This window comes from Clostridium sp. AM27-31LB, assembly GCF_003480745.1.
Lineage (GTDB): Bacteria > Bacillota > Clostridia > Lachnospirales > Lachnospiraceae > Butyribacter > Butyribacter intestini.
The window spans coordinates 233,650-348,992 of sequence record NZ_QUJS01000002.1; the positions used below are offsets into that span (position 1 = coordinate 233,650).

Sequence of the window (115,343 nt, forward strand, 5' to 3'; positions counted from 1 at the left end):
CCGTGTTTTCCGCCGAGAGTGTTAAGTTCACGGATAATATCAGAAACTTTCATTTCTTTGCCGTTTACTGACTTTGGAACACCCTTTTCAAATGTCATTGTAACGACCTCGCCCTCATCAGGAGCTTTCTCAGGTGTAGTACCAAGCACGAGAAGATGATCGTAGTTTGGTGCATTTGAAGGATCTTCAAGTTCAAGTCCCTCATGGCTGATGTGCCAGAGGTTTCTGTCACGGCTATAGCTGCTGTCTGCAGCAAAAGGAAGGTCGATTCCATGTGCACGGCAGAAGTCAATTTCATCTTCACGGGACTGGAGTTTCCACTTGTCATCTCTCCACGGAGCGATAATCTTTAAGTCAGGGGCAAGTGCTTTGATACCAAGCTCAAAACGAACCTGATCGTTTCCTTTTCCGGTAGCACCGTGGCAGATAGCTGTAGCTCCCTCTTTGCGTGCAATCTCGACAAGTCTCTTTGCGATAAGAGGACGAGCCATAGATGTTCCGAGAAGATATTTGTTTTCATATACTGCATGTGCCTGAACACAAGGAACGATATAATCGTCACAGAACTCATCAATAACATCTTCTATATAAAGTTTTGCAGCACCGCAGACTTTAGCTCTCTCGTCAAGTCCATCAAGTTCGCTTTCCTGTCCGACATCTATACAAACGCAGACAACATCATAACCATAAGTCTCTTTTAACCAGGGGATGATAGCTGTAGTATCAAGACCACCTGAATAGGCAAGAATTACTTTTTCTTTCATAAATCAATTTCCTCCTAGAGTTTATTTTAAATTTCTTACTTTAATGTGGTGTGCAAAGCATCATCACATTTTTGGGCACAACGAAAATCAAATCTTTGATACATAAATTATTCGTTGTACTTGTACATATAAAGTATAATCTCAAAGTATGTACTGTGCAATCACTTTTTACAAAAAAATCAAAAAATGATTAGTAAGTTTTATCAGATTTAATATTATCAGGCAAATAGCAACGCAGATTATGAATATCCACCTGACTAAACATATCCTGATAATCTGATAAAAAACATATCATAAATGATATTCTGTTAATAAATATACATCTGTTTGAATAATTATGCAAGTGAAAATGTAAAGAAAATGATAAAAAACATAACAGTTCAATCTTTCATTTATTACGGTCCGTGTGAATATTTATAAATTAATGTTGCATTTTTATAATTAGGGGAGTATAATACGATAGCAGTTAGATTATATAAGGAAAGGCTGGTAATGATTTATGATCAAAGTTGGTATTATTGGTTCGACAGGATACGCAGGTCAGGAATTAGTTAGGATTCTCCTTCAACATCCTGATGCTGAGATAGTGTGGTATGGTTCGAGATCATATATAGATAAGAAGTACAGTGAAGTTTTTGGAAATATGTTTCAGCTTGTAGATGACAAATGTATGGGCGAGAACATGGATGAGCTTGCAAAGAAAGCAGATGTTATATTTACGGCTACACCGCAGGGGCTTTGTGGTTCACTTGTGAACGAAGAAATATTAAAAAATACAAAGATAATAGACCTTAGTGCTGATTTCAGAATAAAGGATGTCGCTAAATATGAAAAATGGTACGGCATCAAACATCAAAGTCCTGAGTTCATAAAAGAAGCCGTTTACGGACTCTGTGAAGTGAACAGGGAAGATGTTAAAAATGCAAGGCTTATTGCAAATCCGGGATGTTTTCCTACCTGTTCAACATTATCAATATATCCTATGGCAAAAGAGGGACTTATTGATATGAACAGCATCATCATTGATGCAAAGTCAGGAACATCAGGGGCAGGCAGAGGAGCAAAGGTTGCAAACCTTTATTGTGAGGTAAATGAAAGTATCAAGCCTTACGGTGTTGCATCACACAGGCACACACCGGAGATAGAGGATCAGCTCTCATATGCATCAGGTGAAGAGGTTCTCATAAACTTTACACCACACCTTGTGCCTATGAACAGGGGAATACTTGCTACTTCATACGCAGCTCTTAAAAAGAAAATGTCTTATGAGGAAGTAAAGGCTGTCTATGACAAGTATTATAAAGATGAATATTTCGTGAGAGTCCTTGAAAAAGATGTTTATCCTGAGACAAGATGGGTAGAGGGCAGCAACTTTGTAGATGTAAACTTTAAGATAGATGAGAGAACAGGCAGAATAATAATGATGGGTGCTATTGACAATGTTGTCAAAGGTGCCGCAGGACAGGCAGTCCAGAATATGAACATTATGTTCGGGCTTGAAGAAAACACGGGACTTAAGATGGTTCCTATGTTCCCATAATGTGCTCTGGGAATCTTCTGAACAAAGAATTTTGAGAGGGATTTTTGATATACAATGACATTTTCTCGGAAATCCAGCAGAAATAATTCGTTTTGAGAATATACCGGGCGTACATCACAATATCAGGAGGAAAAAAGATGAGCGAAGAAGAAAAGGAAAAATATATGGATCAGATTACGGTAAAAGCTGAGACTCTTATAGAGGCCCTTCCATATATCAGAGATTTTAATAATAAAATAGTAGTAGTAAAATATGGCGGCAGTGCGATGCTCGACAAAAAGCTTGAGGAGAGTGTTATAAAAGATGTTGCTCTCTTGAAGCTTGTAGGTATGCGTCCGATAATCGTTCACGGCGGTGGAAAAGAGATAAGCAAGTGGATAGGCAAAGTCGGAAAAGAGACTGAGTTCATAGAGGGATTCAGAAAGACAGATAGAGAGACTATGGAAGTCGCAGAGATGGTTCTTAACCGCCTTAACAAATATCTTGTTCAGATGGTCGAAAAGATTGGCGTAAAAGCTATCGGTATCTGTGGAAAAGATGGTGGAATGTTAAGGGTTGACAAGAAGATGCCAAACGGAAAAGATATTGGTTTTGTAGGTGATATAAAACATGTGAATACTGAAATTCTTGAGACACTTCTTGATAATGACTATATCCCTATTATTGCTCCTATAGGAATGGATGATGCAGGCGAGACTTATAACATAAATGCAGATGATGCAGCTTGTGCCATAGCAGGTGCAATAAAGGCTGAAAAACTTGCGTTCTTAACAGATGTAGAGGGTGTATGTATGAATCCTGAGGACAGCAGTTCGCTTATCTCGGTCCTTGACCTTAATGAAGCAAATAAACTTATCGAGGCAGGAGTTATCTCCGGCGGTATGCTTCCAAAGGTTACAAATTGCATCAGTGCCGTAAATGCAGGTGTAGGCAGAGTACATATCCTTGATGGAAGACGCGAGCATTGTCTGTTGCTTGAGTTCTTTACAAAGAAAGGTATCGGTACAGCTATCATTGGTGATGACAGCGGCTACTATTCAAATGAGATTGAGCAATAAAATCTGTTTGAATATTTGACAGCAGTTGTCAGGCTATGCAATGGGTGGATTATAAAAAGATTGCAAGCTGATTATAACAAAACAGGAGGTTAATTATGAATTTACAGGAAGCTGACAGGCATTTTATACATACATACAACAGAAGCGTTATTTTTGAAAAAGGCGAAGGAATGTATCTTTTTGACAACGAAGGCAATAAATATCTTGATATGGGTGCAGGTATCGCCGTTTCGGCATTAGGCTACAGTAATGACGAGTATAAACAGGCATTAAAAGACCAGATAGACAAACTTATCCATGTTTCAAACCTTTATTTTACAGAGCCGTCGATTAAGGCTGCCGAGTATCTGTCAAAAGCATCAGGGATGGATAAGGTATTCTTTACAAATTCAGGAACAGAAGCTATAGAGGGTGCGATAAAACTTGCAAGAAAATATGCTTACAACAAAGATAAAAACAGCAAGGGTGAGATAATAGCAATGAATCATTCTTTCCACGGAAGAAGTATGGGTGCACTTTCCGTTACAGGAACAAAACATTACCGTGAGCCTTTTGAGCCGCTTATCGGCGGAGTTTCATTTGCAAATTATAATGACCTTGAAAGCGTTAAGAAACTTGCAACAAAAGATACCTGTGCAGTTATCCTTGAGACACTTCAGGGAGAGGGTGGTATCTACCCTGCAACAGATGAATTTATTCACGGTCTCAGGAAATTCTGTGACGAGAATGATATATTACTTATATTTGATGAAATACAGTGTGGAATGGGAAGAACCGGAAAGATGTTTACATACCAGCATTATGGTGTAAAACCTGACATTATGACATCTGCGAAAGCTCTCGGATGCGGTGTGCCGGTAGGTGCATTTGCAGCGACAAAGGAAGTTGCTGATGCAATGTGTCCCGGAGATCACGGAACCACTTATGGTGGAAATCCTCTTGCAACTGCAGCAGTATGTAAGGTTTTTGAGATATTTGAAAAAGACGGCATACTTAACCATGTAAATGAGATTGCACCTTATCTTAAAGACAAACTTAATGTACTTAAAGATAAGTTTCCTGATAAGATTAAGGATGTGCGTGGAAAAGGTCTTATGATGGGCATGGAACTTTACGGACCGGCTGGGGATGTAGTTTCTGAATTGCTGAAAAAAGGTGTTATCCTTATTTCAGCCGGAACAAACATTATACGATTTGTACCACCTCTTGTTGTAGAAAAAGAGCATATAGATGTTATGTGTGAAAAACTTGAAGAAGTGTTTAGCACTAACGAGTAGTCCTATATGTTTATTGCTAATAGCTGCCTGACTACATAAAGAGACATAGTAATCAAAAAAAGTAAGAAAAATTTAATGATTTTTGTTCATTGTATCTATTGTAATAATGTTACAAATTGTTTAAAATATTGCTAGTGTGTTAAGGTTTTGCTTAGAATAATAAACTAATCAGCACACTGGCATTTTTTTACATAAAAACTTAAAACTCCTTTTGAAATTTTGGAATGTTATTTTTGATTTTGGTATGAACAGATACAATCTTAATATTCAGGAGGAAGTTTATGAAAAACAATAAAAAAATAATTATGATAATATGCGGACTTTTTATTTTAGTGTCAGGATTTGCATATATAAATTCCGATGCCATTGGAAAGTTTGTATATAAAGACGATACGGAGTATAGTTCTTCAGACGATACAAAATATGTTTCTTCAAAAAATACAGGCTGTATTTCTTCATCAGACCGAAAAAGTTATAACAAAATGTCTGGTAAAGATAATCTCAATGATAAAAAAAGTGACAGACAGTCACAGGTTGTCGTGTATATATGTGGTGCAGTAAAGCATCCGGGAGTGTATAAGTTTACAGCAGGAAGCCGTGTAAATGATGCAGTAAATGCGGCATCAGGCTTTAAAAAGGGGGCTGCAAGAACAGCGATAAACCAGGCAAGGGTTTTAGAGGATGGCGAGCAGATAACGATACCGACTTTAAAACAAGTTAAAAGAAAACAGCTTTCAAAGACAACTGACGGAGATAACTTTCAGGATAAAACTACAGATAATGAAAATACTGATAGTTCAGAAAGAGAAAGTCAGGATACTCTTATTAACATAAATACTGCATCGGCCGGCGAACTTACCTCCCTGTCAGGAATAGGTCAAAGCAGAGCAGATGCGATAATAGAATACCGACAGTCAAATGGAAAGTTTCAAAGTATAGAAGATATTATGAAAATACCAGGTATCAAGCAGGGGATTTTCAATAAGATAAAAAATAAAATATCTGTATAATAGATGGAAAGAAGGATGGATATGGCAAAGAAAGTATTGGTAGTAGATGATGAGAAACTCATTGTAAAAGGTATCAGATTCAGTCTTGAACAGGACGGAATGGATGTGGATTGTGCATATGACGGACAGGAGGCAATAGATCTTGCCACAAACAATAAATATGACATTATCCTGCTCGATGTTATGCTGCCAATACATGATGGCTTTGAAGTATGCCAGCACATAAGAGAATTTTCGGATGTCCCAATCATAATGCTTACTGCAAAAGGTGATGACATGGATAAAATACTTGGACTTGAGTACGGTGCTGACGATTATATCACGAAACCTTTCAACATTCTTGAAGTTAAGGCGAGGATAAAAGCAATAATAAGAAGAAGTGCATCAAAAGAGCAGCCGGAAGTTCAAAAGACGTATTCTTACAACGGACTTAGCATTGATCTTGACAGCAGACGAGGTTACATAAATGATGAAGAGGTAAACCTGACGGCAAAAGAATTTGATTTGCTTGAACTTCTCATGCTTCATCCAAACAAAGTTTATAGCCGTGAGGAACTGTTAAACACAGTATGGGGATATGATTATCCGGGTGATGTGCGTACTGTTGATGTTCATATAAGACGTCTCAGGGAAAAAATCGAAGATACACCTAGCAATCCTAAGTATATACATACTAAATGGGGAGTCGGTTATTATTTTCAAAAGTAATGCAATAAAATAAAAATTAAATACGGGGGCTGCAGTGAAAAAGTTATGGTCTGATTTTATATACAATCTGCGTGGGATGAGAACACAGATGTTTTTGATTTTATTATGCGTGGGAACTATACCCATTATTTTTCTTGTCAATTTAATAACAAATGAATATAACTCACAATTAATCTCCCAGCGTACAGACGAATTGCAGTCATACGGAACGGTAATATCAAATCTTGTCACATCATCAGGTTATCTGTCAACTCAGGAATCAAGTGATGTTGAAAATGAGACGGAGGAAATTGCCAATATCTACCAGGGGCGTATTATTATAGTTGACAAAGATTTAAAAGTTATAAGAGATACTTACAATATCGAAAACGGAAAAACCATAGTATCTACAGAGGTTGTAAAGTGTTTTTCAGATGACCAGAACAAGTATATAAACAACCTTGGCGAATATATGCAGCTTACCATGCCGATAGTAGATCCTGTTACAAATGAAACTACGGGAGCAATCATCATAAGCTACTCTACAAAGAATATACAACTTACTTCAAAAGCTGTAACAAGAAAAGTTATCTTTGCAGTCTGTGCAATAGTGCTTGTGATACTGCTTATCTCATTTGTGTATTCAATTTTCCTTACAAAACCGTTGAGTAAACTTACGGATTCTATCAATGAGATATCAAAGGGAAATATGGCTGTCAAACTTGATATGCATGGCTATTCAGAACTTCACAAAATAACTGATTCTTTCAACCAGATGATAGAAGTAATACAAAATCAGGAAAGCTCAAGACAGGAATTTGTATCAAATGTATCACATGAATTAAAGACTCCGCTTGCATCGATGAAGGTTCTGTCTGACTCTCTTCTTTCGCAGGAGGGAATGCCCGAAGAAATATACAGGGAATTTTTAGGTGACATAACGACAGAAATAGAGAGAATGACCCAGATAATCAACGATCTTCTTTCAATGGTTAAGCTGGATCAGAATACCGCAAATATAATTATAAGTAATATCAGCATCAATGATCTGATAGAGCAGCTTCTAAAACGCCTCAGACCTATTGCCGGAAAAAGAAATATTGAGCTTATTTTTGAGAGTTTCAGGCCGGTTATGGCAGATGTGGATGAAGTCAAGCTTTCAATGGCATTAAATAATCTTATTGAAAATGCCATAAAATACAATTACGATGATGGCTGGGTAAAGGTGACATTAAATGCCGACCACAAGTTTTTCTATGTCACGGTGCAGGACTCAGGTGTTGGAATTCCTGAAGATTCACTTGACAGTGTGTTTGAGAGATTTTTCAGGGTAGATAAGGCAAGGTCAAGGGCAACAGGTGGAACAGGACTTGGTCTTGCAATCACAAGGAGTGTAATACTTTTGCACAGAGGTTCTATTAAAGTTTACAGTAAAGAAAAAGAGGGTACTACATTTACCGTAAGGATTCCGTTGAATTATATACAATAAATGATAGTTTTCAGACTATGTTAATATCTTACAGCGAGATTTAGCGGTATTGCAGTCATAAAAAACGATGTATTCTGAGTGTAAGAAATGAAAGGCTGAACTGTTACAGTGTTAGCAAAACTTTAATCGTAAATACAATATATTTTGCTTTTGAAATTTGATTTAAGGAGAAGAAGTATGAATAATATGATTTTATCAAAAAGATTGTCCATATATGCCATGTGCATATGCATATGTACTGTGCTTATTTTTTCTCTGTCATCATGTGGAAAAAAAGAAGCATATAAAGGTTATTATGTTTACGGTCTTGATGCAAACGAAAAGAAAGTCATGTATGAAAAGTGTAATATTTCATCCGAAGATAAAACAGCTAAATCCATAAAAAAATTTATCAGAAAACTACAGCGTGAGCCGGATAATATTAATATGAAAAAAGCCATTCCTGATGATGTTAAAGTTGATAATTTTAATATAAGTCCGTCAGGAGAACTCTCATTATATTTTAATGCTGCGTACGGAAATTATACCGGTGTTTCAGAAATATTAAGAAGAGCTGCTATCGTAAAAACACTTTCGCAGATAAAAGGAATAAAAGGCATACAATTTTATGTTGCAGGACAGCCGATTACCGATTCAAATATGAAGCCGGTAGGTATTATGACAGCAGATTCATTTATTGATAACACAGGCGGTGTAAGTGATTATAAACAGAAAGCGATACTAAATATGTATTTTTCGGATGAAACGGGTAAATCGCTTGTTATCGTACCGGTCAATATAACTTATGATGCAACGATACCACTTGAACAATTAGCAATAGAACAGCTTATAAGCGGGCCATATACTATTGATGGAGTAAACAAAAATAAGGTATTGCCTACAGTTCCAAAAGGAACAGTATTAAATAAGGTTACTGTTAAAGAGAAAACCTGTTATGTGGATTTTTCAAAAGAATTTTTAAATAAACAGGATGATATAACTGATATGGTTGCTATTTATTCCGTCGTAAATACTCTTATAGAACTGCCAAATGTAAATAAAGTACAATTTAGTATTGATGGTGAGCAGGTACTTAAATATAATGAGAGTATGAGTTTCGGAGAACCGTTTGAAAGAAACCTCGACATTGTAAAAGAAAAAAAATAAAAATTATGTTATAAGTAAATAGCAAAGCGGATTGCGAATGTATGTTTAGCAATAAACATGTAAAAACGACAAAACAGGGAGGTGTTTGTTATAAGAAGACCGGCTGTGTGGACTGCCGTTATTCTTATTATAACAATATTAGCTTTTAATATCATTTCACAAAAAAGAATCTATAAAAAACAATATTATCTTGACGATATGTTCAAAAACAAAAGCAGGATAGAAACAATTATTTGCGGAGAGTTTGAGTCTGCAATTTCAAAAGAAAAAACAGTGAGCATAATATTAAAAAATGTAAGACTGAAATTTGATGGCAGGACGACGGAATATAAAGATTTGCCGTCAATCATCATTTATGCCAAAAAGTCGAATGTCAAAGAGAAACTTAAACTCAATCCCGAAAATAAGATAAAGTGCAATGCTTCTCTTATGGAATTAAAAAGTGCAACAAACCCTGGAGAATTTAATATGAAAGCGTATTACCGCGAGAAAAAAATCTTTTACTCTGCAGCTTGCGATATTGATGACATTGTTGTGTTGAACGGAAACTATAATCACCTGAAAAAATTATTGTATAATTTCAGGGACAGACTGAAAAATATCTATGCCGATTGTATGCCTGAGAGAGAAGCCGGAACGGTATCTGCTATGCTTCTTGGTGATAAGAGTATGCTCGACGAAGAGGTAAAAGAGTTATACCGTGAGAACGGGATGTCACATCTTCTCGCAATAAGCGGTGTTAAGACACGAAACTTGGGTATCCCCCTAATCCCTAAAGACCGCATAAACACGGCATTTCTATCAATACATATCGCTAAAATTTACATTCAAAAAGTGTACTTGGACGAGGATATTTTACCTCGTTGTCGTTTCCCTTGTTCAAGGGGGTAATCACAGAAACAATAAAAAATGGCGAAACTATCAATAATTCAGCGAAAGACCAATAAAATAGCGAAAGTATATTATTTGGCGAAAGGAAAGGTATTTATGGCATATAAAGAATATAAAGAATATAGAGATATAAAAGTTTACGAAGCAAGTGGATATCAGTATAGGAGAACACCAAGCATTGTCCTTAAGGGGAAATGGCTGGCAGAACTTGGATTTGATATCGGGGATGAGATAACAGTTAGGTGCGAGGATGGGAGATTGATTATTACAAAAGCAAATGAAATATGGGATGCAGAAGTCTGATGAAGTGCCTTGACCGACTCGTTTAAAGCTGCTAAAATTATTATTAATTATGTGTACTAAGGAAGTGATGAAGTGGCAAGAGGAAAAGTGATTAGTGTTTACCTTATTGATGGCGTAGCTAATGGAAAGATAAAAGCGACAATAACCAATTGGAATGGAATCGCTTATAAAATTCCAAGAGGACTCTTGGATGAATGCAAAGAACTAGAAGCATTTAAGCAAAGCGGAGTTTACTTCCTGTTTGGTAATAGTATGGTATATGTGGGTCAAGCGGAAGTTAGAAAAAATGGGAAGGGTATACATCAAAGGATACTTGACCATGAAAATGATAAATATAAGGACTGTTGGGATGAGGTTGTAATATTTACAAGGAAAGATAATTCGCTTGGACGAACAGATATTTCTTATTTAGAAAATCGTTTTTATAATAAAGCATTGGATGCCGGAAGGTTTCAAGTACAAAATGGAAATGAACCTACCATCGGAACAGTTACGGAAGAAAAAGAAAGTGAATTAGAAGAGTATATAGATCAAGCAGAATTGGTATTAGGTGCATTAGGATATAAAGTTTTTGAACCGAGAACCATTGCAGAGAATGTTGAAGAAGACAATTTAGGAGAAGTGGTTCAAAATACGCAAATTCCTGACTTACCAGAAGGAAATATCGGAGTTGGGGATTTCATATTGCAAGCCATGAGAAATCTAGAGGCATCCGGATACATATTTTCAGATGAGCAGATGCAAGTATTATTGAATCCGGTTGAGTGTAATAAAAAAGAACTGTTTAATTTGCAAAACTCAAATGTAGCATTTTTTAAATTATATAACCCAGATGAAGAAAAGCCACATTATCTTAATGGAATGCAAAGATATTATACACCAAGAAAGGTGATTCTTACATTTGGGAAATATAATGTTTTACTGACAAAAGAATGGTTTGAAAAATATAATCATCGTGAACTATTTACCAAATGGTATGAAGGATTAAAATAGTTTTTGTGACGAGGTGATATGTGTGGATTGTTTGACACCGGAGCAGAGACATAAGAACATGGTTAATATCAAATCAAAAGATACATCGATAGAGGTAATTTTGAGAAAAGCATTGTGGAAGAATGGAATCAGATATAGAAAAAACTATAAAGAACTGCCAGGAACTCCGGATATAGTATTAACAAAATATAAAATCGCAATCTTTTGTGATAGCGAGTTTTTTCATGGAAAGGATTGGGAGGTTTTAAAGCCAAGATTAGAAAAGGGAAAAAATGCGGAATTTTGGATAAAAAAGATTGGAAAAAACAGGGAGCATGATGATGAAGTAAATAAGGCACTTTTATTTAAGGGATGGACAGTCATAAGGTTTTGGGGCAGTGATATAAAGAAAAAAACTGATGAATGTATTAGGGTAATTGAAGAAACTATTTTTGATTTGATGATGGATGACGAATAAATGCAAGACAGTTGGTAAAAGACTGTCTTGCATTTTTTGAGTATATTAATAAATTGAAAGATCAAGAGTATAATTACCTTGAATACATACACGTGCAATATCATCATCAAAATCTTCTAATTTTCGAAGAAGGGGTCTGTCATAAATATTTTTAATGCTTGTTGCGGGATATCCGTTTGAAGTTGAATATTTTCGGGTTAGTCTAGGAGGTAATCCTGGGGTTAAAGCAGTCATTGCAGCAAGTGTATCATACAGGCTTTTGGGCATATATATTGCAACAAAGCCGCGTTGTTTATATTGTTTGACTCTGTCAGGAGACCATTCCGATGGGTCGTCAAATAATCCGTATCCAACAACAGGTGCTGCATTTTGACCTGTTCCACTAACAATCAATCGTTCTTTTGCTTTGTAGCTTTTTACAGAGACAAATAGATTAAAAGGTGATCCCATAATTGCAAAGTCGCCAATCCAATCCCAAGTCTTGGGAAGAGTGTCATATCGGGTTGGAGCACTTGCCTCAAGAGCTATTTTACAGATTAGTTCCGTAACAGCTCCGGTAACCTTGACGTCTTCTTTAAGTCCGGCTGTGACTATATCTGCATGAACTCTATCACGAGCAGCCAATATATCATAGATATGATTATATTGAGTTTGTGCGGATGTACCGAAAAAACCGCTTCTGCGTATGGTTTCATCAAAGATAAGTTGCGACTGAGAGATATCCTTGCGTGTTTTATTTTGCACATCTCTTAAGTCATCTATGAACGACATATCAAATCCTCCTTTTCTGCATAATATTATAATTATAACAGTTTTAATGATGAATGTATATAATTTTGGCCATTTTGACTTAAAATTTTGATTTTAACTGTTCCAATTTTGAATGAAATGTGATAAAATGAGGACAGATTGACCTATAAAAGAGACAAAGGAGATATTAAGATGAATACGTCCGAAGCAATAAAGGCAAAAAGAAAGAAATTAGGACTCACGCAGAAAGATTTTGCCGATGCACTTGGAATGGGAAGAAACGGAGACAGAACATTGCGCAGATGGGAAAATGGAGAATCTGCTCCGTCTGCATTAGTATACAAAACAATTTTGCAATTTGCGGAAAAAACACCGTTTGAAGCAAATGATGAAAAAGCGGAATTCAGATTTATAGATCTGTTTGCCGGAATAGGGGGAATAAGGATTCCGTTTCAGGAGTTAGGAGGAAAATGTGTATTTACGTCTGAGTGGGATAAGTTTGCACAAAAGACATATAGGGTAAATTTTGGTGAAGAACCAGATGGAGATATAACCCAAATAGACGAAAAAAAAATACCTGATTTTGATATTTTACTTGGCGGGTTCCCATGTCAGCCTTTTTCACAAGCGGGATTGAAAAAAGGGTTTTCTGATACTAGAGGGACTTTATTTTTTGAGATTGAACGAATCCTAAAGGAAAAAAGACCAAAGGCCTTTTTGTTGGAAAATGTAAAACAGTTAAAAGGACATGATAAGGGGCGAACATTAAAAGTAATAATTGAACATTTGAATGCACTAAATTACTACGTTAATTACGAGGTACTTCGTGCAGGAGATTTCGGTGTCCCGCAGAATAGAGAAAGAATTTATATAGTTGGTCTAAATAAAGAATACTATAATATTTCCGATGATTATGAATTTAAATTTCCGACTCCTACTTATGAAAAAACTAGATTAGGTGATATTCTAGAACATGACGTTGATGAAAAATATACTATAAGCGATGCATTATGGGAGGGGCATCAGCGAAGAAAAAAAGAACACAAGAAAAAAGGAAATGGATTTGGTTATTCATTATTCAATGAAGAATCTGAATATACAAATACTATTAGTGCTCGTTACTACAAGGACGGAAGTGAAATTTTAATTGACCAAGGACCAGATAAAAATCCGAGAAAACTTACTCCGAGAGAATGTGCACGGTTACAAGGTTTTCCTGAAAAATTTATTATAACAGTTTCGGATACTCAAGCATATAAGCAATTCGGGAATTCTGTTGCTGTTCCGGTTATTCGTGCAGTAGCAAAACGAATCAGAGAAGAGATGTTGTCTTTACCAGTAAAGGAGTGATTTGACGAATGAATGATAACAATATGGTATTGCAAGATTTAGGTGAACTTGTGGAAAAAACTAAAAGTGCGGTTCAAACTGAATTTAGTTATGAGGATGTTAGTCTGAGTAAGGGGTTTAGAGATGCTTTTGCAAAAAATATATCTGCTGGAGGCAACACGATAGAGTATTTAAAAAACACGGCTATTATTACAACTTCAGCAGGATTGAAAGTATACTTACCAAATCAATGGTTTGTTCTTGCAACATATCCAGTCGAGTTGATAAAAGAAATTATAAAATACAGAAATTACACTGAAAAAGTAATTGATGATAATGAAAGTGTTTTTTTAGGAAGCAACGGAAAGATTCTCGAAAAGAAAGAAATATATAAAAATTTAAAAAGCCCAGACGGCATAGATTTTTCTGGAAAATTCAAACAAATCATGAAAGATTATCTGCTAAGTTTAGGTCAGCAAGAAGATATTGCTAATCGGAATTGTGAATTGTTATATAAATTCGTATCAAATGACAAATGGTGGTTAGGCGGTAAGGGAATCGAAAGAACAAATGATTTCTATGTATCACCTATATTGAGCGTATTAAATCTTGTTAATGCCAGTCAGTCATACGTGGCAACAATTACCTATGCATATGTAAATGATGGAGATTTATATGCGGAATTAGCTACAATTACAGAGGCAGATAGAGAATACAGTGAAGCATCTATGCCAATAGTATTTAATACGAAGATTGATGAGAGACTTAAAAAGCAGTATGAGCGAAACCGTATTTTATTTGGTGCTCCTGGTACAGGAAAAAGTTTTGAATTGAAGAAAGACAGCAAGGAAATTATGGATGGAACAACAGGGTACTATGAGCGCATTACATTCCATCCAGATTATTCATATTCACAGTTTGTAGGTACATATAAACCTGTCATGGGTGATAATGATGACATACGATATGATTTTGTGCCGGGACCTTTTATGCGTGTATATGCAGAGGCGCTTAAGAATGCGAGAACAGACAATCCACAACCATATTTGCTGCTTATCGAGGAGATAAATAGAGCAAAGGTAGCAGCAGTATTCGGCGATGTTTTTCAATTGCTTGACAGAGATGACGATGGCATCAGCGAATATGAAATACAGGCTTCAGAAGATATACAAAAGTATCTGGCAAAACCTGAAGTACTTGGTGGAAACCCAGCGGATTATAAAAGAATCCGTATTCCAAACAATATGTTTATATGGGCAACAATGAATAGTGCAGATCAGGGAGTATTTCCAATGGATACCGCATTCAAGAGAAGATGGAATTTTGAATATCTCGGTATTAACAAGAATGAGGAGAAAATTTCCGGCACGGGAAAAATTAAAATTGCGGGCAGAGAAGAACCGATAGAATGGAATCGACTCAGAAAAGCAATCAATAATAAGATGTCGTCTGATAAATTCAAGGTAAACGAAGACAAACTAATGGGACCGTTTTTCCTGTCAACAAAGCTCATTGCATCAGATGAGACTGGTATGATTATTGATACTGCAAAATTTATAGAAGCATTTAAGAGCAAGGTAATTATGTATTTATATGAGGATGCAGTGAAACAGGGAAAGCACAAGTTTTTTGACGGTTGTGACAGCAGTAAATATTCATCCGTATGCGATGCCTTTGATGAAAAGGGAATGGGAATTTTTGGCGAGGACTTTGAAAACGATTATTATGATAAATAAAGGAATGATGTGTAATGAGGGTTGTTTCAAAATATGTCAGGGAACAAAAAAGATATACTAAAAATGACCTTAAGAATAAATTCTCATTTGATGAAGAAGGAGTAGAGAGATTTATAAAAAACCTTAAGGCATACGGGGTACTGAAAAGCGTAAAAAATAGTGATGAGCAGCTTAATATGTCAGACCTAGTTGAAGATGATGTGGAAATCACAGATGAAACTGCAGAAAGTGGTGACTGCCTGTATGTGTTCACATATGTAGGGATTATCACTTGTGGAAGCCGTGTCGTCAAAGTATATCCAAAGTACCTTCTTTCAAAAAAGGATGAGGGTGTATTGGATGAGATGAAGCAGGTAGTTAAGGTCTTAGAACGATACAGCCGTTCGGAAGAGCAGATAATAAATATCTTTAATGGGGATGGGGATAACCGTAGTTTTAATATTCTTGCGGTTATACTGTTTCTTATTAACGATTATTATGAGTATGGCATTTATACAAATAGTGAGGATATCATCGAGATAAATGGTGAGGGAGAAATACTCTGGGGCAAGACCATTGATGAGAGTTTTGCATTAATTGAGAACAATAAACCTTATTACATGGAACTTTATACACAAAAATCTGTTGAGGATGATATGGATTATTTCAAACGGCTACATGAGTGTGTTCTGACAGAATGCTCTAAGCAGTTGGAGGATGCACAGTTAAATCCTTTGTTTGATTTTGACAGTATAAAATTATCAGAGGAGTCTTTGGATGATTTTGGGGATAGGGACTATGTTCTTGAAAGAATTATGAAAGAACTGAATCTTCAATTCAATACTCACAGGCAGATTCTTCTCAAAACATTATATGCGTATATATCCCAAAACAGAAAAATGCTTGATGAAAATGATGGCATAAGTATGTTTGGTACTACTGCATATCACGCAGTATGGGAAAAAGCCTGTGCGGAGGTGTTTGATAACAAACTCAATACTTCTCTTGGAAAACTGGAGATGTCTGTGCCGCTTGCCGAGAAATATCAGGGAAAAACAGAGCGAAAGCAAAAACTAATAGATATTATTGAAAAACCGATATGGCAGGGAGAAGATACAGAAGCAAAGGCAGCAGATACGCTGATTCCCGATTTGATTAGTATTCCGTGTATAGATGGCAAAGACTGGTTTATTATATTTGATGCAAAATATTATAACCTACAGTTAGAAAAAGGGAAGTCACTGCGTGGAAATCCGGGAGTAGGAGATGTTACGAAACAGTATTTGTATCAATTAGCATATCAGGATTTCATTAAGATACATCATATAACTGAGGTAAGAAACTGTTTTCTGATGCCGACAGAGAGTGAAAAGATTGTGCCAAAGGGCTTAGCAAAAATGCAGATGCTGGAATCACTTGGATTGAAAAACATACAAATTAGATTGATTCCGGCAACAGAGTTATATGAGTATTATTTATCAGAAAAAAAGATGGACATTTCTCAGTTAAAGTTATAGGGGAGTGATATGGTTGAAAAATGCAGGATTAGATGAGAAAACCTATGAAAACCTAAAAAAGATACAGGAAAAAATGTCAGGTTATTCTATTCCACAGATTGATTTCAGTAAAATGGAGAAAAGACTTACAGAGCTAAAGAAACTTGTACCATGTGACTTAATGACATTGCAAGAAAGACTTATAACAAATTCTAATTTATTCTTAATGACAGATAAATTTAGAGAATATGTAAAGGTTGTACGAGAGACAGAAGGAATTACAGAAGAGGAATTTGAACAAAAGTTTTCAAAAGAAATAGAGCGAAGCCGTAAATTAGGGAGAAACGGCTGGATTCCATCAGAACATGGAAAACCAAAGCATATTGCGGAATGGAGTGAATATATTCTTGATTCTCCAGAGAAAATAATGGAGTTCTTTGAAAAAGATGATGAAAAAGTCATAAAAAAAATAAAGAATATACTTAGTCGAGTTTACATTCAAAAACCGTATATTACCTATTACCAGAATGGTATAAAGGCATTTGATAATAAAGAGTATATGACAGCGGCACTGTACCTTACAATTTTATTTGAAATAAGGATTTCTAATCTAGTGGAATTTCCTAAAAAGAATGCAAAAAATCAGAGACTTAGATATCAAGATAAATATTCAAGTTACGGATATTCGATACAGAAGAACAAGGATTATGAGAATGCGACAGGCTTTATAGAAAAAAGATTTTATATTCTTAATTTTTATCCAGCTCTTGAGGAGTATACCAACAGGTTGTTTTGCTTTGGTAATCTTCCGTTAGATATGGAACAAGAGTCTGAACCAGAACCTGATTATTTGGATAGGACATGGCTTTTACATGGAAGATGCTGTAGGGAAACAACAAGGGTTGATTGTGTCCAGTTGTTAAATGCATTGGATGTCTGCGAGTTTATTTTCAGTAAATTTAAAGATTCCCTATCTGAGGACATTTCAGACAAAACTGTGATAAATACTGAAACATAAATTTTTCTACTGCGGAAAGGAGAAAGTTAGATGGATTGGAACTTGTTCTGGACAGCTTTTGGTGCGATAGGAGCCACATTAGGTGCAACAGCAACAACGGCAGCCGTTATTGTGGCATTATGGCAGACAAAGTACAGTCAGAAGAAAAAACTGAGTTTGGAGTTTACTGATAATTTTCAATTGTACAATCCAAACACAGGAGCATCTTTAAAATTTGTTGGTCTGAGTGTTACAAATGTTGGAAACCGCAAAGTGATTATTCAGACATGGGGAGTGCATTTGAATGAGGGCAGTGCCATTGTAATGCCTCCGCCTGATGTGAAAGGAATGGAAAAATTAGCATATACGAAACTTCCACAGGTATTAGATGTCGAAGAATCAATTGATCTGCAGTGGCAGATAGAACGTTTTCAAACATTTTTGGAATCAAACAAAGATAATATTTGCAAGAATAAGCCGCTTGTATTTTTCGTAAAAGATAGCACAGGCAAACAGTATACAGTAAAAACAAAGAAAAATGCTTCGTTTTACTTCAAATAGCAGTTACTATTGACAAGTAGAACAAATGTTCGTATAATGTAAACATCGCTACAGTAGGATTTATATCGCAGAGAATACATAGAGGTTGGTTCTCTTTCCCTTTATCAGCCGAATGATAGGAGGCGATGGTTACATGACATTTGAAATTGATTCGACAGTGTATATTGTCGAAAGTAACCGGATAGTCCGTGAAGCAACAGTAGTAAAGCGGAGTGGAGATTTTTATATTATCCGGTTTGGAACAGACGGAGGTATTCAGGTCAGAGGCAGCAGACTTTTTGCAAGCGAAGAAGATGCACAAGCATCCATTCACAAAGAAAAAAATAATAAAACGGTACATCGTTCACCGTATGATTATTATCACTAGAGTGACAGAAGGGGATAATACAAAAAATATGTTGACATTCCCCTTCATTTTTTATATACTGATATTAGCAAGTTAGCGAACAAGCAAGCGTGCTAAAAGATTAACACCTACTAAATGTAAAAGATTAAATGAAAAGTAGAATAGTTAAATAAGAGAAAAGGTGAGAATTATGATGTATGCGAATTTTGGAGAATTTATAAGTAAGAAGAGAGTTGAACAAAAACTCACATTGAGAAAGATGGCAGATTTACTTGGCGTATCAGCCCCTTTTTTAACAGATGTGGAAAAAGACAGACGCAACCCCTTCGATATGGAAAAACTCACACAACTTGCAAAAATACTCAATTTGTCTAAAGAAGAAAACGAGCAGATGCTTGACTTGGCCGGAAAAAAGAGAAATGCAGTGGCACCGGACCTTCCAGAGTATATTATGGAGAGGGACTATGTTAGTGCAGCACTCAGGACGGCTAGGGATCTGGATGCAGGAGAAGAAGAATGGAACCAGTTTGTGGAGGAACTGAGAAAGCGAAAGGGGTAAGAACCTATATATGTATAGAGCCGAAATTAAAAGAAAGAAATCTGGGGCGCCAGTCTTAAGCAAAAAAGAGATTGATATGATAGGAGAAAATATTGTCGGTGATTTTATGCCGGAAGCATTGAAATCACCACAAGAGATAGATATTGACCTGCTGGTACAGGATTATCTGGGAATGGAACAGGACTTTCAATACCTGTCTCATTGTGGTGTCTATCTGGGAATGACAGTATTTAATGATACGGATAAAGTACCTGTGTATGATCCTTCAACGAATCGTGCTGAATACATAAGTGCAAAAGCACATACGGTTATCATAGACAGAACTCTTTTGGAAAATAATCAGGAACACAGATATCGATTTACGATGGGACATGAAGCAGGACATGAGTTCCTGCATAAGGAGTATTTTGCTTATGACCCAGACCAGCTTACTATATGGGATTTAAATGGGATGTCGCATCCGGCAATGGTGCAATGCAGGGTTGATACAAAGAAACTTGACTGTGCGCAGAATACAACTTGGACAGACAGGGACTGGATGGAATGGCAGGCTAATGCGTTATCATCTGCAATGCTCATGCCAGCATCAATGGTGAGGATGGTTGCGGATAATTATGTCCGGACTGATCTTGAGCATGATTTTTACTATTATGCTCTTGCAGACAAGGTGGCATCTGTATTTAATGTTTCATTTGAAGCAGCAGGATACAGACTTAAAAATCTCGGATATATACCAAGAGAATTTGTTTTAAGCACGGATGTTTTAAATGCTATCTATTGCGGATTTGTGTGTAATTATTAACAGGCTTAGAAAGTATGCGGATTACGCAGTCCGCATATTTTTTTACCCGAAGCGTTAGCAAGTTAGCGAACAACCGAACTAATACGGCTCAATATGAAAAATTTGTCAGAAACGGTATATAATTCCTGAAACATGAATATTATAAAATTATAAGATATTTTGTCGAATGGTGGAGGTGATTGTCGATGGAAATCATACATAGATGCACAAGGAAATGCCCTTATAACAAGCATTGCTTTGTATGTAAAACAAAAGAACCAGTGAAAGCCAGTATTACTGTGCTTCATAAATGCAAGGTTACAAAGGAAGAAATACCAATAGAGATTGGCGGTTATGATCAGTCAAAGCAGTAATAAAAAATATAATATGGACGAGCTTGTAAAAACAGCCACTAAGATGTGCTGATATTACAGTTTCTTTTCAACAGAAATGTATGTGGAGAACACTGTCAAAATCAGAGATCTTAGTGGCTGTTTTTTATTCTGCTTTGAATGTGCAAAACCATATTATTTTCACCAGATGATTTCAGAAAAATCTTTGATAAATAGATTTTTACAGAACTGATAACAGATTTATAAGCATCTGAATATCAGCTGACAGGATATCTCTGTAAAAAGAAGATAAAAAATATCTTTCATAATTAATATAGGAAATTTTTATTCGTGTTTGCAAAAAGCAGAAAAGTGTCAGATGAAAAAGCGAATAAAGAAATAGGAAAAAAATTAGAGAAATATTTCAAATCGGAAATTAGTCTTCCTATTTGAAATTTATATTCATATCAGACGAGGACGAAAGGAGGTGAAAAGCCGTGAGTGCAAATGAGCGAAGAGCAGAGATTATGCGAATTATGGTCGCACGAAGACAGGAAAATATGCAGGTCTTGGCAGCAGAGCTTGGTGTTACGGATAGAACTATCCGAAATGACATTCTTATACTCACGGCTGAGTATCCTCTGGAAACGACTAGAGGTAACGGAGGCGGCGTCCGTATCGCTGACTGGTATCACCCACATAAAAATATTCTGTCCAAAGATCAGATGACTGTTTTGGAACAGTTGATGGACAAGGCAGATGATGAACAGAAAAAGGTGATTGACCAGATGCTCCGTGAATACGGCTCTAACAAATACAGTCCTGCAGTCTAGGACAAGCAGATGACGGTCTGCTGTCCATGAACAATATTGACGAGAACCCCACGGCCATGAGAGCCGAATGTAGAAAGGAAGAATTTATTATGATTAAAAAAGTATTTATCTGCAGTCCTTATCGGGGCAATATCGAGGAGAACAAAAAGAAGGCGGTAACCTATGCAAGGATTACTGTTATGTCAGGGGATATTCCGATTGTCCCACATCTCTATTTTCCAGCATTCCTTGATGAAAAAATTCCAAATGAAAGAATGACAGGCATCGCAATGGGTCTTGAACTCATGGATATGTGCGATGAGGTATATGTATTCGGATTTGATATTACCGAAGGAATGAAGTTTGAACTTGACCATGCAAAAGAAACACGCAAGCCAGTCAGACTTTACGATGAGGACTTTAATCCCGTGAATATCAAGACCATTCCCGTAGATGAAAGGGCGGATGCCAGATACAGAAGCACTATCAGAAATCTGAGAGTGCTGAAATAGGAGGTCCGCCATGTCAGGAATAGTAAATGTCTGCTACGGACTTTATCAAGGGGACAGGCTTACAGTCATCTCCCAAAAAGGAAGAAAAATAGCAACAGTTGTAAAAGAATATCCGTACCACATTCTGATGGATTTTGGCGGATATCAGAGAAGCGTAAATAAGTCAGATATTTATACTGGCGATGTGAAAATTGAAAGGAGACAGCGATGAGCGAAGGATTATTACAGATGGCAGAAGGATATGAACAGATTGCAGCCGGAATCAGAAAGATGGTTGCTGCACAGGAAAAAGCACCTGAGAAAGAAGCAAAGCCTGTAAAGAAGGCAGAAAAGAAGAAAGAGAGCGTGCCGGATACACCAAATGAAGAAACACAGGTTGATTTAAAGACAGTCCGTGCATTCCTCACTGAAAGATCCAGAAAAGGAAAGACATCTGAAATCAAGCATCTAATCGAGCAGCTTGGATATGAAAAACTGTCGGATGTACCGCCCGAGAAACTGCCGGAACTCTATGAGAAAGCGCAGGTGCTTTAATGGGGGCGCACGCAAGATTCTCCCCATCTTCCGGAAAAAGATATTTGAACTGCCCTCCATCACTTCTTCTGGAGGAGCAGTTCCCGGATGAGCAGTCACCCTATGCATCAGAGGGTTCTGCAGGTCACACAATGGCGGAGCATCTGATTAATAAGTATCTGAAGAAGAGAACCAAGCGTCCGGTATCAGATTATTATTCGGACGAGCTTATGGAAGCAGTGGAAAGTTATGTTGAATATGTCATCAGCCAGATAGAACAGGCAAGAGCCGACTGTGACACACCGTTTTTCGGAGTAGAGCAGAAAGTCAGTCTGGCAGAGCGCGTGGAGGACTGTTTTGGAACGGCTGACATGGTTATTGCAGATTACCATAAGATTCACATTATTGACCTGAAACTTGGCAAGGGCGTGATGGTTGATGCAGAAAGCAATGTCCAGCTTATGATCTACGGACTGGGAGTCCTTGATATGCTTGGCTTTTTATATGACATCGATACCGTGGAACTTACCATTGTCCAGCCAAGAATCGAGCATTTTTCTACATGGGAGATATCGGCAGAAGACCTTTTTTCATGGGGAAAAGATGTATTCGAGCCGGGAGCAGCAAGGGCACTTGCCGGAGAGGGAGAGTTCAAAGCCGGAGACCACTGCAGATTCTGCAAGGCAAGATTTACCTGTCGTGCAAGGGCAGAGGAATATCTGAAACTTGCCCAGATGGAATTTAAGAATCCTGACCTTATGTCAGATGATGAGGTCGCAGAGGTGCTGTCCAAAGCGGATGCCCTCAAGAAATGGGCAGAGGAAGTTTATACCTATGCCCAGAATGAAGCAGTCACAAATCATAAGGAATGGCCGGGATTCAAACTGGTGCTTGGCAGGAGCAACCGTAAATATACGGATGAAACGGATGTCGCAGAGGCAGCCAAGAAAGCCGGATATACGGACATCTATAAACAGAGCCTTATCGGTATCACCGAGATGGAGAGACTGATGGGCAAGAAGAAATTTAATGAAATTCTGGGAGCCTTTGTGTATAAGCCGGATGGCAAGGTCACACTGGTGCCGGATTCAGATAAAAGAGAACCATATAAAACAGCAACCGCTGAGGCGGATTTTAAGGAGGAAACACTATGAGCAACACAAATCCAACAAAAGTAATCGTTCCATGCAGACTGAGCTATGCACACCTTTGGAAGCCGGATTCCATCAACGGAAGTGAACCGAAGTATTCCGTATCCTGCATTATAGACAAGGATAATACGGATGTTATTGCCAAGATTAAAAAGGCAATCGAGGTAGCAAAGGAAGAAGGTAAAGGCAAGTGGGGCGGCAAGATTCCGGCAAATTTAAAGACACCCCTTCGTGACGGTGATATCGACAGACCGGAGGATGAGGCATACGCAGACAGTATGTTTTTAAATGCCAATTCCAAACAGGCACCGCAGATTGTCGACAGACAGGTGCAGCCTATCCTTGACCAGAGTGAAGTGTATTCCGGCTGCTACGGAAATGTGTCCGTTACATTTTATGCCTACAATTCAAACGGCAATAAGGGTATCGCAGCAGGTCTCGGTAATGTGCAGAAATTAAGGGACGGAGAACCGCTTGGTTCCAGAACCAGTGCAAGTGATGACTTTGAAGCCGTGGATGGTGAGGATGATTTCCTTGCATAGAAAACACACAGATTTATTTACAGGGGGCGGAAGCATGGCTTCCGCTTCCCATATATGAAAGGATGGAACAATGTCAGATATAAGAAAAGAACTTGAGGATATAAAAGAATATATTCCGGTCAATACATATAAGACCATTATCGGTCAGATAAAAGCCGGACATGAGGATGCTGCAAGAGTCGGTATCGAAAGAATAAAGATAAAGGCAGGTGTTGGCAGATGCCCGGAGATGAAATAAAGGCGGTCCGTAAAAAGGCTGGTATAACACAGATTGAACTGGCAGAACGGCTCGGGGCGTCCAAAGGGACAGTGGCAATGTGGGAGTTAAACCAAAGAAGCCCGTCTTTGAAGATGCTGCGGAAAATCTGCGTAGTACTTGGAACAACACCTGACAGCATATTGGGATTCTGCGATTCCAAGAAAGGAGCAGAGAATGGAAACACTGGCAATTGATATAGAAACATATTCCGATGTGTCCCTGCCGGACTGCGGGGTACACAGATATACCGCATCCGACCAGTTTGAGATACTTCTGTTTGCATACAGCGTGGATGATGGAAATACACAGATTGTTGACCTCGCATCCGGGGAGAAACTGCCGGCCGATGTCATGGATGCACTTGTGGATGATTCCGTGATAAAGACCGCTTATAATGCCGTGTTCGAGCGAACCTGTATTAATAAATACTTTGGTCTTTCCCTAAAGCCGGAAGCGTGGAGATGCACGCTCATTCAGGCATCCATGCTGTCCCTGCCATTATCCCTAGAGGGAGTCGGGGCAGCACTCCATCTTGACAAGCAGAAGATGGGAGAGGGCAAAGACCTGATCCGTTATTTTTGCATGCCATGTAAGGCAACAAAATCAAATGGCGGTAGAAAAAGGAATCTTCCGGCAGACGCACCGGATAAATGGGAATTGTTTAAGACCTACTGCATCCGTGATGTGGATGTGGAAAAACAGATAAGACAGAAACTGTTGAAGTTCCCGATACCCGACAGGGAACAGGAACTGTACTGTATGGATCAGAGGATAAATGACCGTGGAATTATGGTGGATACGGAGCTTGCAGAAAATGCCATAGCCTGTGACCTTTTGTATAAAGAGTCAGCAACAAAAAGAGCCTACGAACTATCCGGTCTTGAAAATCCAAACAGCGTATCACAGCTAAAGGGATGGCTTGCGGATAAGGGGATAGAGATTGATTCCCTTGCAAAAAAGACCGTAGAGGAATTGGTGGATAAGACGGACGGGGATGTAAAAAAGATGCTGAAACTCCGGCTTGCCATGTCAAAAACATCCGTAAAAAAATATGAAGCAATGGAACGCTCCGTATGCCCTGACGGAAGGGTGCATGGACTTCTGCAGTTTTATGGTGCGAACAGAACCGGACGGTGGGCCGGCAGACTGGTGCAGATACATAATCTTCCGCAGAACCACATGGATGACCTTGAACTTGCCCGTTCCCTTGTAAAGGAAGGCAGATATGACCTGATAGAACTTTTCTATGATTCCACACCTGAGGTGCTGTCGGAACTTATCCGTACCGCATTTGTTGCAAAGCCGGGATGCAGATTTATTGTATCGGACTTTTCCGCTATTGAAGCAAGGGTGATGGGCTATCTTGCCGGGGAAGGATGGGTAATGGAAGAGTTCATGGGTGCCGGAAAGATATATGAGCAGACGGCATCCAAGATGTTTCATATCCCAATCGAAGAGATTACCAAAGGAAGTCCGTACCGTGCAAGGGGGAAAGTGGCATCGCTTGCCTGTCAGTATGGCGGAGCGGAAGGTGCGCTTATCAGTATGGGCGCATTAAATTTTGTGGAAGAGGATGAACTGAAAGGTCTGGTGCAGTCATGGCGGACAGCAAACCCGCACATCGTAAATTACTGGTATGAGATTGACGGTGCGGTAAAGGCTGCCGTGAAGGAACGGAAGATGACCACGGTCGGAAGGGTGACGGTATATTACCAGTCCGGGATGTTAAAGATCGCACTGCCGTCAGGAAGGGTGCTGTCATATGTAAGACCGAGGATGACCGTGAACCGTTTCGGCTCGGAAAGCGTCAGCTATGAAGGTGTCGGTACGAACCGCAAATGGACAAGGATAGAATCCTACGGTGCAAAATTCTGTGAAAATATCGTCCAGGCAACCGCAAGGGATGTGCTGGCAGAAGCAATGCTCAGGCTGGAAAAGAAAGGTTTTGACATCGTATGCCACATCCATGATGAAGTGGTGCTTGAAGTGCCGGAAGGAACATCCTCGGTGGAAGAAGTAAATGAGATCATGGCGGTATGCCCTGACTGGTGTGAGGGGCTTCCGCTTAAGGCAGCAGGATTTGAAAGTCCGTTTTACAAGAAAGATTAGGAGGTGCTGCATGGGAGGACGCAATACCGAAGGTTATCCTGACCCGACTGCAAATACTGCGGTCGGAAGGGTAATGAAGGAAGAAAAGAAGAAAAAGAAGGAGGCAGGAAAAGATGTTCGTATCAATCGGAAACTCAAGAATGGACAAAAAATTTAACTGCACGGATATGACATATGAGGATTTTGTCAGCCGTCTGTCCAAGACAAAATATACTGCAGAAACAATGGAGCAGTACAGGAAGATGCCGAAGGGACAGCAGGACAATATCAAGGATGTCGGAGGCTTTGTTCTTGGAAAGCTGAAGGGCGGACGGAGGAAGAAAGAATGCGTGATATCAAGATCAGCAATCACGCTTGACATGGATTACGGGACACAGGGCATCATTGATGAACTGGAAATGTTCTTTGACATGAAGATGGTGGTGTATTCCACCCATAAGCATACACCGGAAAAGCCGAGACTGCGTATCATCATATTCCTGACAAGGGATGTGACTCCTGATGAATATGGTGCGGTCAGCCGTATGCTTGCATCGGATATAGGCATTGAACTTTTTGATGATTCCACCTATGAACCTTCCAGACTCATGTACTGGCCGAGCACTTCAAGTAACGGGGAGTATGTGTTTCAGGAGATCGATGGGGCAGAAGTGGATCCGGATGAAGTGCTGGCACGTTATAAGGACTGGCATGATGTATCCGCATGGCCGGTAAGCAACCGTCAGGCATCCGTGGTACAGAGGGATATAAAGAAACAGGCAGATCCGCTTTCCAAGGACGGACTGATTGGGGCATTCAACCGGACATACACGGTGACACAGGCTATCGATAAGTTCATCCCGGATGTGTACAGGCATTCGAGGGCAATCCCCGGAAGATATGATTATATCCCGGCAGACTCGGCAGCCGGAGTTGTTGTATATGATGACCTGTTCGTATACAGCCACCATGCGACAGACCCGTGCTGCGGAAAGCTGATGAATGCGTTTGATGTGGTAAGGCTTCATAAATTCGGTGACAAGGATGCAAGGGCAGCCGAAGGGACAGAACCCGGAAAACTCCCGTCCTTTAAAGCCATGCAGGATTTTGTATCTGCAGATGAAGAAGTAAAGAACACTCTTGCAAAAGAAAGACAGGAGCTGGCAGTACAGGAATTTTCCGCAGAGCCGGATGAGGACTGGCAGAATAAACTAGCACTCGACCGCAGGGGAAACATCAAGGATACACTGCAGAACATCGCACTGATCATCCGCAATGATGAGAATTTCAAAAATATCGTATACAACGAGTTCAAGGATACCATTGATGTCATCGGTCCGCTTCCTTGGACACAGGTAAAGCCCGGATGGAATGACTCCGACCTTGCGAATGCAAAAGTGTATTTCGAGAGGGTGTACGGGATCTGGTCACCGACCAAGTTTAAGGATGCACTGCTTGCAGTAGTGTCATCCGACAGGCTTTATCATCCGATCAAGGATTATTTTGCCACACTTAACTGGGACGGACAGGAGCGTATCGACACACTGCTCATCGACTACTTTGGTGCAGAAGATACACCTTACACGAGGGCGGTCATCCGTAAAACACTGGTGGCTGCAGTAGCACGTATTTATAAGCCGGGAGTGAAGTTTGACTCCATCCTCGTGCTGAACGGTCCGCAGGGAATGGGAAAATCAACCTTCTTTTCCATACTCGGAAAGCAGTGGTTTTCGGATTCCTTATCCATTTCGGATATGAGGGATAAGACTGCTGCCGAGAAGCTGCTCGGCAACTGGATCCTCGAAATCAGTGAGATGAACGGTATCCGCAAGACCGAGGTCGAGGTAGTGAAGTCCTTTGTCACCCGTCAGGATGATAAGTTCCGTCAGGCATACGGTGTAAATGTGGAGTCCCACCCAAGAAAATGCATCATTGTGGGAAGCACCAACTCTGAAGGCGGATTCTTACGTGACGTGACCGGAAACAGAAGATTCTGGCCAGTGCATGTGCCGGGAACGGGAAAACACCATCCGTGGCAGCTTGACTGTGTCGACCAGATCTGGGCGGAGGCAATCCATCTGTATAACAAAGGCGAGGAGCTGTTCTTAAAAGGTGCGGAGGCAGAAGAAGCCTATAAGATGCAGCAGGAGGCAATGGAGTCGGATGACCGTGAGGGCATCGTGCAGGATTATCTTGACAGGCTTCTGCCGGATAACTGGGCATCAATGGACATCTACCAGAGAAGGGCATTCCTCGGAGGCGGTGAGTTTGAAACCGTAGGTGTAAAGGGAACGGTCGTGCGTGAGCGTGTCTGCATCATGGAAATATGGGTGGAGTGCTTCGGTAAGGAACGCCAGAACTTAAAGAAGGCGGATTCCTATGAGATCGAAGGCATCTTAAACAAGATCGGGGGATGGAAGAAGTATGATTACAACACCACCGGAAAGACCAAAGTCCCCCTTTACGGAGTGCAGAAGACTTTTGTGAGAATGGATGAGAAACCAGAGGAAACCCGTTAGGCGGTTTCCGAGGTTTCCCAAATGCAGATGGGCAACGGTAGTCGGAAACCGTGCTGACACCTTGGAAAATAAGGGGTTGCGGTTCTTAGTTTCCCAGTTTCCCATTAAATCCAGTTGAGAATTAAAAATAAAGATAAAAAGAGCAATTCATGTATATATGCGCGTATAGGAGTTAAAGGCATATGGCAACCGCAATCGGCAAAGGAGGTATCTGGTTTTGCTAGAAAGTACAGTAGAGAGACATTTGAGGGAAGAAGCAAAAAAGCGGAAAGGCATGGCACTGAAGTTCGTATCACCCGGTATGAATGGAGTGCCTGACCGCATCGTCCTGATGCCGGACGGGAAAATGGCATTTGTGGAACTGAAAGCATCGGGAAAGAAACCAAGACCGCTGCAACTGAAAAGAAAGAGGATGCTTGAGAGGCTTGGCTTTCCCGTTTATGTAGTTGATAACATCGATCAGATCGGAGGTATTCTGAATGAAATACAAGGCACATGATTACCAGCAGTATGCTACGGATTTTATAATCACACATCCCGTGAGCTGCCTGATCCTCGACATGGGGCTTGGCAAGACGGTAATAACACTTACGGCATTGTGGCTGCTGCTGTTTGATTATTTTGAAATAAGGCGGGTGCTGGTGATCGCACCAAAACGTGTGGCTGAGACCACATGGCCGGCAGAGATAAAAAAGTGGGAGCATCTTTACGGCATGACATTTGCAGTGGCAATGGGAACTGCAGTGCAGAGAAAAGAAGCACTTTTGTCAGGAGCCGATGTGACGATCATTGGAAGGGACAATGTTTCCTGGATGACAAAAAATATATTTTTTGATTTTGACATGGTCATCATTGATGAGCTGTCGAGCTTCAAGTCCCCAAAGGCACAGAGGTTCAAAGACCTGAAAAAAGTAAGGCCGATGGCAAAGCGGGTGGTCGGACTTACCGGAACACCGGGAAATCTTATGGACCTGTGGGCAGAGATAGGGATCCTTGATATGGGGCAGAGGCTTGGGAGATTCATCGGTGGATACCGTGACAGGTTCTTTGTTCCGGATAAGCGTAACAGGGAGATCATCTTTTCCTACAAGCCGAGAGATGGTGCGGAAGAAAAAATATATGAGCTGATCTCCGATATCAGTATTTCCATGAAGGCTGTTGATTATCTTGATATGCCGGAGTGTGTGTGCAACCGGGTATCTGTTTCCATGTCGGAATCCGAACAGGCTCTTTATGACAGGATGGCAGATGAGATGATCCTTGAATACGGAGAAGGACAGGACATCGATGCGGTAAACGCAGCAGCACTTTCCAACAAGCTCCAGCAGATGGCGAACGGTGCTGTCTATGATGAATCCGGCAATGTCAGAAATATCCATGAGAGAAAACTGGATGCTTTGGAAGACCTTATCGAATCGGCAAACGAGAAACCGCTTCTGGTTGCGTACTGGTTCAAGCATGACAGGGAGAGGATATTAAAGAGATTTCCGGCAAGGGATATCAATACAAAGAAAGACATTGATGACTGGAATGCCGGAAAAATCCCCGTTGCACTGATCCATCCGGCATCGGCAGGACACGGACTGAATCTTCAGGAGGGCGGTTCAACCATTGTATGGTTTTCGCTTACATGGTCCCTTGAGTTATATCAGCAGCTTAATGCCAGACTTTACAGACAGGGACAGAAACACACGGTTGTCATAGAGCATCTGGTAACGGACGGGACGGTCGATGAGGATATCCTTCGTGCAATCGAGAGGAAGGACAATACACAGAATGCAATGATAGAAGCAGTAAAGGCAAGGATCGGAGGTATGGCGGATGACGGCAGAAGTAATGATGAAGGAATATAAGAACATGAAAAAGGAACTGACCGTGACTGAGTTCCAGCTCCGTCAGTTTCAGGGAGTGAGCGAACAGGACATGATCGATTCCATGCTCTATTCCCATCCGGAAGGGGAAAGGGTGCAGACCAGCACTCTTTCCGATAAGACGGCAAACATAGCAATCAAGTACAGGACGGCAATCGAAAGGGAAAATGACGAATGGTATGAGTTCCTTTTTCACAGATATATGTTCCTGAAGGAAGAACTGGAATTTTTCGAGCATGCAGTGAATGGACTGGATGAAAGACATAGAAGTATTATCACGGATCTTCTGGATGAGGACATGACATGGGACATCATGATGGAAAGATACCATGTGAGCCATACGATGATAGCAAAATACAGAAAAGCAGCATTGAAGGAACTTGATAAACAGTATGAACTGAGGGACAGACAGGTGGAAGCCTTTGTTCTCGGATAGGAGGTTTTATGTGTAAGCGCGGAGATATTTATTATGTGGATTTTGGAGAAAAAGATGGAAGCAAACAGGGCGGTGTCCGTCCGGCACTGGTGGTAAGCAATAATAAGGCGAATAAGCATTCCCCGGTGGTCACGGTCGTTCCGCTGTCAGCCAGAGTGTGGAAAAAGAAGTATCTTCCGACCCATGTGCAGATCCCCAAAGGCAGCGGTCTGAACAAGCCGAGCATGGCTCTGGCGGAACAGGTGGAGACCCTTGATAAGACAAGGCTTGGAGAAAGAATCGGGGAAGTGTTGGATGACATGGTCATGGAACAGATTACAGTAGCGCTCCAAATACAGATAGGTGCATATGCAGAGTACAATTGAGGCAGTCAGACGGCTGTCTTTTTTGTTTGCGTTATGGTAAAATCTTAATATGCTTTTAATGTGTGAAATTGGGAAGGTGTGATATTTTATGTCTTATGAAGAAGATTATAGAGAACCTTATCGTGCAAAATGTGCTTGCGGTCAGGGTTATTTACAATTTTATAGGATACATCTGTCAAATGACTGGGGACAGGAAAAAGAGAATGATACGGCTGTTGAGATTTTCTGCGAAAGTTGTAAGAAAAAATACCATTATGAGAGAAATCAAGGAAGCGATTATTTAGTTCCAGATGGATTATCATTTCCAAAGCAAATGCCTGAATTGAACAGAAAATATTCTTACACCGATAGGGAACAGCTTGTAAAAAAATACGGACGAGAAAGAATAGAGGATATGGTAGCAGATATGACCGCACCAAAGCATCGTTTTATAAAAAATCTGGAAAATGATGATGCTATCGAATTTGCAAACTACTGGGCGCAGTGGTATAGAAAAAAATCACTGACACCGATGATATCATATCTGCAGAGTGTTCTGGAACAATATGGTGATTTGGAGCACAGCATCGAGTATAAAAAGCCATACAATGAAAAGTATCATCAGGAATATGATGCGTTTTCAAAAATGGAAATGGAAACAGAGGAAAAAAGTTATAGGCTGTTATTCCAATATGATAAAGCACAGGATGAAGCTGATAAAGAGAAAAGAAGACAGGAGCAGGAATGTTATGAAGAAGAACATCGATATGATGATTTTGAGGCAGTTGTTCATTATGATCCGTCATATAAAAGAGATTTTTCCAATCAATACTGGGACAGTTATTTTATAAAAGAGTGTACAGATATGCAGCATCTCTCTTTAGATAAGCGGGAATATGGAAAACCAGTAATCACAATTGCAAAAGAATATGCCTGTGTGTGCCGGATTTGTGGAAAGGAAGAGAAGATACTTTCATCCAGCATGAAGATATCATATGATGAGGAACGAGGGTATTATCTGGAAAAAAGCTGTGGCTGTCACGGTGTTTCATCTTTTGAAGCAAAAACAATGGATATATTAGATCAACTGGGAATTACTTATATCCGGGAAAAATCCTTTGATGGCTTGGTTGGAGATTCCGGAAAGAACCTTCGGTTTGATTTCATATTGTCAAAATCAGCAGACGAAACTGGGAAAGCAATATTTGATCTGGCAATAGAATTACAGGGACCACACCATTATAAAAAAGGATATTATGATGAGTTCGGTACATACGTAACAGACGATTGTTCGGACAATAAAAGTATAAATGACAGGTTTGAGCGTCAGCTTAAATACGATGATAAAAAGAAGAAATATTGTCAGCAGCATGGAATCAGCTTAGAGTGCATTAAATATACGGCATCTAATGATATTGATCGTTTAGAAAAGATGCTTAGAAATATTTTGAAACAGCACGGATATCGGTATTTCGTTGAGAACGAGAAGCATGGTGAACAGATGGTGTACTAGAGGTGCACTAAAGGTGTACTAAAGGTGTACTGACTTTTTATTTTACAGGTGCTATGATTAAGATGGCAAAAATGGAAGGGAGCAGAAATGCTCCTTTTTATGTTGCCGTAAGGCGGTGTCTTTCCAATCCTTTCACACCGCCCGTGTACATAGAAGGGAGGAATGGCAGATGCCGATGAAACCAAAGAAACCGTGCAGACATCCCGGATGTCCAAAGCTGACAGACGGTCTGTACTGTGAGGAGCATGAAGCACTGCACCGTGGTGACAGGGCGAGCAGCAGCAAGCGTGGTTACAACAGGCAGTGGCAGAAGGCAAGGGCGAGGTACTTAAAAGCACATCCTTTGTGCGTGCAGTGCATGAAGGAAGGCAGGGCAGTGACCGCAACCGTTGTCGACCATGTGAAACCGCACCGTGGTGATCCCGTTCTGTTCTGGGACGAGAAGAACTGGCAGAGCTTATGCAAACCTTGTCATGATAAAAAGACATGGAACGAGGATAACAATCCTGAGTATCGGTTCTGATGGCAGACCGTGGGGGTATCAAAATCTCTACGGAGCGTGCTGCTGAAGACCGATGGCCCCCTTTGCGTGAATTTTCGCAGAATTAAACAGGGGGGATATAAAACCGACAGGATAATTTTCGCAGAATGTACTTAAAACACGGCAAAAAGGGGTATTTTCTTTTGCCGGAAAATTATGAAAAACGCATTATTTAAGGCTGGAAAACAGTGTAAAAACATTGTTTTTCCGGCCTTTTTTCGTGTGCCGGAAGGAGAGTGAGAAAGGATGACGGACACACAGGCAAAGCAGATCAATGAGATGCGTATGCGGGGCATGGGATATAAAGCCATAGGAATGGCAATCGGACTGTCCCGTGACATCGTCAGGAATTACTGTAAGCGACATAACCTGGCCGGATATGCCACAGTGGTTTCAAAAAATATGAAACTCATGGTGGACGGTAAAGAGGTATGCCACTTCTGTGGTAATCCAATCGAACAGCCAAAGACTGGCAGACCGAGACGGTTCTGCTGTGAAAAATGCAGAAGGGAATGGTGGAAGGCACACCCGGAAGCAGTGAAGAAAAGCGAGAAGGCTTCCTACACGCTTGTATGCGAGCAGTGTGGGAAGTCTTTTATTTCCTATGGAAACAAGAACAGAAAATACTGTGGCCGTGAATGTTACTTCCGGCACAGATTTTTAGCAGAGGAGGATCAGGAAGATGCAGTTTCAGAGTTATAAGATAGCAGACCTTATCCCCGCTTCCTATAATCCAAGAAAGAAGCTGAAGCCGGGTGATAAGGAATATGAGAAAATCAAAAACTCCATCACGGAGTTTGGATATGTCGAACCAATCATCGTCAACTCAGACCTGACCATCATCGGAGGACACCAGAGGGCAACGGTACTGTCCGACCTCGGGTATGATGAAGTGGAATGTATTGTTGTAGATATAGACAAGACGAAGGAAAAGGCACTTAACATTGCGCTTAATAAGATTACGGGCGAATGGAATAAGGAACTGTTAGCAGACCTTATTAAAGACCTTGAGGATTCAGACTTTGATGTAGGATTTACAGGATTTGAACCGCCTGAGATAGAGCAGCTTTTCAATTCCGTACACGATAAGAAGATTACGGAAGATGATTTTGATGTGGAGGCGGAACTGAAGAAACCGAATGTTGCAAAGACAGGAGATGTGTGGCTGCTCGGCAGACACCGTGTCATCTGCGGAGATTCCATTCTGCCGGAAACATACGATGTATTGATGGACGGTAAGAAAGCAAATCTTATTCTTACTGATCCTCCATATAATGTAAATGTGGAAGAAACAGCCGGGAAAATCAAAAATGACAATATGCCTGACGAGGATTTTTATAAATTCCTGTTCGCAGCATTTGTAAATATGGAGCAGTCAATGGAGCAGGACGCATCCATTTATGTATTCCATGCGGATACGAAAGGCTTGAATTTCCGTAAGGCATTTAAGGATGCCGGATTTTATCTTTCTGGGTGCTGCATCTGGAAGAAGAATGCTCTGGTACTTGGAAGAAGCCCGTACCAGTGGCAGCACGAGCCTTGTCTGTTCGGATGGAAGAAGGGCGGTAAGCATCAGTGGTATTCTGACAGGAAGCAGACCACCATCTGGGAATATGACCGTCCGAAAGCAAGCAAGGATCATCCGACCATGAAGCCTGTGGCACTTATGGCATATCCGATACAGAACTCCTGCATGAGCAACTGCATCGTGCTTGACCCGTTCCTCGGTTCTGGCTCCACGCTTATTGCCTGTGAGCAGACAAACCGGATATGCTATGGCATTGAACTGGATGAAAAATTCGTGGATGTAATCGTCAACCGCTATATCGAGCAGAAGGGTTCAGCGGATGATGTATATGTACTGCGTGATAATATGAAAATTTCATATCAGAAATTATGCGAGGGAGGGCTGTATAATGAAGCAGATGACCTTCCTTGATTTATGTTCGGGAATAGGCGGTTTCAGGTTAGGGCTTGAAACTGCCGGACATAAATGTATCGGATACTGTGAATATGATAAATTTGCAAGAGCCTCTTATGAGGCAATGTATGACACAAAAGGAGAGTGGAAAGCAGATGATGTCACAAAACTCAAATCAGAAGATGTCCCGTATGCAGACATCTGGTGCTTCGGATTCCCATGTCAGGACATCTCCGTTGCAGGAAAGCAGCGGGGACTGGTCGGAAAAAGAAGTGGAATATATTACAACATTATTGACCTCCTCAAAGGCAAAGAAGAAAGTGCTAAACCCACATACTTACTTGTTGAGAACGTTAAGAACCTGTTATCGATCAATGCAGGATTCGATTTTGCCTCAGTTCTGTCTGAAATGGACGAAGCAGGGTATGACTGTCGGTGGCAGGTGCTTAACTCCAAAAACTTCGGAGTGCCGCAGAACCGTGAGCGTGTGTTCATTATCGCAAATCTTAGAAGCAGAGGTAGACGAGAAATATTACCTCTCACCGGAGAAAACGCAGCAGCTCTTAACCAGCTTATAGGCGGGATGCAGGGTTACCGTGTTTACGGGACGGACGGCATCTCCGCAACGCTTGTCGGCAATGCCGGAGGCGTGGGTGCAAAGACAGGGCTTTATTTCATTGACCAGAGCAACCATGATCCAAAGATCACGGACACGGCAAGATGCCTGACTGCACGGTACACTGCCGGGATGACGAACCACACGGCAATGAACTCAGCGGTGCTTGAGGTTCATCCGGTCCTGACACCGGAACGTATGGAGAAAAGACAGAACGGCAGACGCATGAAGGATGACGGAGAGCCGATGTTCACGCTGACCTCTCAGGACAGACACGGTGTGTATGTCTGTAAGAAGGCAGATTCCGTGAAAGTCAGGAATGCCACAAAGACAGGATACGATGTTGCCTGTGAAGGTGACGGCATCAATCTTGCATATCCAGACAGTACAACCAGACGGGGCCGTGTAGGCAGGGGATGCTCCCAGACGCTGGACTGCTCCGGTCAGATGGGAACGCTCATGAGGGGCGGACGCATCAGAAGACTGACACCGAGGGAGTGCTTCCGGTTACAGGGATTTTCCGATGAGCTGTTTGACCGTGCTTCGGCTGTCAATTCGGACGCACAGCTTTATAAACAGGCAGGAAATGCAGTAACTGCAACCGTGGCATATGCGGTTGCGATGTCCCTTCCTGAGTCCAGAAACTGACCTTACATTTTCTTTTGGAAAGTACCATTATCTGCTTGACTATATGGGCGTTCAGAGTGATATATGGTACTACCAAAAGGAAAGGAGATCAGCAGAATGAAAATTATAACAAACGCTGAAAACAGAAAAGAACTGGTAAAAGCTTTAGCCAGGCATTTCGGACAGAGGTCAGAGTACCTTGGACCACCAAGTTTTGCATACCGCATCGGCAGCATTACGGTGGACAGGGATGCAAAGGTCATCCTTGAAGATGACAGTATGGAAGATGAGGTGAGAAGGGTGCTTTTTCAGAACGATGTTGCAGAAGAAATACAGGAACCACAGACGGAAGAAACAGAAGCAGAGATAAAGATACCGATTGGGGACATGACACCACAGGGAATCATCAACTTGATAAACATGATGCATTCCAAGCAGTATCTTATCAACAGGGCATCCGGAAGGGAGTGCATTTCCATTACGGATACGCTGACGGATGCACTTGCTGAAAGAGCCTTTGAAAATACGGAAGAAGCGGTAAGGTTCATTACGGGACAGGGCGGATGCAAGGGAGTCGCATTTAAGGATGGAAACATTGACTTTACGGGATTCCCGCATACGGACAGCATGATGGAATACTGCAGACTAGCATCGGCAATGGTAAAGAAAGCATCGGAACAGAAACGTGTGAATCCGAAACAGACCATTGAAGAGAATGAAAAATATTACATGAGGGCATGGCTGGTATCCATCGGATTTGGCGGGAGCGAAGGAAAGGAAACAAGATCCTTCTTCCTTAAGGGGCTGAAAGGCCATACGGCATTCCGAACCCCGGAAGATGCGGAAAAGTGGAAAGCCAACCGCAGGGCAGAAAGGGGGACAACGGTATGTTTGGAGTAAGCAGACAGACACTTGAAAGACTCAGAAAAGAATATCCTGCAGGAACCAGGGTGGAACTTATCCGCCTTGATGACCCATACAGAAAGATACCGTCAGGAACCATTGGAACGGTCGAGTTCGTGGATGATGCGGGACAGCTCCACACGGTGTGGGAGGGACACGGTTCTCTTGCAATGATCTACGGAGTGGACGAATGGAGAAAGGCGGATACCAATGAATAAGATAACGACCGTATGTTACGGTAAAGAAGATACATGGGAAACGAAGGAAGCTGCGGAGCAGTTCTTCCTTCAGGCCATGATGGGTTCTGACGGAAGCGAAAGAGACCGATATACTAATATATACATAAAACTGCAGATGGGAATGGACTTCTGCACGGATGACGAATATTAACCAAAAGGGGATGTGATGAGTTGGAAGATAACAGAAAGAAATTAGCGAAATTAAGCAGGGAAGAGTATCGCAGTGTTGTTGCAGAAAGGCTTAAGACCATAGCAGAACTGCACGATCTTGATACAAAGTTTTTTGCAGAAAAATGCGGAATCAGCACAAGACGAATGAAAAATCTGATGAATGGAACAGCGAATCTGAGGATTCCTGAAATGCTTGACATTTCGGATGCATTTAATGTCGGCATAGAGTTTATTATGGGATGCTACCCGTATCCGCTGCCGATGCCAAAGGATGAAACAGAGGCTGCCGTATATGAACTGGTGGGAAAGATGGATATGGATGAATTGAAGGAATTCAAGGACAGGCTGGGTGAAAAACTGAAAGAGACAGAATCATAAAATACACAATGCAAAGCGTGTATTTAAGCAGAATCTTTGTGCAGTGTATGGCGCATATATAACTGGATATATGTGTGCTTTAGAGCGAATATGTACCTACCGAAAGGGAAAAACATACGGAGGTACAAGCCATGAACGAAAGGATTACAAAGCAGATCGAGGAAATGAAGAAACAGACCATCGGAGTTGAGGTCGAGATGAATAACATCAGAAGGGATAAGGCAGCAGAGCTTGCAGCCGCATTCTTTGGAACGGGAAGATTTGAAAACACGGCTTCCAGAAACGGATATTATACATGGTCCGCATGGGATGCAAGCGGAAGGGAATGGAAATTCCAGAAGGACGTCAGCATTGCGGGACCAGATGATAAAAAATGTGAGTTGGTCACACCGATCCTTCACTACGAAGATATCGAACTTCTCCAGGAACTGATAAGAAAGCTCAGACATGCGGGAGCCAAAAGCGATGCCACAAGGGGATGCGGGGTACACATCCACATCGGAGCAAAAGGGCATACACCGCAGACGCTCAGAAACCTCGCAAACATCATGGCAAGCCATGAAAGCCTTATTACAGACGCTTTAAACCTCGACAGAAGAAGGGTGACACGCTACTGCAGAACGGTAGATCCCCGCTTCTTAAAGGAAGTCAACAAAAAGAAACCAAAGACGATGGCAGCATTCGCAGATATTTGGTACACGGCAAACGGTGCAACTTACGGCAGAAGCCAGCATTACAACGACAGCCGATACCATATGCTAAACTACCATGCAACCTTTACAAAGGGGACCATCGAATTCAGACTTTTCCAATTTGATGCCCCGGCAGATGGAAAGCTGAACGGACTGCATGCAGGACAGCTTAAGAGTTACATCCAGCTCTGCCTTGCCTTAAGCCAGATGGCAAAGGAAGTAAGGACGGCAAGCCCAAAACCGCAGCAGACGGATAATCCGAAATACGCAATGCGGACATGGCTTTTAAGACTCGGATTCATCGGGGACGAATTTAAGACCGCAAGGGAAATCCTTACAAAGAGACTTGCAGGAGACACTGCTTTCAGAAGCGGAAGGGCTGCTTGAAGAGAACAGCCTCCTGCCACCTTGGAACACTGACCGCCATGAGCGGTCTTAAGGTGGTAGAAGGGTGTTCCCTTCAGAAAGGATGGAAACATTATGAAAAGATATTACATTGCTTATGGCAGTAACCTGAACATCAGACAGATGCGGATACGATGCCCTCACGCAAGGGTGATCGGTACTGCAGTCATACACGATTATGAGCTTCTCTTTAAAGGAAGCCATACGGGAGCCTATCTTACCATTGAGCCGAAGGAAGGCAGCGAGGTTCCCGTGGCGGTATGGGAAGTCACGGAGTCGGATGAGGTGGCACTTGACCGTTATGAAGGATATCCGGTGTTTTATTACAAAAAAGAAATAGAACTTGATATCAGGGGCATCCGCACGGGGAAGATACGCAGAAGGAAGTGCTTTGTGTACATCATGCATGAAGAACGGAAGATCGGAGTACCTTCCCTTTCGTATGTCAGCACATGCCTTCAGGGGTACATCAGCTTTGGGTTTGACGAGCATTACCTTTCCGAGGCACAGATAAAAGCAGTGGAGGTGGCAGGACATGAAGAGTGAAACACTGCACATACGGATATGCCCCCGCTGCGGGGCATCCTACGGAAGGACATCCGCCCTTTCAAGGGCAGACGGCAGAACGCTTATCTGCCCGGACTGTGGGACACGTGAGGCGCTTGAGAGCATTGGTGTCGGGGCAGAGGAACAGGAACAGATCCTTGAAGCCATCCACAGGTCGCAGCGGTAAAATCCACAATTTCTCAGGCTGATCTTTGTGTACATTATGATGCTTAAATGACTGGATATATGTACGGTTCAGAGCGAATATGTACCTACCGAAAGGAAAAACAAAGAAAACGGAGGAAGATACAATGGAAACAAAGATCACAACAGCAGAAAAATTAGCGATGGAGCTTTACGGATGCATGAATTCAGCAGTCCTTGACTACGGTGATTACACGGTTGCAGTCTGGGATCACTGCTTTAAAGGAAGCATTGCAGAAGTTTATGAACTGGTTGAAACACCGGATGAGACAGGTTTTGGGAGATGCGAATGCAGGATTTCAAGGATTGGAAGAAAAGAAGGATTTGAGGATGCCGGGCATGCAATGGCATGGGCACTCACAAATGTAAAATAGCAGAAAGGGCAGGGAAAATGTTCCCTGCCTGTGTACATTTACACAATGTACCGACAGTATCTTTGTGTACATTATGGCACTGAAATGACTGGATATAATCAGCGTTTAGAGCGAATATGTACCTACCGAAAGGGAAAACAAAGAAAAAAAGCGGAGGTACAAGACCATGAAGAAAATTGAGGTTTTTGAAAAAGCCATGAACGAGGGAGGAAGCCTTAAGGATTACGGGATCAACAGCACATTGTTTGCAGCATACAGAGACTGCCAGGAAACAGGAAACGATAACATTGATTTTAACGGAGTCATCTGGGATTACGACATTCCGGAAATTGTAAAGGCTTTAAAGGAAAACGGCATCAGCGAATTTACGATAAGCAGTACATTTTCAAGCCTGATCGAAACACTTGCAGCATTTGAAAAGGAAGGCATCAGGATGGCAGGGCTTACTGAGGTGAATGCAACATACTCGGATTGGAAAACAGGAAAGAAAGCAAGAATTCCGGCAATCAGAATGACACTTTAAGAATAAACACACAAATCGGAAGGCCTCTTCGGAGGTCTTTTTATTATGCCATTTACGGGGAGGTGAGGACAGTGGCGCAGAGAGGAAGAAAACCAAAGCCTACGGCAGTAAAGGTGCTTGAGGGCAATCCGGGCAAGAGAAGCCTTAATACGGGCGAACCAAAGCCCGAGAAAAAGGCCCCGCGCTGTCCGGCATGGCTTGAGGATGAGGCAAAGAAGGAATGGAAGCGGATGGCAAAACAGCTGGAGCATCTGGGGATCCTTACGGAAATCGATATGGCAGCATTCGCAGGATACTGTCAGGCATATGCGAGATGGAAAGAGGCAGAGGAGTTCATTACACAGCACGGGACCATCGTAAAGACCCCGAGCGGATACTGGCAGCAGGTACCGCAGGTGTCCATTGCCCAGACCTATCTGAAGATCATGAATAAGTTCTGTGAGCAGTTCGGACTGACCCCGTCTGCAAGAAGCCGTATCTCCACGGACAGCGGTGAGGATAAGCAGAACGATGAAATGGAGCTTCTGCTTGTGAAAGGCGGTGCAAAATAATGTTTGACAAGGCAAAAGCAGACCATGCGGTCAATTTTATAAACTGCTTGAAACACACCAAAGGAAGGTGGCGGGGAGTTCCGTTTGAGCTTCTCCCGTGGCAGGACGAGATCATCCGTACCCTTTATGGGACGGTAAAGGAAAACGGATACAGGCAGTACAATACCTGTTACTGTGAGATACCAAAGAAAAACGGAAAATCGGAGCTGGCGGCTGCCATTGCACTGTATATGACATGCGGTGACGGTGAATGGGGAGCTGAGGTTTACGGCTGTGCTTCTGACAGGCAGCAGGCTTCCATCGTATTTGATGTTGCAGTGGATATGGTGGATCAGTGTCCGGCACTGAAGAAAAGGATCAAGCCCGTCATGTCCGTAAAAAGGCTTGTATATAAACCAACCAACAGCTTCTACCAGGTGCTGTCGGCAGAGGCATACACAAAGCATGGACTGAACGTCCATGCGGTCATCTTTGATGAGCTGCATGCACAGCCGAACAGGGAACTGTTCGATGTCATGACCAAGGGTTCTGGAGATGCCAGGACACAGCCGTTGTTCTTTCTGATCACGACAGCCGGGACAGACCGGAATTCCGTGTGTTTTGAACAGCACCAGAAGGCTCTGGATATCATAGAGGGGAGAAAGATAGACCCGACATTTTATCCTGTGATCTACGGGGCATCCGATGAGGATGACTGGTCGAGTGAGGATGTGTGGTATAAGGCAAATCCGTCACTCGGATACACGATAGACATTGAGAAAGTGCAGAATGCATATATCAGTGCAAAAGAGAATGCAGCAGAGGAGAACGTATTCCGGCAGCTCCGTCTGAACCAGTGGGTGAAACAGAGCACCAGGTGGATGCAGATGGATAAGTGGGATGCCTGTTCCTTTGCCGTGAATGAGGAGGAGCTTCTCGGTAGGGAATGCTATGGCGGACTCGACCTTTCAAGTTCCACGGATATCACGGCATTCGTGCTTGTATTCCCACCAAGAAACGATACGGAGAAATATGTGGTACTTCCGTATTTCTGGATACCAGAGGATAACATGAGGCTGCGTGTCCGAAGGGATCATGTCCCGTATGGTGTCTGGGCAGCCGAGGGATGCCTTCAGACCACCGAGGGCAATGTCATCCATTATGGATTTATCGAGCAGTTCATTGATGAGCTGGGAACAAAATTTCATATTAAAGAGATCGCATTTGACAGATGGGGAGCGGTGCAGATGGTTCAGAATCTTGAGGGAATGGGATTTACCGTTGTTCCATTCGGACAGGGGTATAAAGATATGAGTCCTCCGACCAAGGAGCTGATGAAGCTGACACTGGAAGAGAGGATAGCACATGGCGGACATAAGGTGCTGCGGTGGATGATGGATAATGTATTTGTCCGTCAGGACCCGGCAGGGAACATCAAAATGGATAAGGAAAAATCCACGGAGAAAATTGACGGGGCCGTTGCAACAGTCATGGCACTTGACCGTGCAATCAGAAATGGGGGCAGTGATGGAAGTGTGTATGATGACAGAGGAATATTAGTTTTATAGTGATTGCAATATTAATGCTCACTAAAGTATGGTATAATATGAAATATTAAAGTTGGTAAGACTATATTTCATATGCATTTACTTAATAAACAGCAAAAGTTTGATTAAATGACATTTTTAAGACACGGGAGGTATAAAGAATGACAAAAATGACAGAAGAAGATTTTGATAAGCTGGTAGCAAGCACTACACCTGAGAAGTGTGATCATAAGGATATCGTGAAACTTTATTATTTGGGTACACACACAGATTATGGGTGTATCAAGTGTAAATGCAAAAGTTCAAATAAAGAAGATTTTAATAGATAGATTATTATAGAATCAAGCATCTCATATGAGGTGCTTTTTTTGTACCCATTTTTAGGAGGTGTCACATGGGAATTAAGGGGTTATTTGGTTTCGGACAGGCGAGGGATAAGCCCGTGGATAAGGCGGCTGATGCCGGATATTCGTTTCTGTTCGGACGGACAACAAGCGGAAAGCCTGTAAATGAAAGAACTGCAATGCAGACAACGGCAGTATATGCCTGTGTCAGGATTCTTGCGGAAGCAATCGCATCCTTACCGCTTCATGTATATGAGTATCAGGATGACGGAGGCAAGAAGCTGGTGCATGACCATCCTTTATATTATCTGCTCCATGATGAGCCGAACCCGGAGATGACTTCATTTGTGTTCAGGGAAACACTGATGAGTCATCTTTTAATATGGGGAAATGCCTATGCACAGATCATAAGGGACGGGGCAGGAAGGGTGCTTGGCCTGTATCCGCTTCTTCCTGACAAGATGGAAGTGCAGAGGGATGACAGGGGAAATATCTATTATGTGTATTCCAGAAACAGTGATGAAAACCCCATGTTCAAGGAATACGGTAACATAAAGCTGAAAGCCGAGGATGTACTTCACATTCCGGGACTTGGATTTGACGGACTGATCGGTTATTCACCGATTGCAATGGCAAAGAACGCTGTCGGCATGACGCTTGCCTGTGAGGAATACGGTGCGAGTTTCTTTGCAAACGGCGCGAATCCGGGCGGTGTTTTGGAACATCCGGGAGTGCTGAAGGATCCGTCAAAAGTGCGTGAGTCTTGGAACTCCGTGTACCGTGGCGTGAGTAACGCACACAAGATAGCAGTGCTTGAGGAAGGCATGAAGTACCAGCAGATTGGAATACCGCCGGAAGAGGCACAGTTCCTTGAAACAAGGAAATTCCAGATCAATGAGATCGCAAGGCTTTACAGGATACCGCCCCACATGGTAGGTGACCTTGATAAGTCGAGCTTTTCCAATATTGAGCAGCAGTCCTTGGAGTTCGTAAAATACACACTTGATCCGTGGGTGATCAGATGGGAGCAGTCCTTACAGAGATCGCTCCTTCTGCCGGGTGAAAAAGGAAAGTATTTTATCAAGCTGAATGTGGACGGTCTGCTCCGTGGGGATTACCAGTCTAGGATGAACGGCTATGCAGTCGGAAGGCAGAACGGATGGTTTTCTGCCAATGACATCCGTGAGATGGAAAACATGAACCCAATTCCGGATGAGGAAGGGGGAAACCTGTATCTGATAAACGGTGCAATGACCAAACTTGCGGATGCGGGAGCTTTTGCAAAGACGGATACGGGGCAGCAGAATGCTCCGGCACAGGAAAAAAGCGGAAAGAGAGGTAAATGATGAAGCGGAAGTTTTGGAACTGGATAAAGAATGAAGATGAGAGCGTGCCTGACATGGAAAGGACGCTCTTTTTAAATGGCATGATCTCGGATGAAACTTGGTACGGGGATGAAGTGACACCGCAGCTTTTCAAGGATGAACTGAATGCCGGAAACGGAAATATCACGGTGTGGATCAATTCTCCGGGCGGTGATGTGTTCGCGGCAGCACAGATCTATAACATGCTCCGTGACTATAAGGGAAGCGTGACTGTCAAGATAGACGGTATTGCAGCTTCGGCAGCATCCGTGATCGCAATGGCAGGAGACACGGTCTGTGTATCCCCTGTTGCAATGATGATGATCCACAATCCTGCGACCATGGCAATGGGCGAGACAAGGGATATGCAGAAAGCAATCGCCATGTTGAATGAGGTCAAGGAATCAATCTTAAATGCCTATGAATTCAAGACGGGGCTTACCCGTGCAAGGCTCTCCCACATGATGGATGATGAGACCTGGTTCAATGCGAAGAAGGCAGTGGAGCTTGGATTTGCGGATAAGATACTCTTTTCTTCCGGTGAGACGGATGAAGAGAAGAAAAAGCCTGAAGAGCCGGAGAAAAAGCCGGACGAAGGCAGTGAAGGAGAGGAAGAGGAGAAAAAGGATGACGGGGAAAAGGAGAAGAAAAAGAAGCTCCCGTTCCAGCAGGATTCCATGATGTTTTCCACAAAGGCGATGAATGAATCGTTCCTTTCCAGGGTATCCCGTGTGGATGCCATGATACCAGTTAACCAGTTGGAAAAAAGACTGAGTCTTTTAACACATTAAGGAGGATTTCAAGATGAGTAAGATTTTAGAGTTAAGAGAAAAGAGAGCAAAGGCCTGGGATGCAGCAAAGGCATTCCTTGATGCCAAGAGAACGCAGGAAGGATTTGTATCCGCAGAGGATGCAGCCACTTATGACAAGATGGAAGCAGATGTCATAAATCTCGGAAAAGAGATCGAGAGACTGGAAAGACAGGCAGCCATCGATGCAGAGCTTGCAAAGCCAACAAGCACACCGATCACCAACCAGCCGAATGCAAAGACTGACGGTGATACAAAGACAGGAAGGGCAACGGATGAGTATAAAAAGGCATTCTGGAACAGTATGAGAAACAAGATGTCATACGAAGTACAGAATGCCCTTTCCATTGGCACGGATTCCGAGGGCGGATATCTCGTACCGGATGAGTATGAGAAGAAACTCGTGGAAGCACTGGAAGAGGAAGTATTTTTCCGTAACCTTGCAACCGTCATCAAGACTTCAAGCGGTGACCGCAAGATCCCTATCGTCACATCAAAGGGCGAGGCAGCATGGATCGATGAGGGCGGACAGTTCCCTGAATCTGATGACAGCTTCGGTCAGACATCCATCAGTGCCTACAAGCTGGCAACCATGATCAAGGTGTCCGATGAACTCTTAAATGACAGCGTGTTCAATATTGAGCAGTATATTTCGAGGGAGTTCGGAAGAAGAATCGGCACAAAGGAAGAGGAAGCATTCTTTATCGGTGACGGCAAGGGAAAACCTACCGGAATCTTCAATGCCACAGGAGGTGCGGAGACAGGTGTTACTGCCAATAATACTTCCATTACATTTGATGATGTCATGGATCTTTATTACTCCCTGCGTGCTCCTTACCGAAACAAGGCAGTATGGCTTCTTAATGATTCGACCGTAAAGGCAATCAGAAAGCTGAAGGATGGAAACGGAAATTATATCTGGCAACCGTCCGTAAGGGAAGGAGAGCCTGATAAGATCTTAAACCGTCCTTACCGCACATCTATCTATGTGCCGGAACTTGCAGCCGGAAACCGTGTCATGGCATTCGGTGATTACAGTTACTACTGGATCGCAGACCGCCAGGGCAGAAGTTTCAAGAGACTGAATGAGCTTTATGCTACAACCGGACAGGTCGGATTCCTTGCTTCCGAGCGTGTGGACGGCAAGTTGATCCTTTCCGAGGCAGTCAAGACACTTGATATCAAGGCTGCCGGAAAGTAGGGGTGGCAGGATGTTCGTATCGCTTGAGGAAGCCAAAGGGTATCTCAGGGTCGATTCGTCAGACGAGGATGAACTCATCCTCCGTCTGATGGAAACATCCGACCGCCTGATCTTAGACGTGACAAGACAAAACCCGGAAGAACTCAAAGAGTATGGAGCTGTTGTCCGTACTGCAGAACTGTATGTTATTGCCTACCTGTATGAGCATCGGGAAGAAGCGGATCATAAGACCATGACGGAAACATTGAAGTATCTGTTTTTTGGAATCAGGAGGGAGATATTCTGATGATAGAACTCATGCGTGAACGGATCACGATACAGAAAAGCAGAACGAAGACGGACAAAGCCGGAAACCATACGGTTGTGTGGGAGAATCATTATCAATGTTTTTCCTATGTGAACAGCCTGTCGGGAAAAGAATACTGGGAGGCAAAACAGGTAAATGTGGAAACGGAGATTGATTTTGTCATCCGCTACTGCAGTGAGGTGTCAGGTCTTGATACGGAGCATTTTCGTATTATTTTCCGTGGGAATCTTTACAATATTTCCTTTATTGATAACGTGCAGTATAAAAATAAGACAGTCAAAATAAGGGCTGCCCTGACAAAGAGGTGAGCGGATGGCAGAGAGAAGGACAACGGTTGACGGACTGGCAGATGCAATTATGGATGGTCTGAAAGAGTATGCCGATCTTGCGACGGATACCGTTAAGGATGCGGTAAAAGATGCATCCAAGACCATAAAGAAAGAGATACAGGCAAATGCCCCGAAGCAGACAGGAAGATATAAGAAAAGCTGGACGGTCAAAAAGACAGCGGAGAGCAGCAGCTCACTTACCATGACGGTCCATTCCAAGGACAGGTACCAGATTGCACACCTTCTGGAACACGGCCATGCAAAACGTGGAGGCGGCAGGGTAGCCGGCAGGGAGCATATCGCTCCGGCAGAAGAAAAAGGCAATAAGGAACTTCTGCAGAAGATAGAGAGGGGGTTACGGTGATGACACATGAAGAAGTGATGGCAGTGATGAAAAAAATCGGTCTTCCGTATGCCTATCATCATTTTGCAGAGGGCGAGTCACCCGATCCGCCTTTCTTGGTGTTTTTATATCCGAAGAGCAATAATTTTTCTGCTGACGGAAAGGTATATCACAAAATAAACTGCCTGAATGTGGAGTTATATACGGATGTAAAAAATATAGAACTTGAACAGAAAATAGAAGCCATGTTTGACGGGCATGGAATTTTTTATGAGAAAAGCGAAGTATGGATTGAGTCAGAAAGTCTGTATGAAGTGCTTTATGAGATGGAGGTATAGAAAAATGGCTAATAAAAAGAATAAAGTCAAGTTTAATATCCGAAATGTGCATTATGCACTGCTTACCAAAAGTGACGATGGAGAGGTGACATATGGTACACCCGTGCCGATGCCCGGTGCGGTATCCATTTCGCTTGATCCAAACGGAGAGCCAAGTGTATTCTATGCAGACGGATATGCATATTACACGATTAATAACAATCAGGGCTATGAAGGTGACCTTGAACTTGCTCTGGTGCCGGAGTCGTTCCGTACCGATGTACTGAAGGAATCCCTCGATGCCAATAATGTGCTTGTTGAGGATGCAACCGTGGAAACAGGCAAATTTGCACTGTTATTTGAATTTGATGGTGACATCAATAAAATCCGTCATGTGCTTTATAACTGTACGGCAGCAAGACCAACCATCGAATCTGCAACAAAGGAAGATGAAATCGAAGTTAAGACAGAAACCCTGTCGATTACGGCATCACCTCTTGATGGGGGCTATGTAAAGGCACGAACATCTGACAGCACTTCAGCGGCTGCTTATGATGGCTGGTATAAAACAGTATATCTTCCGAAAGCAGTATCTGATGCATCTGGCCAGTCCGACAGTGCAAAGGTATCATCAGCAAAGAACAGTTCTAAGGAGGTCGTATCATGAGCCTTATAAAAGATCTTGAAATTGATGGAAAGCAGGTGCCATTCAAGGCATCTGCTGCAATCCCACGAATTTATCGTATTAAGTTTGGAAGGGATATTTATAAAGACCTGAGTGCCTTGGAGAAGGCTGTAGGAAAAGATAAAGAGGAGAGTTCAAGCCTGGATATGTTTTCACTTGAGATGTTTGAGAATATTGCATATGTTATGGCAAAACACGCAGACCCGGGCATTCCCGATACACCAGAAGAATGGCTTGATGAGTTTAATACATTTTCTATTTATCAGATTCTTCCACAACTTATTGAGTTATGGGGATTGAATGTGAAAACGGATGTTGAAGCTAAAAAAAACTTCGCCCGACAGAGCGTCAGATGACAACGCCCTTATTTCTTCTAAGATGTGTGCAGATAGGGTTGTCTATCCGAGACCTTGACCTTCTGACAATAGGGATGGTTAATGATATGTATGCCGAGAGCAGTAATGATGATTATAAGTATCCAGAAGTTGCAACACAGGAAGATTTCGACAGGTTCTAGATTGAGAAAACAGCCATTTTCTGATATAATACGGAAAGTGGTTGAAACATTCTCAGCTACAAATCGGAATTTTTAGGGGGGAGATAAATTATGACCTTCAATAAAGAAAAAATAATCATAAGACCAGAGAAGTTATCCGAATATGAAAAAGTTGATAAGTTGATTTATAAGGCTTTTGCTGAACAACATAGTATAGAAACTGGAAAATTTATGATGCAACACTTTAGAGAAGAAAGAAAAAAAGATACTTTTATCCCGGAGCTTTCTCTTGTTGCTGTATTAGAAAACGGAACAATTGTTGGAGAAGTTGCGCTTCACGAAACAGATATCGTCACAGAAAATGAAAATATTACGCAATTGGTTTTAGCACAAAGTGCTGTTTTGCCAGAATATAGAATGCAAGGAATTATGAGAAGATTAGTAGAATACGCACTAGAGAAAGCTGAAAAAATGGGTTATGGAGCAGTGTTTCTTGGAGGAAACCCTAATCTTTATGGTAGATTTGGCTTTGAACCATCTTCTGCATACGGAATTTATCACGAAAATAGAAAAAAATGGGGCGATGAAGGATTTATGGTGTGTATATTAAAAGCAGGTGTTCTAGATGACGTAACAGGTACAACCTATTATTATGGTGGTTAATATCTGTTGAAAAATTCTAGTTTGTCGGAGTGAAAATTAATAATTTACATAGAAACATCTGTCAGAAATGGCAGGTGTTTTTCTTTTGTTAAGGAGCAGAGATGCTCCTTTTTTTGTACCTAATTTTAGGAGGAGGTGAGAATTCATGGCAAGCCGTATTCAGGGAATTACCGTTGAGATTGGTGGTGATACAACCAAATTGCAGAATGCCCTTAAGGGTGTGAATGGACAGATAAAGTCTACTCAGTCACAGCTGAAGGATGTAAACAAACTGTTGAAACTGGATCCGGGCAACACAGAGCTGATAGCACAGAAACATAAGCTGCTGTCAGAGGCTGTTGGCGAAACAAAGGAAAAACTGGCAACCTTAAAGACGGCAGCGGAACAGGCAAACACGGCGCTTGCCAATGGTGAAATCTCCAAAGAGCAGTATGACGCCCTTCAAAGGGAAATCGTAGAAACGGAGCAGGACTTAAAGAATCTGGAAACCCAGGCGAACCAGTCGGCAACGGCAGTTCAGAAGATAGCAGCGTCTGGGGAAAAGTTAAAGACGGTCGGAAACAACATATCGTCTGCCGGACAGAAACTTCTTCCCGTAACAGGGGCTGTGGCAGGGCTTGGTACGGCTGCGGTTACAACGGCAGCAAACTTTGAATCCTCCATGTCACAGGTACAGGCTACGATGGGAATCACTAAAGACTCCATGTCAACGGTTGACGGGCAGTCTGTTAATACGATGGACACCCTTTCCAAACTGGCAAAGAAGATGGGCGCAGAGACGGCATTTTCTGCAAGTGAATGTGCAGAAGCATTAAACTATCTAGCACTTGCTGGATATGACACGGAGCAGATGTGCGATACTTTGCCGACTGTACTCAATCTTGCAGCAGCCGGAGATATTGCACTTGCCGATGCTTCTGATATGGTAACGGATGCGATGTCAGCCCTTGGTATGGGAGTTGATGAAGCAGGAACGATGGTAGACCAGATGGCAAAGACGGCATCTACTACGAATACATCCGTGGCACAGTTAGGGGAAGGTATCCTTACCATCGGTGCAACAGCCAAATCCATCAAGGGTGGTACGGCAGAGCTTAATACGGCACTCGGCATCCTTGCCAATAATGGTATCAAGGGTGCAGAGGGTGGTACGCACCTAAGAAACATCATCCTGTCTTTGCAGAATCCTACGGATAAGGCTGCCATTGCGATGGAAGAACTGGGACTGCAGGTTTATGATTCCGAAGGAAACATGAGGAGCATGAATGATATTCTGGGTGACCTGAATTCTGGAATGGATGGGATGACCTCTGCCGAGAAATCAAATATCATCGGCAGGATATTTAATAAAACCGACCTGTCATCCGTGAACGCACTGCTTGCCAATACGGGAAGTACATGGGATGACCTTCAGCAGTCTATTGCAGACAGCGGGGGTGCTGCCGGACAGATGGCGGATACACAGCTTGATAACCTGCAGGGACAGATCACCATATTGAAATCTGCATTAGAGGGACTTGCCATTTCATTTGGAGAACTGTTGATGCCTGCCATCAAACAGATCGTTGGATGGGTACAGTCATTTGTCGATGTATTAAACGGACTGGATGAAGGGACGAAGAAAACGATTGTCACAATTGCACTTGTCGTGGCTGCCCTTGCCCCGGTTCTTATCATTGTCGGAAAAGTCATCTCCGCTGTAGGAACGATCATGACGATTGTTCCAAAGATTGCCGGAGTCATCAATACAGTTAAAGGGGCATTTGCAGCACTGAATACGACAATGCTTGCAAATCCTATCGTTCTTATTATTGCAGCCATAGCAGCACTTGTGGCTGCCTTTATTTATCTCTGGAATAACTGTGACGGGTTCCGTCAGTTCTGGATTGACCTTTGGGAGAATGTAAAACAGGTTGCGGTTACGGTATGGGAGGCAATAAAATCATTTCTCGCAACAGCATGGGAAGCAATAAAGACTACGGCAGCAACCGTGTTTGAGGCAATCAAGTCATTTTTTACAACCATATGGGACGGCATAAAACTTGTGTTCACCACGGTGCTTGAAGTGATAAAGACAGTGATTGTGACCTATTTTACCATCTACAAAACAGTGATCACGACAGTATTTAATGCAGTCAAACTTGTGGTGACAACCGTGTGGAATGCAATTAAGACCGTGATAACCACGGTTGTGACAGCAATTCAGACTTTTATTACGACAGCATGGAATACGATAAAGACAATCGTGACCACGGTGGTAAATGGAATAAAGACAGCGGTTTCCGGTGCCTTTACTGCGATGTGGACCGGCATAAAGACAACCATAGGAAATATTGTTACAACGATAAAAACGGGATTTGGAACAGCCGTTTCCTTTATCACGGGACTTGCACAGTCTGCGGTCAAGTGGGGAACAGACATTATTGACGGAATCGTAAACGGCATCAAGAAGTGCATCGGTAAGGTAAAGGATGCCGTATCCAATGTGGCAGAGACGATAAAGTCTTATCTGCATTTCTCCGTGCCGGATGAAGGACCACTTACTGATTATGAGTCATGGATGCCGGATTTCATGGGCGGACTGGCTGAAGGAATAGAAAAGAGCAGGGGACTTGTAACAAAGGAAATCGAGAAACTGACAGATACCATGAATCTTGAAAATATGGTGCCAGATATGGATGCAAGCCTGAATGCCACTGTCGGAGGAAAGACTTCTTCCGGGGAGAACGGTACGGTAAAACTTAACCAGCCGATCATGCTGGATGGAAGGGTGATCACGACACTTGTGTCACAGATACAGTATTCCAATGGTCAGGCATCCATGAGAAATCTTGGAATAAGTTAGGAGGTGCAGACAGTGTCAAAAACTGTAGACGGGGTGGTTTATTACACCGTAAGATTTTTAAATTATGCAGGAACTGACCTGCTCGGCACCTGTGATGTGGAAGCAGGCGGTGATGCCACAGACCTTGCACCACAGCCGGAAGTAATCGAGGGCATGGTGTTTAACGGATGGAATGTGGATATCACAAAGGTGATGGAGGACATGACAGTCCGTCCGACCTATAAGAGCGACAGCATTTATTATACAGTCAATTTCCTTAATTACGCCGGGGACGATTATCTTTCAACACAGAAAGTAAAGGAAGGAGAGGATGCAGTCCCTCCGTCCCCGGAAAAAATCAGGGGATTGTTTTTTATAGGGTGGAATACATCTTTTACGGATATTCATGAGGATAAGACCATCCGTCCGAGATACAGGGAGATACCTCCACACCCGGTATTGAATTTTTATAAAAAGACAAAAGGGAATATTTCGGGAGAGTTTATCCGTTCTTATTCTGCCGTCAATGCCTGCAGTATTACGGCAAAACTGGACGGGGAATGCACGATGTCTTTTAAGATGCTGACGAGGAAGATAGATTCTTTTGTTGATGTAAAATGCATTGCAGAACTGGACGGACTGGTGTTTAACATTACGAATGTGAAAAAAAGTATATCCAGCGGTGTGTGTTATACCGAGATGGACTGTGAACACATTTCCTATATCCTGAATGACGATGAATATAAGGTGACTGCTTTTGACATGACGGGTACTCCAAGACAGATACTGTGGGCGCTGCTTGAAGGAACACCATTCAGTGTCGGTACGGTGGACATAGAAAAGAAGGTAACACTCAGGGTAAATACAGAAGCAACAAGACGTGCCTGTGTGATGCAGCTGCTTGCCCTTGTAAAAGGGGAAATCGAATATTACGGATATGCTATCGGCATCCGTAAGCACAGGGGAAACAGTCAGACGGTGGATATCATGAAAACGGAAAACGTCAAGGATATCAGTTATTCCTATAATGCAACGGAACAGAGGTACAGTTATTCCGTTGACCTGTACAGAAAAGGAAATGTTGACCTTGGGGATGAACTGCTTCTTGATTTTAAGCCATTATCCATATACAGGCAGAAGCGTGTGGTCGGCATGGAGTGGAATCCGTTCAACTATAATGAGGTGAGCATTACGATTGGTGCTTATATACCGACCATCAATGATTCCCTTTATTCTGTTGTTACAAGCGTGGAAGATATCAGAAATACTACGGCAAAGTACACGGTGGAGTTTGGGGAGATCATCGGTAACGGCTCTTTTTATTTTACAAGGGCATATAATGACAGACCTTATTTTCAGTACCAGACAAATGACGGGAAGACACCGACAGTAACGCTGAATAAGAAATCCGGCAGTGCATTTGCTTCTTATGTCGGTGCATCCATATCCGGGGTTTCTTCCTCAACGAGAACGGTCATTGCATTTTACTGTACCGTGCCGGATGAAACGGAAGACGAGGAAGATACGGATTAAGGAGGTGCTTTCGGATGGCTGTGTTCAGCGGGGATAAATATAAAAAGGCTTCATCGGATGCACTTGCATTTATAAAGAGACAGCTTGATGTAAATAACTTCAAGTGCCAGATAACATTCGACAAGGAATATGATGACAGTTATTCCGGGGATATCGCCTGGGGATATGTGACAGGGATATCCGTTGAGGAAGATCAGGTAAGGGCGAAATACATCTCCCCATCCACTTATTATGATTTCGACTATAAGGGAAAGGTTACCGGGACTGCAAGGAACCTGTCAGATTTCAGTGATTATGCCGTGAATGTTTATGTTGTCCATGATGCCGATTACAAGGTTATTACCTGTCCTATCAAAGCAGATGGGACATGGGAGTCTGCAATGACTTACAGGGAAACTTATACGGTAAAGGATAGAGACGAAGAAGGAAATGAAACAGGCACCACTCATACAGAGGTTGTGAATTATCCGCTTGATATAACGGTAGGTGAGGGGATTAAAGAGTTCCGTCTTGCCAAAGGCATAAAAGGAAAATGGGAACAGATTTCATCTTCTGATGAGGTGACGGTGGAAAGATATGTGTATGATGCAGACACAGAGATAAAAGCCGAAGATGGCGGGTATGGATACAGTTATTTTGAATACTTCACCGTAAGGCTTTACAGTTATTCGGATGCGGAATACATCAATGATATCTGTAAGATATGGAACTGTGGTGGTGGCAAATATATGTGGTATACAAATAAAGCTGCGACAGGGCATAAGATTGGAAAGGTCATGCAGCAGGTCTGGAGGGATGGTTCGGTTGCGTTTGATGCTGTCGGCATAGCAGGTGCTGTTATGAACCTGCAAAAAGGCAGACTTCCGGCATCGTTCCTTATTCCGACAGATGACCCTCAGTATAATAAGGACGGATCCAATGCTCTCGGTGCATATGGTTATATGCTGAATTCCAGAACATGGGCATATGATGTGGGGCTTGCCCTTCTGGTATTTACCACAAGCGGTGCTTATGAAATCTGCAAGGAAATGCTGAATCGGATGAGGTACGAACAGAACGATGACGGAAGTTTCAATTTTTCCTACGATATTTATATCGGACAGTTGTTTGACGGGTATGTAAGAACCGGGGCAATGGGATGGCTGGTGTGGGGAGCCTGTTATTACACGATGGAAACCGGGGACAGGGATTTTGTGAAGATGATAAAAAAAGCCGGGGACTGGCTCGTATCAAAACAGGTCACGGATTCATCCGACCCACGATATGGACTTATGACGGGAGGTTACGGCAGTTACAACATGGAGGATTATTCTTATTCCGGTGAGGAGATAGAGTGGTGTTCCGTGGAACACCAGTGTTCGGCATTACAGGCACTTGAGGGATGTTCCCTTGTACTGAAAAATAAAAAATACAAGGAAGCAGCAGAACTTGTCCGGGACAGTCTTTTTCTAAAATGCTACGACAGGGAGAACGGACGGTTCTTTCAGGGTATCAACGGAGGTGTGCCGGATAAGGCATGGGCGCTTGACTGCACCACATGGGCGGGAACGCTTATCTTCTCCGTAGTGCATTCGTCAACGGCAGAAGCATGTCTTGAAACTGCAGGAAATGTGTATCTTACGCAGAATAAGAAGATCATACAGAGCCGTGAGAAAGATTACTATAATACAGCATATTCAGATAATGAGACATTTTCTGGATTCAAGCCGTACAGTGATAAGACGGCTGACTATAAAGGTGCGCCGGATATCGTGTGGACGGAAGGAACGCTTGGATACTCCACACTTGCCTATGTGCTGGGAAACATGGATGAGGCAAAGAAATATGTGGATGAGTGTATCAGACTACAGAACTGTGACGGGAGTACGGGCGGCGTGATATATACGACAGCCACCTACGGAATGTTACCGTGGGAGTTTCATGTGTGGGAGAGTGTGGTATCATCCTCGTGGCTGTATCTTGTCATCAATAATCCCGATGTCCTTTTTCCAAGGACACTCAGACAGGTTTATTATATGGCCAAGATAAACAACATCCATGATGAAAGAAAATAGAATAACAATTTAGGAATCAGGCAGTTATCCGTTGCAGGTAGCTGCTTTTTTCATACAAAAAATCAAAGGAGGACAAGACAATGAAGGAATTCTGGAACGCAGTACAGTTTGTATTCACGGCAGTCGGTGGATGGCTTGGATACTTTCTGGGAGGTTGTGACGGTCTGCTCTTTGCACTGCTCGCATTTGTGGTCATCGACTACATCACGGGAGTCATGTGCGCAATCAGCGACCAGAAGCTGTCCAGCGCAGTCGGTTTTAAGGGAATCTGCCGTAAAGTGCTGATTTTCCTTATGGTTGGCATCGCAAACATTCTTGATGTATATGTCATCGGGACGGGGAGCGTTTTAAGGACGGCAGCCATTTTCTTCTATATCTCAAATGAAGGAATCTCCCTTCTGGAGAATGCGTCCCATCTGGGACTGCCTGTTCCGGCAAAGATCAAAGCCGTGCTGGAACAGCTTCATGACAGATCGGAAGAAGACAAAGACAACGGGGAAGGGTAGCACCTTCCCTCTTTTATTACAGAGAATTGGAGGATTATATTATGAGTCAGAAATTTGGAATCGATGTAAGCCACTGGCAGGGCAGTTTTGATTTTGCAAGGGCTAAGAGCAAGGAAGGCGTGGAATTCGCAATCATCAAAGCCGGAGGTGCTGATGCCGGGCTTTATAAGGACAGCCAGTTTGAAGCAAACTATAAGAAGTGTGAGAAATGCGGGCTTCCAAAGGGAGCATATTTCTATGGAAATGCCAGAAGCGTGGCAGATGCAAAGAAAGAGGCAGAATACTTCCTTTCCCTGATTAAGGGAAAGAGATATGAGTATCCTGTCTTTTATGATGTGGAAGGAAGCATGATCACAAAGAATGACAGGAATACACTGACACAGATCGTAAAGGCATTCTGTTCTGCAATAGAAGCTGCCGGATACTGGGTCGGCATCTATTCGTCCGAGTCATTCTTCAACAGTGAGATGAATGACGGGGAGCTTACCCGCTACAGCCACTGGGTTGCAAGATGGGGTAAGAACAAGCCGGCTCCGGCAAGCGGTGCAGAGACACAGATCTGGCAGTTTGGCGGGGAGACAAACCTTATCCGGAGCAACAAGATCAACGGGCAGTCCTGTGATCAGGATTACTGCTATGTGGATTTCCCTGCGAAGATCAAGGCTGCCGGACTGAACGGTTATGCCAAGGGCGGCAGCAGTACATCTGCTCCGGTGAAGAAGTCGAATGAGGAAATCGCATCCGAGGTGATTGCCGGAAAGTGGGGTAATGGTGCGGAAAGACAGAAACTGCTCTCACAGGCGGGATATGACTATTCTGCAATCCAGGGCATTGTGAATAAGAAACTTTCCCCATCCAGGAAATCCGTGGATGAGATCGCAAGGGAAGTCATTCATGGGGACTGGGGAAATGGTTCTGACAGAAAGAAAAGGATCACCTCTGCCGGATATGATTATTCCGCAGTACAGAAAAGGGTAAATGAACTCCTGAAATAAGGATATGGCTGATGGTCAGTAATGGCTGTCAGCCATATTTTTTTCCGTTTATGCCAAGGAAAGAAAGGTGAAAGGTATCGCAGATTGTACTTGCTATTATTGGCTTTCAGAGTGATATATAGACTACCCAAAGAGAAAGGAGTGGCAGAATTTGGAGATCCAGATAAGGAAAGGAAACAGCATACAGAAGCGTAAACTTAAGGTATGTGCTTACTGCCGTGTCTCAACGGATGCGGATGAACAGGAAAATTCACTGGAAAACCAGATCAGGCATTATAAAGAAGTCATTACCAGTAATCCTGATTACGAGTATGCCGGGGTTTACAGTGACTTTGCCATATCAGGATTCAAGGAAAAACGTCCCGGTCTGCAGAAGATGTTAGCCGATGCCCGTAAGGGAAAAATAGACCTTATATTAACAAAATCCGTATCACGGTTCGCAAGAAACACCTCAATCGTTCTGGAAGCTACACGAAAGCTGAAAGAACTGAATGTTGGTGTTTTTTTTGAACTCCAGAATATCAATACCCTGTCAGGGGAAGGCGAGCTTATGCTTACGATCCTTGCTGCATTTGCACAGGCAGAAAGCGAGAGCGGAAGCGTTGGTGCAAAGATGGTGTACCAGAGAAAGTACGAGGCAGGGATCCCCGTGCAGTATCTTGAGCGGTCTTTCGGATTTAAGAAGGATGAGCGGGGAGTCTATATTGCAGACGAAGAGGAAGCAGCATGGGTAAGAAAGATCTATGAGATGGCAGCAGACGGATATACTCCTGCATCAATCAAACGGTATCTGAATGAAAACGGGGTAAAGACCGCAGGCGGTGCAGAATGGATCGACAGCACGGTGTTCCGTCTTATTGAAAATGAGATCTACAAGGGCGATTACATTATGCATAAGCATTTTGTGAATGAAGAAAGAAAACTGGTCAGGAACAGGGGAGAAGTGGATGCGTGGTACATCGAGGATGACCATGAAGCCATTGTTTCCCCAAAACTCTGGCAGAGAGCACAGGACGCACTGGAAGCAAAGCGGGATTATCTTGCGGAAGGCTCAGTGATCGAAGAATTCACGGAAGAAAACTATCCATACATGAACAAAATCTATTGTGCCAGATGCGGACACCCGCTTTACAAAAGGATCTACAGTAACGGCAACAGGCTGAACTGGGGATGCAGCGGTACAAAGCGGTATGGGAAGTCTTTCTGTGAAGGGATAAACATTCCGGACGGAGTCCTGCGCGGAGCATGGCATTTCGATGAAAATATGTATATAGGGGAAAAACAGACAGATAAGGGGAAAAAGGAATTCACCTATCTGAAAGAAGCCTCATGGAAAAGAAGGCATAAGAAGAAAGTGCCGGAAGCAATACCGAAAAATACGGAAGAAGCATATCCGTATAGAAAGAATATATTCTGCGGACTCTGCGGAAGCAGACTGGTCCGCCATGTAAATCCGAAAAGCCATAAGGTCATATGGATATGCAATGGGGCCAAACGAAAAGGAGTGGCATTCTGCAGGGGGACAAGGATACCTGATTCCGTTATCAGGGGATGGGGAGAAATCAAAAAAGATATTTATATTCAGAGAAAGGATGATAAGAATGGCAAGAAGCGTTACAGTTATACCAGCAAGAAACCGACAGCGTGAAACAGGACGCAGGGCGGTACAGGAAAAGAAGATAAGGGTGGCAGCCTACTGCCGTGTTTCCACGGATCAGGAAGACCAGATCCACAGCTTTGAAGCACAGGTCGATTATTACACCAAATATATCAATGACCATGAAAATTATGAAATGGCGGGCATCTATGCGGATGAGGGTATTTCAGGAACCAACACAAAGAAAAGGGAACAGTTCAAAAGAATGATCGCAGACTGCGAAGGCGGTAAGATAGATCTTGTCATTACAAAGTCCATCAGCCGTTTTGCAAGGAACACGCAGGACTGTCTGGAATATTCCAGAAAATTAAAGAACTTGGGAATCGGCATCATATTTGAGAAGGAAAACATCAACACGCTGGATTCCACGGGAGAGCTTCTGTTCACCATCTTAAGTTCCCTTGCACAGGATGAATCAAGAAACATTTCAGAAAACTGTAAATGGGGCATCCGCACAAAATTCAAGAACGGTGAGATGCATCTCAACACATTCAAGTTCCTCGGATACGATAAGGATGAGAACGGGAAGCTTGTCATCAATAAGGAACAGGCCAAGACGGTGAGAAGGATATACAGGGACTTCCTTATCGGAATCAATCCGGCGCAGATTGCGAAGGAACTGACGGAAGAGAAAGTTCCGGGGTGTCTTGGGCAGACAAAGTGGTATCCAAGCACGGTCACAGGGATCCTAAAACAGGAAAAGCACATGGGTGATGCACTTCTGCAGAAGACCTATACGGCAGACTTCCTTACCAAGAGACAGGTCAGAAACAACGGTGAGATCGCACAGGTCTATGTAAAGGACAGCCATAAGGGGATCATAGATAAGCAGACATGGAATGCGGTACAGGAAGAATTTGACCGCAGGGAAAAGTTCATGGAATCGCACGGCACGGACAGGTACAGTTACGGTGCGGACTGCATGCCGTTCTGTGAGAAGGTGTTCTGCGGGGAATGCAAAAGCCTGTTCACGAGACATTCATGGAGATCAAGGGGAATCGTACAGTGGCAGTGCAAGAACCACAGGAAAGACGGGAAAGTGGCATGCACGAATGCCTACGTTGATAATGCATACCTGGAAAAGGGATTTGTAAAAGCATTCAACAGACTGGTCACGGACAGGGATAAGCATATGGAAAGATGGCAGCAGATGAAGTCGGACGGGACACCGCTTGAAAAGATCAGGGCGGGGCAGATGATGGAAGCCGTGGGAAATGAACCGCTTACCAGATTCGTTCCGGAAATCGCACAGCTTGTCCTCTGTGAAGTGACGGTGCTTGGTGCGAAAAAATATGAATTTTTCTTTCTGGAAGGCAGCAGGGTAAAGGTTTCCGTGTAGGTCACCCGGAAACCCCGCTGTCATGAAGTCCAAACAGCTCCATCTGGCTGCTTTCACCGTCCGCATTCCCGGGTTCAGGAATGTCGGACGGTTCTTCTTCCATGTCCTTTTTATGCGGAAGTTTATGGGTATAAAGTTTATCCCAGGTAAGCGGATTCCGGCTTTTTTTGTTGTAGTATATCAGTATGGCTTCCGCAAATCCGAGTGAGCCGGAACGCCTGTCTTTTGCAGTGCGGGCGAGTTCCTTAATGGATATCCTACCGAGCTTTTCCTTAAATACATCATCTTTTATGGCATCACCGTAAGCATTCAGGAAACGAGCCAGTCCGTTCATCATGTTTGCACTGAAGGACTGGGATGCCCCTTCCCATGTGGCCGCAATGAGACGGATGACATGGTCGAGCATATGGTAGCCGTATTTGTCGTGGATGTTTTCCAGGGTTGCGACAGCACAGATACCGCCCGGGGTCGTGGTGGATGCGATGGTAAGGTCATAGGATTCCACCAGGTCACGGATGATGAGCTGTTTGTCATTGCCGGCCTCTATGTTTGCCATGAATATCTCATAAGGCAGCAGGGGCTTTACATATTTCATCTGGTTTGCAAAGATATCCGCTTCATGTTCATATCCGAGGTCATCGTATACCATGCACCACACGGGTGTCTCCCTGGATCCTGAAACGAGGGCAACAATCTCAATGGTGTGCTGTCCGTTGAATACATAGTTGATGCCGTTCCTCCGGCTGACCTTTACGGGATTTATCTGGTACAGGTCAAAGTTGGCGGCAGTACGCTGGACATGGTGCTGTGAGAGGTTGCGCTGGTATTCCTGGTTGGATACGAGATTTCTGATAGGGATCTGTTCAAAGTGTACTTTTGGGACGAACTGCATCAGGTCAATGGCCTGTGGCGTTTGTCCGGCTGTCTGTTCTTCTGTCATCTGGATCATCCTCCTCAAGCTGCGAAAGCAGTCTGGTTATTTTTCGTGTTAGGTTTAACAGCTGCATCTTCACTTCACGCCTTGCATTAACTGAGGTGGAAGGAAAATCTGTAAGCTCCATGGTCCTTGATATAGTCTTTGACCATGAAGGTATCGTAAATTTAAGGCTCTCGAGTTCCGCATCCGGGTCAGTGGCGGGCATCTGCTTTATTCCGGCTTCGGCACTTTCCTTTTCCCGTTTTATCCTTCTTGAGTCCGGTTTTCCGGTGGGAAGCCTCTGCCACCGGAGTTCGTGCCGGAGCTGGGAGTATCCGATGCGGTCTATAGATCCGCTGTCCAAGAGCCTTTTCAGTCCGTTGATATCCTCAATGGGGAGACGGGAGAGTTCTATGATATTTTCATGGGATACACGGAGTTTCCCGTTTAATATCTTTTCTGCAATCTCCGGGCTTTTCCGTTTCAGGTCATCGACCGCACGGGCATAAATATCATATTTTGTCACGGTGGAAAAACCAAAATTAAATTCATTGCCTATGATGGTGGCAATATCCGTCTTACGGACATATTTCTGTGATACCTGTCCGTCTGCATTCAGTTCCGTGTCAGGATTTTTTTTCATGAATTCATCACTGGCGGTATTCATGTCCGCACGGAACAGTCTGCCTATCAGGTATTTTTTGTATTCCCCGGTAAGGTCTGTACGTTTGAGCTGTTCATGGCAGATAAAAGAGACTGCCTTATCACGGCTTTCAAACATGATGCACCGGATGTTGAAATGAATATCCCATTTTGTACAGATCTTATACCGCAGACGGCCGTCAAGTATGATGCCGTTCCATACACATACAGGCTCCAGGCATCCGTGGTCAAAGATGTTTTCTTCGAGTTCTTCCAGGTACTTTTCTTCCCTTGGCTGTATCAGCTCATCAAATTCCGGATCCGTCTGAAGTTCCGGGACTGGTCTGTTGTTCATACTGATTCCTCCGTTCGGGTCATATCATCTACAAGCACGCATTCATTCATGGAAAAGCTGGCAAGACATTCTTTTGGATTCAGTGCACCGTAGATACGGTAGCTGCGGTTGTCCTCCAGATATATGCCCGTATGCCGTAATGCCTGTAAAAGTTCCGTACTGTATAATTCGTAACAGTAACGGCTGTCGGCTTTACTGTAGCGTACACGGTGGGCAAGGTAATCCTTACGTACACTTTTCCTTATGGCGATCATGCTGTCCTGTGGGTTTACAAGCAGCTGGATATACTCCGGGTCACCGAGCATATGGAGCGTGAGCTTGTGTATGCGTATCCTGTTTTTCTTTAAGTCAATGCATAGGACCGGCTTCAAAAAGGTTTCTCTGTTCATAGTGCTGTTCCTCCTTTTCTGGATGTTCTGTTGTTTCTTCTTCCGGTTCAGCGGTGTTGTTTTCGGAGATGCCGAACACCGCATAACCGTCAAACATGTTGACCTGTAAACTGCTCTGGTGTTCCTCGACAGGCACACCGAACTGGTTCTGCCATTCTTCCGGATAGCTTGGCGTGCGGGACGCTTTTATCTTTCCGTCTTCCTTCTCCTCACGCACGAAGATCTCAGGTGTGGTGAGGTCAAAGACAAAGAGCAGTTCATTGTCTGACCGTATCAGCTTTCCAAGCAGTTTATAGCGGTAGGATGAATTCCATCCCATAAGCGACACGACCTTGGCAAAAAAGATACGGCAGGTGATCTGTCTGGGTGAGCGTTTTGCCGTTGCGGAACACCACCGGAAGGAATCCTTCTCATCCTCCTGGCATGGACGCACCGCCAGTTTCTTTTCATCCGGGTTTACGAGTATCTGCACAAAATCCGTATCCGGGAGCTTTTTAATGCAGGCGGTGTTTACGGATACCTTGCTGGAATTAAAAGTAAAGGACGGTTCATAGGTATGGGCAAAGAACTCGCCTCGGACGACCTGATACCCGTCATAGCTGAAAGCATCATCCTCGGTCACGGGAATGGTATTCTTTTCATCGTTTGTCTGTATGTTCATCTGTGTTCTCCTTCATATCTGACATGATCTGTTTAATATTCTTTTCGATGTCATTTTTACTGGTGACCTGTATATCAGTGTCGTTGTATGTTACCGGGGCATGGGAGGTATCCTGGTTTTTACGTCCGGTGAATCCGGCAAGTTCCTCTGCCTGTGCGTGGCTGTAATAATTACTCCCGAATGTGTCTGCCCAGTCAGGCGGATAGGCGCGGACATTTCTCTGCTGGTTGTCCGTAAAGGGCTTTACGGCCGGATCCGCATCCGGTGCACCGACCTTGTCATTGGGGATGAATATCTCCGGTTCAGAAAGGTTGAAGAGCAGTACGGCATCATTCCCGCTGCCACGTTTTACCCCCGTGATGCGGTAACGGCAGTCATCGTTCCAGCAGAGGAGGGCATAGAGCGTAGGAAGAAATGCAGTCCCGCTGATCTCACGTGGAGAGTTTTTGCCGTCTTTCTTTTTAGACCACTGCATGGCATTCCGGCAGTCTTTCCCTGCATTCCTTACGGCAAAGACCAGTTTCTTTGGGTGTATGAGCAGTTCCACAAGCGTGCTGTCAAGTTTGCGGACGGCAGGAGTGGAAAAGCGGATATCTCCCTGGCTGAAGGTAACGGTTATACGGTCCGTGCTGTCAAAAAACTGTGAGCGTGCAATCTCATATCCGCGCAGGTCAAATTCACCGGATTTTACTTCCACATGACCGGAAGACGGGCCGGACTGTTCCGTGCCGTCATAAACACTGGAAGAAGCATTCATGTAATCCGTTCCCTTAAATCCCGCCCATCTGGGGTTGATGGATACAAATCCTTTCAGGACACCTCCCGGAATGACCTTCAGCTGCGGAAGGATCCCTTTGTTCCCATACTTGGCATTACTGATCAGCCTCTGGACCGCAATAAAGTCATCCCTTGATATGATGGCTTCGTGATGGTCGCGCTTCCGGTACTGGGGACGGTTCTGCATATTCTTCTTTGATTTGTGGTTGAGGTAGTTCGGAGTGTAGGTCTTATGTGCAAGGACATCACCGCAGTGTCTTTCATTCTGCAGTATCTGAAGGATGGAACCAGGAGACCATACGGTGTTCCCCTTTTTGGTCTCACAGCCGAGTTCCGTCAGGGTATCGGCAATCTCCTGACAGGTGCATCCGTTTAAGTACATCATAAATATGAGTTTTACGATCTTTGCTTCCCCTTCATTAATAATGAGGTTTCCGTCTTCATCATGGTCATATCCGAGGAGTATCGGTGTAAGGAAGATCCCCCTGCGGAAACGCATCTCAATGGATGCATTCATGATCTCGCTCTTGGTATGGCTTTCTTCCTGTGCAAGTGTGGCCATGAAGGAAAGCACCATCTCACTTTTAGGGTCAAAGGTGTTGAGCCTTTCCGTTTCAAAGAAAACACCGACAGGATGGGGGAGTGCGAGAAGCTCCCTGACATAGCCGATGCAGTCCACCACATTCCTGGCAAAACGTGATACGCTCTTGGTCACGATAAGATCTATCTGACCTTTTTTGCAGTCTTCAATCATCAGCTTGAACTGGTCACGGTGCTGGAGTGAGGTGCCGGAGATGCCTTCATCCGCATAGATCTGCACCAGTTTCCAGTTCGGACTCTTACTGATGACATCATGGTAATGGTTCTTCTGCAGTTCATATGAGGAGGTCTGTCTAGGATCATCCGTTGACACCCTTGCATATACGGCAACACGCTGTTCATTTTCCACTGCAAATATATCTTCCTGCGGAATGGCAGGGATCACGTCAAGTTCATCCGGGTTGATACCTTTATAACGTTCCCTTATCTTACTTTTCTGGTCGGCAACTGAGCCGGCTTTCTGCTCGTTTTCGTTCATGACTTACCACCTTTATTTCTGTGCTGGATTTTATTATAAAATTTTCATGCTGAAATAAAATAGACTATACGGACAGCCATATCCCTATAGTCTATTTCAAAGAAAATTTATTTGTGTGAAAATAGTGTGCCTTTATCTGTGCCTGTCACTGGAAGCAAGCTCCCAGCCGTTTTTGTGCATGGTTTCCAGGCTTGCCTTTATAAGTTCATAGATGAATCTTTTCTCATTTTCCGAGCAGTTTTCCATGAGCATATCGATGTCTGTCTGGTATGCTGCCGGATTGTTCATCTGTACTCCGGCAAGCAGTTCATCCACGGTAATGCCGAGGGCATTCACGATACGGATGACAGATTCCAGGCTTGCTTTTCTTTTTGCATTTTCAATGTGGCTTATGTAGGAGACGGAAAGGTCGGTCATTTCCGCAAGCTGTGCCTGTGAAATATGATTCTGATCCCTTACTTCCTTGATACGGTATCCTATCTGCCTGTGATTGACAGATATCTGCGTCTGATTCATAGATTGTACCTCCTGTTTTCTTTTTCTTACGCAAGGTAAATTATCTATCAATGAGTGCAAAAAAGTTGTGTAATTTAATAAAGCGTAATGGAGTAAAGGGAAAACAGGGAAACAGGAAAGTGCGAAATATGTCGAACGATTTTTATTGAAGGATACGGATGCAGATGGTATGCTTATAACTGGAACAAGACGATATAAGAATGATGGAAACATGGTAAATCAAGGTTCTGTCATGATACAAAACTGAACTGCATAAATCTGCCGTTCATATTTTTTTATCCAGATACTCCATTACACTAGAGTAAATTACGAAAGAGATATGGTTCTAATAATTCTTCTGCGTAACGGTTACAATATGTATATCGTACAGATAGAAGAGAGGTGTAATTTACTTGCGTACAGAGGAGTACATACCAAAGAGGGTAAAAGAATTATGTAGCAAGCATAAAGTCTCCAAATACAGACTTGCACAGCTCACGGATATGTCGCAGACAGCGTTGGCAAATATAATGAATAAGAAGAGCATACCTACAGTACCGACCCTGGAAAGGATCTGTGATGCATTCGGAATTTCAATCGCACAGTTCTTTGCCGGAGATGGTATGCGGCCTGACCTGACGGATGAGCAAGGTGAATTATTGGAGATATGGGATGACTTAAATGCGGATGAACGCAGAATACTGATGAACTTCGTAAGGACGCTGAAGAAGTAAGGGGAAGCAGTTTGATTGTATCTGACAAGACTGGCTTCCCTTTTTCTATGCATTCCGGTGACCACGGAAAGTGATGAGGATGTATATGAGAGTACAGGATGAGGAATTCAAAACAATGGTCTACGATCTGATGAACGGACATTATGATCTGGATAAGTTTGATTGTGAGGAAAGCAGTGTGGTAGAGAATGAATTTGAAGAAGGCAGATACTGTGAAAAACTCTACAGTGAAATGCTTGCAGCCTATGGAAGGATATGCCAGAGACTGCATGAGCAGTCCGGTGAGGATAGGGACGTGGAAATCATAATAAACAATCTGCTGGATATGGGCAGATACCAGAGCATGAAGATGTTTAGTTATGGAGCATTCTTTGCAAAGAAAGAAAATAACCAATAAAGAAATGCAAAAATGGTGTGGCTGTGATTGGATAGTCACACCATTTTTGGTATAATATATAAAAAGAAACTGCTGATTTAAAATGGAATGGAGGTATGCGGATATGAATGGAAGTCATGCACCAGAACTAACGGATTTGTTAAAAGAGATTACGGAAGATATCGCTAAATATGTAATTAAAGAAGGACAGCCTATCATTTTGATAGATGAGTATTCTTGGTATAGAGAAGTGCTTTCTTTGATGGCTAAACAGGTGAATTTGTGCGATAGCTGCATTTTGCTTTTGGAAAACGGAATGGAACAGGAAGCTTACCTTTTGGCAAGAAGCCAGTTTAATAATACTTTATGGATAAAGTATTTATGCGAAGCTGAAGAAGGAGATAATACAAGACTCAAAGAATTTTTCTATCAACCAGATATTAACCAACTCAGGTCAAATCAAAATCTGAAAAAAATGATACGGGATTTTGGTGATACATTAGATGAGAGATTCAAAGGCGAAGAAACAATTACTAAACTAAATAGAGGCAGCAAGGAAATTCGAAAAATATTGAAAAGGGAGAATCTAGGAGAAAGTCCAAAGAGCATTGCAGAACTGGCCAAACAGGATCCGATTTTATTTGGAATGTATATTACCTTATATAATGAAGGCAGTAAATTTGAACATTCGGATATTAGTACAACAAAATTATATAGAAGACAAGCTGCCGAGGGATACCCAACAGATCAGGTATTTGTATTTGATTTGGGAAAATCAAATAAGGAAGGCTGGTTTAAGGTTTTTCAATATTCGCAAATGAGTTTGTTTTTTGCTTTTGACAGTATTTGCAAACGTGTGAAAGAACGAGAAAGTCAATTGTTTGAAGCAACTCCATATGGAAAAGGGGCTTATTCAGAGGAAGATTTCAATAAAATTCTTTTGAAATTTAAGGCTTGTATGAGCTTGTGCGAAAGATATGAAAATAAATAGTAAGTAGATTATCGAAAAATAGTATGGCTTATGAATTGACAGCCGTGCTATTTTTTGTTACAAATAATTCATAGATAGTCCAAAATGTTCTGATAGCATTGTAACGACAAATTCACATCAACCAACATATCTGGGTATCTTTTTAGCATATTTTGAGAGACGATACCACTTCCAAAAAGTTAGAAAATATAGTGATTTCGAGGGTTAGACGGGGGATACTTGTATCCCCCTACGATTGCTAGGTTTGGGGGTAAGGAAAAATCCTTTTATATATGAAGTAATGCCATCTATTTTATACAGGGTAAAACCCCAGACGGGACTGCATATAACAGTTTTATGTATGGCTTTTAATAAGCTGCTTACATTATTGAAAGTGCCCGATAAACTTTCAATAACACTTACCGTGTTGCTGCTGCTTCTTTATGGCATTATGACGGGATTTGGAATTTCGACAAATAGAGCGGTCATTATGATGGTCATTGCTTTGTTTGCCGGATTTGTCGGAAGAAGTTATGATATGCTGTCTGCAACGGCTGTAAGTGCGGTTATTATAGTCATATTAAAACCAATGGCTCTTTTCTCATGCAGTTTTTTATTATCATATGGTGCGATTATTGCTATAGCTTATTTTTATCCATTTTTAAGGGATGATATTTTCGCGTGCAAAAATGATTTTAAACATAATAATAAAGAAAGATTGGTACAGCACATAAAAAAAGAGATTATAAAATCCATGCTGGTGAGTTTTTCGATACAGTTTTTTACACTGCCGGTTATATTATATTACTTTTTTCAGACACCATCATACAGTATAGTCTTAAATCTTTTGATAGTTCCACTTTCGACATTTCTTGTCATAATTAGTGCTTTGGGCGGTCTTTTGGGAATAGTTTTTTTGCCACTTGGAAAATTTATGCTTGGCGGAGCCTATTTTATACTTAAATTTTATGATGGGGTATGCGAGTTATTTAATAAACTACCCATGCATCATATTGTTACGGGACGACCGGGTATTATTAAAATATTTATATTTTATCTGGTTTCATTTACTTTGATTTTTGCTGTAAAATATCTGAAAGATTATATATATATTAAAAAGGATTTTGATGCAGGATTTTCTTCTGTTTTGTTATCTTTTTCGGCAGAAATTTCAAAAATATCACATTATACATTTTTGCTTTTCATGGTGTTGTATGTTTTTATGCTGATACCTCCTCAAAATGACAGATTTAACATTTGTTTTCTGGATGTAGGACAAGGTGACTGTATCATTATTAAAAATGACAACGGAAAAGTTTATATGATAGACGGCGGAAGTTCGGACAAAGACAGTGTCGGAAAATATATCATCACACCGTATCTTAAGTATTATGGCATAGAGAAAATAGACTACTGTATAATGACACACTCTGACAGCGACCATATATCAGGAATTATTGAAATATTTGAGCAAAAAAACGCAGATAGGATAACCATAGATAATTTTCTGCTTCCAAACCCTGACAATGAACTTAAAGATGAAGCTTATTATCAGATACTTAGGCTTGCAAAAAACAACTGTAATAAAGTCAGGTATATTAAAACCTATGACAAGATTATTGATGGTGATATGACAATGACCTGTGTTCATCCGGACAATGGCTGTAAAACCGATTCAGCGAATGCTTACTCTACAGTATTAAGTATAGTTCACAAAAACAACAGTATTCTTCTCACCGGGGATCTGGAAAAAGATGGAGAAGATAAAGTGCTTGATATATTGAATTCTGACTTTGAAAATTTTCCACAAAAATATACTTTGCTAAAAGCTGCACATCATGGCAGTAAAAACTCGACAACAGAGGCATTCTTAAGACGAACAATGCCTGAAAAAACCATCATATCCTGTGGAAAAAACAACAGATATGGGCATCCTCACAGTGAACTTCTAAAAAAACTTGAATATATAGAAACAAAAATATACAGGACAGATGTAGAAGGTGCTTTGAATTTTGAAGAGTAGTGTGAAAAATCCATATATGCAAGATTTTTCGCACACAAGATTTGTGTCTGCGCACACTTGACACAAACTTAATATGCACAAAAAACGTGTGCAGAAATGAGGATTAATATGCAAATTTAACTGTTGTAACAGTCCAGCCCTTCATTTATTACATTCGTAAACCTGCCAGCAAGCTGTCAGTCGCTGCTATGCAGCTTGTGTTTACTTACGCGAAAGCAAAGTGAGGATGGAACAAATTTATTTGTTCCATCTGAGCGTGCTCGCGAGGGCTTTGCCCTCATTTCATAAATGAAAGGCTATTCAGCCAAAAAACACAAGTCAATAATACATTGAGCAAGCTCATGTATTATTGACTTATCTTTTTTGGGCTGAACTGTTACTAACTGTTAAATTTTGGTTTAACATACACTAGACAATCCATTCAAATTTTAATATAATATATTAAGTTGAATGTGACGATGGGAGGATATATTTTGGCTGGAAAAAATACACGAAATAATATCATAAAAATGAAAAAACGCCAAAACCCATGGACTGGAATTATGCTTATTTTGTTTTCGGTATATATCATAGTATTGTTTGTGCAATCGCTAAATCAGGATAATATTTCAATATACGAAGTGACACAAAATAAACTTGCTGATGATGATACGATAAGAGGTGTTATTTTAAGAGATGAGCACTTAATCAAGGCTAAAAGTTCCGGGTATATTAATTATTATGTAGGTGAGGGTGCAAGAATCGGAGTAAATACTACGATTTATTCTGTTGACAGAACAGGTGGCTTTAATGATTCATTAGATAAAGAGGGTGCAGACAATTATTCGTTGTCTGATGAAGATACTAAGACCATTCGTGCAGATATTGCCGAATACAGGGCTTCATTTAACTTTTCTGATTATAGTGGAATTACAAATTTCAGGTATAATCTTGACAATTCACTTTTGAAAATGACGACCAATGGGCTTTTAAAAAGAGCAAAACGGATATTAAAAAATGATTCATCTTCATCTTTGAAAATGATTAAATCAGGAAAAACCGGAATTATTTCATTCTGCTCAGATGGACTTGAAAAGCTTGATATTGATTCTATCAATCAGAAAACATTCTCTGATACGACAGATAAGTGGAAACAGTTAAGACAAAAGAAAGAAATATCAAAGGGCGATACGGCATATAAACTTATCACAAGTGATAACTGGTCAATTGTCATACCTCTTACAAAGAAGCAATATAAGAAGCTTTATGATAAAGACAGTATAGATGTAGTTATAAAAAAAGACAATAACAAGTTTACACCATCAGTTATGACATTTACGGAAAAATCAAAATATTATGCAAAATTGGAATTTACCAAAGACATGATAAATTATATTGATAACAGATATCTTGACATTCAGCTTGAATTTAATGAAGCAGCCGGACTTAAGATACCGGTATCTTCCATAATCAAAAAGAAATTTTATATGGTACCTGAAGAATATATTACAAATGGTGGCGATGATGGAAGTACAGGTGTAATGCTTAAAACATATGACAAGCATGGAAACCAGCATAATACATTTAAAAAAGCTAAGGTTTATTATAAAGATGAAAAAAACAGATGTTATATCGATGCCAGATTGTTTTCGGTAGGTGACATCATAGTGGCAGATGTCTCTGCAAATGGAAGTGAGCTGAGTTTGACAAGGACAGCCAGACTTGATGGGGTATATTATTGTAATAATGGCTATTGTACTTTTAAAAGGATTGATATAACATATTCAAATTCCGAATATGCCATTGTACCTGAAGATACAATATACGGTCTGCAGATATATGATCATATAATTCTTAATCCTAATTTTGTTAAAGAAGATGAGATAATCTGACATTAAGTACATAAAAGTGTATATTAAAATTAGAAGTCAGCCGGATATTTACAATACGCTATGCTGTCTGACTGATGGTATTAAAATAAATATCGCAATATGGAGGTAATAATAAATGGTTAAGGAAAATCTTAAAGAGGTGGAGGAAAAGATAACTGCCGCGTGTGAGAGAGCAGGCAGAGACAGAAATGAAGTTACTTTGATCGCTGTAAGTAAAACAAAACCTATGGAAATGATAGAAGAAGCATATTCTGCCGGCAAGAGAGATTTCGGAGAAAATAAAGCACAGGAAATGAAAGAAAAACATGATGCACTGCCTGATGATATAAAGTGGCATTTTATCGGTCATCTTCAGACAAATAAAGTAAAATATGTTGTAGGCCGTGCAACTCTCATACATTCCGTAGATTCGCTGCACCTTGCAGAAGCGATTGAAAAAGAAAGCGAAAAGAAAAATCTTGTTTCAGATATTCTTATAGAGGTTAATGTGGCGTGTGAAGAATCAAAATTTGGTCTTAAAACAGACGAAGTAGAAAAACTCGTGCGAGATGTTGCAAAACTTCCACATTTGAGAGTCAAAGGCTTGATGACGATAGCACCATTTGTCGAAAATGCTGAAGAAAACAGAAATATTTTCAGAGAATTAAAGGCATTATCTGTTGACATAGCAGCTAAAAACATTGATAATATTAGCATGGATATTCTTTCGATGGGTATGACCGGAGATTATGAGGTGGCTGTTGAGGAAGGAGCTACACTTGTACGTGTGGGTACCGGAATTTTTGGTGAAAGAAATTATTCAATATAAAGGAGGACAGCCTAATGGGTGAAAAGGGTAAGGTAAGCAGCTTTTTAAATTTTTTTAAACTGGGAGATGATGATTTCGATGACTTTTACGATGATCCATATGAAAGTGATGTCGATGATAAAGAACTTCGTAAAGAGGAAAAGCGTTTAAAAAAAGAGCAGAGGCGTGAAGAGAAAAGAAGTTTTTCAAGAACACCTTATGATGATCATGAGGATGATTATGAAAATGAGCCTGAATATTCACAGAAAAAAAACACTTCAAAAGGTGCTGCTCAAAGCAAAGTTGTGCCTATAAGAACATCCGCAAGTGATGTTGAGGTATGTATATTTAAACCTGCAAATTTTGGTGAATCACAGGAAGTATGTGATATTCTTCTTGGTGGACAGCCTGTAATCGTAAATCTTGAGGGGATTGATGTTGAGGAAGCTCAGCGTATAATGGATTTTGTATCGGGATGTATCTTTTCAATCCAGGGAAATATGCGTCAGATTTCAAAATATATTTTTATTTTCTCGCCAAAAACTATTGATATATCAGGTGATTACATAAAAAATGTTGCAGAAAACAATGAGGGAATAAGTATTCCAACACTTAGTAAGGAGTTTTAAGCAATGCAGCATTATCTGGTATATACATTGTATTTGCTTTTTATCATTCTTATGATAATCAATCTTATATATATGCTCAGAGGAATAATTCCTTTGGGCAGTTTCATTAATAATATACTTGATAATCTGATGAAACCATTATTATGTCCTGTAAGGTATCTGGTAAAACATTCAATATTAAAGTGTATAAAGGTTGACATAAGCCCATATATAATTTTGATAGTATTATCGTATTTACAGGCAGTATGTAAATATTTTCTGGTATAATCCACCTTGATTATGCAAATATAGTGCGGATAATACCAGGGTAAAGTGAATTAGGTGGTAATGCCATGCATTTATCAAAAGATGAACAGATATTATATAATCATTTCGAGGATATGTATAATACAGCATATAACAGAGGAATTCCGATATTTAGCGATTTTGTCGGATTAAATGGACTTGAACTATGTTATAGATTGTTGGATAAAAATAAGGTACGCCCTGATATGTATGAGAATAAACTCATCACATATGGCGGATATGATGGAGCAATGTACCAGATGTTATGTTTTTTACCTGAAAACAATTACATTGATATTAGAAAAGCTGATTTCCCAATATCCTGTATAAAAATTGCACCGGTTAATAATAAATTTTGTGATAAGCTGACACATCGTGATTTCTTAGGTGCGGTTATGAATCTTGGTATTGAAAGAAATCAGGTTGGAGATATAGTCGTGAAAGAAGCTGATTCATATTCAAAAGCCTGCGTTGCATATGTTTATTGCAAATCTAATAAAGAAAAACTTATAGAATCAATAACAAGTATAAAGCACACTACAGTTTATTGTGAAGCAGTCGCAATGACAGAAATTGATTCTACACCAAAATATAGAGAAATAATCGGAAGTGTTGCTTCATTAAGGCTTGACGCTGTTACAGCGGTTGCATTAAAAAGTTCGCGTTCTCAATGTCTTGAACATATAAGAGCAGGAAATGTGTATATAAATGGCAGAAATTCTACGGAAAACGCTAAAGAAATAAAAGATGGTGATATACTTACAGTCAGAGGTTTTGGAAAATATCTGATAGAAACTTCGGAAAATATTACCAGAAAAGGGCGTTATCATATTATAGTAAAACAGTACATTTAGGAGGTATTAAAATGCTTACACCGGCAGATATTAAACATCGTTCCCTTAAAACAACGATGGGTGGATATAATAAAAAAGATACAGATGAGTTTTTAGCATCGATACTTGAAAGTTTTGAAGAACTCAGTTCAGAAAATGCCAAGTTAAAAGAGAAGCTTACTTCACTCAGTGAAGGAATACAATATTATAAAAATCTTGAAGATAACCTTCAAAAGGCACTTGTATTAGCTGAAAAGACTTCAGAAGAAACAAAGAATGCTGCAAAAGCGGAGGCTGCTAATATAGTCAGTCTGGCAAAGAAAGAGGCTGATGACATTGTTTCAAATGCACAAAAAGAAGCAGATAAATATACTGATAATGCAAAAGCTGAGTTTGATAAAAAAGTTACAGATGCACAGAAAAAATATGAGGAGATAAACGGCAAATTGTCTTTATTATCATCATCATATGAAGAATATAAGCAAAAAATAAAGGTCATTATAAAAGAACAGCTTGATTTTGTGAATGGCGAATGTTCTTCACCTGAAACCCCTGAAAATTTGATTTCCGGCGAAGAAACTTCAGGTATAAACAGTTTTGAAAAAGAGGATTTAGTAAAAGAAGAAAAAAGTAATGTTATTGAAGAAATATCTGCTGAGCCGGACATAACTGCAGAAGTGGAAAATGATGCAGAAATCGAAGCTGCATCAGAGTCAGATAACATCGTAAATGCAACGGATGCGAAATCGTCTGACACCACCATAGAAGAAAAACAGAACTTTATCTGGCAGTCAGTTGAAGAAGATGATGATATAAAAGATAAAGAAATTGACGCAGAGAATGACACTGTTTCTGATATAAAAGAAAATGAAGCCGTTGAAAATATCAATAAATCTGAAGTACTGAAATCTGAGGATAAAAAGCAGACAGGTATCGAGGAGAATAAATACGAAACTGAACCTAAAAATGAAGCCGATAATGCAGAAGATGATATTATAGTAGAGAATATTATGATGAAAACACCTACAATTAATGATGCCAAAGAAGACATATCAAACACCGTGTTCCCGGCATCTATGCCTAAAGATGATAGTGTTTCATATCTTTCAGGCAATAATGCAGGTTCAAAAGAAAAAAGGAACCCATTTACATTTATTGACTTGGATTAAAGTTATTGACATAAATTTTAGAGTTATAAATTTTGATTAGAGTTATCATTTAGGTTAAAATTATTGACTTATATTAGAGTTATTACTTAGATTAAAGTGTGAATAGCTTTATTTTTACATTTAAGATTTGTGTCTGTGCACACTTGACACAAACCTGATATTCAAAAAATGTGTGCAGAAATGGGGACTAATATGAGTAAGCTGATTACAGTTCATTATGATGATAAACCAATATATAATATAACTATAGAAAAAGATTATAGTAAACTTGCTTCTGTGATAAAAGAGCAGGTGGAAGCTGAACATAAAGTTTGTGTAGTTTCAGACAGCAGTGTGGCATCACATTATCTTGATGCCGTTATGGATATAGCATCTGAATGTGTGAGTAAAGTTACTTCATTTGTATTTCCGGCAGGTGAGGAGTCTAAAAATCTCAATGTCGTTGAGGATTTATATGAACATCTTATAAAAGAAAAATTTGACAGGAAAGATATTTTACTTGCTCTCGGCGGTGGTGTTGTAGGTGACCTTACAGGTTTTGCTGCTTCGACATATCTTAGAGGCATAAAAGTCATACAGCTTCCAACAACACTTCTTGCAATGGTAGACAGCAGTGTCGGTGGAAAGACCGGTGTTGATTTCAGGGGATATAAAAATATGGTTGGAGCATTTCACCAGCCATCAGCAGTATATATGAACCTTTCAACGCTGAATACCCTTACCGAAAAGCAATATTATTCAGGATTTGGTGAGATTATAAAGCATGGTCTTATAAAAGACACAGAATATTATTCATATATAGAAAAACATCTTTCTGAATTAAACAGCCGCAACCTTGATGTACTTGAAGAAGTGGTGTCAGGAAGCTGCAATATTAAAAGAATGGTTGTCGAAAATGATCCTACGGAAAAAGGTGAGCGTGCATTGCTCAATTTCGGACACACATTAGGACACGCCATAGAAAAACTTATGAATTTTTCACTTCTTCACGGTGAGTGTGTTTCACTTGGAATGGTTGCAGCAGGTTATATTTCCATGAAGCGTGATATGATAACTGAAGATGAGTTTAAAGGCATGACAGATATGTTAAAAACACTCAATCTCCCGGTTTCTGTCAGTGAACTTAGTGCCGACAGCATTATAGAAACGTCTAAAAGCGACAAAAAGATGGATGCTGGCAAGATAAAATTTATATTGCTTGACAGACCGGGAAATGCTGTTATCAGAAAAGATGTGACCGATGATGAAATGAGAGAAGCATTATCTGTCGTATTAGCATAAAAATTATACAGAAATGAGGATTAACATGAAAAAGGCTGTCTGGTATTTAAAATGGATAATATTATTTTTGGTACTTATTGGAGCAGACCAAATGACAAAACAGCTTGCCGTAGGCACATTAAAAGGAAATACAGGTTTTCCTATAATAAAAAATGTATTTAAATTGTTTTACCTTGAAAATCATGGTGCAGCTTTTGGACTTTTTCAAAATCAAAGATTTCCATTGCTTATCGTCACGATTATTGTGTTGTTAGCGATTGGTTTTGTTTTTAACCGCATACCGCATGAAAAAAAATTTACTTCTATGAGATGGATTCTTGTTGTCCTTGCTGCAGGAGCTGTAGGAAATATGATAGACAGAATTGCAAACGGTTATGTTGTCGATTTTTTGTATTTTGAGCTTATCAATTTCCCGGTATTTAATGTGGCTGATTGTTATGTTGTTATCAGTGCTGTTTTGGCTGTCTTATTGATTATATTTTATTATGATGATAATGATCTGGACAGAATATTGAAAAAATAAGATTATTCCATCTAATCTTGTGTGGATGGATAGAAATTGAATATAAGAATTGAGGTTAAGTATGAGCGATGACAGTTTGAAGATTGAAAATAAAGATAAAGACAATATTGATATTTCCGAGATACATGATATTCAGGTTGAAAATGAATTTGATAACTGTCGTCTTGACAGATTTTTGACTGAAAAGTTTAAGGATATGTCGCGCTCATTTATTCAGAAACAGATAAAAGATGGTCTGGTAAAAGTAAATGGTAAAGCCGTTAAAAGCAGCTATAAACTTCAAAGCGGTGACAAGGTACAGATGAGTATATGTGAACCAAAAGACATAGCGATAGTTCCGGAGAATATTCCGCTCGACATAATTTATGAGGACAGTGATATTATACTTATAAATAAACCGAAGCAGATGGTCGTTCACCCGGCTCCCGGACATTACAGCGGCACAATAGTCAATGCACTTATGTACCATTGTGATGACCTGTCAGGTATAAACGGAGAGCTGAGACCGGGTATAGTTCACAGAATAGATCAGGATACTACAGGTGTTATAGTTGCCTGCAAAAATGATAAAGCACACAGATGCATTGCAGAACAGTTGAAAGAACATTCTATCACAAGAACATACCATGCCATAGTCTGTGGTCATTTAAAACAGTCAGAGGGAACTATCGAGGGGGATATAGGGAGACATCCGGTAGATAGAAAAAAAATGGCGATTAATGTAAAAAACGGTAAAAAAGCTGTAACACATTATAAAGTGTTAGATACCTTAAATAATAAATATACTTATATAGAATGTAAACTTGAAACAGGCAGAACGCATCAGATAAGAGTTCACATGGCAAGCATCGGACACCCGATACTTGGTGATACGGTCTACGGTCCGGCAAAATGTCCATTTAAACTAACAGGTCAGACTTTGCATGCAAAAACATTAGGTTTTATACATCCGACAACAGGACAATATGTAGAATTTGATGCAGAACTTCCAAATTATTTTAAGGAACTTCTTAATAAGTTAAGAAAGTGATTGCAATATAACAAAAATGTGATTGATATATGACACAGGTATATCAGGCTTAAGCAGCTTAAGCTGAAAAATGGCAATAGACAATATATATAGGGAGATACAGCATGAAAAAGACAAATGATGGTATAATAAGACTGCATGAGGGCGAACTAAATGTGATGGAACTACTATGGTCTAATAAAGAACTGGCAGCAAAAGATATCGCAAAAATAATCAAAGAATATATTGGCTGGGAAAAAAATACTACATATACGGTTATAAAACGATTAATTGATAAAGGTGCCATTGTTCGTGAAGATCCCGGATTTATCTGTAAAGCACTTATTAGTAAAGCGGCTACACAGGAAATTGAGACACAGGCACTTTTAGATAAATTGTATAATGGCTCGCTCAGTAATTTTATTGCGACATACCTTGCAGCTAAAGAATTGACATCTGCAGATATTGCAGAGTTGAAAAAACTGGTAAATAAATATTAAACTTTTTGTGTAGGGTAGTATTTTTAACTCTTTGATAAATTCCAGTTTTCCAAAGAGATAAGGAGGAAAAACATATGACAGACAACAATATATCGTTTTTAGGAAAAAACAATAAAAATAATGATAAAAAAAATGTTTCAGACAAAAATATAAATTCAGACACAATCGAAAATATTTCAAATAAAAACACTGTTTTAGATGCAGCCGACAAAAAAAATATCTCAGGCAAAACCACAACTTTAAGTGCTGCTGCAAAATCAAAACAGACTCAGACAGATCAAAATTATCATCAGCAGGTATCACTTAGAGATACAAAAAAATTGCGTGAACAATTAAAAGAACTTCCAACATTTTGCAAAGATTTTTTTCGTGGTATCGAACCAAAGACAACAACAAAAACACGCATGGGTTATGCATCTGATTTAAGGACATTTTTCAGATTTCTTTTATCTGCAAATCCCGAACTTTCTGCAAGACAAATTGACGCAAAGAAAAATATTGTCATTGATGATGACGCAAAGAAAAATATTGTCATTGATGACAATAAAAATCAAGGTGCAAACGACCATACAGACAGTTCAGATAATGCTGCTGTATTAGACAGTTATATCTCCGGTATTTCACTAAAAGATATTGAGTCATTAAAACCTGTAGATATTGAAGAATATATGGAATATCTCAAATTATACACATATGCCGGCAGACAGTATTCAAACGACGAACGCGGAATTCACAGAAAAATCGCTTCACTTAAAAGTTTTTATCTGTATTACCAAAAAAGAGAACTTATATCAAATAATCCTACCACTGTAATCGATATGCCAAAGTTGCACGATAAAGAAATAATCCGTCTGGACTCTGAGGAGGTTTCTGAACTTTTAAACCTTGTAGAACACGCAGGTGATAATCTCACAGGTCGTAAAAAAGTATTTTATGAGAAAAACAAGCTGAGAAATATTGCAATCTTTACTCTTTTTCTTGGGACAGGCATCCGTGTTTCCGAGTGTGTAGGACTGAATATAGAAGATGTTGATTTTAAAGAATGTCGTATAAGAATTATACGAAAAGGCGGCAAGGAAGAATATGTATATTTTGGCGATGATGTTGCAGATGCACTTGAGAATTATATAGATTATGCGCGTTCGGAAATTGTACCAAGAGAAGGTCATGAACACGCACTCTTCTACTCTATCCAACGCCGACGTATGACTGTGCAGGCAATAGAGGATCTTGTCAAAGAATATGCAACTAAAGTTACAACATTTAAGCATATTACACCACATAAACTTCGCAGCACATATGGCACGGCACTTTACAGACAGACAGGGGATATTTATCTTGTAGCAGATGTTTTAGGACACAATGATGTAAATACAACAAAGAAACATTATGCTGCAATAGATGATGATAAAAAACGAAGTGCCGCAGGAGCTGTTAAATGGGGAAATTAATTTATAGCAGAACCCCTCAAGAATTGCAAAGCAATTCTTGAGGGGCAAAACACTGGTTTTGCGCTTTTCTATGCTATAGGAAAATGATCGTAAAGTAGTGTGACACCAGGGGCAAAACGCTGGTTTTGCCCTTTTTATTTTGCAGGATATTTCTTAAATATTTTTTCTACACCATCATACAATGCTTTAGCAGCTTTTTCTCTGTATGAAGCCTTTTTTAGATTAGGATAATCCTTATTGCCGGTTATAAATCCAAGTTCAACTAAAACTGACGGTACAGTGTTATATTTATTAACTACAAATCCTGCCTGACGCACGCCTCTGTTTTTAGAATTTATCCCGTTTAATACAGAATTAAGCATTATTGAAGCCATCTTTTTACTGTAAAGACCGGTTGAAGTTACTTTATTATTGCGTGATGAATAATATACTTCTGTTCCATTGGCAGTTCTGTTACTTGCACTATTCATGTGAAGACTCAAAAACATATCGGCTCTATAAGTTTTTGAAAGTTTTGGTCTTGTATAAAGATTTATAAATGTATCGTTGTGGCGTGTCCAATATGCTTTTACATTTGAAGTATTGCTTTCAAAATATTTGCGTGCTCTCGTATATAAAATCTCAAGGTTAAGATTTTTCTCATAGAGGCTTCCGAATCTTGCACCGGAATCTTTCCCGCCATGTCCTGCATCTAACAGGATAATATTTTTATATATACTATTTGGAGAGCCGACTTTTACCGTAAAATAACCGTCTTTTTTGTCAATTTTATAGCCTTGCAGCTTAGTTGTGGTTACAATAATCCTTGTGTCACCGCCTGAAGTTTTATTTACCTCTATTTTTTTGATAGCTGAACTATTGTCTATAGGTTTGTTGTTTTTATAAAAAGAGACATGATTTCCAGGAACTATTATATAAAACTGCTTATTCCAATATCTGTCCGTTGCCGTAATCTTCTCTGCCTTAACTTTATCAGGAATCAATGCTTTCATGCTAAAAGATGCCTTAGTAAATGTGATAGTAAAAAAATTTGATGAAATTGATTTACTTGTAATATATTTGTCGTCAAAAGTAACTTTGATATGAGCAGCTAAATTTTGGTCTTCCCATACTTCCAGTGATTTTACGGCTGTACTGTCACTTATTGTTTCCTTAATATCACCAAGAAGATTTTTAGTTTTTGCATATATATATTCAATGCTGTTGTCTCCGGCTTTGACACTCACATTTTCAGATTCAATTGGATTTAATGCAGTAATCTGAACTATATCTTTATTGTCAGAATTTTTAGTGCAAATAATACTGTTAATCGCATTAGTGTAGCTGTTTTCATACCATGTCTGCTCTGATTTTTTATAATAGCTGATAATGTCAGTAACATTTAATGATGTTGCTGTGGACTCATAACCATAACCGAGATTTTGAATAACTTTAGAAGCCGGTACATAAATTGTTTCTTCGGAAGTATTTTCTGAGTTTCTTGCTTTTATAACAGGCTCATCCATAGTTATAGCTGAAGAACCGACAGTTAATTCCGTACTTCCTATGTATGCTTCTATCTGCTCATTGCCATATTTGTTTGTAATAGTAAGTTTACCATTAGTCTCGGAATACTTATATGTGCATCCGAGCTTGTCTGCTAAGAACTCCTTTACAGGCACCATCCATACATCATCAATGCGTATGCCTGGAAATGTACTATTATCGTATAAAGTTTTGTTATAATACATTTTTAGCGAGCTGTCAGCAGCTATATCCGTATATTCATCATTCTGCTCAATGGATACCGCTGCATCAACATATGTTTTTGCTACATTTGTAGTGCTAAGACATATAGCTGCTGCAAAAATTGTAAAAGCAGTCTTTCTGACAACCGCAAGTAATCTTTTATTATGTGTGTTTTGTTTACTGTATCTGAAAAATCTCATTTTAACATAATCCTCCGTGTAAATTTAATGTATTTAATACTATCTGGTGTACTGACCTGGATAGTATTACAAGCAAACATCAGAGCAGATTGCCAATATCCGCCTGACCCATATAATATAAAACAAATCTTTGTTTTACACAACGGTGCTATTTTAACGAAGAACTGTGTCAAAGTTATGGATGTTCAATCTTTTCAGAATGTATGACAACAGGTACGATGATATGATTTCCGGCATATATGGTATCTGAACTAAGTCCGTTGCACCTCTTTATTTCCTCCAAAAAATCATTAAAAGAACCGTCATATTGATTTTTATACTTTTTGGCTATACTCCAAAGCGAGTCATTTTGCTGTATAGTGACAGATACATATGACATTTTTTTCTGACTGCCAACATCCGTATCATTTGTCACGGTGCTGTTAAAAGTGCTCACTCCGGACGATCTGCTTATATGAAAACTTAAAACTGCAATAAATGATGCTATAACAGCTACTATTGCTAACTTAACCGGTAAATATCTTTTCTGTGATAAAATATCTCTTATAAACATAGGCTCCTCCTTTGTGATAAACATTTGTTCGTTTACTGTGTAAACTATATTATCATTAGAACAACTGTTTGTCAATACAAAAGAGAAAATTTGTTCGATAACATGAAATAACTGTCTGGAACTGTTTTAAAGATATTTTTTTATTTCATCCATTACTTTATTTATTATTGCTATATTTTTCATAGTATCTGCTGTTTCAAGTGAATGGTCTGCATCAGGGATAATAGAAAGTTTTATATCATATTCTATGCATTTATCTTTAATAATTTTAGTGTCTGCCCATGAATCAGCAGTTCCATGAAAGGCTATCCCATTGCATGGCTCAAATAAAAATGTTTCTGCAAGAGGTGTCATATAGATATTTCTGCAGGTTATATCATATTCTTTTGCATAACGGGCGGCGACTACTGTTCCTATACTCTTTGAAATGAAAATTATATTCTCATAAGATTTCCAGTCAATATCCGATAATATAAGCTCTGTCTGTGAATATGCTGTTTCAAGTGCTTCTCTCATTTTGTCAGCATTGCCTTTAATTTCTGACGCAAATCCATTGTAATCTACTCTCACGCACTGAAAACCTGCTTCTGCTGCAAGTTTTCTGCTGTAATAAAGTAATGGTTTGTCATTGTGGTAACCTATTCCCGGAAAAAATATGGCAAGTTTTTTGCTCATTGTTTTGTCTCCTATCTAAATTTCAAAAAGAGAGCCCTCAAAAACTCTGAGGACTCCCAAAACACTAAAGTTTATTTATGGTTTATTAGAATTTACCAGCGTCAGCAGCTTCCTGAATAGATACTGCAACTGCAACTGTCATACCAACCATAGGGTTATTTCCGGCACCGATAAGACCCATCATCTCAACATGGGCAGGTACTGAAGATGATCCGGCGAACTGAGCGTCTGAATGCATTCTTCCTAATGTATCTGTCATACCATAAGATGCAGGACCTGCAGCCATGTTATCAGGATGGAGTGTACGTCCTGTACCACCGCCTGAAGCAACTGAGAAGTATTTCTTACCCTGCTCGATACATTCTTTCTTGTATGTACCTGCAACAGGATGCTGGAAACGAGTTGGGTTTGTTGAGTTACCTGTGATAGATACATCAACACCCTCTTTGTGCATGATAGCTACACCTTCGCAAACATCGTTTGCACCATAGCAGTTTACTTTTGCACGAAGTCCGTCTGAATAAGACTTACGGAATACTTCTTTTACTGTGTTTGTGTATGGATCATACTCTGTCTCAACAAATGTGAATCCGTTGATACGGGAAATGATCTGAGCAGCGTCTTTTCCAAGACCGTTAAGGATAACACGGAGAGGTTTCTTACGAACCTTGTTTGCTTTCTCAGCGATACCGATAGCACCTTCTGCTGCGGCGAATGACTCATGTCCTGCAAGGAATGCGAAACACTCTGTCTCTTCTTCAAGGAGCATTTTTCCTAAGTTACCATGTCCAAGACCAACTTTACGTGTATCTGCAACTGAACCAGGGATACAAAATGCCTGTAATCCTTCACCGATTGCTGCTGCTGCGTCTGCTGCACGACGGCAGTCTTTTTTGATTGCGATAGCTGCACCAACTATATATGCCCAACAGGCGTTCTCAAAACAGATTGGCTGAATGCCTTTAATCTGGTCATATACATTTAATCCAGCATCTTTAGTAATCTTTTCAGCTTCTTCAATAGAAGCGATACCATAGCTGTTTAAAACGCTATTGATTTTATCAATTCTTCTTTCATATGATTCAAATAATGCCATTGTTCGTTTGCCTCCTTTATATTATTTTGCGATCTCTTCATCTGTTCTTGGGTCGATAAGCTTAACAGCGTCGTCAACACGGCCATACTGTCCACAAGCTTTTTCCCAAGCTGTGTTAGGATCATCACCTTTTTTGATGAAGTCTGTCATTTTTCCAAGGCTGACGAATTTGTAACCAATGATAAGGTCATCTTCATCTAATGCGATAGCTGTAACATAACCCTCAGCCATCTCTAAGTAACGAGGACCTTTCTTTAATGTACCATACATAGTACCAACCTGTGAGCGAAGTCCCTTACCAAGATCTTCAAGACCGGCACCGATAGCAAGTCCATCCTCAGAGAAAGCACTCTGCGAACGACCATAAACGATCTGAAGGAAAAGCTCTCTCATAGCTGTATTGATAGCATCACAAACTAAGTCTGTGTTTAATGCTTCCATTACTGTAAGTCCCGGAAGAATTTCAGATGCCATAGCTGCTGAATGTGTCATTCCTGAACATCCGATAGTCTCAACTAAAGCTTCCTGTATAATACCTTCCTTAACATTGAGAGTAAGTTTGCACGCACCCTGCTGTGGTGCACACCAGCCTACACCATGTGTAAAGCCGGAAATATCCTTTACTTCTTTTGCCTTAACCCATTTTGCTTCTTCTGGGATTGGTGCACAACCATGGTGTACTCCCTGAGCTACTGGGCACATGTTTTCTACTTCCTGTGAATAAATCATGTTCTTGCTCCTTTCAATAATGCTTATTATCTGCGACATTATCCGCAGTCCTAAACTATATTTTCGCATAAATTGATTGTGAAGTCTATACCTTTTTGAAAAATTTTGTCAAAAAATTTCAGATATTGCAAGATTTTATTGAATAAGACGGTAGAGACAGCAAAAACCGGCAATAATTGATAGTCAGTTATCAATTATCCCGGCTTTTATCATATCTAAAATATGTTTATATATTTGTGTGTGTCATAAAGCTTTCCGTTGTGCTTTATTGCAAGTTTATAATTTCCGTGAGCTATTGCCATAAGCGGCATACTCATATAATAATGCTGTGTTCCAAATACTTCAATAGTCTGCTCCGAATCCGTAAAGTCCTGTATATATATGTCATTTTCATTATACAGATATATCTTTTCAAGTTTATGGTCAAGTGCTCTTATCTGTAATAATTCACCATACATACAAATCTGTGGTTTATCGTCATTATTTTCAATATCATCAAAATCTAACAGTTTGGTAAAGTCCTCAGCATTTCCTTCAGCTTTTACAGGTGCATACAGCTCACCGACTACCATATCTTTAGAAAAATCTAACGGTTTCGCCATATCATTTATGTTAAATTCTATTGAATGTGCACTGAAATAATCCAGCTCAGATGAAAATTCATTTGTAATCTCACCCGTATTGTAATCTATTTCATATATTTTTCCGTTATAGCCGTCAATAGGCGGTTTAAGATTTGCACACATGGCAAATACTTTTCCTGTCTTTGTATCATATTCCTCATTTGACCTTGTAACACTTAAAGGAACAGGGATATATTTATCCTGTGTGACTGTCATATTTTTCTCATCTATAGTAAAGAACATGATATTTGATTTTTTTTCTTTATCAAACCATTTGACAGGTCTTCTGTTTGCCGTATGATTGTCAAAAAGCATTATGTGAAGTCTGCCGTCCTTATTTTTTTCATCGTGAACTATCTGGATAGCGTGCTGCTGGAAGAACCATTTTATATCACCCTCCGGTTTAAGGACTTTGTCCTCAACATTAGTTTCCTTGTAAAATTTAGGGTTTGTTAAAATCCAGACAAGTTCGCTTTTCTCAAGACTTATCTTTGCGATAGTGTGGACATTACGCATTGAAATGACAACAGAATCATCCTTGGCAATATATTCTATTGAATTTATATGTGCCCAGTCATTTCTTGTAATGTATTTTTCCGGAAGAAGCTTATTCATATTTATCTCTTTTACTGCCTCGCCGGTAAATCTGTCTATCTCAACTATCTCATTCTCCATAAATGTATCATCCGTAGAACTTGAAAGTGCAAGTATGTTTCCACCCGGCTCTTTTTCTATCGCCCAGTGATGAAGTCCCTTTTTATCATAATAAGTACGGTAAACCCTGCCCATCATATCCATTTCATGCATTACAACTGTATTTGCATTTCCCCATGCAGGTCTCCTCATATGCTTTTCAGGGAATAAAAAGCGTCCGTCTTTAAAAAGATATACACCACAATACTGAGGAATTTTATTGAGTGCAAATCGGATATTTCCTTTTTTATCAAATGCATAAACACCGCCATGATACCCGCCTGAAACAAAAATAAAATCTTTTGACAATGGCTGTGTGCTGTTTGAAAGTTTTACGGCATTGTGAACCGGTTTATCAAGACCTCTTATGATAATGCGTAATTTCTTTGACGCAATTATGCTGTCGTTTTCATCGAGAAGCCTTACGATAATAATATTTACTGAATTTTCATATAATCCTAATAATGGAACCCTGTGATATTTAGTCATTATCTCATCACATACCGTGTAGTCGTCACTCCCTCTTTTGCCGGCTATGGTATATTGAACTTTACAGGACATATCCGTCACAAATAATGCAAGTGCAGATAACGGTGCAATACGATGCGGATTTTTGATGACAAGCATATTATCGAAATCATATTCTTTGCTTTTTAATATCTCGTTTATCGCTACTTCTCTTTTATAAGATGATATTGCAGCAATTTCTGATTTTGTATCTATATTTGTTTCATAGTTATTACTTATGTTATTATAAGTGACATTGTTTGCCCGAACCTGTTTTTCAAGCCATTTATAATTAGCTACAAGTGCGTTCATTGTTTTTTTCTTGATAGGTGCCAATAATTTGTTTATCGTTTTCATATTTCCATCCTTGTTTATAGTTCAAGTCATAATCTTAAGATTTTATTAAGATTTATGCTGATTTTAATATTAAAATACAAATATGTCATTTTTTTTGCAAAAAAGTGTTATTTCTGCCATTTTTTTACACTGTTATATTTATTTTGTATAATATCTATAGTCCATTATTGTTTTTATACAAAACTTTGTAACATAATTGCATTGAATTTGTAAGCTTCTGTTTGATATAATAGTATTTACTTGGTTAATTATATCCATACAATGTACGGAGGAATATTAAAATGAAAAATCTTAATGAAATACTTGATAGTTATAAGGTGACAGAGCTTAAGGAATTTGCCAAAAATTCTGGAGTTAAGGGTTATTCAAAATTAAAGAAAGCAGAGCTTATTGATACTATTATTTCAAGACTTGCAAATGTTGATGTATCGACACTTGATCTGCCTGATGAGATTAAAAACAGCGTAAATGACAATATACAGAGTACGGCAGCAAATATGGTTGCAGCTATTGCAAAGGATGAAAACAATGTTGCTGCAGCAGATAATAAAGCTGCAACGGAAAATGGTGCAGACGATGACGGTGTTATCAAACTTAAAAACCGTTTATTTGGAGTTGCACCACTTGTTGCAAATGTAATTCCTGACGATATGCCGATACCTCCTTCAAATACACCTAACAGTTTTATGCAGATAAAAAAGATTTATCCAAATGATAAATGCCCTTGCGGAAGCGGTAAAAAATATAAAAAATGCTGCGGAAAAACAGCTTAATAAAAAGAGCAAAATCAGCATTTTGCCAACGAGAATTTTCCTATGCATAAAAAGAACACGGTCTATATTTTAAATCGTGTTCTTTTTGTTTACTCAGGTAAACTATTTCTAATCGTGTCTTTTTTATACTCAGATACATTATTATTATTTTTTTTATATCCGAATACATACTTCCTATTTGATATATGGATTATCTTTTTTCTACAATATCACCCTGTTTTTTATAGATACTTCCTTTTGGAACATATCCTCTTACACTTGACAGAGGGTAGATATTTGTATTACTTCCTATTATAGTACCCGGATTTAATACGCTGTTGCAGCCTACCTCAACATAATTTCCAAGAATGGCTCCCATCTTTTTAAGCCCTGTTTCTATCTTGTCACCTTCATATTTGATGACAATATTTGTCTTGTCTGATTTTACATTTGATGTAATTGAACCTGCACCCATATGTGATTTGTAGCCAAGGATTGAGTCGCCCACATAGTTGTAATGCGGCACCTGCACATTATTGAAAAGGATAACATTTTTTAGTTCTGTAGAATTACCTACGACACATTTTTCTCCTATTATCGCATTACCTCTGATAAAGGCACCCGGTCTTACTTCCGTACCTTTTCCGATGATACAGGGTCCGTTTATGGTTGCGGTAGGTGCTATAGCTGCCGACTTTGCTATCCATACATTGTCACCTTTTTTGTCATAATCATCAGGTGAGAGTGACTCACCAAGCCCCGTTATAAAGTCTTTTATCTTTGGAAGAACCTCCCACGGAAAATCAATATCCGTAAAAATATCTGCGGCTATTGTTTCATCGAAGTTAAATAAGTTTTTGTTTTTTAAATTTTCGTACATATGATTTCCCTCATTTCCATAATTTATTTGTAAATTAGCAATTTACTCTATATATTTTATTGCATTATATGATTATTGCACAAAAAAGTATTTTGTTCAAAATCATGCCACGGATTGCTGTCTGCTTTTATTTCTTATATCATTCATTATGCCTGTTTATTCTTTGTTTTTGAATTATCAGTACCGGACTTTGCGGTGGTTTTCTTAGCAGTTTTCTTTGAAGTCTTATAATTTGCAGCCGCCTTATCAAAGTAAGGTTTGAAAAGATTTTGATAATTTTTGCTCTTTACATTCTGCACATGATTTGTGATAAAGCTGTTTAGTTTCATCATATACTCTTCTTCTGTTATCTTGCCGTCTGCAACCATTGTAAGACCGAGTTCCCAGCTTGCCGTAAGTTCCGGGTTTAAAAGTGCATGGATTGATGCAAACACAACATCATATATCATCTCACCAAGAAGCGTCGGTGTTATAATCTGCGTCTTTTTATTTAAAGAAAGATATTTGATATTGACAAGTTTGCTGAGTATCTCAGCTCTTGTTGCACTCGTACCGATACCACTTCCTTTTATCTGTGCCCTGAGGTCCTCATCTTCGATAAGCTGCCCCGCATTTTCCATCGCAAGTATCATTGAACCTGAATTGTATCTTTTTGGAGGTGAAGTCTCACCTTCTTTAATCTCAGCCGAAAATAAGTCTATCTCCATGCCTTTTTTTAACTGTTTTATCTTCTCAATGGCATTTTTGTCAAGTTTATTGTCATTGTCTGCCGCATCATCTGCACTGCCTTCTGTGGTCTGTGCCTGCTTATCCGTAAGTTTCTGTTTTGCAAAAGAAGCACTTGCAATAGCAAGATACCCCTCTTTTGTCATTATTTTAAAACTTGCAAAAAATGACTCTTTAAGTCTTTCGGCAGTAATATTTATCTTGAGATATTCTGCCGACGGATAAAAAATACAAAGAAATCGTCTGACAATTACTTCATATACCCTTGCTGCTGTCTGGGTTACGCTGTTTAATGCATTAAATCCCTGACCTGTAGGTATGATGGCATAATGGTCCGTTATCTGTTTGTCATTGACATATTTTGTCTTTTCAATCCCTTTATAACTCTGTGCTTCAAGTATTCCCGAAGCTATGTCCCTTACGAGTGCATAGTTTCTAAGACCGCTGATATTTTTGTGTATTTCTTTTGCAACTGCGGTTGATAACACTCTTGCATCAGTTCTCGGATATGTAACAAGCTTCTTTTCATAAAGTTCCTGAACTATCTTTAATGTTTCATCGGGACTTATCTTAAAAAGTTTTGAACAGGTATTTTGCAATTCGGCAAGATTGAAAAGCAGAGGAGGATTTTTCTTCTCTTTTTTCTTTTCGGCTTTACATATAACTGCTTTTACCGCAGGCGGCTCTATCTTTAATTCATCTATCAGCTTTTGTGCATCTTCTTTTTTATTAAAGCCGTTTTCTTTATATAAAAGATGCGATTCAAAATACTGTGAACCTTTTACGGCACGCCATTCACCGTCAAATTTTTGCCTCTCATATCCAAAATTTCCGATAACACGGTAAAAAGGAGTCTTTACAAAATCCCTTATCTCACGCTCTCTCTTGACTACCATACCGAGAACGCATGTCATAACCCTGCCGACAGATACTGCAGACCATTTACCATTGTTTAGATAGTCCATTATCGTTCTGCCATATTTGAGTGAGAGAACTCTTGAAAAGTTGATACCCATAAGATAATCGCTTTTTGCCCTCAGATATGCTGCTGAAGAAAGATTATCATATTCTGATAAAAGTTTTGCTTCTTTTATACCTCGTTTAATCTCCTCCTCTGTCTGTGAGTCTATCCACACACGCCTTTTTTCTTTGTCGGGTGACACTTTTGCCATATCATCGACAAGACGATATATATATTCTCCTTCTCTTCCTGAGTCGGTACAGACATATATGCAGGATACATCGTCCCTGTTTAAAAGACCTTTTACTATATTAAACTGTTTTGAAACACCGGGAATGACCTCATATAAAAAATGTTCCGGAATAAACGGAAGTGTCTGAAAACTCCATTTTTTAAGTGCCGCATCGTAGACCTCAGGATAACTCATCGTAACAAGATGACCTACGCACCAGGTTACGACACTGTTATCTGACTCAAGATAGCCTTTAGAAGCGTTTCCGTTTACATTGAGCACTTTGGCAAATTCCTTTGCAACACTCGGTTTCTCGGCTATAAAAAGATTTTTACCCATTACTAATTATCCTTAATTTTATTTTAGACATTATGACAAATGCGTTACCATAAACACCTGTGGTGCAACATATAATGCAAAATCATTTATTTGTCACAATTCTTTCTGTCATTTAAAAAAGCCGTATAACTTTTGTGGCTGAATATCGCTGCTACTATGGCAACTCCGGCAAGACATACATACTTAACGATTTTTGTGACATTTATTTCTACATTTACTCGTGTTCCTTTTTCCATGATAAACCTCCATTTCTGTGCAGACCTTGCAAGTCAAAATTGGTACTATATATGGGTGCACATAACAATATAAATTTTTAAAGCAGTTTATTTTTAAATTTTATAATCTCCTCTGCTGACAGTCATTTCATAGCCGACAGATTCAATCCTGTTTCTTAAACATCCGGCACACTGAGCCGACTCCTCTCCTGTACATATCTTATTGTCATATAGCTGGTACTTTTTACGCACTGAAACAGGCGAAAGATTTGGCATGACTACATTTGCCCCGGCTTTAAGACCAAGTTCCCTTCCGTTTGGTGCTATCGTTCCGAGTGCTGTTGTCGATGGCAAAAGCACATTCGGAAACATAAGCCTTAGTATTCCAAGAAGAAATAATGTCTGTTCGAGCGTACCGTTTTCCATATCTGCAAAAGGAGTGTCCTGCTGTGATATATAAGGACCAATTCCTATCATATGTGGCTTAAGTTCCTTTAAAAATAACAGGTCATTTACAAGATACTCTGTCGTCTGATAAGGCGAACCAACCATAAATCCCGCACCAACCTGATAACCTATCTCTTTTAAGTCAAAAAGACATTTTTTTCTATTTTCAAGTGAAAGTTCGTCAGGATGAAGTTTTCTATAGTGTTCATCCGTAGCTGTTTCATGTCTTAAAAGGTATCTGTCTGCACCTGCATCATACCAGTATTTATAGGTGTCGTAGTCCCTCTCTCCTACCGATAAAGTCACTGCACAATCACTATGCCGCTTTTTTATATTTCTTACTATATCAGCGATTTTTTCAGCAGTAAAGAACATATCTTCACCGCCCTGAAGAACAAAAGTTCTAAATCCTAGCCTGTAACCCTCATCGGCACATTCGAGTATCTCATCCCCGCTAAGTCTGTACCTTGATGCGTTCGTGTTGCTTTTTCTGATACCGCAATAATAGCAGTCATTGCGACAATAGTTGCTGAATTCTATAAGTCCTCTTATATAAACATCTTTTCCATATATGTTTTCTCTTACTTTTCTGGCAAGACCGAAAAGATATTCGGAATCTTCCTCATCATGCTCTGAAAGCATTTTATAAAATTCATCAGCAGATAATATACTGTTTTTGTGTAATTTATCTATCAATTCTTTTTGAAGCATATTACTCCCCATTTCTGCACACATTTTTGTGTATAGTGCGAAATATAATATATTTCACATATAAGATTTATGTCAAGTATGTGCAGCTAAAAATCTAATAACCAAGTTCTTCGCCTACAAGTATAACTTTTATTCTGCCCGGAATAGCAGATCTTCTTGTTATTACTGTCTGACAGCAGATGCAATCATCAGACTGGCAGTCTGCACATCTTCCGATTTTTGAACATGGTGTATTTTTTGAAAGTCGTACTGCATTTGGCGGTGCGGCAATATTTCTTACTCTTGATATTGCCTCCTCAACATTTTTTACAACTTTGTTCATTCCTACGATAAGAATAACATTTTCAGGTCCGTGGCAAAGACAGGCAACCCTGTTTCCTGTTCCGTCAATATTTACAAGTTCCCCATCCATTGTTACGGCATTTGAACTCATAAAATAATAATCAGATGTCACTATTTTTCCAAAAAGTTCTCTTTTTTCTTCCGGTGTCTTAGCATCTGCCCTGTCGTATATTATATAATCATCAGATTCTTTAAGGTCATCTATAAGACCAATCTCCGAGAGAGTCATCGAACCGCCCCATGATATAGTGCTGTCCGGAGTCAGAAAACGCTTTGCTTTTGCATTTGCCTCCTCTCTGTCTATGCAATAGTATCCCTCAATTCCTCTTGTATTAAACTTATTTATTATCGTCTCAGCCAGATTTTGATAATTTTCCTGTTTTGGAGTAAGTTCTATTTCTAAATCATCCATGTCGTTGTCCTCCTTACAATCAGTGTGGCTGTCCACACTCATAAAGTGTGAACAGCCACATATATTTTTGTGTTATAGGAAACTTCTCGTTTGCTATAACATAAAAAACACTCCGTGAGGATGCGCATTTCGCGGAAAAGAAATAAATGCTACACATTCCGCTCAAGCGCGAAAGAGTCGCAAGCGACTCTTTGTTCTAAAATTTTTTATTCGTAAAGAGGATATTTGTCTGTAAGGCTCTTTACGATAGCTGTTGCTTTTTCAGTATTTGCTTCATGATCATCAATGATAAGTGCGATTGCCTCTGCAACTTTATCCATATCATCAGTATTAAAACCTCTTGTTGACACGGCAGCAGTTCCAAGACGGATACCACTTGTTACAAAAGGTGACTGAGGATCGTCCGGAATAGTGTTTTTATTGCAAGTGATATGAGCTGCGTCAAGCCATTTCTCAACTTCTTTTCCGGTAAGTCCCTTGTCTGCAAGGTCAACTAACATAAGATGATTGTCTGTACCGCCTGATACAATTTTGATGCCACGCTTGATAAGTCCGTTTGCAAGTGCCTGTGCATTGTCAATGATGTTCTTTCCATACTCTTTAAATGCCGGGTCAAGGGCTTCTTTAAAACATACAGCCTTTGCAGCGATAACATGCATGAGCGGACCACCCTGTATTCCAGGGAATAATGCCTTGTTAAGCTTATGCTCTTCAGCAAATTCCTTACTTGAAAGAATCATACCTCCACGAGGTCCACGGAGTGTCTTATGTGTTGTAGTTGTAGTAACATGAGCATAAGGGATCGGACTTTCGTGGTAACCTGCCGCAACAAGACCAGCGATATGTGCCATATCTACCATGAGATATGCACCTACTTCGTCTGCGATTTCCCTAAATCTCTTAAAGTCAATCTTTCTTGCATATGCACTTGCACCTGCAACGATAAGTTTTGGTTTGCACTCTTTTGCAATACGCTCAACTTCATCATAATCTATATATCCGTCACTGTTTACACCATAAGGTACACAGTTAAAATATTTTCCTGAAAAGTTTACCGGGCTTCCATGTGTAAGATGTCCGCCGTGGTCAAGGTTCATTCCCATAAATGTATCACCCGGCTGCATAAGTGCAAAGAATACAGTCATATTTGCCTGTGCACCTGAATGTGGCTGAACATTTGCATAAGTACATCCAAAGAGCTTCATTGCTCTGTCTCTTGCAAGGTCTTCGACTACATCTACATGCTCACATCCACCATAATATCTTTTTCCAGGGTAACCCTCAGCATACTTATTTGTAAGTGTGCTTCCCATAGCTGCCATAACAGCTTTGCTTACAAGGTTTTCTGATGCAATAAGCTCAATGTTGTCTCTCTGTCTCTGTGTCTCGTCCGCCATAGCTTTTGCCAGGTCCGGATCATAATTCTGAACTTCACTAAATGAATACACTCAAATGTCCTCCTTATGTTATATTAATATTTATCTCAGCATAAATATACAACAGGTGTTATATTTTAATGCAGTAAATATCTGTATTTATTGATTATTATTTATTTTTCAGCTATATAAAAATTTATTATTTATGTCTATGCTTCGTCTATCGCTTTTCCAATGTCGTGTCGCATATATTTATTTTCAAAGTCAACCCACTCTGTAGCCCTATAAGCATTTGCTCTGGCTTCTTTTAAGTTTGCACCTTTTGCTGTTATTCCAATGACACGACCGCCGTTTGTGACGATGCCTTCATCTGTTTTCTTTGTACCTGCATGGAATGCATAGTAACCCTCTTTGTCTTTTCCTTCAAAATTTTCAAGACCTTTGATAAGCTTTCCTTTTTCATAATGCTCAGGATAACCGTCAGATGCAAGAACAACGCATACTGCCGCATTGTCCTCAAAGGAAAGTTCGATTTCGTTAAGCCTTCCATCTATGCAGGCGTCTATGACATCAATAATATCATTTTCCATACGAGGAAGCACAACCTGTGCCTCAGGGTCACCAAATCTTGCATTATACTCAAGAACCTTAGGACCGTCCTCAGTGAGCATAAGTCCTACAAATAAAATACCTGTAAAATCTCTGCCCTCTGTTTTCATGGCATCCATTGTCGGCTGATAGATATGTTTTTCACAGAATTCTTTTACATCGTCAGTATAGAAAGGACTTGGTGAGAATGTACCCATTCCACCGGTATTTAATCCCTTATCCCCGTCTTTAGCACGCTTATGATCCTGTGCACTCGTCATAGGTTTGATATGAGTACCGTCACAGAAACAGAGAACAGATGCTTCACGACCTGTCATAAAATCTTCTATTACAATAGTGTCACCTGCTTCACCAAACTGTTTGTCCAGCATGAGTGTTGTGACCCCGGCTTCTGCTTCTTCAAGCGTCTGACATATAAGCACACCTTTTCCGAGTGCAAGACCGTCAGCTTTTAAAACAATAGGAAAACTTGCATTTTCGAGATATAAAAGAGCTTCCTCAGGCGAGTTAAATGTCTCATAATGACAAGTTGGAATATTGTATTTTTTCATAAGATCTTTTGAAAAACTCTTAGAGCCCTCAATGATAGCAGCGTTTTTGCGTGGTCCGAATACACGGAGACCCCTTTCTTCAAAAACATCAACGATACCGCCTACGAGTGGATCATCCATACCTATAATCGTAAGGTCTATCTCATTTTTCTCTGCAAAATCCGCAAGTTTGTCAAATTCCATTGCAGCAATATCAACACATTCAGCTATCTGCGAAATGCCACCGTTTCCCGGTGCACAATAAATCTTATCTACTTTTTTACTCTGCGATACACTCCATGCTATAGCGTGCTCGCGTCCACCGCTTCCTACTATAAGAACTTTCATCATCATCCTCCATTTCTACACAATGTACTCTTTGAAAAAGACATAAAAACTGTTTATTCTTCAATATGTGCAATGCCGTCAACAACTTTAACTTTTCCAGCACCTATCAGCTCAATGGCCTCAGGCAGGATATTCCATTCTGCTTCTTCCATAACACGCTTTTGCAAAATCTCAGGTGTATCATTTTCATGTACCTTAACGGCTTTTTGCAATATGATAGGACCGTGGTCTGCTTCTTCGTCAACAAAATGCACCGTTGCACCTGTAACTTTATTGCCTGTTGCAAGTACACTCTCATGTACCTTAAGCCCGTAATATCCCATACCACAATGTGACGGGATAAGTGACGGATGTATATTTATTATCCTGTTTCTATATTCATGTATCATCTTTACAGGGACTATTACAAGATAGCCGGCAAGAACAACCAGGTCAATATCATGTTTTTTTAGGGTATCAACCATTGTATTCGCAAAATCATCTCGATTTTCATAATCCTTAGGTCTGATGCAAACGGCATCTATACCTGCTTTTTTTGCACGCTCTAAAGCGTAAGCATCAGGTTTGTTGCTGATGACTATTGATATTTCTGTATTTTTGATAGTACCGTCATTTATCTTGTCAATAATAGCCTGGAGATTTGTTCCTCCACCTGAAACACATACGGCAATCTTTTGTTTCTGTCCGTTCATGTATGAAACCTCCTCATAAAGCATTAAGCGGATACGATATATCCGCTTTTTGCCTTTTGTCTGGTAATGTGATTAAAACAAATATTCGCAATCCGCTTAATACCTGCTTGATAGTGATTAAACTAATGTAACACCTTTTTCACCCTTAATAATCTCACCGACGATAAATGCTTTCTGCCCTGACTTATTTACAAGTTCAACAGTCTTATCAGCGTCTGCCGCATCAACTGCAAGCATCATGCCGATACCCATATTGTATGTATTATACATCATTTCTTTTGCAATATCTCCGTCTTTTGCAAGCATATCAAAAATAGGTGGTATCTCGTAACTGTCAGCCTTTATCTGTGCACGAACACCATCGTGAAGCATACGAGGAATATTTTCATAAAATCCACCACCGGTGATATGGCTGCATCCTTTTATCGTAACGCCGCCCTCTTTTACAGAACGAAGTGCTTTTACATAAATGATAGTCGGTGTAAGTAAAGTTTCACCTAAAGTCTTTCCGCCAAGTGATTCATAACTTACTGCAAGATTTTCTTTCTTCATAGGGAATACTTTTCTTACAAGTGAATATCCATTGCTGTGAATACCTGAAGATGCGATACCTACAAGTACATCTCCCTCTTTGATTGACTTGCCCGTTATCATATTTTTACGGTCAACTACACCTACGGCAAAACCTGCAAGGTCATATTCATCTACCGGATAAAAACCAGGCATCTCTGCTGTTTCACCACCGATGAGTGCGGCATTTGACTGTCTGCATCCCTCAGCGACACCGCTTACTATAGACGCAATCTTTTCAGGTTCATTTTTTCCACATGCTATGTAGTCTAAGAAAAATAATGGTTCACCACCTGCACATGCAATGTCATTTACACACATTGCAACACAGTCGATACCAACTGAATCATGCTTATCCATCTCAAAAGCTACTTTTAACTTTGTACCAACGCCATCTGTTCCTGATACAAGTGTAGGCTGCTCCATGTTCTTGAAAGCCTCCATAGAAAATGCACCTGAAAAACCACCTATGTCTGTAAGCACTTCATCCCTCATCGTGCTTGCAATGTGTTTTTTCATGAGTTCAACAGCTTTGTAGCCTGCTTCGATGTCAACTCCAGCGTTTTTGTAATCCATTATTGCCTCCATTCTGCCTTGCGGCACATAAAATTTTCAAGTTCTTTTATCAGATATTTTGTAATAATATTAAATTTTTTTACAAAATTACTATAAACATTTTAAATTTTATCACAAATATTATCATTTGTCATTGAAAATTTATTGAAAAAGTTTAAAAACTTGTTTTTATATGTGAAAAAAGGTATAATCAAGACTGTCCTGTCATAAAAAACTTAAATGATTTAGAAATCATAATGCTTTTGTAAAACATAGAACTAAAATTTTTTAAGGACACCGGTTGAGGAAAAAACATCTTTTAATCTCAGCTTAAAATTACTAAAATGCACGGTAATAATTATACGGCTGAATCACAAGAATAGACAGCAGGCGGTAATATCGGCAGAAATGAGGAATTGATGAATTTTAAAGATTATATAAAAACACACAATATTTTAGCAGACGGTTCTTTTGGAACATACTATGCAGAAAAATACCACACAAACGAAGCCCCTGAATATGCAAATATATATCATAAGGACAGAGTGACAAACATTCATTCTTCCTATCTGGATGCAGGAGCAAATCTTATAAGAACAAATACATTTGCGACAAATACTATGTCTATGCAGAAAGACTTTTCTTTTGTAGAAGACAATATCAAAGAAGCAGTTTCACTCGCCAAGATAGCAGTCAAACTTTCAGGAAAGAAAGATATATTTATAGCCGGTGATATAGGTCCTGTCTCGACGGTATCAGGTGTTTCCAATGAAAATCTTATAAATGAATATTTTAATATAGCAAAGACATTTGCGGATGAAGGGATTGAGATAATACAGTTTGAGACATTTATGAGTCTTGATGTCCTTGCGGATGTGATACCTAAGATAAAGAAAGAACTTGGTCTTTTTATAATGGTATCTTTCTCCGTAAATCAGCTTGGCTACAGTGCATCAGGACTTAGTGCAAAAAATCTTATAAATGACATATGTGCTGTCGATGGCGTTGATGCTGTCGGATTAAACTGCGGCATCGGACCTTATCATATGTATAATATACTTGAAAAAATCAAACTTCCCGAAGACAAAGTGCTTATCGCAATACCAAATGCAGGCTATCCTGTACTTACAAGAAACAGAATGGAATTTAACAGCCATCCTGAGTATTTTGCTGAAAAGACAAAGGAACTGCTCTCACTCGGTGCAGATATAATAGGCGGCTGCTGTGGGACTTCCCCTGAGTTTATAAAGTCTCTTTATGACATTATGAGCATGGATATAAAGGCTGATAAAAAGATACAAAAAACAGATGCGGCTGATGAAAAAGTTTCAAAAAGATGCGGCTTTTTATATGATGAGAACGGCAGAAAGAAAGACAAAAAATTTATCGCCGTTGAACTTATACCACCTTTTAACACTGATGATGAGAAACTTCTTGAATCCGCACATTATCTTAAAAATGCAGGTGTTGATGTACTTACATTTCCGGATTCTCCGTCAGGAAGAACAAGAGTCGATTCTGTCCTTATGGCAGCAAAAGTTTACAGGGAAACTGGTATCGATGTAATGCCTCATGTATGCTGTCGTGACAAAAATGCATTTGCCATGAGGGCAATGTTTATGGGTGCAAAGATAAATGACATTAAAAATTTCCTTATCATAACAGGCGATCCTGTACCTGCATCAGCGAGAGATCTTGTCAAATCCGTATTTAATTTCAGTTCGGTAGGTCTTATGAAGATTGCTCAGGAAATGAACAGGGAAGTATTTAATGAAAATCCATTAAACTATGGTGGTGCAATAAACCAGAACCTCATAAATCTCGAATCAATAATAAACACTACAAAGAGAAAAATGGACGCAGGTGCAAGCTTCTTCCTTACCCAGCCTGTATTTTCAAAAGAAGAAGCCGACAGACTCAGAAAAATCAAGGAGGAAACAGGTGCTTGTATATTTGCAGGTATAATGCCGCTTATAAGCCGCAGAAATGCTCTCTTTATGAAAAATGAGATTGCAGGTATAAATGTGACCGATGAGATAGTAAACCGATATCCTGAAAACGGCTCAAAGGAGGACGGCGAAAAAGTTGCCGTGGAACTTGCAAAAGAGATAATATCCTATATTGATGATTTTGCGGATGGTTATTATTTCAGTTTTCCGTTCAACAGAGTTTATCTTCTCAATAGGATTTTGGGGTAACCTTGCTTGAATAAAGTTTGACGAAAAAATAGAAGTACCTTTTTCTAACTCATGGACAACTTGCGTTTCGGAGAACATCGTAGCAGTACATAAAGGTGTCAAATACACACCTTAAGTACTGACTATGTTCTAACGCCATTCGTTTAGAAAAGGTACTTCTATTTTTTCTGTGTAATGATAGTTGTTAGTTTTAAACATTGCCTTTTAGATAAGTAAAAGCAATCCTATACAATAAATTTTTATATTTATCGTACATTATTTCAAATTCATGAGCACTCATTTTTGACTTCATATTATGCCTCCTTTCACTTTATATACAAGTGAAAATGAAAAAAAGTCAATTTTTTATTTTATTTTTTCAATCAGAGAATAAAGTGTTTTTACTACATCATAATATCTGCTTTCGTCCATATTAAATTTTCCATTATGTATAGGATAATTTGTTTCTTTTTCGATTTCTGCCGTAAATACGATGAATACTCCTTTTGCATAATTAAAGTAGTATGCTGCACTGTCCCCGGACAGAAAGTGTTTGTCTACCAGCCGGCAGTTTTTGTTCCAAATTTTACTGCCACATTCCAGTGTGGTGTCTACAAGATATTTGTCGTTTATTATAGGTGGTATCGGCTCTTTTGTTATATCCATTTCTACTTTTACATTATATTTTTCTTCAATCTGTGATGCAATGTCAAAGATAATATTGTATAATTTGTGATAATCTTCGGGTTTTGCCGCTCTGAGTGTTCCCTCCATATAAACATCTGATGCGATAACATTTTTTGCCGAACCGCCGTTTATCGTTCCTATCCCCATTATAAATGGCAGGTCTGAGGTGTATGTGCTGTTTAGTTCGTTTAATTTTAATATAAATTCACTTGATGCCACAATCGCATCAGTGCCTTTATCCGAGTTACACCAGTGTGCAGATTTACCTTTTATTGCCACTTCCATTTTTCCGATGGCAGCAGATGCAGAGCCATATTGCACTTCCATTCCATATGGGGCATCATTTACAAAATGAAACATTATAAAGTAATCTACATCAGGTGATTTCATAACACCACCGTTAAGCATTATATCTGTTCCTTCTCCATTTTCCTCGGCAGGCTGAAATATAAATTTTATCGTATTTTTTAATTCGGATTTATTTTCGTTACATATTTTTGCAAGTACAAGTGCACACGCCATTATAGCGTCATGACCGCAAGCGTGTGATACTTCTTTATTCAGACTTTTATATTCAATATCATTTTCTTCTTTGACAGCTATCGCATCCATTTCAGCACGCACTGCTACGACTTTTGCACCTGGATTTTTAGAGTATATAACGGCAGTTATGCCACACTCCCCTATTCTTTTCGTTACAATTCCATTTTTATTTAAATATTTTTCTATATAGTCGGCAGTTGAATATTCTTTTAAGCTGAGTTCCGGGTGTGCATGAAAATATCGTCTGAGTTCCACTATTTCATTTTGATAATCCTTAAATTTTGTTGTTTTCATTCTAGTCCTCGTTTATATTTTAGCCTTATTGTTATCACTTTCAGTCTCATTAGTCTGACTCACATTCAGGTTATTGCTGCTGTAATTAAAAAATGCTAATTAAGAAAGAACCCTATAAGTATCAGATTTTTCCAACACCTATAGGGTTTTTTTAAATTATGATTAAAACAGACATTCGCAAATAGCGAAGCATCTGACATTCAAAATATGAGATTAGTTGCCCATCTGAGCTGCAACTTCTGCTGCGAAGTCTTCTTCCTTCTTCTCAAGACCTTCACCAGTCTCAAAACGAACAAAGCTCTTAAGGTTGATGCTTACGCCCTCAGCCTTAGCAACGCTCTCTACATACTTCTTAACATTCTCTTTGTTTTCAGCCTTAACATATTCCTGCTCAAGAAGGCAAACTTCTTTAAGCTCTTTGTTAAGACGACCTGTAATCATCTTCTCGATGATTTCATCAGGCTTGTTAGCATTCTTAGGATCGTTCTTAGCCTGTGCAAGAAGGATTTCCTTCTCATGCTCTTTGTACTCAGCATCTACATCATCAGATGAAAGATACTTTGGATTTAATGCAGCGATCTGCATAGCTACATTCTTTAAGCACTCTTTAACTGCGTCAGTTGCATTGGCTGTGTCAGCTTCAACTAAAACACCAATCTTTCCGCCTGCATGGATATAAGAAACTACTGTTCCCTCTGTCTCAATCTTAGCGAAACGACGAATGTTCATGTTCTCACCGATAACAGCGATCATAGCTTTAAGCTTCTCATCTACCGTAACGCTTGTGTCAAGTGCCCAAGGCTCAGCAAGGAAAGCATCGATATCTGCTGCTGATGTTGTCTTAGCCTGTGCTGCAACTTCTGCAACATAATCCTGGAATTTTTCGTTCTTAGCAACGAAGTCTGTCTCAGAGTTTACTTCTACGATAGAAGCTGTCTTTCCATCTTCTGAAACATCAACTGCAACGATACCTTCTGCAGCGATACGACCAGACTTTTTAGCAGCCTTAGCAAGACCGTTCTCTCTAAGCCACTCTACTGCCTTGTCCATATCTCCGTCAGTCTGACCGAGTGCTTTCTTACAATCCATCATTCCGGCACCAGTCATTTCTCTTAACTCTTTAACCTGTTTAGCTGTAATTGCCATTTTAGAATCCTCCTATTTAAAATTTGATTATGCGTCAACTTCCTCAGCTGCTTCTTCTGCCATAGACTCACCCTGGTTAGCTTCGATAACTGCGTCAGCCATCTTAGAAACGATAAGTTTAACGGCTCTGATAGCATCATCGTTACCTGGGATAACATAGTCAAGTTCTTCCGGATCACAGTTTGTATCTGCGATACCGATAAGAGGAATACCAAGTGTATGTGCTTCCTGAATACAGATTCTTTCTTTCTTTGGATCTACTACAAAGATAGCGTCAGGGAGCTTCTTCATATCTTTGATACCGCCGAGGTTCTTCTCAAGTTTATCCCACTCTTTTTTGATAAGGATAACTTCCTTCTTAGGAAGAACATCAAATGTACCATCTTCAGACATAGTCTCGATCTCTTTTAATCTCTTGATACGAGTCTGGATTGTCTTGAAGTTTGTAAGCATACCACCAAGCCATCTCTCGTTTACATAATACATTCCACAACGCTCAGCTTCTGTCTTGATAGAATCCTGTGCCTGTTTCTTTGTTCCTACGAAAAGGATAGAACCACCGTTTGCAACGATGTCTTTAACAGCATTGTAAGCTTCATCTACTTTACCTACAGATTTCTGTAAGTCGATGATATAAATACCATTACGCTCTGTGTAGATGTACTCAGCCATTTTAGGGTTCCATCTTCTTGTCTGATGTCCAAAGTGAACACCTGCTTCAAGTAACTGTTTCATTGAAATAACGCTCATAATTGTACCTCCATGGTTTTTCTTCTTCCATATGCTTCCAAACATAAGACCTTTGACATGGCGTTACTATGTCAAGGCACCGATACGAAATCCGCATATGTGATTGATAATAAATTAATAGGTATGTCATGCGACAATGCACACAACATACCTACTATATCATAATATTTTTTGGTTTGCAAGTAATATTTTTACAATCCTAAGATTTTCTCAACTGTTTTCTGCATATCCTCTGTCTCACATACTGTATCATGAAGAACGGGAGCAGTGCGGATTTCTTCAACTGCATTTGGAATTTTAACTCCTGATGTTTTGCAAAGCTCGTCGATAAGTGCAAAATCGTCCATTCCCTCATACTTTTTGTCGATGGCACTCATAACGCTTGTGCCAAACTTGTATGGGCTTGCTGTTGACGCGATGATTGTCTTTGTATCATCGTTTGTCTTTTCTTTGTATGTATGATATACGGAAGATGCAACTGCCGTATGAGTATCCATTACATAACCTGTCTCATCAAATACTCTCTTTATCTCTTTTGCAGTGTCCTCTTCGCTCGCCCATCCGCCTGTGAAATCAGCAAGTTTTGCCTTCATTTCATCAGTGATAGTATATTTTCCTGTTGTCTTAAGTGCATCCATCATTTCTGCTGTCTTCTTGGCATCATCCCCGGCAATTCTAAAGATAAGTCTTTCGAGGTTGCTTGAGATAAGAATATCCATAGATGGTGATGAAGTAAGGATAAACTCACGGTTTCTGTCATAAACACCCGTCTCAAAGAAATCGTAAAGAACTTTGTTTTCATTTGAAGCACAGATAAGTTTTCCAACAGGAACCCCCATGTTCTTAGCATAGAAAGCTGCAAGGATATTTCCAAAGTTTCCTGTAGGTACTACAAAGTTTACTTTCTCTCCTGCCTTTATATCTCCGTTTGCAAGAAGTCTTGTGTATGAATAAACATAGTAAACAACCTGTGGTACAAGACGGCCGATGTTGATAGAGTTTGCAGATGAGAACTGGTATCCGTGCCCGTCCATCACTTTTGCAAGTTCTTTATTGTTAAACATTGCCTTAACACCACTCTGTGCATCATCAAAGTTTCCTGTGATGCCGACAACTTTTGTGTTTGCACCTTTCTGTGTCACCATCTGGCGTTCCTGAATCTTGCTTACGCCGTTTTTAGGGTAAAATACGATAATACTTGTTCCCTCAACATCTGCAAATCCGGCAAGAGCAGCCTTTCCTGTATCTCCTGAAGTAGCAGTAAGTATAACAATCTCATTTTTGATATTGTTTTTCTTAGCTGATGTTGTAAGAAGGTGAGGCAGTATTGAAAGTGCCATATCTTTAAAGGCAATCGTTGCACCGTGGAATAACTCAAGATAGTACGCATCTGATTTTTTCACTAGCGGAGCAATCTCTTTTGTGTCAAACTTTGAATCATATGCTCTCTCGATGCAGGTCTTTAATTCATTTTCCGTAAAGTCAGTGAAAAACAGCTTCATAACTTCATATGCTGTCTCCTGATATGTCATCTTAGATATATCTTCTAAAGATACATCAAGTTTTGGAATACTAACAGGTACAAAAAGTCCGCCGTCATCCGCAAGACCTTTTAAGATAGCCTGTGATGCAGTAACCTTTGTGCCCTCGCTTCGAGTGCTCTGATACATAAGTTCCATTATTTCCTCCATTCCGCCGCACCATATATAGTACAGTCATTAAATAGTTATCTTTTTGTCTTTTAATGATATATTATACATTATGAAATAAGTTATTGCAAGAATGTTTCTGACATATTCTAACTATATGTCAAGATATTTTTATGTTACAATGTACTATCATACTAATTTTCCCACCACTCCTTTATAAACATTGTTTTATCTATATAAAAACATTGATTTTCTATTATCTTGTCATATCTTTGCTTTCCAGTACATAAAGTTGTATTTACTTATAAAATTCATGACAGTGATACCTAAACAGTCTTGTAAGGCATCTGTCAAACCATGATACATTACCTTTGTCAGCAAGTGCCCGTTCCATAAAGTACAATGCACCCGCCGAATGGTCTACACCTGCTAAGGCATCTTTTACGGCACTTTTTGTATCATCAGATACATTTACTGTATAATATCTTCCGTCCATTATTGGCGAGAACTGGTATGTCCCACCTCTGTGTGCGAAAACTACATCTTTTATCGTTGATGGAAATGATTTATTTTTAACTCTGTTTAAAACAACATTTGCGACAAGCACTTTACCCTTATGGTCCTCGCCACCTGCTTCTGCTTCAACTATCCTCTCAAGAATTTTTCTGTCAGTTGCAGTTACGCTTACGCCACAGGCTTTTTTAATCTGTTTTACCCTGTATGCTTTCAGTCTTTCATCATGCAGCCGTTTCAGATTTGAAATCTTTTTAATATTTGCTCTGTTTTTTATGCCATATTCATTTTCTGACATTATCACAACATTGTTTTCTTTAATTGTTTTAGAAAGGCAATCGCTTGAATTTAATAATCCCATAGTCATACTGCCAGCCATTATCATAATATATATTTTGTTATTATACATATAAATTCTCCTTACATAACAATATATGAATACTTTTGTAAAATTATTCACATAATTGTAATAATTTATACATGCTATTTTGTATATTGCATGTATATTTTATTTAAGAAAGTGGCTTTGCATATCATAAAACTTATAAAGATGCAGTTGTATCTATAGGTTTTGCAAATACTGTTGGTCATCCGTCCAGCTATCCTATATCGTTTCAAATTTATGCTAATGCGGCAGCCCTGTTATGCTATTGAAAATAATATCAATATTTGTCGTTTTTAATTTATATTGTATTTTAAATTCTTAAATGTTAAAATCAACATAGTTAGTTATTTTCCAAAGACAAATAATAAACAGGAGAAATAAATTTATGAAAAATTTACCGGGAGTATTTAAAGCACAAAAGAAAAACGGAGATATTTATTACAGAAGTTCTATAACATTCCGCTCAAAACATATAAGTCTTGGAAGTTTTGATAATGATGAGGACGCCAATGCGGCATATAATGATGCAACAGCTATAATTCAAAGTGAAAACACATATATTCCGGAGGATTTTTCTAAAACAATATGTCAAAAGCTTGATTTTAAGAAATGGGTATCTCTGATAAATTTTAAAAATAATGGAATATATATCAAAACACCGATATATATGCGTAATAAATTTTTCAACTACTATCTTTCAAAAAATGATGTACTTACTTTTGATATAGATGACCTTTTCTACTATTCTAACCATTCTATAATGAGACGAGGAACGCATTTGTTTGTTGCTGAGTACGGTATGCAGACAAATATCGCATCGAGGTACGGCATAAGAAATTTTGCAAGAAAAGATATTGATTTCAAATTTGTAAACGGAGATATAAACGATTTTAGATATGCTAATATTGAGATAATAAATCCATATCAGGGAGTTACCGTTGAAACCGCCAACGGTATAACTTCTTACATATCCAAAATTCATATAAATGGTTACAATCTCATAGGAAAGTATGACAAGATAGAGCACGCGGCCATCGCCTATAATAAAGCGGTTGATATGCTTGCGGATAATGACTGCACGACCAATTATGAAAAAAATTATATAAATGATTACTCAAATGAAGAATACATGGAAATATATAAAAAAATACATATTCCGTCGAAAATTTTTGAAAAGTAATTATAAAAACAGCCATGAAAGATAAATTCTATCATGGCTGTTTTTTTGCTTATTTTGTGGTAAACCATTTTAATCCTGCTTTTTTTAATTTCTTAACAGAATCTTTTTTCAGGCTTTTTGAAGAAATAATACTTAAATGGCATTTCTTTTTGTTTCCTAATCTAAATGATTTATTGCAAAAGTTAATTTTTTTGCCAAAACTGTTATTTAATGTAATCGTTCTAATATTTTTGCATCCCTCAAAAGCATTTTTTCCTACCGTAAATGTCTTAATTTTTTTGACGGCTGTAATATTTATTTTTTTCAGATAAGTGTTATTTTTAAAAGCTTTATCTCCTATTTTATTGATACTGTAGACAAGACCGTTATAAGTTACCCCTTTGTTTATGGTTAAATTCGTAACCTTTTTACCTTTAGCTGTCGCTCCTGTCAGCATACATTCTCCTCCACCTGTTATCTGGTATTTGAATTTACCGACTGTAATATTTCTTTTATATGGTGTTGTTGCAAGTGTTATATATTTTTCGATATACAAATCACTTTTTCTTAAATTTGATTTATCATAGCCCTTTACACCAAATGTTTTAGCATCTTCAAGATAACAGTAAACATTCTGTTGTTTGCTGCCGCTGTCCATCCATGTAAGGTCAACACCGTAATATTTTTTACCCACTTTTACATAGTTCCATTCATGACCGCCACCTGCATCTCCGCCTACATTTACGCAGTCAATTCCAAAGTAATTGCACATCATTTTGAATGTATAAGCATATCCGACACAGACGCATTCATGTTTTTCTGACTGGTTGATTACATATGCCGCATCACGGTATTTTGATGAATAGTTACCTTTTTTGTCTTTATCTTCTGTATATGTCAGATTAGCACATATTACTCTTGCAATGTTGTCGAGCGTATCTGCTGTTGTCTTACCTTTTTTTACTTTTTTGAGTAAGTTCGGGTATCTGTCTGAGTTTTCAACAGTATTAAAGTTTCTGATTACCTCACTTGCATTATAATCATATGAAGGGTGCATATAACAATATGTTCTGCCATTTGACCCGGCAGCCATATTTACACTGCAGCCTCTCATCCATGAAAGTTCCGGATGGTCTTCCGTAAAACAGGTATATACATTAAACAAACCTAAGCCGTCACCTGTATTGATGGAGAATTTAATGCCTTTATTGACATTTTTTCCATCATGGTAATAGTTCCACATTGCTTTATAAAGACCTCTGCCGGCAGCATCATCTATAGCCAGATAGTTCTCTCCTACCGCTTTTGTTTTAAACCATGCGATTTTTGCTTCAGGTTCTTCCAGTGCTACATTTTCATCAAGAAGCGTATATGAGTCTAAATCATTTGGGTCAACATCACAATCCTCATTTACGGTTACATCTTTCTGATATGAAGTAGTCTTTTCATTCTTTTTATACTGAGCATAAAGCACTGTATCTGTTGCGAGTTTCACTTCATCTGTTTCTACGACAAACTCTTTATCTTTTGTAGCCCATCCTAAGAATGTGTACCCATCTTTTTCTACTACCGGAAGTGTGCCATAATACTGTAAGTCTGTATCTATACTGTATTTTACACTCTTATAGTATCTGTCATTTTCTGTTGCAAGGTCTTCATAACCACTCTTGAACGAACCGCCGTCAGCGTCAAAGAATACTTTGTGAGTTCCACCAGTCCATATCGGCTCAAGTGTTATATCGTCAGGATAATCAACTTTGCTGCCCTCTTTTACTATAACATCCTCATATCCTGCTGATGTAATCTTCCACTCTGAACTTGCGTTGCAGCCTGATTTGTAAACTTTAGGAAGTTTTATCGTTTCTCCGAATGTTTCTTTGATTGTGTTGTTTGTCTCATCAAAGAACTCATCATTGATATTGCTGTCTTTTGCAAGTGTACCGCCATCAAGTTTAAATGTATAACTGTAAACTGCACCGTTCCATTTTGCATAGAATTTCATGTCCTTACTTTCAGATTTTTTTGTCTGTGTATAAACATCACCTAAAAGCTCTGCATTGTCATACCATCCTTTGAAAACATATCCTGTGTTGCCCATCTGTCAGGTCCAGAACTGGTACCCTTTTTAGGATTCTCATAAATCTTATGTGTAGTTCCTGTAGAACTGCTTCTAGAATCTCCGTATTTATCTACGGTTGTAAACCACCACCACTTACAAACTTTTGTCTCTGTACCGGGGATTGGTATTTTTTCTGCTAAATTGATTTTAAGATTACCATTTGTAAATACATGACTGTCATTAGCATTGAACACAGTGCCGTATTTATTCGTATAATTTTTCTTTACATATTTAACAAACTCATCTTTTGTATCCCAGTTCCACGCTTTGTAAACTCCGTTTGCTGCTCCTGCTTCTTTCGTAGTGCTCATAGTCTCTTTTAATGGCGGTAAACCGCTAAAAATACCTAAAGTAAGACTAACTGCTAAAGTCATCGAGATTAACCTTTTAAATCTCATCTTTTACTCCTCCTCTACTTTTTTAGATTAGCTTTCAATTTACTCTAAACGCAAAAAAGAGATGCAAAATTGCATCTCTTCTATTCCTGCGTTTAAAAAGAACACCGGCTTCTAAATCGGTGTTCTTACTTCAAACTGACAAAAGAACTAGGCCATGTTACTATTAAAGTGTGTGGTGTAAAAGCCACACAATAAGAAAGGAAAGGAGGGACTAGTATGGAAATTTTAAATTTCTATAAAAGAAATTCTTTAGTTATCCTTATTGGTGGTGCAATACTCGCATCACTTATTTTAAAAGTGATATACTAAGAATTTACTGCAGGCTTGCACCTTGTAGGCACGCATGCAAGGGACTGCAAAATTTCCAAATACCTATTCCCAAAATTTCCGGATTAAGCGATTCGGTGCAAAAACCTAGCTGCTTTTTACCGAGGCAGGTGCTTGAACACCTGCCTCTTTCTTTTGCCAAAAAGAGCACCAGCTTTTAAACTGGTGCTCTTACTCTAGTCAGTACCTGCTGTTTCCAGCCAACTACTGCTGAGTTTATCTAAAACCACTGCTAAAGTTTTAGTCAGTGGAATTATTTAAAAATGAATTGTGGAATGTTTCCACTTTGTACCCTTCTTACCATCGGAAGCATCAATGTACGTAGTCTCGTCATCAGTAAGCCACTTTTTTCCATAGTATTTCTTGATCACCGCTGCGCACTCTTTCTCTGTGATTGTGCGAAGCCCACTAATTGGCTGATACTGTGTATATGTTTCAAAATCGACTGTTGGATCAAGTTTCTTCCATTCAGCTTTTGCTTCCTGATCTCTAAAGTTTATATACTTATACGCAAGAGAATCCTTATACTCATTATATGCTTCATAAGACTCATAACCAAGATACTTCCACTTTGCATTTTCTGGAAGTTTAAAGAAGTTTTCTGCAACACAACCCCAGCCTACTTCCTGCCAGTCGATCTCTTTCCCTTTGTCATCCACAAAAAATGCTCCCATATTCGATGGATCGCCAACATAGATTGTTCCGGAGACTTTCCACCAGTTCCAATCATGATTAGTAGCATAATTTGCTACTATACCACACTCATTTTCTTTAAATCCAAGTATTCTCATTACTCGAGTCGCAGCGTTAGCCTTAGCCATACAATTGGCACCACCTTTGGTATCATCCTCCGATATCCCTTTTGCGCAACTTTTAACATAGTCACCATTGTGTTTTCTTCCGCCGTCACCACCAAAGTGTAACCCACCTCTCTGACCGCAGTATCCTACAGCGAATGTACCGAGTTCTGCCTTAGTAAGCTTTCTGCCGAAATCTTTCTCGAAAACACCTAAAGTATTGTAAATCTCTTTCTCTGCCTGTTTCATGTAGTTTACTTTACCGTAGCTGGAGTATCCATGCATCTTCTTATTATCGAACTTTACTTTGAAAGTAGTGTACTTACCACCATTTACATACTTACCATCACTCTTCCTGTACCAGCCACTGTCCTCCACACTGAGCTTCGACCAGACCGGGCAAAGAACTTCGTCGTTGAAAGCTGCTTTTGTTCCGGACTTGAGTCCTTTGCAGTGTATAGCTTTGACTGCTTTCTTAAACTTTCCTTCGCTTACCGAACCTTTTACACTGACTTTCAGACTTGTTGTTCCTTTTTTCTTATTAGCGGAAGAATTTGCTTTATTTACATACTTTCTTGCCGCTGTATCTAAACTTACCAGCTTTACTACTGTCTTCTTTGCTTTTTTCTTAGCTGTTACTGTTGTAGCATTAGCTGCTGTTACTGTCATTGCTAAAGCTGTTGCAAGTATTACCGCTTTTATTCCTGATTTTCTCATAGTCGTTACCTCCTGATTTTATTTCCATTTTTGTTCTTTGTTTTCATTTTTTACTTAGCGGTAAAATAGCAACTACAGTAACTCTCACTTATGCACTGATTGCAAATTCATCGTACTGTAGCCACCATCTTACCTTAGAGAACAGTTCTCCTGCCCCTGCTCTCTACTTTTTTATAATTTTCCCTAAAATCGATTTGGGGTTATCTATTTTTCGTTTTTCTTGCTAAAGTAATAGTTTACAGCACAGAGAGTGGGTAAGTCAAGGGGTAGGGAATTTCAAATCCGTAAACTAAATCGGTAAATTATAAATTTGTTTTACTGCCATTTGAATATATATATATATATACCTTTCGAAACTTTGTACTACTTATATAAATTAAGGGTAACAGCTTTCATACTGTTACCCTTGTGTATTGTATCTGATTTCACATGAACACCTGACTTCTTAGAACAAACCCATTGAAGCTGTTTCACCTAAAGCGGTGGCCTTATCACTATTTTTATACATCTCATATAAACTTTCTAAGGATGCAAAATCCCCATCTCTCACATCATGCCATTTAATTGAATAAGTTGAGAGCTTATCTGTATTTAATTTATAAAGCCAATTTTGCTCATCAGTATATAAAATGCCTGTATCTAAAAGAAACGCTAACACATTCTTTTTGTAGCTATTCAAACTAATTATACGATTATTGATAAAATCAGCCTTTCTAGCAGGAGCATCTTTACTATGGGAACGAAGACAACTGAATATCCTCCTAATCAAATTAGCAAAAAATGTATAATCATCGCCCGTATTGTTTTTTACATCATCAGTATGATAAGGTATTAATTTATAATAACCCTTCAAATTATCACAAGTCACTTTAAAATTTCTCTTATCATCTGTTTTTACCTCAAACATAGGTAATGTATCTGTAGTATAGTCCATATTATCGACAACTAATGAACATTCTCCCGGTGAATATGCCTCAATAGAAATTTTTTCACTTCTCCAAGTTATAGTATTACAATTTATTACAGAATTATAAATTCTCGCCTCGCTCTTAGAACTTCCCACATAAACCTTACCGTCTACATCCACATAGCAATTTGACAACTGATCTATATAAATACCGTTTTCTAAATCATTGATTTCAAATTCAAGAGACTCGATCGATAAGTTTTCCTTTTCAAATATAAATTCAACAGAACACTCATCAGAATCTCCATTAATATGAAGATTTATTTTATCACCAACCTGTGCATGAGCTTTAAAAGAATTGTACATTAACGGAATATCATTTCCATCTATTTTTCCTTCTGAGAAGATATTATAAAATTCTACTAAGAGCTGCGAAGGACAGTATTTATTACAATCACTAATGTATTCACGTACAAAATCGGTTAATTCTTTATCTGCTAAAACAAAGGCTATTACAAAATCACGAAAAGCTGTCCCTGTAAAATCATACACAGGTTCCCCTTTTCTTTCAAGAACCTTAACAAAAGGGTGCTGATACAACTGAGTGTTTACGGCCTCTAAATATTCCTCATGATATTCGATAGGAATAGACTCATCAATGTTTGGAACAAACAAGGTTGAATCATTATACGCCAATGTACCAAATATTCTTAAAATCTGTTCCTTTTTATTATAAATATTATCTGAATACACATTTATTTTAGGCAATTTTATTTTTAAAGCGTTTAAAAATTTTCCACGTTCTCTTACCAGCAGGTCATCAAGTATTCTTTTTAACAGCTGACAATTATTATCCGAATCTTTTGTATTCCTTAACAAGTTTAAAGTATTTCTTTCTTCATCATAGGAAGCAGACAAAGCATTTAAAACAGGAGCATAACCCAAAAAAGATTCAGTATTAGTATTCAAAAGAATCCTCTTTATTTCATTAAACTGGGAATCAATACACTGATTTACAATCCCGGTAATAGGAACTTTTAATCTTTCTAAGCCATTTTTAATATATGTCTTTGCGTTATATTCAGCAAAATATCCCACTTCATAATGGATAAAAGGAATATTGTTATGTAATAAATAATTTTTTATAAATAACGCACTTTCCGTTCTAGCCATTAAAATCGCACAAATATGATCACAACCGTCTGTAATTGTATTTAAATCCCTCAAGAAAAATTCAATACCTGTACGACCAGAACCAGCCTCAGCTTCATCAAAAGCATCTATAACTAAAAACTCATCACCGTTTTTAATACTTTTGTAAAAATCGCTTAAATACTCAACACCGACTGCATTCTGAATAGCACCCTGTAAACTGAATTCTGCAACTTTGCTGTCAGGCAAATCCCAATAAATTCCGTGCTTTGAATGACAAATTTCTTTTGCTAGTGCTGTTTTCCCAGTAGCTCCTGGTGCTGAAAACAAAATAAAACGAGGTGGCTGACAGGTCTCCGAATCCGTAGGCTCAATAAACATAGGCTCCACGTACTTATGTACGGTTTCTTCATATTCCTCGTCTGAAATATATCTTATTGTTTTAAAAGAATCATTCAAATTAAATAGATTTGTGCTAGCCTTAATGCGACCTAATATACTACCTAAATTCATAACTCTTGCCCTTCTATTTTTTATATTTATTTTTGATTCCCAAAATGCAAGCATTTATTTTAAAATCTCCTTTCATTTTACCAAATTTTTTCTTTTATGACAAGCAAAATATTAGTCTGTATGTGAAACATTTTAGTTCCAAAATACTGTTCTTTATTTTAAATAAAATCTAAAGCGAAAAATGTAAAAATACACAAACAAATAAAAATAAACATTCCTTTATTAAATGAGGGAATGTTCAATAATTAACATCACAAAAGGGATGACCGTTTTTACACAGACCCCTTACATTTTACTTGTCAAATTAAAAAGGGTAACAGCTATTGCACTGTTACCCTTGTGTATTGTATCTGATTTCATCTGAAAACCAATTCTCACATAACTCCTGTGGAAATTTTCTTCCTGCCCAATATTTTTCATTTTCATATTCTTTAGTAAGCTCGTAATGCATCGACCATGTACAAATAGCGTCTC

General features: G+C 39.8%; 120 protein-coding genes (2 of these 120 only partly in view). 87 read left to right on the forward strand and 33 right to left on the reverse strand.

The genetic code is table 11. The annotated features are described in order from the left end of the window. Nucleotides 1-764: the 5' portion of an argininosuccinate synthase gene (locus DW721_RS04600; RefSeq protein WP_118744973.1), read on the reverse strand. 463 nt of this gene lie to the left of the window's left edge; 764 of the gene's 1,227 nt are visible here — the first part of the coding sequence; its start codon is at nt 762-764; its stop codon lies beyond the left edge, outside the window. Nucleotides 765-1,263: 499 nt separating this feature from the next. Between DW721_RS04600 and argC the strand changes: the two genes are divergently transcribed. The 11 genes from argC (at nt 1,264) to DW721_RS04655 (ending at nt 11,615) form a co-directional block, all read left to right on the forward strand. Further along, complete coding sequence (gene argC / locus DW721_RS04605) at nt 1,264-2,304, forward strand: N-acetyl-gamma-glutamyl-phosphate reductase (protein ID WP_118744974.1); 1,041 nt, start codon at nt 1,264-1,266, stop codon at nt 2,302-2,304. Nucleotides 2,305-2,441: 137 nt separating this feature from the next. Next, nucleotides 2,442-3,362 carry an acetylglutamate kinase gene (argB, locus tag DW721_RS04610; protein WP_243035944.1) on the forward strand — a complete coding sequence of 307 codons (921 nt, stop codon included), beginning with the start codon at nt 2,442-2,444 and terminating at the stop codon, nt 3,360-3,362. 95 nt (nt 3,363-3,457) lie between these two features. Further along, nucleotides 3,458-4,639, forward strand: a complete 1,182-nt coding sequence (locus tag DW721_RS04615; protein WP_118744975.1) for an aspartate aminotransferase family protein — start codon at nt 3,458-3,460, stop codon at nt 4,637-4,639. Between the two features lie 281 nt (nt 4,640-4,920). Continuing rightward, nucleotides 4,921-5,649, forward strand: coding sequence for a helix-hairpin-helix domain-containing protein (locus tag DW721_RS04620; protein WP_118744976.1), 729 nt, complete (start codon nt 4,921-4,923; stop codon nt 5,647-5,649). Between the two features lie 21 nt (nt 5,650-5,670). After that, nucleotides 5,671-6,357, forward strand: a complete 687-nt coding sequence (locus DW721_RS04625; RefSeq protein WP_022015386.1) for a response regulator transcription factor — start codon at nt 5,671-5,673, stop codon at nt 6,355-6,357. 34 nt (nt 6,358-6,391) lie between these two features. Further along, complete coding sequence (locus DW721_RS04630) at nt 6,392-7,825, forward strand: HAMP domain-containing sensor histidine kinase (RefSeq protein WP_118744977.1); 1,434 nt, start codon at nt 6,392-6,394, stop codon at nt 7,823-7,825. 177 nt (nt 7,826-8,002) lie between these two features. Then, on the forward strand, nt 8,003-8,971 hold the full coding sequence (locus tag DW721_RS04635) for a GerMN domain-containing protein (RefSeq protein WP_118744978.1): 969 nt from the start codon (nt 8,003-8,005) through the stop codon (nt 8,969-8,971). 81 nt (nt 8,972-9,052) lie between these two features. Next, nucleotides 9,053-9,862, forward strand: a complete 810-nt coding sequence (locus tag DW721_RS04640) for a ComEC/Rec2 family competence protein (protein WP_118744979.1) — start codon at nt 9,053-9,055, stop codon at nt 9,860-9,862. A gap of 96 nt (nt 9,863-9,958) precedes the next feature. After that, nucleotides 9,959-10,165 carry a SymE family type I addiction module toxin gene (locus DW721_RS04645; protein WP_118745119.1) on the forward strand — a complete coding sequence of 69 codons (207 nt, stop codon included), beginning with the start codon at nt 9,959-9,961 and terminating at the stop codon, nt 10,163-10,165. Between the two features lie 72 nt (nt 10,166-10,237). Then, nucleotides 10,238-11,158 carry a GIY-YIG nuclease family protein gene (locus DW721_RS04650; RefSeq protein WP_118744980.1) on the forward strand — a complete coding sequence of 307 codons (921 nt, stop codon included), beginning with the start codon at nt 10,238-10,240 and terminating at the stop codon, nt 11,156-11,158. Between the two features lie 22 nt (nt 11,159-11,180). Beyond that, nucleotides 11,181-11,615, forward strand: a complete 435-nt coding sequence (locus DW721_RS04655; protein WP_118744981.1) for a very short patch repair endonuclease — start codon at nt 11,181-11,183, stop codon at nt 11,613-11,615. Between the two features lie 45 nt (nt 11,616-11,660). On the opposite strand, the gene DW721_RS04660 is transcribed toward DW721_RS04655, so the two are convergent. Then, nucleotides 11,661-12,386, reverse strand: a complete 726-nt coding sequence (locus tag DW721_RS04660) for a hypothetical protein (protein ID WP_118744982.1) — start codon at nt 12,384-12,386, stop codon at nt 11,661-11,663. Between the two features lie 171 nt (nt 12,387-12,557). Between DW721_RS04660 and dcm (DW721_RS04665) the strand changes: the two genes are divergently transcribed. From dcm (DW721_RS04665) to DW721_RS04930, 59 genes are all read left to right on the forward strand, one after another. After that, entirely contained in the window at nt 12,558-13,715 is a 1,158-nt protein-coding gene (dcm, locus tag DW721_RS04665) for a DNA (cytosine-5-)-methyltransferase (RefSeq protein ID WP_118744983.1), read from the forward strand. Nucleotides 13,716-13,723: 8 nt separating this feature from the next. Beyond that, the gene (locus DW721_RS04670) at nt 13,724-15,430 is read left to right on the forward strand and encodes an AAA family ATPase (RefSeq protein WP_118744984.1); all 1,707 of its coding nucleotides are present in this window, start codon (nt 13,724-13,726) and stop codon (nt 15,428-15,430) included. Between the two features lie 14 nt (nt 15,431-15,444). Beyond that, a complete protein-coding gene (locus DW721_RS04675; protein ID WP_118744985.1) occupies nt 15,445-16,926 on the forward strand; it encodes an LlaJI family restriction endonuclease in 1,482 nt (493 codons plus the stop codon). Nucleotides 16,927-16,939: 13 nt separating this feature from the next. Continuing rightward, complete coding sequence (locus DW721_RS04680; RefSeq protein WP_118744986.1) at nt 16,940-17,923, forward strand: hypothetical protein; 984 nt, start codon at nt 16,940-16,942, stop codon at nt 17,921-17,923. A gap of 30 nt (nt 17,924-17,953) precedes the next feature. After that, on the forward strand, nt 17,954-18,463 hold the full coding sequence (locus tag DW721_RS04685; protein ID WP_118744987.1) for a hypothetical protein: 510 nt from the start codon (nt 17,954-17,956) through the stop codon (nt 18,461-18,463). Between the two features lie 133 nt (nt 18,464-18,596). Then, nucleotides 18,597-18,830: a hypothetical protein gene (locus tag DW721_RS04690; RefSeq protein ID WP_118744988.1), complete on the forward strand. Its 234-nt coding sequence runs from the start codon at nt 18,597-18,599 to the stop codon at nt 18,828-18,830. Between the two features lie 169 nt (nt 18,831-18,999). Next, entirely contained in the window at nt 19,000-19,368 is a 369-nt protein-coding gene (locus DW721_RS04695) for a helix-turn-helix transcriptional regulator (RefSeq protein ID WP_118744989.1), read from the forward strand. Between the two features lie 76 nt (nt 19,369-19,444). Next, complete coding sequence (locus tag DW721_RS04700) at nt 19,445-20,170, forward strand: ImmA/IrrE family metallo-endopeptidase (RefSeq protein WP_243035945.1); 726 nt, start codon at nt 19,445-19,447, stop codon at nt 20,168-20,170. 185 nt (nt 20,171-20,355) lie between these two features. Next, nucleotides 20,356-20,523: a hypothetical protein gene (locus tag DW721_RS16005; RefSeq protein WP_182436212.1), complete on the forward strand. Its 168-nt coding sequence runs from the start codon at nt 20,356-20,358 to the stop codon at nt 20,521-20,523. A gap of 455 nt (nt 20,524-20,978) precedes the next feature. After that, a complete protein-coding gene (locus DW721_RS04705; RefSeq protein WP_118744991.1) occupies nt 20,979-21,314 on the forward strand; it encodes an HTH domain-containing protein in 336 nt (111 codons plus the stop codon). A gap of 89 nt (nt 21,315-21,403) precedes the next feature. Further along, on the forward strand, nt 21,404-21,805 hold the full coding sequence (locus tag DW721_RS04710; RefSeq protein WP_182436213.1) for a DUF4406 domain-containing protein: 402 nt from the start codon (nt 21,404-21,406) through the stop codon (nt 21,803-21,805). A 10-nt stretch (nt 21,806-21,815) separates the two neighbouring features. Next, nucleotides 21,816-22,016 (forward strand): hypothetical protein, encoded by a 201-nt coding sequence (locus DW721_RS04715; protein WP_118744992.1) that lies wholly within the window; start codon nt 21,816-21,818, stop codon nt 22,014-22,016. Then, complete coding sequence (locus DW721_RS04720; RefSeq protein ID WP_118744993.1) at nt 22,013-22,339, forward strand: hypothetical protein; 327 nt, start codon at nt 22,013-22,015, stop codon at nt 22,337-22,339. The genes DW721_RS04715 and DW721_RS04720 overlap by 4 nt, the downstream gene beginning before the upstream one ends. After that, nucleotides 22,339-23,472 (forward strand): DUF2800 domain-containing protein, encoded by a 1,134-nt coding sequence (locus DW721_RS04725; protein WP_118744994.1) that lies wholly within the window; start codon nt 22,339-22,341, stop codon nt 23,470-23,472. Before DW721_RS04720 ends, DW721_RS04725 begins: the two co-directional genes overlap by 1 nt. Then, nucleotides 23,469-24,011 carry a DUF2815 family protein gene (locus DW721_RS04730; RefSeq protein ID WP_118744995.1) on the forward strand — a complete coding sequence of 181 codons (543 nt, stop codon included), beginning with the start codon at nt 23,469-23,471 and terminating at the stop codon, nt 24,009-24,011. The genes DW721_RS04725 and DW721_RS04730 overlap by 4 nt, the downstream gene beginning before the upstream one ends. A gap of 70 nt (nt 24,012-24,081) precedes the next feature. After that, a complete protein-coding gene (locus tag DW721_RS16010; protein ID WP_182436214.1) occupies nt 24,082-24,249 on the forward strand; it encodes a hypothetical protein in 168 nt (55 codons plus the stop codon). Beyond that, nucleotides 24,231-24,464, forward strand: a complete 234-nt coding sequence (locus DW721_RS04735) for a helix-turn-helix transcriptional regulator (RefSeq protein WP_118744996.1) — start codon at nt 24,231-24,233, stop codon at nt 24,462-24,464. Before DW721_RS16010 ends, DW721_RS04735 begins: the two co-directional genes overlap by 19 nt. Next, nucleotides 24,445-26,379 (forward strand): DNA polymerase, encoded by a 1,935-nt coding sequence (locus DW721_RS04740; protein WP_118744997.1) that lies wholly within the window; start codon nt 24,445-24,447, stop codon nt 26,377-26,379. Before DW721_RS04735 ends, DW721_RS04740 begins: the two co-directional genes overlap by 20 nt. Before the next feature lie 10 nt (nt 26,380-26,389). Further along, a complete protein-coding gene (locus tag DW721_RS16015; RefSeq protein WP_182436215.1) occupies nt 26,390-26,536 on the forward strand; it encodes a hypothetical protein in 147 nt (48 codons plus the stop codon). Next, nucleotides 26,493-28,877, forward strand: a complete 2,385-nt coding sequence (locus DW721_RS04745; RefSeq protein WP_207665611.1) for a virulence-associated E family protein — start codon at nt 26,493-26,495, stop codon at nt 28,875-28,877. Before DW721_RS16015 ends, DW721_RS04745 begins: the two co-directional genes overlap by 44 nt. A 217-nt stretch (nt 28,878-29,094) precedes the next feature. Then, nucleotides 29,095-29,376: a VRR-NUC domain-containing protein gene (locus tag DW721_RS04750; RefSeq protein ID WP_118744999.1), complete on the forward strand. Its 282-nt coding sequence runs from the start codon at nt 29,095-29,097 to the stop codon at nt 29,374-29,376. Continuing rightward, on the forward strand, nt 29,357-30,730 hold the full coding sequence (locus DW721_RS04755; protein ID WP_118745000.1) for a DEAD/DEAH box helicase: 1,374 nt from the start codon (nt 29,357-29,359) through the stop codon (nt 30,728-30,730). Before DW721_RS04750 ends, DW721_RS04755 begins: the two co-directional genes overlap by 20 nt. Further along, entirely contained in the window at nt 30,699-31,184 is a 486-nt protein-coding gene (locus tag DW721_RS04760) for a hypothetical protein (RefSeq protein WP_243035946.1), read from the forward strand. The genes DW721_RS04755 and DW721_RS04760 overlap by 32 nt, the downstream gene beginning before the upstream one ends. Before the next feature lie 8 nt (nt 31,185-31,192). Continuing rightward, nucleotides 31,193-31,549, forward strand: coding sequence for a type II toxin-antitoxin system PemK/MazF family toxin (locus tag DW721_RS04765; RefSeq protein WP_055272584.1), 357 nt, complete (start codon nt 31,193-31,195; stop codon nt 31,547-31,549). 88 nt (nt 31,550-31,637) lie between these two features. After that, nucleotides 31,638-33,041 carry a hypothetical protein gene (locus DW721_RS04770; RefSeq protein ID WP_118745001.1) on the forward strand — a complete coding sequence of 468 codons (1,404 nt, stop codon included), beginning with the start codon at nt 31,638-31,640 and terminating at the stop codon, nt 33,039-33,041. A 169-nt stretch (nt 33,042-33,210) separates the two neighbouring features. Next, nucleotides 33,211-33,564: an HNH endonuclease signature motif containing protein gene (locus DW721_RS04775; RefSeq protein ID WP_118745002.1), complete on the forward strand. Its 354-nt coding sequence runs from the start codon at nt 33,211-33,213 to the stop codon at nt 33,562-33,564. 264 nt (nt 33,565-33,828) lie between these two features. After that, a complete protein-coding gene (locus tag DW721_RS04780) occupies nt 33,829-34,284 on the forward strand; it encodes an RNA polymerase subunit sigma-70 (protein ID WP_118745003.1) in 456 nt (151 codons plus the stop codon). Further along, nucleotides 34,265-35,521, forward strand: a complete 1,257-nt coding sequence (locus tag DW721_RS04785; RefSeq protein ID WP_118745004.1) for a site-specific DNA-methyltransferase — start codon at nt 34,265-34,267, stop codon at nt 35,519-35,521. The genes DW721_RS04780 and DW721_RS04785 overlap by 20 nt, the downstream gene beginning before the upstream one ends. After that, nucleotides 35,508-36,767, forward strand: coding sequence for a DNA (cytosine-5-)-methyltransferase (gene dcm / locus DW721_RS04790; protein ID WP_347560355.1), 1,260 nt, complete (start codon nt 35,508-35,510; stop codon nt 36,765-36,767). The genes DW721_RS04785 and dcm (DW721_RS04790) overlap by 14 nt, the downstream gene beginning before the upstream one ends. Nucleotides 36,768-36,863: 96 nt before the next feature. After that, a complete protein-coding gene (locus DW721_RS04795) occupies nt 36,864-37,646 on the forward strand; it encodes a hypothetical protein (protein WP_243035947.1) in 783 nt (260 codons plus the stop codon). Beyond that, nucleotides 37,634-37,867 (forward strand): DUF4314 domain-containing protein, encoded by a 234-nt coding sequence (locus tag DW721_RS04800; protein ID WP_117781589.1) that lies wholly within the window; start codon nt 37,634-37,636, stop codon nt 37,865-37,867. The genes DW721_RS04795 and DW721_RS04800 overlap by 13 nt, the downstream gene beginning before the upstream one ends. After that, the gene (locus DW721_RS04805; RefSeq protein ID WP_118606106.1) at nt 37,860-38,039 is read left to right on the forward strand and encodes a hypothetical protein; all 180 of its coding nucleotides are present in this window, start codon (nt 37,860-37,862) and stop codon (nt 38,037-38,039) included. Before DW721_RS04800 ends, DW721_RS04805 begins: the two co-directional genes overlap by 8 nt. 20 nt (nt 38,040-38,059) lie before the next feature. Continuing rightward, a complete protein-coding gene (locus DW721_RS04810) occupies nt 38,060-38,437 on the forward strand; it encodes a helix-turn-helix transcriptional regulator (RefSeq protein WP_182436216.1) in 378 nt (125 codons plus the stop codon). 131 nt (nt 38,438-38,568) lie between these two features. Next, nucleotides 38,569-39,516: an amidoligase family protein gene (locus DW721_RS04815; protein ID WP_118745008.1), complete on the forward strand. Its 948-nt coding sequence runs from the start codon at nt 38,569-38,571 to the stop codon at nt 39,514-39,516. Nucleotides 39,517-39,609: 93 nt separating this feature from the next. Continuing rightward, nucleotides 39,610-40,080 (forward strand): gamma-glutamylcyclotransferase family protein, encoded by a 471-nt coding sequence (locus DW721_RS04820; RefSeq protein ID WP_118606097.1) that lies wholly within the window; start codon nt 39,610-39,612, stop codon nt 40,078-40,080. Next, nucleotides 40,070-40,267, forward strand: a complete 198-nt coding sequence (locus tag DW721_RS04825) for a hypothetical protein (RefSeq protein ID WP_118745009.1) — start codon at nt 40,070-40,072, stop codon at nt 40,265-40,267. The genes DW721_RS04820 and DW721_RS04825 overlap by 11 nt, the downstream gene beginning before the upstream one ends. 124 nt (nt 40,268-40,391) lie before the next feature. Beyond that, entirely contained in the window at nt 40,392-40,658 is a 267-nt protein-coding gene (locus DW721_RS04830; RefSeq protein WP_178680512.1) for a hypothetical protein, read from the forward strand. A gap of 166 nt (nt 40,659-40,824) precedes the next feature. Then, the gene (locus DW721_RS04835) at nt 40,825-41,181 is read left to right on the forward strand and encodes a hypothetical protein (protein ID WP_118745010.1); all 357 of its coding nucleotides are present in this window, start codon (nt 40,825-40,827) and stop codon (nt 41,179-41,181) included. A 71-nt stretch (nt 41,182-41,252) separates the two neighbouring features. Then, nucleotides 41,253-41,732, forward strand: coding sequence for a phage terminase small subunit P27 family (locus DW721_RS04840; protein ID WP_117717907.1), 480 nt, complete (start codon nt 41,253-41,255; stop codon nt 41,730-41,732). Then, nucleotides 41,732-43,279: a terminase TerL endonuclease subunit gene (locus DW721_RS04845; RefSeq protein ID WP_118745011.1), complete on the forward strand. Its 1,548-nt coding sequence runs from the start codon at nt 41,732-41,734 to the stop codon at nt 43,277-43,279. Before DW721_RS04840 ends, DW721_RS04845 begins: the two co-directional genes overlap by 1 nt. A 140-nt stretch (nt 43,280-43,419) precedes the next feature. After that, complete coding sequence (locus DW721_RS16020) at nt 43,420-43,587, forward strand: hypothetical protein (protein ID WP_182432032.1); 168 nt, start codon at nt 43,420-43,422, stop codon at nt 43,585-43,587. A gap of 65 nt (nt 43,588-43,652) precedes the next feature. After that, nucleotides 43,653-44,948, forward strand: a complete 1,296-nt coding sequence (locus DW721_RS04850) for a phage portal protein (RefSeq protein WP_118745012.1) — start codon at nt 43,653-43,655, stop codon at nt 44,946-44,948. After that, nucleotides 44,948-45,757, forward strand: a complete 810-nt coding sequence (locus DW721_RS04855; protein ID WP_118745013.1) for a head maturation protease, ClpP-related — start codon at nt 44,948-44,950, stop codon at nt 45,755-45,757. The genes DW721_RS04850 and DW721_RS04855 overlap by 1 nt, the downstream gene beginning before the upstream one ends. 13 nt (nt 45,758-45,770) lie before the next feature. Next, entirely contained in the window at nt 45,771-46,976 is a 1,206-nt protein-coding gene (locus DW721_RS04860) for a phage major capsid protein (RefSeq protein ID WP_118745014.1), read from the forward strand. 10 nt (nt 46,977-46,986) lie between these two features. Further along, entirely contained in the window at nt 46,987-47,262 is a 276-nt protein-coding gene (locus tag DW721_RS04865) for a head-tail connector protein (protein WP_118745015.1), read from the forward strand. Beyond that, nucleotides 47,262-47,591, forward strand: coding sequence for a phage head closure protein (locus DW721_RS04870; protein WP_118745016.1), 330 nt, complete (start codon nt 47,262-47,264; stop codon nt 47,589-47,591). The genes DW721_RS04865 and DW721_RS04870 overlap by 1 nt, the downstream gene beginning before the upstream one ends. Nucleotides 47,592-47,595: 4 nt before the next feature. Next, complete coding sequence (locus DW721_RS04875) at nt 47,596-47,976, forward strand: HK97 gp10 family phage protein (RefSeq protein ID WP_118745017.1); 381 nt, start codon at nt 47,596-47,598, stop codon at nt 47,974-47,976. Then, nucleotides 47,976-48,293 carry a hypothetical protein gene (locus DW721_RS04880; RefSeq protein ID WP_118745018.1) on the forward strand — a complete coding sequence of 106 codons (318 nt, stop codon included), beginning with the start codon at nt 47,976-47,978 and terminating at the stop codon, nt 48,291-48,293. Before DW721_RS04875 ends, DW721_RS04880 begins: the two co-directional genes overlap by 1 nt. A 4-nt stretch (nt 48,294-48,297) precedes the next feature. Continuing rightward, on the forward strand, nt 48,298-48,939 hold the full coding sequence (locus tag DW721_RS04885) for a major tail protein (RefSeq protein WP_118745019.1): 642 nt from the start codon (nt 48,298-48,300) through the stop codon (nt 48,937-48,939). Next, nucleotides 48,936-49,313 carry a hypothetical protein gene (locus tag DW721_RS04890; protein ID WP_118745020.1) on the forward strand — a complete coding sequence of 126 codons (378 nt, stop codon included), beginning with the start codon at nt 48,936-48,938 and terminating at the stop codon, nt 49,311-49,313. The genes DW721_RS04885 and DW721_RS04890 overlap by 4 nt, the downstream gene beginning before the upstream one ends. Further along, a complete protein-coding gene (locus DW721_RS16025; protein ID WP_172794135.1) occupies nt 49,310-49,474 on the forward strand; it encodes a hypothetical protein in 165 nt (54 codons plus the stop codon). The genes DW721_RS04890 and DW721_RS16025 overlap by 4 nt, the downstream gene beginning before the upstream one ends. 90 nt (nt 49,475-49,564) lie before the next feature. Further along, the gene (locus tag DW721_RS04895; RefSeq protein ID WP_118560709.1) at nt 49,565-50,116 is read left to right on the forward strand and encodes an N-acetyltransferase; all 552 of its coding nucleotides are present in this window, start codon (nt 49,565-49,567) and stop codon (nt 50,114-50,116) included. A gap of 145 nt (nt 50,117-50,261) precedes the next feature. After that, a complete protein-coding gene (locus DW721_RS04900) occupies nt 50,262-52,961 on the forward strand; it encodes a phage tail tape measure protein (RefSeq protein WP_243035948.1) in 2,700 nt (899 codons plus the stop codon). Nucleotides 52,962-52,973: 12 nt separating this feature from the next. Then, nucleotides 52,974-54,473, forward strand: a complete 1,500-nt coding sequence (locus tag DW721_RS04905; RefSeq protein WP_118745021.1) for a phage tail protein — start codon at nt 52,974-52,976, stop codon at nt 54,471-54,473. A 14-nt stretch (nt 54,474-54,487) separates the two neighbouring features. Continuing rightward, nucleotides 54,488-56,527: a hypothetical protein gene (locus DW721_RS04910; protein WP_118745022.1), complete on the forward strand. Its 2,040-nt coding sequence runs from the start codon at nt 54,488-54,490 to the stop codon at nt 56,525-56,527. An 80-nt stretch (nt 56,528-56,607) separates the two neighbouring features. Beyond that, entirely contained in the window at nt 56,608-57,033 is a 426-nt protein-coding gene (locus tag DW721_RS04915) for a phage holin family protein (protein ID WP_055272635.1), read from the forward strand. A 41-nt stretch (nt 57,034-57,074) separates the two neighbouring features. Then, nucleotides 57,075-58,028, forward strand: a complete 954-nt coding sequence (locus DW721_RS16320; RefSeq protein WP_118745023.1) for a GH25 family lysozyme — start codon at nt 57,075-57,077, stop codon at nt 58,026-58,028. 151 nt (nt 58,029-58,179) lie between these two features. Next, a complete protein-coding gene (locus DW721_RS04925) occupies nt 58,180-59,676 on the forward strand; it encodes a recombinase family protein (RefSeq protein WP_118745024.1) in 1,497 nt (498 codons plus the stop codon). Then, the gene (locus DW721_RS04930) at nt 59,630-61,024 is read left to right on the forward strand and encodes a recombinase family protein (RefSeq protein ID WP_118745025.1); all 1,395 of its coding nucleotides are present in this window, start codon (nt 59,630-59,632) and stop codon (nt 61,022-61,024) included. Before DW721_RS04925 ends, DW721_RS04930 begins: the two co-directional genes overlap by 47 nt. 1 nt (nt 61,025) lies before the next feature. On the opposite strand, the gene DW721_RS04935 is transcribed toward DW721_RS04930, so the two are convergent. From DW721_RS04935 to DW721_RS04960, 6 genes are all read right to left on the reverse strand, one after another. Continuing rightward, nucleotides 61,026-61,964, reverse strand: a complete 939-nt coding sequence (locus tag DW721_RS04935) for a DUF6551 family protein (protein ID WP_118745026.1) — start codon at nt 61,962-61,964, stop codon at nt 61,026-61,028. Continuing rightward, nucleotides 61,921-62,937, reverse strand: a complete 1,017-nt coding sequence (locus DW721_RS04940; RefSeq protein WP_118745027.1) for a hypothetical protein — start codon at nt 62,935-62,937, stop codon at nt 61,921-61,923. The genes DW721_RS04935 and DW721_RS04940 overlap by 44 nt, the downstream gene beginning before the upstream one ends. Beyond that, nucleotides 62,934-63,326: a hypothetical protein gene (locus tag DW721_RS04945; protein ID WP_243035950.1), complete on the reverse strand. Its 393-nt coding sequence runs from the start codon at nt 63,324-63,326 to the stop codon at nt 62,934-62,936. The genes DW721_RS04940 and DW721_RS04945 overlap by 4 nt, the downstream gene beginning before the upstream one ends. After that, entirely contained in the window at nt 63,286-63,987 is a 702-nt protein-coding gene (locus tag DW721_RS04950; protein WP_118524422.1) for an integrase, read from the reverse strand. The genes DW721_RS04945 and DW721_RS04950 overlap by 41 nt, the downstream gene beginning before the upstream one ends. Further along, entirely contained in the window at nt 63,965-65,842 is a 1,878-nt protein-coding gene (locus DW721_RS04955) for a recombinase family protein (protein WP_118745028.1), read from the reverse strand. Before DW721_RS04955 ends, DW721_RS04950 begins: the two co-directional genes overlap by 23 nt. Nucleotides 65,843-65,974: 132 nt before the next feature. After that, nucleotides 65,975-66,358 (reverse strand): helix-turn-helix domain-containing protein, encoded by a 384-nt coding sequence (locus tag DW721_RS04960; protein WP_118745029.1) that lies wholly within the window; start codon nt 66,356-66,358, stop codon nt 65,975-65,977. Between the two features lie 392 nt (nt 66,359-66,750). Between DW721_RS04960 and DW721_RS04965 the strand changes: the two genes are divergently transcribed. From DW721_RS04965 to DW721_RS05035, 14 genes are all read left to right on the forward strand, one after another. After that, a complete protein-coding gene (locus tag DW721_RS04965; protein WP_008117812.1) occupies nt 66,751-67,071 on the forward strand; it encodes a helix-turn-helix transcriptional regulator in 321 nt (106 codons plus the stop codon). Nucleotides 67,072-67,156: 85 nt separating this feature from the next. Continuing rightward, nucleotides 67,157-67,468: a hypothetical protein gene (locus DW721_RS04970; RefSeq protein WP_243035951.1), complete on the forward strand. Its 312-nt coding sequence runs from the start codon at nt 67,157-67,159 to the stop codon at nt 67,466-67,468. Between the two features lie 103 nt (nt 67,469-67,571). After that, the gene (locus DW721_RS04975; RefSeq protein WP_118745031.1) at nt 67,572-68,438 is read left to right on the forward strand and encodes a DUF5677 domain-containing protein; all 867 of its coding nucleotides are present in this window, start codon (nt 67,572-67,574) and stop codon (nt 68,436-68,438) included. Nucleotides 68,439-68,718: 280 nt separating this feature from the next. Then, nucleotides 68,719-70,440 carry a DNA internalization-related competence protein ComEC/Rec2 gene (locus DW721_RS04980; RefSeq protein WP_279221133.1) on the forward strand — a complete coding sequence of 574 codons (1,722 nt, stop codon included), beginning with the start codon at nt 68,719-68,721 and terminating at the stop codon, nt 70,438-70,440. A 473-nt stretch (nt 70,441-70,913) separates the two neighbouring features. Then, a complete protein-coding gene (locus DW721_RS04985; RefSeq protein WP_118745033.1) occupies nt 70,914-72,311 on the forward strand; it encodes an HlyD family efflux transporter periplasmic adaptor subunit in 1,398 nt (465 codons plus the stop codon). 115 nt (nt 72,312-72,426) lie between these two features. Then, on the forward strand, nt 72,427-73,119 hold the full coding sequence (locus DW721_RS04990) for a YggS family pyridoxal phosphate-dependent enzyme (protein WP_055941945.1): 693 nt from the start codon (nt 72,427-72,429) through the stop codon (nt 73,117-73,119). Between the two features lie 14 nt (nt 73,120-73,133). Beyond that, nucleotides 73,134-73,727: a cell division protein SepF gene (locus DW721_RS04995; protein ID WP_118745034.1), complete on the forward strand. Its 594-nt coding sequence runs from the start codon at nt 73,134-73,136 to the stop codon at nt 73,725-73,727. 332 nt (nt 73,728-74,059) lie between these two features. Continuing rightward, nucleotides 74,060-74,866: a YlmH/Sll1252 family protein gene (locus DW721_RS05005; RefSeq protein ID WP_022013208.1), complete on the forward strand. Its 807-nt coding sequence runs from the start codon at nt 74,060-74,062 to the stop codon at nt 74,864-74,866. Nucleotides 74,867-74,877: 11 nt separating this feature from the next. After that, nucleotides 74,878-76,014, forward strand: coding sequence for a DivIVA domain-containing protein (locus DW721_RS05010; RefSeq protein ID WP_118745036.1), 1,137 nt, complete (start codon nt 74,878-74,880; stop codon nt 76,012-76,014). Nucleotides 76,015-76,206: 192 nt separating this feature from the next. After that, nucleotides 76,207-77,295 (forward strand): 3-dehydroquinate synthase, encoded by a 1,089-nt coding sequence (gene aroB / locus DW721_RS05015; RefSeq protein ID WP_118745037.1) that lies wholly within the window; start codon nt 76,207-76,209, stop codon nt 77,293-77,295. Nucleotides 77,296-77,320: 25 nt separating this feature from the next. After that, nucleotides 77,321-77,818, forward strand: a complete 498-nt coding sequence (lspA, locus tag DW721_RS05020) for a signal peptidase II (protein WP_055941931.1) — start codon at nt 77,321-77,323, stop codon at nt 77,816-77,818. Nucleotides 77,819-77,879: 61 nt separating this feature from the next. After that, complete coding sequence (locus tag DW721_RS05025) at nt 77,880-78,848, forward strand: RluA family pseudouridine synthase (protein WP_118745038.1); 969 nt, start codon at nt 77,880-77,882, stop codon at nt 78,846-78,848. A gap of 104 nt (nt 78,849-78,952) precedes the next feature. Further along, nucleotides 78,953-79,327: a BlaI/MecI/CopY family transcriptional regulator gene (locus tag DW721_RS05030; RefSeq protein ID WP_243020485.1), complete on the forward strand. Its 375-nt coding sequence runs from the start codon at nt 78,953-78,955 to the stop codon at nt 79,325-79,327. 74 nt (nt 79,328-79,401) lie between these two features. Further along, nucleotides 79,402-80,778, forward strand: a complete 1,377-nt coding sequence (locus tag DW721_RS05035) for a tyrosine-type recombinase/integrase (RefSeq protein ID WP_243035952.1) — start codon at nt 79,402-79,404, stop codon at nt 80,776-80,778. 134 nt (nt 80,779-80,912) lie between these two features. Here the strand turns inward: DW721_RS05035 and DW721_RS05040 are convergent, their stop codons facing one another. The 6 genes from DW721_RS05040 to DW721_RS05065 form a co-directional block, all read right to left on the reverse strand. Then, nucleotides 80,913-82,706, reverse strand: coding sequence for an N-acetylmuramoyl-L-alanine amidase (locus DW721_RS05040; protein ID WP_118498955.1), 1,794 nt, complete (start codon nt 82,704-82,706; stop codon nt 80,913-80,915). Nucleotides 82,707-82,881: 175 nt separating this feature from the next. Continuing rightward, complete coding sequence (locus DW721_RS05045) at nt 82,882-83,259, reverse strand: LysM peptidoglycan-binding domain-containing protein (RefSeq protein ID WP_182436218.1); 378 nt, start codon at nt 83,257-83,259, stop codon at nt 82,882-82,884. Nucleotides 83,260-83,385: 126 nt separating this feature from the next. Beyond that, entirely contained in the window at nt 83,386-83,934 is a 549-nt protein-coding gene (locus DW721_RS05050) for an alpha/beta hydrolase (RefSeq protein WP_055941925.1), read from the reverse strand. Between the two features lie 85 nt (nt 83,935-84,019). Next, nucleotides 84,020-85,030 carry a GGGtGRT protein gene (locus tag DW721_RS05055; protein ID WP_055941923.1) on the reverse strand — a complete coding sequence of 337 codons (1,011 nt, stop codon included), beginning with the start codon at nt 85,028-85,030 and terminating at the stop codon, nt 84,020-84,022. Between the two features lie 21 nt (nt 85,031-85,051). Then, complete coding sequence (locus DW721_RS05060; protein ID WP_022014142.1) at nt 85,052-85,759, reverse strand: hypothetical protein; 708 nt, start codon at nt 85,757-85,759, stop codon at nt 85,052-85,054. A gap of 215 nt (nt 85,760-85,974) precedes the next feature. Then, a complete protein-coding gene (locus tag DW721_RS05065) occupies nt 85,975-87,939 on the reverse strand; it encodes an aryl-sulfate sulfotransferase (protein ID WP_118745040.1) in 1,965 nt (654 codons plus the stop codon). Between the two features lie 281 nt (nt 87,940-88,220). Between DW721_RS05065 and DW721_RS05070 the strand changes: the two genes are divergently transcribed. Further along, on the forward strand, nt 88,221-88,712 hold the full coding sequence (locus DW721_RS05070; RefSeq protein ID WP_022014140.1) for a Rho termination factor N-terminal domain-containing protein: 492 nt from the start codon (nt 88,221-88,223) through the stop codon (nt 88,710-88,712). Between the two features lie 190 nt (nt 88,713-88,902). On the opposite strand, the gene DW721_RS05075 is transcribed toward DW721_RS05070, so the two are convergent. From DW721_RS05075 to purM, 9 genes are all read right to left on the reverse strand, one after another. Beyond that, nucleotides 88,903-89,571 (reverse strand): UDP-N-acetylglucosamine pyrophosphorylase, encoded by a 669-nt coding sequence (locus tag DW721_RS05075; protein ID WP_118745041.1) that lies wholly within the window; start codon nt 89,569-89,571, stop codon nt 88,903-88,905. A 146-nt stretch (nt 89,572-89,717) separates the two neighbouring features. Continuing rightward, a complete protein-coding gene (locus DW721_RS05080; RefSeq protein ID WP_118745042.1) occupies nt 89,718-91,829 on the reverse strand; it encodes a DNA topoisomerase in 2,112 nt (703 codons plus the stop codon). Between the two features lie 86 nt (nt 91,830-91,915). Continuing rightward, nucleotides 91,916-92,065 carry a hypothetical protein gene (locus tag DW721_RS16035; RefSeq protein ID WP_156335797.1) on the reverse strand — a complete coding sequence of 50 codons (150 nt, stop codon included), beginning with the start codon at nt 92,063-92,065 and terminating at the stop codon, nt 91,916-91,918. 93 nt (nt 92,066-92,158) lie between these two features. Beyond that, nucleotides 92,159-93,202: a [FeFe] hydrogenase H-cluster radical SAM maturase HydE gene (gene hydE / locus DW721_RS05085; RefSeq protein ID WP_055941912.1), complete on the reverse strand. Its 1,044-nt coding sequence runs from the start codon at nt 93,200-93,202 to the stop codon at nt 92,159-92,161. 94 nt (nt 93,203-93,296) lie between these two features. Continuing rightward, nucleotides 93,297-93,956 carry a lactate utilization protein gene (locus DW721_RS05090; RefSeq protein ID WP_055941910.1) on the reverse strand — a complete coding sequence of 220 codons (660 nt, stop codon included), beginning with the start codon at nt 93,954-93,956 and terminating at the stop codon, nt 93,297-93,299. Between the two features lie 206 nt (nt 93,957-94,162). Further along, the gene (gene glyA / locus DW721_RS05095) at nt 94,163-95,404 is read right to left on the reverse strand and encodes a serine hydroxymethyltransferase (protein WP_022015050.1); all 1,242 of its coding nucleotides are present in this window, start codon (nt 95,402-95,404) and stop codon (nt 94,163-94,165) included. A gap of 137 nt (nt 95,405-95,541) precedes the next feature. After that, nucleotides 95,542-96,819, reverse strand: coding sequence for a phosphoribosylamine--glycine ligase (gene purD, locus DW721_RS05100; protein ID WP_118745043.1), 1,278 nt, complete (start codon nt 96,817-96,819; stop codon nt 95,542-95,544). A gap of 53 nt (nt 96,820-96,872) precedes the next feature. Beyond that, nucleotides 96,873-97,511, reverse strand: coding sequence for a phosphoribosylglycinamide formyltransferase (gene purN / locus DW721_RS05105; RefSeq protein ID WP_118745044.1), 639 nt, complete (start codon nt 97,509-97,511; stop codon nt 96,873-96,875). Between the two features lie 117 nt (nt 97,512-97,628). Next, nucleotides 97,629-98,657, reverse strand: a complete 1,029-nt coding sequence (purM, locus tag DW721_RS05110; RefSeq protein WP_118498942.1) for a phosphoribosylformylglycinamidine cyclo-ligase — start codon at nt 98,655-98,657, stop codon at nt 97,629-97,631. Between the two features lie 398 nt (nt 98,658-99,055). On the opposite strand from purM, the gene DW721_RS05115 reads away from it, so the two are divergent. Next, nucleotides 99,056-100,834 carry a bifunctional homocysteine S-methyltransferase/methylenetetrahydrofolate reductase gene (locus DW721_RS05115; RefSeq protein WP_118745045.1) on the forward strand — a complete coding sequence of 593 codons (1,779 nt, stop codon included), beginning with the start codon at nt 99,056-99,058 and terminating at the stop codon, nt 100,832-100,834. 345 nt (nt 100,835-101,179) lie between these two features. Here DW721_RS05115 and DW721_RS05120 read toward each other — a convergent pair whose 3' ends face one another. The 5 genes from DW721_RS05120 to DW721_RS05140 form a co-directional block, all read right to left on the reverse strand. After that, on the reverse strand, nt 101,180-102,337 hold the full coding sequence (locus DW721_RS05120) for a M20 family metallopeptidase (protein WP_118745046.1): 1,158 nt from the start codon (nt 102,335-102,337) through the stop codon (nt 101,180-101,182). Between the two features lie 213 nt (nt 102,338-102,550). Beyond that, on the reverse strand, nt 102,551-103,483 hold the full coding sequence (tsf, locus tag DW721_RS05125; protein ID WP_022015057.1) for a translation elongation factor Ts: 933 nt from the start codon (nt 103,481-103,483) through the stop codon (nt 102,551-102,553). A gap of 27 nt (nt 103,484-103,510) precedes the next feature. Continuing rightward, a complete protein-coding gene (gene rpsB, locus DW721_RS05130; protein ID WP_118745047.1) occupies nt 103,511-104,233 on the reverse strand; it encodes a 30S ribosomal protein S2 in 723 nt (240 codons plus the stop codon). 191 nt (nt 104,234-104,424) lie between these two features. Then, the gene (gene thrC, locus DW721_RS05135) at nt 104,425-105,912 is read right to left on the reverse strand and encodes a threonine synthase (protein WP_022015059.1); all 1,488 of its coding nucleotides are present in this window, start codon (nt 105,910-105,912) and stop codon (nt 104,425-104,427) included. Between the two features lie 268 nt (nt 105,913-106,180). Continuing rightward, nucleotides 106,181-106,804: a cell wall hydrolase gene (locus DW721_RS05140; protein ID WP_118745048.1), complete on the reverse strand. Its 624-nt coding sequence runs from the start codon at nt 106,802-106,804 to the stop codon at nt 106,181-106,183. A gap of 361 nt (nt 106,805-107,165) precedes the next feature. Between DW721_RS05140 and DW721_RS05145 the strand changes: the two genes are divergently transcribed. Next, nucleotides 107,166-107,960, forward strand: coding sequence for a hypothetical protein (locus tag DW721_RS05145; protein WP_118745049.1), 795 nt, complete (start codon nt 107,166-107,168; stop codon nt 107,958-107,960). A 49-nt stretch (nt 107,961-108,009) separates the two neighbouring features. Here the strand turns inward: DW721_RS05145 and DW721_RS05150 are convergent, their stop codons facing one another. The 5 genes from DW721_RS05150 to DW721_RS16590 form a co-directional block, all read right to left on the reverse strand. After that, on the reverse strand, nt 108,010-110,037 hold the full coding sequence (locus DW721_RS05150; protein WP_118745050.1) for an InlB B-repeat-containing protein: 2,028 nt from the start codon (nt 110,035-110,037) through the stop codon (nt 108,010-108,012). After that, entirely contained in the window at nt 109,983-110,456 is a 474-nt protein-coding gene (locus DW721_RS05155) for a hypothetical protein (RefSeq protein WP_118745051.1), read from the reverse strand. The genes DW721_RS05150 and DW721_RS05155 overlap by 55 nt, the downstream gene beginning before the upstream one ends. Before the next feature lie 584 nt (nt 110,457-111,040). Then, on the reverse strand, nt 111,041-112,297 hold the full coding sequence (locus DW721_RS05160) for a hypothetical protein (protein WP_118745052.1): 1,257 nt from the start codon (nt 112,295-112,297) through the stop codon (nt 111,041-111,043). 445 nt (nt 112,298-112,742) lie between these two features. Further along, on the reverse strand, nt 112,743-114,923 hold the full coding sequence (locus DW721_RS05165; protein WP_118745053.1) for a hypothetical protein: 2,181 nt from the start codon (nt 114,921-114,923) through the stop codon (nt 112,743-112,745). Nucleotides 114,924-115,200: 277 nt separating this feature from the next. After that, nucleotides 115,201-115,343, reverse strand: the 3' portion of a protein-coding gene (locus DW721_RS16590) for a DUF4869 domain-containing protein (protein WP_279221140.1). Its footprint extends 232 nt past the window's final position; 143 of the gene's 375 nt are visible here — the last part of the coding sequence; the start codon falls outside the window, past its right edge; the stop codon is at nt 115,201-115,203.

Excerpts from the sequence above, each read along its gene's own strand:
- argC (WP_118744974.1), top strand. The coding sequence starts at position 1,264 with ATGATCAAAGTTGGTATTATTGGTTCGACAGGATACGCAGGTCAGGAA.
- argB (WP_243035944.1), top strand. The coding sequence starts at position 2,442 with ATGAGCGAAGAAGAAAAGGAAAAATATATGGATCAGATTACGGTAAAA.
- DW721_RS04615 (WP_118744975.1), top strand. The coding sequence starts at position 3,458 with ATGAATTTACAGGAAGCTGACAGGCATTTTATACATACATACAACAGA.
- DW721_RS04620 (WP_118744976.1), top strand. The coding sequence starts at position 4,921 with ATGAAAAACAATAAAAAAATAATTATGATAATATGCGGACTTTTTATT.
- DW721_RS04625 (WP_022015386.1), top strand. The coding sequence starts at position 5,671 with ATGGCAAAGAAAGTATTGGTAGTAGATGATGAGAAACTCATTGTAAAA.
- DW721_RS04635 (WP_118744978.1), top strand. The coding sequence starts at position 8,003 with ATGAATAATATGATTTTATCAAAAAGATTGTCCATATATGCCATGTGC.
- DW721_RS04645 (WP_118745119.1), top strand. The coding sequence starts at position 9,959 with ATGGCATATAAAGAATATAAAGAATATAGAGATATAAAAGTTTACGAA.
- DW721_RS04660 (WP_118744982.1), bottom strand. The coding sequence starts at position 12,386 with ATGTCGTTCATAGATGACTTAAGAGATGTGCAAAATAAAACACGCAAG.
- dcm (WP_118744983.1), top strand. The coding sequence starts at position 12,558 with ATGAATACGTCCGAAGCAATAAAGGCAAAAAGAAAGAAATTAGGACTC.
- DW721_RS04670 (WP_118744984.1), top strand. The coding sequence starts at position 13,724 with ATGAATGATAACAATATGGTATTGCAAGATTTAGGTGAACTTGTGGAA.
- DW721_RS04675 (WP_118744985.1), top strand. The coding sequence starts at position 15,445 with ATGAGGGTTGTTTCAAAATATGTCAGGGAACAAAAAAGATATACTAAA.
- DW721_RS04685 (WP_118744987.1), top strand. The coding sequence starts at position 17,954 with ATGGATTGGAACTTGTTCTGGACAGCTTTTGGTGCGATAGGAGCCACA.
- DW721_RS04690 (WP_118744988.1), top strand. The coding sequence starts at position 18,597 with ATGACATTTGAAATTGATTCGACAGTGTATATTGTCGAAAGTAACCGG.
- DW721_RS04695 (WP_118744989.1), top strand. The coding sequence starts at position 19,000 with ATGATGTATGCGAATTTTGGAGAATTTATAAGTAAGAAGAGAGTTGAA.
- DW721_RS04700 (WP_243035945.1), top strand. The coding sequence starts at position 19,445 with ATGATAGGAGAAAATATTGTCGGTGATTTTATGCCGGAAGCATTGAAA.
- DW721_RS16005 (WP_182436212.1), top strand. The coding sequence starts at position 20,356 with ATGGAAATCATACATAGATGCACAAGGAAATGCCCTTATAACAAGCAT.
- DW721_RS04710 (WP_182436213.1), top strand. The coding sequence starts at position 21,404 with ATGATTAAAAAAGTATTTATCTGCAGTCCTTATCGGGGCAATATCGAG.
- DW721_RS04715 (WP_118744992.1), top strand. The coding sequence starts at position 21,816 with ATGTCAGGAATAGTAAATGTCTGCTACGGACTTTATCAAGGGGACAGG.
- DW721_RS04720 (WP_118744993.1), top strand. The coding sequence starts at position 22,013 with ATGAGCGAAGGATTATTACAGATGGCAGAAGGATATGAACAGATTGCA.
- DW721_RS04725 (WP_118744994.1), top strand. The coding sequence starts at position 22,339 with ATGGGGGCGCACGCAAGATTCTCCCCATCTTCCGGAAAAAGATATTTG.
- DW721_RS04730 (WP_118744995.1), top strand. The coding sequence starts at position 23,469 with ATGAGCAACACAAATCCAACAAAAGTAATCGTTCCATGCAGACTGAGC.
- DW721_RS16010 (WP_182436214.1), top strand. The coding sequence starts at position 24,082 with ATGTCAGATATAAGAAAAGAACTTGAGGATATAAAAGAATATATTCCG.
- DW721_RS04735 (WP_118744996.1), top strand. The coding sequence starts at position 24,231 with ATGCCCGGAGATGAAATAAAGGCGGTCCGTAAAAAGGCTGGTATAACA.
- DW721_RS04740 (WP_118744997.1), top strand. The coding sequence starts at position 24,445 with ATGGAAACACTGGCAATTGATATAGAAACATATTCCGATGTGTCCCTG.
- DW721_RS16015 (WP_182436215.1), top strand. The coding sequence starts at position 26,390 with ATGGGAGGACGCAATACCGAAGGTTATCCTGACCCGACTGCAAATACT.
- DW721_RS04745 (WP_207665611.1), top strand. The coding sequence starts at position 26,493 with ATGTTCGTATCAATCGGAAACTCAAGAATGGACAAAAAATTTAACTGC.
- DW721_RS04755 (WP_118745000.1), top strand. The coding sequence starts at position 29,357 with ATGAAATACAAGGCACATGATTACCAGCAGTATGCTACGGATTTTATA.
- DW721_RS04760 (WP_243035946.1), top strand. The coding sequence starts at position 30,699 with ATGACGGCAGAAGTAATGATGAAGGAATATAAGAACATGAAAAAGGAA.
- DW721_RS04765 (WP_055272584.1), top strand. The coding sequence starts at position 31,193 with ATGTGTAAGCGCGGAGATATTTATTATGTGGATTTTGGAGAAAAAGAT.
- DW721_RS04770 (WP_118745001.1), top strand. The coding sequence starts at position 31,638 with ATGTCTTATGAAGAAGATTATAGAGAACCTTATCGTGCAAAATGTGCT.
- DW721_RS04775 (WP_118745002.1), top strand. The coding sequence starts at position 33,211 with ATGCCGATGAAACCAAAGAAACCGTGCAGACATCCCGGATGTCCAAAG.
- DW721_RS04780 (WP_118745003.1), top strand. The coding sequence starts at position 33,829 with ATGACGGACACACAGGCAAAGCAGATCAATGAGATGCGTATGCGGGGC.
- DW721_RS04785 (WP_118745004.1), top strand. The coding sequence starts at position 34,265 with ATGCAGTTTCAGAGTTATAAGATAGCAGACCTTATCCCCGCTTCCTAT.
- dcm (WP_347560355.1), top strand. The coding sequence starts at position 35,508 with ATGACCTTCCTTGATTTATGTTCGGGAATAGGCGGTTTCAGGTTAGGG.
- DW721_RS04795 (WP_243035947.1), top strand. The coding sequence starts at position 36,864 with ATGAAAATTATAACAAACGCTGAAAACAGAAAAGAACTGGTAAAAGCT.
- DW721_RS04800 (WP_117781589.1), top strand. The coding sequence starts at position 37,634 with ATGTTTGGAGTAAGCAGACAGACACTTGAAAGACTCAGAAAAGAATAT.
- DW721_RS04805 (WP_118606106.1), top strand. The coding sequence starts at position 37,860 with ATGAATAAGATAACGACCGTATGTTACGGTAAAGAAGATACATGGGAA.
- DW721_RS04815 (WP_118745008.1), top strand. The coding sequence starts at position 38,569 with ATGAACGAAAGGATTACAAAGCAGATCGAGGAAATGAAGAAACAGACC.
- DW721_RS04820 (WP_118606097.1), top strand. The coding sequence starts at position 39,610 with ATGAAAAGATATTACATTGCTTATGGCAGTAACCTGAACATCAGACAG.
- DW721_RS04825 (WP_118745009.1), top strand. The coding sequence starts at position 40,070 with ATGAAGAGTGAAACACTGCACATACGGATATGCCCCCGCTGCGGGGCA.
- DW721_RS04830 (WP_178680512.1), top strand. The coding sequence starts at position 40,392 with ATGGAAACAAAGATCACAACAGCAGAAAAATTAGCGATGGAGCTTTAC.
- DW721_RS04835 (WP_118745010.1), top strand. The coding sequence starts at position 40,825 with ATGAAGAAAATTGAGGTTTTTGAAAAAGCCATGAACGAGGGAGGAAGC.
- DW721_RS04845 (WP_118745011.1), top strand. The coding sequence starts at position 41,732 with ATGTTTGACAAGGCAAAAGCAGACCATGCGGTCAATTTTATAAACTGC.
- DW721_RS16020 (WP_182432032.1), top strand. The coding sequence starts at position 43,420 with ATGACAAAAATGACAGAAGAAGATTTTGATAAGCTGGTAGCAAGCACT.
- DW721_RS04850 (WP_118745012.1), top strand. The coding sequence starts at position 43,653 with ATGGGAATTAAGGGGTTATTTGGTTTCGGACAGGCGAGGGATAAGCCC.
- DW721_RS04855 (WP_118745013.1), top strand. The coding sequence starts at position 44,948 with ATGAAGCGGAAGTTTTGGAACTGGATAAAGAATGAAGATGAGAGCGTG.
- DW721_RS04860 (WP_118745014.1), top strand. The coding sequence starts at position 45,771 with ATGAGTAAGATTTTAGAGTTAAGAGAAAAGAGAGCAAAGGCCTGGGAT.
- DW721_RS04865 (WP_118745015.1), top strand. The coding sequence starts at position 46,987 with ATGTTCGTATCGCTTGAGGAAGCCAAAGGGTATCTCAGGGTCGATTCG.
- DW721_RS04870 (WP_118745016.1), top strand. The coding sequence starts at position 47,262 with ATGATAGAACTCATGCGTGAACGGATCACGATACAGAAAAGCAGAACG.
- DW721_RS04875 (WP_118745017.1), top strand. The coding sequence starts at position 47,596 with ATGGCAGAGAGAAGGACAACGGTTGACGGACTGGCAGATGCAATTATG.
- DW721_RS04880 (WP_118745018.1), top strand. The coding sequence starts at position 47,976 with ATGACACATGAAGAAGTGATGGCAGTGATGAAAAAAATCGGTCTTCCG.
- DW721_RS04885 (WP_118745019.1), top strand. The coding sequence starts at position 48,298 with ATGGCTAATAAAAAGAATAAAGTCAAGTTTAATATCCGAAATGTGCAT.
- DW721_RS04890 (WP_118745020.1), top strand. The coding sequence starts at position 48,936 with ATGAGCCTTATAAAAGATCTTGAAATTGATGGAAAGCAGGTGCCATTC.
- DW721_RS16025 (WP_172794135.1), top strand. The coding sequence starts at position 49,310 with ATGACAACGCCCTTATTTCTTCTAAGATGTGTGCAGATAGGGTTGTCT.
- DW721_RS04895 (WP_118560709.1), top strand. The coding sequence starts at position 49,565 with ATGACCTTCAATAAAGAAAAAATAATCATAAGACCAGAGAAGTTATCC.
- DW721_RS04900 (WP_243035948.1), top strand. The coding sequence starts at position 50,262 with ATGGCAAGCCGTATTCAGGGAATTACCGTTGAGATTGGTGGTGATACA.
- DW721_RS04910 (WP_118745022.1), top strand. The coding sequence starts at position 54,488 with ATGGCTGTGTTCAGCGGGGATAAATATAAAAAGGCTTCATCGGATGCA.
- DW721_RS04915 (WP_055272635.1), top strand. The coding sequence starts at position 56,608 with ATGAAGGAATTCTGGAACGCAGTACAGTTTGTATTCACGGCAGTCGGT.
- DW721_RS16320 (WP_118745023.1), top strand. The coding sequence starts at position 57,075 with ATGAGTCAGAAATTTGGAATCGATGTAAGCCACTGGCAGGGCAGTTTT.
- DW721_RS04930 (WP_118745025.1), top strand. The coding sequence starts at position 59,630 with ATGGCAAGAAGCGTTACAGTTATACCAGCAAGAAACCGACAGCGTGAA.
- DW721_RS04935 (WP_118745026.1), bottom strand. The coding sequence starts at position 61,964 with ATGACAGAAGAACAGACAGCCGGACAAACGCCACAGGCCATTGACCTG.
- DW721_RS04940 (WP_118745027.1), bottom strand. The coding sequence starts at position 62,937 with ATGAACAACAGACCAGTCCCGGAACTTCAGACGGATCCGGAATTTGAT.
- DW721_RS04945 (WP_243035950.1), bottom strand. The coding sequence starts at position 63,326 with ATGAACAGAGAAACCTTTTTGAAGCCGGTCCTATGCATTGACTTAAAG.
- DW721_RS04950 (WP_118524422.1), bottom strand. The coding sequence starts at position 63,987 with ATGAACATACAGACAAACGATGAAAAGAATACCATTCCCGTGACCGAG.
- DW721_RS04955 (WP_118745028.1), bottom strand. The coding sequence starts at position 65,842 with ATGAACGAAAACGAGCAGAAAGCCGGCTCAGTTGCCGACCAGAAAAGT.
- DW721_RS04960 (WP_118745029.1), bottom strand. The coding sequence starts at position 66,358 with ATGAATCAGACGCAGATATCTGTCAATCACAGGCAGATAGGATACCGT.
- DW721_RS04970 (WP_243035951.1), top strand. The coding sequence starts at position 67,157 with ATGAGAGTACAGGATGAGGAATTCAAAACAATGGTCTACGATCTGATG.
- DW721_RS04975 (WP_118745031.1), top strand. The coding sequence starts at position 67,572 with ATGAATGGAAGTCATGCACCAGAACTAACGGATTTGTTAAAAGAGATT.
- DW721_RS04980 (WP_279221133.1), top strand. The coding sequence starts at position 68,719 with ATGCCATCTATTTTATACAGGGTAAAACCCCAGACGGGACTGCATATA.
- DW721_RS04990 (WP_055941945.1), top strand. The coding sequence starts at position 72,427 with ATGGTTAAGGAAAATCTTAAAGAGGTGGAGGAAAAGATAACTGCCGCG.
- DW721_RS04995 (WP_118745034.1), top strand. The coding sequence starts at position 73,134 with ATGGGTGAAAAGGGTAAGGTAAGCAGCTTTTTAAATTTTTTTAAACTG.
- DW721_RS05005 (WP_022013208.1), top strand. The coding sequence starts at position 74,060 with ATGCATTTATCAAAAGATGAACAGATATTATATAATCATTTCGAGGAT.
- DW721_RS05010 (WP_118745036.1), top strand. The coding sequence starts at position 74,878 with ATGCTTACACCGGCAGATATTAAACATCGTTCCCTTAAAACAACGATG.
- aroB (WP_118745037.1), top strand. The coding sequence starts at position 76,207 with ATGAGTAAGCTGATTACAGTTCATTATGATGATAAACCAATATATAAT.
- lspA (WP_055941931.1), top strand. The coding sequence starts at position 77,321 with ATGAAAAAGGCTGTCTGGTATTTAAAATGGATAATATTATTTTTGGTA.
- DW721_RS05025 (WP_118745038.1), top strand. The coding sequence starts at position 77,880 with ATGAGCGATGACAGTTTGAAGATTGAAAATAAAGATAAAGACAATATT.
- DW721_RS05030 (WP_243020485.1), top strand. The coding sequence starts at position 78,953 with ATGAAAAAGACAAATGATGGTATAATAAGACTGCATGAGGGCGAACTA.
- DW721_RS05035 (WP_243035952.1), top strand. The coding sequence starts at position 79,402 with ATGACAGACAACAATATATCGTTTTTAGGAAAAAACAATAAAAATAAT.
- DW721_RS05040 (WP_118498955.1), bottom strand. The coding sequence starts at position 82,706 with ATGAGATTTTTCAGATACAGTAAACAAAACACACATAATAAAAGATTA.
- DW721_RS05045 (WP_182436218.1), bottom strand. The coding sequence starts at position 83,259 with ATGTTTATAAGAGATATTTTATCACAGAAAAGATATTTACCGGTTAAG.
- DW721_RS05050 (WP_055941925.1), bottom strand. The coding sequence starts at position 83,934 with ATGAGCAAAAAACTTGCCATATTTTTTCCGGGAATAGGTTACCACAAT.
- DW721_RS05055 (WP_055941923.1), bottom strand. The coding sequence starts at position 85,030 with ATGGCATTATTTGAATCATATGAAAGAAGAATTGATAAAATCAATAGC.
- DW721_RS05060 (WP_022014142.1), bottom strand. The coding sequence starts at position 85,759 with ATGATTTATTCACAGGAAGTAGAAAACATGTGCCCAGTAGCTCAGGGA.
- DW721_RS05065 (WP_118745040.1), bottom strand. The coding sequence starts at position 87,939 with ATGAAAACGATAAACAAATTATTGGCACCTATCAAGAAAAAAACAATG.
- DW721_RS05070 (WP_022014140.1), top strand. The coding sequence starts at position 88,221 with ATGAAAAATCTTAATGAAATACTTGATAGTTATAAGGTGACAGAGCTT.
- DW721_RS05075 (WP_118745041.1), bottom strand. The coding sequence starts at position 89,571 with ATGTACGAAAATTTAAAAAACAAAAACTTATTTAACTTCGATGAAACA.
- DW721_RS05080 (WP_118745042.1), bottom strand. The coding sequence starts at position 91,829 with ATGGGTAAAAATCTTTTTATAGCCGAGAAACCGAGTGTTGCAAAGGAA.
- DW721_RS16035 (WP_156335797.1), bottom strand. The coding sequence starts at position 92,065 with ATGGAAAAAGGAACACGAGTAAATGTAGAAATAAATGTCACAAAAATC.
- hydE (WP_055941912.1), bottom strand. The coding sequence starts at position 93,202 with ATGCTTCAAAAAGAATTGATAGATAAATTACACAAAAACAGTATATTA.
- DW721_RS05090 (WP_055941910.1), bottom strand. The coding sequence starts at position 93,956 with ATGGATGATTTAGAAATAGAACTTACTCCAAAACAGGAAAATTATCAA.
- purD (WP_118745043.1), bottom strand. The coding sequence starts at position 96,819 with ATGAAAGTTCTTATAGTAGGAAGCGGTGGACGCGAGCACGCTATAGCA.
- purN (WP_118745044.1), bottom strand. The coding sequence starts at position 97,511 with ATGAACGGACAGAAACAAAAGATTGCCGTATGTGTTTCAGGTGGAGGA.
- purM (WP_118498942.1), bottom strand. The coding sequence starts at position 98,657 with ATGGATTACAAAAACGCTGGAGTTGACATCGAAGCAGGCTACAAAGCT.
- DW721_RS05115 (WP_118745045.1), top strand. The coding sequence starts at position 99,056 with ATGAATTTTAAAGATTATATAAAAACACACAATATTTTAGCAGACGGT.
- DW721_RS05120 (WP_118745046.1), bottom strand. The coding sequence starts at position 102,337 with ATGAAAACAACAAAATTTAAGGATTATCAAAATGAAATAGTGGAACTC.
- tsf (WP_022015057.1), bottom strand. The coding sequence starts at position 103,483 with ATGGCAATTACAGCTAAACAGGTTAAAGAGTTAAGAGAAATGACTGGT.
- rpsB (WP_118745047.1), bottom strand. The coding sequence starts at position 104,233 with ATGAGCGTTATTTCAATGAAACAGTTACTTGAAGCAGGTGTTCACTTT.
- thrC (WP_022015059.1), bottom strand. The coding sequence starts at position 105,912 with ATGGAACTTATGTATCAGAGCACTCGAAGCGAGGGCACAAAGGTTACT.
- DW721_RS05140 (WP_118745048.1), bottom strand. The coding sequence starts at position 106,804 with ATGTATAATAACAAAATATATATTATGATAATGGCTGGCAGTATGACT.
- DW721_RS05145 (WP_118745049.1), top strand. The coding sequence starts at position 107,166 with ATGAAAAATTTACCGGGAGTATTTAAAGCACAAAAGAAAAACGGAGAT.
- DW721_RS05150 (WP_118745050.1), bottom strand. The coding sequence starts at position 110,037 with ATGGGCAACACAGGATATGTTTTCAAAGGATGGTATGACAATGCAGAG.
- DW721_RS05155 (WP_118745051.1), bottom strand. The coding sequence starts at position 110,456 with ATGAGATTTAAAAGGTTAATCTCGATGACTTTAGCAGTTAGTCTTACT.
- DW721_RS05160 (WP_118745052.1), bottom strand. The coding sequence starts at position 112,297 with ATGAGAAAATCAGGAATAAAAGCGGTAATACTTGCAACAGCTTTAGCA.
- DW721_RS05165 (WP_118745053.1), bottom strand. The coding sequence starts at position 114,923 with ATGCTTGCATTTTGGGAATCAAAAATAAATATAAAAAATAGAAGGGCA.